Raw genomic sequence first — 109965 nt, forward strand, 5'->3', positions numbered from 1 at the left:
CAAGCGCTTCACGCGGCTCCGCTACCATGCTTGACTCTGTCGTTCACCCTCATTGCCCGCCCGGCGGCCCGCACCGCCCTCACCATGACCATTGACAGCGTTGCCCCCCGCATCGTCCGCACCGACACGCCCGATGGGCCGTGCGCGCAGCCGCAAGGGCGCTGGGGCGCGGCCGAACTGGGCACGCGGGCGCAGTGGAAGCTGCTGCGCCGCCAGCTGCAAGACAACGCCCCCGCCGCCACTTTGGGGTGGGATTTGCGCAGCCTGCAGTGGCTGGACCATGTGGGCGCCCAGCTGCTGTGGAACCACTGGGGCCACGCCTGGCCCGCGCGCCTTGAGTTGACGGACGTGCAGCGCACCCTGCTGGAGCGCGTGGCAGAGCTCACCATCACCAATCCGCCCGCACCTGCGCCCTGGCGCCTGTTTGACGAGGTGGACCGCCTGGGTGCGCTGGTGCTGCACGGGCTGGACCACGCCCGCCATATCGTGCAGATGGTGGGCCAGCTGGTGCTGGATTTGCTGCGCCTGGCGCGCAACCCCCGGCGCGGCCCGTGGCGCGATGTGTCGGGCCACCTCTACCGCATGGGTGCCACGGCCCTGCCCATCACCGCGCTGGTGGGCTTTTTGATTGGCGTGGTGCTGGCCTATCTGATGAGCCTGCAGCTGCGCCAGTTCGGGGCCGAATCATTCATCGTCAACATCCTGGGCATCTCGCTCATTCGCGAGTTGGGGCCCATGCTGGCGGCCATTTTGGTGGCGGGGCGCTCGGGCTCGTCCATCACTGCGCAGATTGGTGTGATGCGCGTGACCGAAGAGCTGGACGCCATGCGCGTCATGGGCATTCCGCACGGTTTTCGGCTGGTGATGCCGCGCACGCTGGCGCTGGCGCTGGCCATGCCGCTCATCAGCGTGTGGACCACGCTGGCCGCGCTGGCCGGGGGCATGCTGGCGGCCGACATCACACTGGGCATCTCGCCTTCCTACTTTGTGCAGGCCCTGCCCGCCGCAGTGAAGGTGGGCAACCTCGGGCTGGCGGTGGCCAAGTCGGTGGTGTTTGGGGCGTTCATTGCCCTCATCGGCTGCCACTGGGGCCTGCGCGTCAAGCCCAACACCCAGAGCCTGGGCGAGGGCACCACGGCCTCGGTGGTCACGTCCATCACCATGGTCATCATCGTGGATGCGGTCTTTGCCGTGGCCTTCCGCAACGTGGGGATCTGAGCCATGGCCACCACGCACCCGCCCCTGTTTGCCACCCCCGACGCCATCGCCGTGGCGGCGCATGAGCCGCCCATCGTCGAAGCCAAAGGGCTGTGGACGGTGTTTGGCAAAGGCACCGAAGCCTTCGCCGTGCACCAGGACCTGGAGTTCGTTGTGCAGCGCGGTGAAATGCTGTCCCTCGTGGGGGGCTCGGGCACGGGCAAAACCGTGCTGCTGCGGCAGATTCTGGGGCTGGCCCAGCCCACGCGCGGCACCGTCACCGTGCTGGGTCGCCCGGCGTCTGAAATGGGGCGCGAAGGCGCTGCCAGCCGCGTGGGCATGCTGTTCCAGCACGGCGCGCTGTTCTCGGCCTTCAACGTGCTTGACAACGTGGCCTTTGCCCTGCGCGAGCAAGGCACCCTGCCTGAAGAGCTGGTGCGCGCCGCCGCCCTGGTCAAGCTGCAGATGGTGGGCCTCAAGCCCGAGCACGCCACCCGCATGCCCGCCGACTTGTCGGGCGGCATGGTCAAGCGCGTGGCCCTGGCCCGCGCCCTCATCATGGACCCGCCCCTGCTGCTGCTCGACGAGCCCACTGCCGGGCTGGACCCCAGCAGCTCCGACGACTTCTGTGCCCTGGTGCGCGAGTTGCGCGCTGCCCTGGGGCTCACCGTCATCATGGTCACGCACGACCTGGACACCCTGTTTGCGCTCAGCACCCGCGTGGCCGTGCTGGCCGATAAAAAAGTCATCGTCACCGGCCCACCGCACGAGGTGGCGCATTTCAAGCACCCGTTCATCGAACACTTCTTCATGGGCGAACGCGGCCAGCGCGCCATGGCGCCGTTGCAATCCAGCACCGCCAATGGCGCAGCGCCCGCACCCGCGACCCACAAGGACCACTGATGGAAAACAAATCACACGCCCTAGCCGCCGGCACCTTTGTCATCCTCGTGGCCGCCTTGCTGGCCGGCCTGGCCATCTGGCTCACCCGCGACAACGCCAACTACGACCTGTACGAACTCACCACCCGCGATGGAGTCAGCGGGCTGCAGCCCCAGGCCGCCGTGCGCTACAAAGGCGTGGCCGTGGGCAAGGTGCAGCGCATCGGGTTTGATCCGCAGGTCAGCGGCAACGTGCTCATCCGTATCGCCGTGAACCATGACGCCCCCGTCAGCCCCACCACCTTTGCCACCCTGGGCTACCAGGGTGTCACGGGCCTGGCGCATGTGCTGCTGGACGACGCCACCCAGCCCTTGCCCCAGTTGCCCCCGGGCCCCAGCGGCCTGCCGCGCCTCACGCTCAAGCCCTCGCCCTTTGGGCGCATTGCCGAGCAAGCCCCCAACATCCTGGCCCAGGTCGAGGAAGCCACCCGCCGCATCAACAAGCTGCTGGGCGACGAAAACCAGGAACGCGTGACCCAGGCGCTGGGCCAAATCGCCCAGGCAGCGGGCAGCGTCAACACCCTCACGCAGCGCGTAGACAACGTGGTGCAAACCCGCCTGGACCCCGCCCTGGCCGCGCTGCCGCCGCTGGCCGAGGATGCGCGCCACACGCTGAAATCGCTGCAGCAGGCGGGCATCAGTGTGACGGCCATGGCCAACGACATCCGCACCACCACCCAGCGCCTGAGCGCCGAAGGCGGTGCCATCGACCAGCTCAGCCACGGCGCGCAGGTGATGGCGGCAGCGGCCGACAACTTCAGCCGTTCCACGCTGCCCAGCATCAACCGCGCCGCCGACGAAACCGGCCGCGCCGTGCGCCAGATGGGCCTGGCCGCCAGCGCCGTCAGCGACAACCCGCAACTCTTCATCTACGGCAGCGGCCGCCTGCCGCCCGGCCCGGGCGAGCCCGGCTTTGCCCCGCCCCTGGCCCACCCCTGACCGACAAAGGCACGCGCCATGCACACACCCTTCGCACGTTCTGCCATGAATGCTATTGAAAACATAGCTGCTAGCGCTTGCTGCAAAAGCGCTGTAGCCACTTTTTGCCTTGTATTGCTGGTGGGCTGCAGCGCCTTGCCAACGCCGCCCAACCGCCCTGTCTCGTACGACTTCGGCCCGGGGCTGACCAGCCTGCCCGCCGCCGACCGCCGCGCCAGCCTGCCGCCCATCGCCCTGGCCGACGTGGAGGCCACGGGCCTGTCAGAAAGCAGCACCGCCGTGCTGTACCGCCTGAACTACGCCGACGCCCAACAGCTGCGCCCCTACACCCTGGCCCGCTGGACCCAGCCGCCCGTGCAACTGGTGCAGCAAGCCCTGCGCGCCCAGCTGGGCCTGCGCCGCCCCGTGCTGCAAGACGCCGATGCCGCCGCCCAGGCGCGCGACACCGCACGCGGCGGCAAACTGCCCGCCGTGCTGCGCATTGAGCTGGAAGAATTCAGCCACCTCTTCACCAGCCCTGCCGAAAGCACCGGCCTGCTGCGCTTGCGCGCCACCCTGGTAGACCCCACCCCGGCGGGCGAAACCCTGCTGGGCCAGCGCGTGTTTATCGTGCAAAAGCCCGCGCCTACCCCTGACGCCGCGGGCGGCACCCGCGCCCTGGCGGCCGCTGCGCGGCAGGTGGCGGTGGAGATTGATGAATGGGTGGCGCAGGGCGTGAAGTAAGCGGCGCCCTTTGCCTGGGCTGGGCGCACCCAGCGTTCAGGCGGCCATGAAGCCCAGGTCGGTGGGGTAGTCCGCCCCGCCAAAGTGGCTCAGGTTGGGCAGCACGCCCGCCAGCTCGGTGTTGGCCACGCCGAACCATTTGGCGAGGGTGGCCGCGTACTGGTCTACCGAGGTGCTGGGCAGCAGGCGGCCCTGGCCCACGTGCCATTGGTCGTTGGCGTCGGCGGTGTTGGTGATGCTCACTGGTGGCGCCTTGCCATAGAAGCCCGGCCTTTGACGGCGCCGCCCACCATGAAGTGGTGGCTGCCCCATCCGTGGTCTGATCCGTCGCCGTTGGAGCTGAGGGTGCGGCCAAAGTCGGATGCGGTGAACGCCGTCACCTTGTCGGCCACGCCCAGCTCCACCGTGGCGTCGTAGAAGGCGGTCATGGCTTCGCTCACGCGCCGCATCAGGTTGGGCTGCTGTGCGACGAGGTTGTCGTGCAGGTCCGCCCCGCCCGATCCGCCTCCGCAGGCCGCCAATGCGGTGCTGGCCAGCGCGGCTGCCAGGGGGGCCAGCGGTGGGATGGGTTGCGTGCCGGATGCAGTGCCCACGGCAGCGCTCGCTGCCGTGGGTCCGCTCCCCTCCTCTTCCTTTGCCGCCAGTGCGCGCAAAGGCTCCTCGTGGGTATTTGTCATGTTGTGAGCAACCGTGGAAATGCGCTCGAAAGTGTAAGAAGCACCTTCGTCTTCTCTTGGCGCAATTTGTGAGCAATCGATACGGTCGTTACAGGGTCGCGCCCATTCCCCTGCGCTGCCCGGGCCCCTGTGTTGCAAAGAGGTGCCTCACTGTCGCGCTGCGCCTACAGCCGGGGGCTCGCGTCCTGCACCGCTGTAGGCCAGAGCCGACGGGGCCTGCCTTGCGCGGACTACGCCGGCCACGCGGCTTGTTTTCTACAGTGACTCCATCGCCACAGCATGTATCTCACGCATTTCGGGTGGGTGGCTGGGGTGAGTTGAATTGAGGATGCGAACCATGAATGAAGACACCATCAAGGGCAACTGGAAGCAATTCAAGGGCAACCTGAAAGAGCAGTGGGGCAAGCTCACTGACGATGACTTCGACGTGATCGACGGCCGCCGCGAACAGCTGCTGGGCAAGCTGCAAGAACGCCAGGGCCTGGCCCGCGAAGCGGCTGAAAAGCAGATCAGCGACTGGCAAGCCCGCCACCCAGCCTTCCGTTTCAACGACTGACCTGTTCAGTTCTTCGGGCTGCGCGCTTGCCGCCCTTGTTCACCACACCTATTGAATATTGAGGAGAAGACCATGAAATTCACACGCACACTGATCGCCCTGTCCGCTGCAACGTTGATGGCCACCTCGGCCATGGCCATGGAGCCCGCCGAATACAAGGCAGCAAAGGACCAGATTTCTGCCGACTACAAGGCCAACAAGCAAAAATGTGACGCCCTGCAGGGCAACGCGAAGGATGTCTGCCAGAAGGAAGCCAAGGGCGCTGAAAAGGTGGCCAAGGCCGAGCTGGACGCCCGCTACAAGCCCAGCGACAAGGCTGCTTACAAGGCACGCGTAGCCAAGGCCGATGCCGACTATGAAGTCGCCAAGGAGAAGTGCGATGACCTGAGCGGTAACGCCAAGGACGTGTGCGTGAAGGATGCCAAGGCCGCCCATGTGAGCGCCAAGGAAAACGCCAAGGTGGCCCGCGCCGCTGCCAAGCCCGCTGACAACACTGCAGCCAAGCAGGCTGACGTGGCAGAGGCCCGCAAGGACGCTGCCGCCGAAAAGAACGAAGCCAACTACAAGGCCGCCAAGGAACGCTGCGATGCCCTGAGCGGTGACGTCAAGTCCAAGTGCGTGGACGACGCCAAGCGCGTGCACGGCCAAAACTGAACGCGCCACTGACCGTGGGGCAGGTGGCCGCAGCGCTGCCTGCCCGCCCCAGCCACCGGGGTGAAATGGTTACGGGGGCCTGCCAACGGCAGGCCCCCTGATGTGCGTCAAAACCCCAGCCCGTGTTCTGCCTAAGCTGCCGCCTTTTGTCACCAACGAGGAAGAACAATGGCTGCACTGGAATGGTCTGACGCGCTGGCGCTGGATTTGCCCCTGATGGACGACACCCACCGCGAATTCGTGGATCTGCTGGCCCAGGTGGAGCAGGCCGACGACGCCACCGTGGTGCAACGCTGGCAGGAACTGGTGGACCACACCGAGCACCACTTCGGCCAGGAAGACGCCTGGATGGTGGCCACCCGCTTTGCCTCCGGCAACTGCCACACCACGCAGCACAAGGTGGTGCTGCAGGTGATGCGCGAAGGCATCGTGCGGGCCGAGCAGGGCGACCTGCAGCCCATCCGTATCATGACGGGCGAGCTGGCCCAGTGGTTCCCCCAGCATGCGCAGATGATGGACGCCTCGCTGGCCCTGCACCTGCGCCGCGTGGGTTTTGACCCCGCCACCGGCGTGGTGCACGCCCCCGATGCATTGCCCGCCGAACTCATCCAGGGCTGCGGCAGCACCCACAGCTGCGTAGACCACCCCGAAAAAGAGCCTGCTGAGGCCGCCTGAGGCTCTTTGGTTGCTATCAAAGGTATAGCTGCTGGCGCTTATTGGATAAGCGCTGCAGCCCTAAAACACCTCTAAGCGCTTTCAGCGCCTGAGTGGCAGCAGCATGGCCGCCATCCACCACGACAGATCGCGCAGCGCCCGCCGCAAGGGAGCCGTGGCGGGGCGGCGGTAAGCGCTGCGCAGCAAGGCCTGCTTGGCGGTGTGCAGCGCCCGCCGGTCTTGGGCTTGCAGCGCGTGCAGCAGCCGCTGGCGGTGGCGCTCCAGCCGCTGTGCCTCGGTTTCCGTCAGACCCGCCCAGGCTGGTGCGGGCGGGGCCAGGCTAGCGGCTTTGTTCATGGCGCGTCCTTGGGCGCGGCAGCGGGCATGGCCGGGGGCGTGCTGCGCTGTGCAGGCGTCAGCCCATACCAGTTCACCTTGCGGGTCAGCACCATCACCGCCGTCAGCACCAGGAACAGCGCCACCGAGCCCACGGCCAGCGCCGTTTGCTCCAGCTGCAGCAGCACGTACAGCAGGCCATACAGCAGTGCAATGCCCAAGCCCAGCGGCAGCCCCCGCGCCAGCCCGCCCAGCATGTGGCTGGCGTAGTAGCCCAACAGCAGCACACAGGCCGTGGCCGCAGCCAGGTACGACCAGCCAAAGGGCAGGTGCTCGGACAAGCTCACCAGCAGCAGGAAGAAGCTGCACAGCGCCGCGCCCACCAGCAGGTACTGCACCGGGTGCACGCGCAGCCTTTTTGTCGCCGGGCCGCCCCAAGACGAAAAAGCGGCCCCCTCGGGGGGCAGCGACCCGCGCAGCGGTGGAGCGTGGGGGCCATTTCCCATCAGCTCAAACAGACCCACGGCCACAAAGGTCAGGGCAATGAAAAGCAAACCGTATTTGGTGGCGCGGTCTGCCAGGGTGTAGGGGTTCACCGGGTCCACAAAGGCCACGCCAAAGCTGTCGGCGCAGTCGCGCGGTGTGGTGCCTGTGGGGGCGTATTCGGTGGGCGCATCGTCGTACCTGCCAGCGCAAATGCGGCGGCCGGCCTGCACATCCTGCTGCGCCGTGGTGGCCAGCGATGACAGGCGCCACTGGGCCGTGAAGCCCTCGGGCCCCCAGGTGCGCTCTGACGGCAGGAACCGCCCGTTGAACGAGGGGTGGGGCCAGCTGCCCGTCATCTTCACATCGGTGTTGCCGCCCAGGGGCACGATGGACAGGCGCTCGGTGCCCACCAATTCCAGGTCCAGCGCCAGCGTCAGGGGCTCGGCCTGGCCGCGCACGCCTTCAGGCAGCACCGCGTGCAGCCCCCGGCTGTAGGTGGGGTGGAAGGTGCCGGGCTTGAGGGCCAGGGCCTGTTCGCCCAGCGACACCTGCGCCGTGCGAATCCCCCGTGCATCGCCCACCGCCACCATCACGATGGGCGCGCCGCACTGCAGGCGCGAGCCTTTGACGGTGCTGTGCGCCTGCAGGCTGGCCAGCCCGGCCCACTGCGCGGTGAGGTGCGTCTTGAGGTTGAAGGTGTTGACCTTGTGCAGGCCCCGGGCGCGCTCTTCCATGCCCACGCTGGATCGCACCTGCAGCTGCTCGGGCATGGCGGTGAGCAGAAATTCGCGCCGCTGCTCGGTGGTGCGGCGCTCCTCGCCCTTGCCGGTCTCTGCATCCCAGCTTTCCACGCAGGCGCTGTGGATCATCGGGCCCATCAGCGTTTGCGGGCCGGCCAGGCTGTCGGCCACGCTTTGGGCCGTGAGTGTGCGGTAGCGCTGGCGGTCGCGCACCACCTCTTCAATCTGCGCCAGGCCGATGAGCAGCAGCACGAACACGGCGCCCAGCGCGGCCAGTTTGGTGATCAGCGGGTGTTTCAAAAGACTCCTCCTTGGGTTGAATGTGGAGCGAGTTTTTGGCCCGTGCGTGAGGTGCCCATGAAGTTTGTGAAGCGGGCGTGAAGTGGTGAAAGCACGTGGTTCGGCCACGGCAGCACGCGCTGTGTGCAGCGGTGTTGGCCTACGGCCCGCCGTGGCAGTGGCTGACGCCAAACCGTCATACAGCCGCGATAGCCTTCGCTGGCAACCAACCACGCCAAAGGCGCCCCATGTTTTCCAAACTGTTCGGCTGGACCCATTTGCTTGACGCTCTGCTGGATGACCTGTTCGACGAGCGTCGATGGGGGCTCGACCTGCCCGGGCAAGACTGCCTGGGCACCGAGGAGTGCCTCGCCCTGGCCGCGCAAGACGGCGTTTGAGCCCAGCGCCTGAGTGGGCGCGCAGCTGCGGCGCTCAGCGCCCCAGGTTCAGCGTGACGCGCAGGCCCGGCGCCGTGTTGCGCACCTGCATCTGCCCGCCGTGCAGCACCATCACCCGCTGCACAATCGCCAGCCCCAGGCCGGAGCCACTGCGCTCACCGCCCGGCCGCGCGGTGGTGAAGAAGCGCTCGCCCAGGCGCGGCAGCGCGTAGTCGGGCACGCCGGGGCCTGCGTCCTGCACGGCCACCGTGGCCCCTTCCAGCTCCACCCGCACCGTGCTGCCTGCGGGTGCAAAGTCAATTGCGTTGTCCAGCAGGTTGCCAATCGCCAGGGTGATCAGTTCTGCCTCCCACGGCCCGCTGTGGCCCTGGCCCGATATTTCCAAGGCCACCCCGCGCTGCGCCGCGCGGCCCTGCGTGTGGGCGATGGCGGCGGCGGCGCAGTCGTGCAGCGCCACGGGGGCGTTGCCCTCGGCGTGCTGGCGCTGCTCCAGCTTGCTCAGCTCCAGCAGCCGGTCAATCAGCCGCTGCAGGCGTTCGCTTTGCTGAACCACCTGCGTGGCAAATTCCGCGCGGTCTGCGGCGGGCAGCTCGTCCTGCAGCAACTCGCCTGCGCCGCGAATGGCGGCCACGGGGCTTTTGAGCTCGTGCGTGAGGGCGCGCACATAGCCTTCGATGTAGTCGCGCCCTTCCAGCCGCACGCGCATGCGGTCCATGGCGCGTGCCAGGTCGCCCAGTTCGCCGGGCACCTGGGGCACGGCCAGGGGCTGGGCGGGCAGGGTGCCGTGTTCGCTGTCGGCCGGGCCTTGCACGCTCAGGGCGTAGTCGCGCAGGCGGCGCACGTTCCACACCATCCACAGCGTCACGCCCACGCCCACGGCGGCCGACAAGGCCAGCAGCAGCAGCCCGCCCATGAACACCTTGCGCTCGGCCCGGTCGATAAAGCGCTGCACCGTGCGCGTGGGCTTGGCCACCGTCAGCACCCCGGCAATGCGCTGGTCCACGTAGATGGGCGCGGCCACATGCATTACGCCACTGGTGTCGTCGCCCGCCACCTCGCGGGTGGAGCGGGCCCCGTACTCGCCGCGCAGCGTGCGCGCCACATCGCGCCACTGCGAGTAGTCGGCGCCCACGGCCTGGTTTTCGGAATCGAACAGCACGCGGCCCTGGTGGTCGGTCACGTACACGCGAAAGTCGAGCGACTGTTTGGAAAACCCCCAGATGCCCGCATCAATCGGCCGCGTGGCGTAGTGCCGCACCCGCTGGGCAAAGCGGCTTTGGCTGGCATCGCGCGCCAGCTGCCCGCTGGCCAGGTCGTCGCTGGCCACCTCGGCCAGCAGGTTGGCCGTGTCCACCATCATGTCTTCCATCACCTCGCGCACGCTGGGCTTGATCTCGGCCATGAACACGCGCAGCACGAAGAACGCGGCAATGCCGTTGATGAGGAAGAAGGCGAACAGCAGGCGGATGCCCAGGCGCATGGGGGTGCAGCCCTTCAATCAAAAATGATAGCTGCTGGCGCTTGCTGAATAGGCGCTGGCGGCTGATTTGGATTAAACATCAAGGCAGTAGCCCATGCCCCGGTGCGTGCTGATGTACTCGCGCCCGGCATCCACCTCGCGCAGCTTGGCGCGCAGGGTTTTGATGTGCGTGTCCACCGTGCGGTCGGTGCTTTCACTGTCGTCGCCCCAAGCGGCGGCCAGCAGGGCGTCGCGCGCGTGGATGCGGCCTGCGCCGCGCAGCAGGTGCGACAGCAGACGGTATTCGCGGCGCGTGAGCGGCAGGGCCTGGCCGTGGAGCGTGATGCGCTGGCCGCTTTCGTCATCCACAAAAGGCGTGGGCGCCGCAGCGGCGGGCGCGGGCATGGCGGCGCGGCGCAGCAGGGCCTTGATGCGGGCGGCCAGCTCGCGCGGGCTGAAGGGCTTGGCCAGGTAGTCGTCGGCGCCCAGCTCCAGGCCCAGCACGCGGTCCAGCTCCTCGCCCCGGGCGCTGAGCATCAGCACCGGCGTGGCCTGGCGCAGCCGCAGGGCCGCAGCGGCTTGCCCGTGGCGCACGTCGCGCAGCAGGTCCAGTCCATTGCCATCGGGCAGGCCCACGTCCAGCACCAGCAAGTCAAACGGGTGGCGCTGCATTTGCTGGCGTGCGTCCTGCACCAGCAGGCAGTGCGTCACCTGCAGGCCGTCGCGCTCCAGCGCATAGGCCACGGTGCGGGCGATGGCGGGGTCGTCTTCGAGCAGCAGCAGGCGGGTGGACATGGGCGATCAGCGCGCAATGAGGACCGGGAAAATCTTGCCCAGCCCGTCCGTCATCACCTCCACCGCCAGTGCGGCCAGGATCAGGCCCATCAGCCGCGTCATCACGTTGATGCCGGTCTTGCCCAGCACGCGGGCGATGGGGTCGGCCAGCGAGAAGCACACGGCCGTGGCCAGGGCAATGACCACGCCGTAGCCCACCAGCGCGGCGTGCTGCCAGAAGGTCTGGGCGCGGTCGGCATAAATCACCACGGTGGACATGCTGGCCGGGCCGGTGAGCAGCGGAATGGTGAGCGGCACCACCGCAATGCTGCTGCCTGCGGCGGCTTTTTCGGCGCCTTCTTCGTATTCATTGGTGCTGGGCTTAGCCTCGGCGGGCTGGGCGTTGAGCATGTTCATCGCGCTGATGAGCAGCAGCATGCCGCCGCCCACCTGAAAGCTCTGCAGCGAGATGTTGAAGAACTCCAGAATCTGCAACCCCAGCAGCGCACAGGCCGCAATCACGCAGAACGACGCAAACGCCGCCGTGCGGATGGTGCTGCGCCGCTGCGCCGCCGAAAAGCCCTGGGTGTAGTGGATGAAGAACGGCACGATGGCCAGCGGGTTGACGATGGCCAGCAGGGTGATGAGCGGTTTGAGATCCATCATCGGTCTCCGAAAAAAAAAAGGATGAAAGCAAAGGGCGGCAGCGCAGGGTGACAGCATGCACCGTGCCAAGGCCGAGCCCGGTGCTGGTGTTTACGCCAAGGCGGCCCATGAAACGCCGTCTGCTGCAAGAATGGCGCATTGGAACAGTTTTCAGGAGCAAACACATGGGTCAATTTGTCGATTTGAAATCTGCCGACGGTTTTGTGCTGCCCGCCTGGGTGGCGGAGCCCGACACCACGCCCCGGGGCGCGGTGGTGGTGCTGCAAGAGATTTTCGGGGTGAATTCCCACATCCGCGCGGTGGCCGACCGCTTTGCCGCGCGCGGCTACCTGGCCGTGGCGCCCGCCACGTTCCACCGCGTCAAGCCCGGTGTGGAGCTGGGCTACACCGCCGACGACATGCAGGCTGGCATGGAGCTGAAAGCCGCGGTGGAGGCACTGCCCGCCCCCGGCGTGATGCCCGACATCCAGGCCGCCATTGACTACGCCGCCCAGCGCAGCGGCCGCAAGGTGGGCATTGTGGGTTTTTGCTGGGGTGGGCTGCTGACATGGCGCGCTGCGTGCACGCTCACCGGCCTGTCGGCGGCCGTGCCTTACTACGGCGGCGGTATGACAACCCCTGAGGAAGCCGCCCGCCAGCCCAAGGTGCCCGTGCTGGCCCACTTTGGTGAGCGCGACCACTGGATTCCGCTGGATAGCGTGCAGGCCTTTGACCGCGCCCAGCCCGGCGTGGAAGTGCATGTGTACCAGGCTGACCACGGCTTCAACTGTGACCAGCGCGGCAGCTACGACGAGGCTGCCGCCCTGGCTGCCCGCGACCGCACGCTGGCGTTCTTCGACAAGCACCTGGGCTGATCGCCCGTAGCATGGCCCGCAGCCTCCGCGCTGCGTGGCTGTGCGGGTTGGTGCAGGGTGGGGCATCGCATTCAACTGGGGAAAGCCATGGCCAGCTGCATTGCAAAATTCAAGCCTTTTAGGCCTCTGGCGCTTTTACAACAAGCGCTGGCAGCTATTGATTTGATAGCGATTGCCAGCGTAGCCCAGGCGGCCGACTACACAGGCCCCCTGTTCGACGCCCACCTGCACTACAACGAAGAAGCCTGGAACGGCACCGCAGGCCCCCATCCGCCCGCCGATGTGCTGGCGCGTGGCCTGGGGCAATGCGGCGGCTTTGCTGGGGGTGGGTGGGCGCTGAGCGGTGGGCAACCCGCAATTCCGCACTAGGGTGAATCTGTAGGGCTGGCGCAAGGCCGTGGCCCTACCATTTTCTGGTGGGCCCACGCTGTGGTTGGACGCGGAGATTTTCGTTTGAACCCTTTTCACTTTTCTACGCGGCCCCGCGCTGGCGCCCTGCGGCTGCACGCCGTGGCCGGGCTGGCGCTGGTAGCTGCGCTGGCTCTGGTGCAGCCAGGCTCCGGGCATGCGGCCACAGCGTTTGAGCCTGCGCAGACGGTGCAGGGCACGCCGCTGGTGCTCAATGGCTCGGGCACGCGCTACCGCGCGGTGTTCAAGGTGTACGACATGGCCCTGTACACGCCCCGCAAGGTCAAGGCGCTGGAGGAACTGCTGGCGCTGCAGGGGCCGGTGCGCCTGAACTTTGTGGCCCAGCGCGACATCCCCGGCACGGACTTGGGAGTGTCCTTCATCAAGGGCCTGGCCAACAACTCGTCGGCCGAGCAGATTCGCCGCTACACGCCCGCCAGCAACCGGTTGATCGAGATCTTCTCGGGCCGCCCCAAGCTGTCGCCCGGCGAGACCTTTGCCATGGAATACCTGCCAGGCAAGGGCACCACGTTCTACATTGAGGGCCAGCCCCAGGGCGCACCGCTGGGCGATGCCGAGTACTTTGGCATGGTGTTGCGCATCTGGCTGGGGTCGGTGCCGGTGGACCACCAGCTCAAGGAAGCGCTGCTTCGGTGAGGCAGCAGCCCCGGGGCAGGGGCTGCTGTTGGCGGGTCAGGCCAACTGGAAGCGGTTCACGCTTTCGGATAGCGCCATGGCCTGCTCGCGCAGGTTTTCTGCGGCGGCGGCGGATTCTTCCACCAGCGACGCGTTTTGCTGCGTCATCCGGTCCAGCTCACTCACAGCGGTGTTGACCTGGGCAATGCCGCCGCTTTGTTCGGTGGTGGCGGTGGTGATTTCCTGTATCAGGTGGTGCACTTCCTGCACCGACGCCACGACCTGCTCCATGGTGGCGCCTGCGGTGCGCACCTGGCTGGCACCGGCGTCCACCTGCTCCACGCTGGCCTGGATCAGGCTCTTGATTTCCTTGGCGGCTTCGGCGCTGCGCTGGGCCAGGCTGCGCACTTCACCGGCCACCACGGCAAAACCGCGGCCTTGTTCGCCCGCGCGGGCGGCTTCCACCGCAGCATTCAGCGCCAGGATGTTGGTCTGGAAGGCGATGCCGTCGATCACGCCGATGATGTCGGAGATGCGGTGTGACGAGGCCGAGATGCCGTTCATGGTGTTCACCACCTGGGCCACGGCCTCTCCACCTTTGGCGGCCACGCCGCTGGCGGTCGTGGCGCACTCCGCGGCGCGGCGCGCGGCCTGGGCGTTTTGGGTGACGGAACCGGTCAGCTCTTCCATGCTGGCGGCGGTCTGTTCCAGGTTGGCGGCCGTGGCTTCGGTGCGGCTGCTCAGGTCCAGGTTGCCGCTGGCGATTTGCTGGCTGGCACCGGCGAGCTGGTCGGTGGCTTCGCGCACGGTGTGCAGGGTGTCGCGCAGGTCGTGCGTCATGGTGCGCATGGCCTGCAGCAGTTGCCCCACCTCATCCTGGCTGGTGACGTGGATGGGCGTGGTCAGGTTGCGCTGGGAGATGGCCTTGGCCACTGCAATGGCCTGCCCCAGGCCCCGCACAATGCCCCGGCGAATGTTGGCTATGAACAACAGGTTGATCACAATCGCCAGCCCAATGATCACCGTGGTGCGCCCCAGGCTGGCCAGGAAGGACTTGCGCAGGTCATCGACGTACACCCCCGAGCCCACCACCCAGCCCCAGGGCTGAAACAGCTTCACATGGGCGAACTTGGGCACCGGTTGTTCCTGCCCTTGGCGCGGCCATTGGTATTCCACCAGGCCGCCGCCGTCTGCCTGACGGGCGCGTTGGGCGAACATGGTGAAGATGGGCTTGCCGTCCGGGTCTTTCATGCTGGAGCCGTCCTTGCCATTGAGGTCGGGGCGGAAGGGGTGCATGACCACCTGGGCATCCACGGTTTGCAGCCAGAAGTATTCGTTGCCCGCGTAGCGCGCGTTCTCTAGGGCCTTGTGGGCCAGTGCCTGGGCTTGTTCACGGGTGTGGGAGCCGCTGGTTTCCAGCTTGTGCGCCCATTCGAGGATCGAATGGCCGATCTCGACCGTCTGGCGCACGGCAGTTTGGCGGGCGGTGCGGTTGATCTGGTATTCCTCGGCCAGCAGGTAGCCGGAGAGGGCAATGAGCACGAGGGTGCTGATGGCTGCCATCAGGCGCAGTTTGGTGGCAATCGTCAGGTTACCCAACCACATGGAAAAAGACTGAGGCATGGAGAAAACGCCTGCAGGGCGCGCGAGTTGATATGCGTATTGGAATTACGCATTGAAACAATTTGTATCCCAGTACGGGTTGATCAATATCAAGCCGCGTGAGACTGGTGAGTGAGGACTGGCGTCGGAGATCCAACGCCTAAGGGAGGCGAGGCCTCAAGGGCACTTGAGAGGAGGGGATAGGAGGGCGGGACGATAGCCGCTGGATTGCGGCGCAGACACAGAAGGCATGACGGCGATAAAAGCTACGTGTGCTGACAATCTAGCAGCAGTTAACCCTTTTCATATCAAGGGTAAACCCCTTGATGTTAGCGCGTACTTGTGCGGGCGAGGTAACGTTTTCGCCAGAAGAGTAGCACCAGTGCCACAGCAATCACCGACATGGCGCCGGTGGCCCACCAGAAGCCGTCCTGCTTATGGATGAGCGGAACGAACTCGAAATTCATGCCGAAGATGCCGGCGATCAGGTTCAGCGGCAGGAACACGGCGGTGAGCGCCGTGAGGGTGCGCATGATGTCGTTGGTGCGGTTGCTTTGCACCGAGAAATGCATCTGCACCGCCGTTTCGGTGCTTTGCTCCAGGCGGCGCACGTGGTGCACCACGCGTTCGATGTGCTCCAGCACGTCGCGGCTGCGCACCTTGAGCAGGTCCAGCTCGCGCGCACCGGCGGGTGTATCGGGCGGGGCCCAGGTTTCCAGCGTGTCGATCCAGTCCTGAATGGCACTGCGCTGGTCTTCGCAGATTTCGTCCAGGTTGTGTAGGGCCATGCGGGCATCGAGCAGCGAACTCCAGTTCACAAACCGGGCGCGCGGCTTGAGCAGCTCGGTCTGCCAGTGGTCGAGCTGCCGGGTCAGGTCCCGCCGCAAGTCCAGGTAGCCGTCCACCATGGTGTTCACCAGCCGCAGCATCAGGTCGGCCGGGTTGGCGGGCACGCGCGCGCCCGGCGTGGGCATGCGGCCTTCGCGCGGGTCTGCCGGCGCGGCAGCCAGCAGCCGTGCCGCATAGGCCTCCCGCACGGCACAGTCGGCCGGGTGCACGGTCAGCAGCACTTGGTCCAGCAGCGCAAAGCCAACGGGGTTGGTGTCGATTCGGCGCAGCACCAGCGGGCCAGACCGCTTGGCCGGGTGGGTGGCGTCGGCGGGCGATGGCTCGTCAGGGGGGGCTGCGTGCGGGGTGGTGGCCAGGCGCCTGAACACCAGCAGGTCGTACTGCGAGGTGTAGTCGTAGCGCGAGGGCAGCTGTGCGTTGAGCAGGTCCGACACATGCAGATCCACCAGCTGCATGCCGGCGAGCTGTTGCAAGGCGGCCTGCAGGGTGGGCAGCTGTTCCTGGAAGGCGGCACGCGCGCAGGCCAGCCACAGAAAGCCGCTGGCGGGCGGCGCCTCGGGAAGCTCCGACAGTTCGGCCACCCCCGTGGGCTGGATGTGGAAGATGCGCAGCGGCCGTGCGCCCGCTGCGCTGCTGGGTGAAACGGGCGGTTGCCGCTGTTCCTGCTTCACAGAACTGCTATTACTTTTGTAGCAATCGCGCCACGTCGCGGGCAAAGTAGGTCAGCACGCCATCAGCGCCCGCGCGCTTGAAGGCCAGCAGGCTTTCCATCATCACGGCGTCGTGGTCGAGCCAGCCGTTTTGCGCGGCGGCCTTGATCATGGCGTACTCGCCGCTGACCTGGTAGGCGAAGGTGGGCACGCGGAATTCGTCCTTCACGCGGCGCACGATGTCCAGGTACGGCATGCCGGGTTTGACCATCACCATGTCGGCGCCTTCGGCAATGTCCAGCGCCACTTCGCGCAGGGCTTCGTCGCTGTTGCCGGGGTCCATCTGGTACACGTTCTTGTCAGCCTTGCCCAGGGCGCCACGGGTTCCCACCGCGTCGCGGAAGGGGCCGTAGAAGGCACTGGCGTACTTGGCGCTGTAGGCCATGATGCGGGTGTGGATGTGGCCTTGCACTTCCAGCGCCTCGCGGATGGCGCCAATGCGGCCGTCCATCATGTCGCTGGGGGCCACGATGTCCACGCCCGCTTCAGCATGCGTCAGGGCCTGGGCGGTGAGGATTTCCACCGTCTGGTCATTGATGATGTAGCCGGTGTCGTCCAGCACGCCATCCTGGCCGTGGCTGGTGTAGGGGTCCAGCGCCACGTCGGTCATCACGCCCAGGTCGGGGAATTCTTTCTTCAGGGCCCGCACCACGCGCGGAATCAGGCCATCGGGGTTGCGCGCTTCCTGGCCGTCGGGCGTCTTGAGCGCGGGGTCAATGGCCGGGAACAGCGCCATCAGCGGAATACCTAGCTTCACGCAGTCTTCTGCCACGGGCAGCAGCAAGTCCAGGCTCAGGCGCTCCACGCCGGGCATGGAGCTCACGGCTTCGCTGCGCTGCGTCCCCTCATGCACAAACACGGGGTAGATCAGGTCGTTGACCGACACCGCATGCTCACGCACCAGGCGGCGCGTGAAGGCGTCACGGCGCAGGCGGCGGGGGCGGTTCTGGGGGAAGGGGGCAGAAGTAGGGAGGTGCATGGCGAAAATTGTGCCCTATCTGCCGGGCAAGGGCCTGATCTGGATCTGCAAGCGCGAAATAGGCGCGCAGAAAGCCCCTTGGTTTGATGCAACTAATTGCGAGGGCTTGTAACTTTTTGTACTTAATGCTAAGTTTGATTCCAGGCAGCCCCCTGCCTCCCGCTTTTTCCTCCCTGAGCGGGGCCTACTGGATGCTCCACGCATTCAGAGGCTTCTCAGCCCGGCCTTTGTGCCGGGCTTTTTTTTTGTCCCGGCGGCTTTGAAAAAAGGGGCAAAACGCCACCCTGCCGCCGGGCGGCGAGCGGGGCGCTTAAACTGCCCGCATGCTCTGGGTAAAAGCCTTTCACATCGTCTTCGTGGCCAGCTGGTTTGCCGGTCTGTTCTATCTGCCACGCATCTTTGTCAATTTAGCCATGGTGGCACCCGATTCGGGGGCAGAGCGTGAGCGCTTGCTCCTGATGGCGCGCAAGCTGCTGCGGTTCACCACCATTCTGGCGGTGCCCGCCTTGGCGCTGGGGTTGTGGCTGTGGCTGGGGTACGGCATTGGCCTGCAAGGCCCGGGCAATGGGTGGATGCACGCCAAACTCACCATCGTTTTGCTGGTTGTGGGCTACCACCACGCCTGCGGCGTGCTGCTGCGCAAGCTGGCCAACGGCCAAAGCCAGCGCAGCCATGTGTGGTTTCGCTGGTTCAACGAAGCGCCTGTGGTGCTGCTGCTGATTGCGGTGGTGCTGGTGGTCGTCAAACCCTTCTGACAGGGACGGAGGCCTGCGCCGTTGCACAAGACCTCAGCCTGGCCTTTGGCGGCTATTTATGCCGTTTTGATCGTTTTTGCCAGTCTGTTCCCTTTTTCAGGCTGGCGCGCCCAGGGGCTGGAGCCCTGGATGTTCCTCGCGGCCCCGCTGCCCCCGCCGTATTGGACGGGCTTTGATGTCACGTCCAACCTGATCGGATACGCCCCTCTGGGCTTCTTGCTGGCCCTGGCCTTGCTGCGCACGGGCTGGACGCGCGGCGCCGTGTGGTGGGCCGCGCTGGCGGGTTCGCTGCTGTCGCTGGCCATGGAGTTTTTACAGATCTACCTGCCGCGGCGTGTCCCTTCCAATCTCGATCTGGTGCTGAATGCTGCGGGCACATGGCTGGGCGCCTTGCTGGCGGCGCTGTTGGAGCGCTGGGGGGCCATCGACCGTTGGAGTCTGTTCCGGGGCCGCTGGTTTGTGCCGGATGCGCGCGGGGCGCTGGTGCTGATGGCCTTGTGGCCTGCTGCGTTGTTGTTCCCCGCTGCCGTGCCGTTTGGCCTGGGGCAGGTGCTGGAGCGGCTGGAGGCGGCGATTGAGCAGGCGCTGCAAGACACCCCCTTCATCGACTGGATGCCCATGCGCGAGACCGTGCTGGAGCCGCTGTCGCCCGGCGGTGAAGCGCTGTGCGTGATGCTGGGCTTGCTGGTGCCCAGCCTGCTGGGCTATTGCGTCATCCGCCATGTGGGGCGGCGGGCGGTGTTTGCCACGGGGGTGCTGGTGATCGGGGTGGCGGTGACGGCACTGTCTGCGGCGCTGAGCTGGGGCCCCGCGCACGCCTGGGGCTGGCTGGACGAGCCCGTGCGCGTGGGTGTGTGGGCTGCCGCGGGCATGGCGGTGCTGTTGCTCATGCTGCCGCGCCGGGCCAGCGCGGCCGTGCTGCTGGTGGCACTGGTGTGGCACCTGGCCTTGCTGAACCAGGCGCCGACCAACGTTTATTTTGCGCAGACCCTGATGCAATGGGAGCAGGGGCGCTTCATCCGTTTCTATGGCCTGGGCCAGTGGCTGGGGTGGCTCTGGCCTTATGCGGCGCTGCTGTATGTGCTGGTGCGCGTCTCGCGCAAAGACGCCCATCCCTAAAATACCCCCATGAGCGAACCCACCCAACCCACTTCCGCCGCGCCGGGCTACTACCAGCGCCACATCTTCTTCTGCCTGAACGAGCGCACCAACGGCGAAGACAGCTGTGCCCACCACAACGCCCAGGTCGGTTTTGACCATTGCAAGGCGAAGGTGAAAGCCGCCGGCCTGGCGGGCACCGGCAAAGTGCGTGTGAACAAGGCGGGTTGCCTGGACCGCTGCGCCGCAGGCCCCGTGGCCGTGGTCTACCCCGAAGGCACCTGGTACACCTTTGTGGACACCAGCGACATCGACGAGATCGTGGAATCGCACCTGAAAAACGGCCAGGTGGTGGAACGCCTGCTGGTGCCGCCTGATCTGGGGCGCTGATTGGTTTTTTTGATAAAAATGGCCTCTGGCGCTTGATGAATAAGCGCGAGTAGCTATTAAAAATATAGCAAACGTGAATTCACAGACAGAACGACTGACGCTGCAAGGCCCTGCCGGTGCCATTGAAGTCGCCCGCGACGCAGCCAGCGCGCCCGACGGCGGCGCGCCTCGGGGGGTGGCGGTGATTGCCCACCCCCACCCCCTGTTCGGCGGCACCATGGACAACAAGGTGGTGCAAACCTTGGCCCGTGCCTTTGTGCAATGCGGCTGGACGGCGGTGCGCTTCAACTTTCGCGGCGTGGGTGCCACCCAGGGCGTGCACGACGAAGGCCGGGGCGAGCTGCAAGACCTGCTGGCCGTGGTAGAGCAGGTGGCCCCCGCGGGCGAAGGCGCGCAACCGCTGGCCCTGGCGGGTTTCTCGTTTGGGGCGTTCGTCACCAGCCACGCGCTGGCCACGCTGTGGCCCCAGCGGCACATTGACCGCGCCGTGCTGGTGGGCACGGCCGCCAGCCGCTTCACGGTGGCGCCCGTGCCGCCCGAAGCCCATCTGCGCACGCTGGTGGTGCATGGCGAGCAAGACGACACCGTGGCCTTGTCCGCGGTGATGGACTGGGCGCGCCCCCAGACACTCCCTGTGACAGTCGTGCCCGGAGGCGGGCATTTCTTTCACGGACAATTGCCGCTGCTCAAAAACTTGGTGGTCAGGCACCTGCAGTCGGCCCTCTAAAAAGAGATCGGCCGCGCTGGCGGAACCTCCGTGCGCCGGCTGACTCTGCCCAAAACCTTTTGCAGCAGCGCGTGCTGCTGCATGGGTTCTACTTCTCCATCCTCTCAGCCGCTGGCTGCATCTTTGAACGCTCCATGAAACGAATCCTGCCCGCCCTGCGATCCCTGGCCCTTTTTGCTGCTGTTGCCCCCGCCGCTTTTGGTGCCCTGGCGCAGCAGGTGCCCCAACCCCCGGAAATCGCAGCCCGTACTTACATGCTGGTGGATGTGACCGCCAACCAGGTGCTGGCGGCCAAGGACATCGACGCGCCGGTGGAGCAGGCATCGCTGACCAAGCTGATGACGGGCTACTTGGTGTTTGACGCCCTGCGCGCCAAGAAGGTCACGCTAGACCAGAAGCTGCCCGTGAGTGTGCGCGCCTGGAAGATGCCCGGCTCGCGCATGTTCATCGACCCCAAGATGCAGGTGTCGGTGGACGACCTGCTCAAGGGCATGATCGTCCAGTCGGGCAACGACGCCACCGTGGCGCTGGCCGAAGGCGTGGGCGGCACGTATGAAAACTTCGTCAAGCTGATGAACGACCAGGCCAAGGCCCTGGGCATGAATGGCACCAGCTACAAAAACCCCGAAGGCCTGACCGAGCCCGGCCACGTCACCACCGCGCGCGACCTGAGCGTGCTGGCCAGCCGGTTGATGAAAGACTTCCCGGAGTACATGCACTACTACTCCACCAAGCAGTACAGCTACCCCGGCACGCCTCCCTCGAACGGCACCAACCGCAACATGCTGCTCTTCCGTGATCCGACGGTGGACGGCCTCAAGACGGGTCACACCGCAGCGGCTGGCTACTGCCTGGTCGCCACCGCCAAGCGCGATTTCCCCAACGTGGGCCAGCGCCGCCTGCTGTCCATCGTTCTGGGCACGGCCAGCGAGAATGCGCGCGCCAACGAAAGCCAGAAGCTGTTGAACTGGGGCTACACCGCCTTCGATGCCGTCAAACTCTTTGAAGCCAACACCCCCGTGGCCACGCCAGCCCTCTGGAAGGGCGCTGAGAACGTTCTGAAGATCGGCCGTCCCGAAGCCATCGTGGTGACGGTGCCCTCGGGCAGTGCTGGCAAGATCAAGACAGAAATCTCGCGCCCAGACCCCCTGGTGGCTCCATACACCAAGGGCCAGGCTGTTGGCTCTTTGAAGGTGGCGCTGGGTGAGCAGACCTTGGCCGAAGTGCCTCTGGTTGCGCTGGAGGGGGTCGAGCAGGCAGGCTTCCTGGGCCGCGCCTGGGACGCCATCCGTCTGTGGATCAAGTGACCCCACAGTCGCATTGGCCAAGGAGCAAGCGCATGGCGCAGCGCCCAAACTGCGTCGCACTTGCCTCTTGTGCGCTAGCCTGATACATTAGAAGGCTTTTCGGAATTTCCGAAGGGATTCACGTTTTCGCTTTCACGAAGCAAATTCACGTTTAGGGACGTATTTCATGCCAACCATTAATCAATTGGTCCGTCAGGGGCGCGAGGTCGAAAAGACCAAGTCCAAGAGCCCTGCGATGGAAAACTCTCCACAGCGCCGTGGCGTGTGCACTCGCGTGTACACCACGACGCCTAAGAAGCCTAACTCCGCTCTGCGTAAGGTCGCCAAGGTGCGCCTGACCAACGGTTTTGAGGTGATCTCCTACATCGGCGGTGAAGGCCACAACCTGCAAGAACACAGCGTGGTGCTTGTTCGCGGCGGTCGTGTCAAGGACTTGCCAGGTGTGCGTTACCACATCGTGCGTGGTTCGCTGGACTTGCAAGGCGTGAAAGACCGCAAGCAAGCCCGCTCCAAGTACGGTGCGAAGAAGCCAAAGGCCAAGTAAGCCCTGGCCCTTTCGGTCTGAAGAATTTTCGGTGCTGTTTTTCCGCGTGGCGCGGAGGTGCAGCGTAGTGACCCCAAACGCAGGTGTTCTGCGCGGGTCGAGTAAGTGGGAGTCCTTCATTGGCTCTCGCGGTGTCTGAAAAGATGCCAACTGAAGCAAAGATAGAGGTAAAAAATGCCACGTCGTCGCGAAGTCCCCAAACGTGAAATCCTGCCGGATCCAAAGTTCGGTAATGTTGAGCTGTCCAAATTCATGAACGTGATCATGGAAGGCGGCAAAAAGGCGGTTGCAGAGCGCATCATTTACGGTGCCCTCGAACTGATCGAGAAGAAGCACCCCGATAAGGATCCTCTGGAAGCCTTCACCGTTGCCATCAACAACGTGAAGCCCATGGTGGAAGTGAAGTCCCGCCGCGTCGGCGGTGCCAACTACCAGGTGCCTGTGGAAGTGCGCCCTGTCCGTCGTCTGGCTCTGTCCATGCGCTGGATCAAGGAAGCCGCTCGCAAGCGCGGTGAAAAGTCGATGGCCCAACGCCTGGCCAACGAACTGCTCGAGGCCACCGAAGGCCGTGGCGGTGCCATGAAGAAGCGTGACGAAGTGCACCGCATGGCCGAAGCCAACAAGGCATTCAGCCACTTCCGCTTCTAAAAAGCGGATTTGTCCTGGATTTAAACCCAAGGCTGCCGGCGTTTCGCCTGCAGCCTTGTGTTGATTCAGGCAGTCACAAAATTGACGGGCATTTTTGCCAGTATGGCTGCCCGATTCCCTCTCAAAAACGACCCATCAAGGATCTACCATGGCTCGCAAGACTCCCATCGAGCGCTACCGCAATATCGGTATCTCGGCCCACATTGACGCTGGCAAGACCACGACCACCGAACGTATTCTGTTTTACACGGGCGTGACCCACAAGCTGGGCGAAGTGCACGATGGCGCTGCGACCACGGACTGGATGGAGCAAGAGCAAGAGCGCGGCATCACGATCACCTCGGCTGCCGTGACCTGCTTCTGGAAGGGCATGGACATGTCCTACCCAGAGCACCGTTTCAACATCATCGACACCCCCGGCCACGTGGACTTCACGATTGAAGTGGAGCGTTCCATGCGCGTGCTGGACGGCGCCTGCATGGTGTACTGCGCCGTGGGTGGCGTGCAGCCCCAGTCGGAAACCGTCTGGCGCCAGGCCAACAAGTACAAGGTGCCCCGTCTGGCCTTCGTGAACAAGATGGACCGCACCGGCGCCAACTTCTTCAAGGTCTATGACCAGATGAAGCTGCGCCTGAAGGCCAACCCCGTGCCCGTGGTGATTCCGATCGGCGCCGAGGAAAACTTCAAGGGCGTCGTGGACCTGATGAAGATGAAGGCCATCATCTGGGACGAGGCTTCCCAGGGCATGAAGTTCACCTACGAGGACATCCCCGCCGATCTGGTCGAGTCCGCCAAGGAATGGCGCGAGAAGATGGTGGAAGCCGCTGCCGAGGCCTCCGAAGAGCTGATGAACAAGTACCTCGAAGAGGGTGATCTCAGCGAAGCGGAAATCAAGCAGGGCCTGCGCCAGCGCACCATTGCCACCGAAATCCACCCGATGCTGTGCGGCACCGCCTTCAAGAACAAGGGCGTGCAGCGCATGCTGGATGCCGTGATCGACTATCTGCCCGCACCGACCGACATTCCAGATGTGGCTGGTACCGACGAAGATGGGAAGGAAGTGACGCGCAAGGCCGACGACAACGAAAAGTTCTCGGCTCTGGCCTTCAAGCTGATGACCGACCCCTTCGTGGGCCAGCTGACCTTCGTGCGTGTGTACTCTGGTGTGCTCACCAAGGGCGACACCGTATACAACTCGGTCAAGGGCAAAAAAGAGCGTATCGGCCGTATCGTGCAGATGATGGCGAATGATCGCGTGGAAGTGGACGAAATCCGCGCCGGTGACATCGCTGCCTGCGTGGGTCTGAAGGAAGTGACCACCGGCGAAACGCTGTGCGATGTCGCATCGCCCATCGTGCTGGAGCGCATGGTGTTCCCTGAGCCCGTGATTTCGCAGGCTGTGGAACCCAAGACCAAGGCCGACCAGGAAAAGATGGGTATCGCTCTGGGCCGTCTGGCTGCAGAAGATCCTTCCTTCCGCGTGCGTACGGACGAAGAGTCTGGCCAGACCATCATTTCCGGCATGGGCGAGTTGCACCTGGAAATTATTGTGGACCGCATGAAGCGCGAGTTCGGCGTGGAGGCCAACGTGGGCAAGCCTCAAGTGGCTTACCGCGAAACCATCCGCAAGACGGTGGAAGAAGCCGAAGGCAAGTTTGTGCGCCAGTCCGGTGGTAAGGGTCAGTACGGTCACGTCGTGCTCAAGATCGAACCCAACGAAGCCGGCAAGGGCATCGAGTTCGTCGACGCGATCAAGGGCGGTGTGGTTCCTCGCGAATTCATTCCAGCGGTGGAAAAGGGTATCAACGAAGCCGTGACACAAGGTGTGCTGGCTGGCTACCCTGTGGTGGACGTCAAGGTCACGCTGCACTTCGGTTCGTACCACGATGTGGACTCGAACGAACTGGCGTTCAAGATGGCCGCTATCTTCGGCTTCAAGGAAGGCTGCAAGAAGGCCGGTCCAGTCATCCTGGAACCCATGATGTCTGTTGAAGTGGAAACGCCTGAAGACTATGCTGGCAACGTGATGGGCGATTTGTCCAGCCGCCGCGGCATGGTGCAGGGTATGGACGACATCCCGGGCGGTGGCAAGGCCATCCGCGCTGAAGTTCCTCTGTCGGAAATGTTCGGCTACTCGACTACGCTGCGCTCGGCCACACAAGGTCGTGCTACTTACACGATGGAGTTCAAGCACTACTCTGAAGCTCCTCGCAATGTGTCGGAAGCCATCATGGCTTCCCGCGCCAAGTAATGGCGTCTTTGGTCTAACAGCCAAACTGGCTGCTAGCGCTTGTGCTGCAAGCGCTAGCAGCTATCAAATTCATAGTATGTCTGCGATGCGGTGCCGCCCTGTGGCCGGTGCGGGTCGAATCAGCAACCGCATGCAGACGTTAAACCCGGCACCGGCATAGCTCTTTGGAGAAAAAAATGGCAAAAGGTAAGTTTGAACGCACCAAGCCCCACGTCAACGTGGGCACGATCGGTCACGTGGACCATGGCAAGACGACCCTGACGGCTGCTATCGCAACCGTGCTGTCTGCCAAGTTCGGCGGCGAAGCCAAGAAGTACGATGAAATCGACGCAGCGCCCGAAGAAAAGGCACGCGGCATTACCATCAACACTGCCCACGTTGAATACGAAACCGCTAACCGCCACTACGCTCACGTGGACTGCCCCGGCCACGCTGACTATGTGAAGAACATGATCACTGGCGCCGCTCAAATGGACGGCGCCATCCTGGTGTGCTCCGCTGCTGACGGCCCAATGCCCCAGACCCGTGAACACATCCTGCTGGCTCGCCAAGTGGGCGTGCCTTACATCATCGTGTTCCTGAACAAGTGCGACATGGTGGATGACGAAGAACTGCTCGAACTCGTCGAAATGGAAGTGCGTGAACTCCTGGACAAGTACGACTTCCCAGGCGACGACACCCCCATCATCCGCGGTTCGGCCAAGATGGCCCTCGAAGGCGACAAGGGCAAGCTGGGTGAAGAAGCCATCATGAAGCTGGCTGAAGCCCTGGACACCTACATCCCCACGCCCGAGCGTGCGGTGGACGGCGCCTTCCTGATGCCCGTGGAAGACGTGTTCTCCATCTCCGGTCGCGGTACCGTGGTGACCGGTCGCGTTGAGCGCGGCATCATCAAGGTCGGCGAAGAAATCGAAATCGTGGGTATCCGCGACACGCAAAAGACCACCTGCACCGGCGTGGAAATGTTCCGCAAGCTGCTGGACCAAGGTCAAGCTGGCGACAACGTCGGTTTGCTGTTGCGCGGCACCAAGCGCGAAGACGTGGAGCGCGGCCAAGTGCTGTGCAAGCCCGGCTCGATCAAGCCTCACACCCACTTCACCGCTGAAGTGTATGTGTTGAGCAAGGACGAAGGCGGCCGCCACACTCCCTTCTTCAACAACTACCGTCCTCAGTTCTACTTCCGTACGACTGACGTGACTGGCGCCATTGAGCTGCCAGCCGACAAGGAAATGGTGATGCCTGGTGACAACGTGTCGATCACTGTGAAGCTGATCAACCCCATCGCCATGGAAGAAGGTCTGCGCTTCGCTATCCGTGAAGGCGGCCGTACCGTGGGCGCTGGCGTGGTTGCCAAGATCATTGCTTAATTTTTAAGCAAATCAAGGAAACACCATGTCCAAGCAAAAAATCCGCATCCGCCTGAAGGCGTTCGATTACAAGCTGATCGACCAGTCTGCTGCCGAGATCGTTGACACTGCCAAGCGCACTGGCGCCATTGTCAAGGGCCCCGTGCCCCTGCCAACACGCATGAAGCGTTTCGACATTCTGCGTTCGCCTCACGTCAACAAGAGCAGCCGCGACCAGCTCGAAATCCGTACGCACCAGCGTCTGATGGACATCGTGGACCCCACAGACAAGACTGTGGACGCCCTGATGAAGCTCGACCTGCCTGCCGGCGTCGACGTCGAAATCAAGCTGCAGTAATCCCCTGAAGGTGGGCTCGCCAGGGCCCGCCTGATGGTTTGTAACGCGGACTTGCTTGAAAAAGCAGTCCGCGTTATACTTTAGGGCTTCGCCTTCTTTGCGCATGCAGAGGGGCGAAGTTTTATTAACCTTCTTTCACGCGCTGGCGCGCAAACGCTGAGGCCAATTGAAGTCACAGCGGTGAGAGTTTTGGAGAAACAAATGAGTCTGAGCAACTCCCTGGGGTTGCTGGGTCGCAAGGTGGGCATGATGCGTCTGTTCACTGATGATGGGGACGCAGTGCCTGTCACAGTGGTGGATGTTTCTAACAACCGCGTTACCCAGGTCAAAACCCAAGAGAACGATGGCTACGTGGCCCTGCAGGTCACGTTCGGTTCGCGCAAAGCTTCGCGTGTGACCAAGCCAGAAGCCGGCCACCTTGCCAAGGCAGGTGTGGAAGCCGGTGAAATCATCCAAGAATTCCGCGTGACTGCTGAAACTGCTGGCAAGTACGCCGCAGGTGCTGCTGTGCCCGTGGCGGACGTGTTTGCTGTGGGCCAAAAGGTCGACGTGCAAGGCACTTCGATCGGTAAAGGCTACGCCGGTACCATCAAGCGCCACAACATGGCTTCGCAACGTGCGTCGCACGGTAACAGCCGTTCGCACAACGTGCCTGGCTCGATCGGTATGGCACAAGACCCAGGTCGCGTGTTCCCCGGCAAGCGCATGACAGGTCACCTCGGTGATGTCACCAAGACCACGCAAAACCTCGATGTCATTCGCATCGACGAAGCGCGTCAACTGCTCTTGATCAAGGGCGCTATTCCTGGTTCCAAGGGTGGGTTCGTGACTGTGCGTCCCGCTGTCAAGGCCAAACCTGCCAAAGGAGCGAACTAATGCAGCTCGAACTCCTGAATGACCAAGGTCAGGCTGCTTCGAAGTTCGAAGCACCAGAAACCGTGTTCGGTCGTGAATACAACGAAGATCTGGTTCACCAGATCGTGGTGGCCTACCAGGCCAACGCCCGTCAAGGCACTCGCGCTCAGAAAGACCGCGAACAAGTCCGTCACTCCACCAAGAAGCCTTTCAAGCAAAAGGGTACGGGTAACGCACGTGCTGGTATGACTTCCTCGCCTCTGTGGCGTGGGGGTGGTCGGATTTTCCCGAACATGCCTGACGAAAACTTCACACAGAAGATCAACAAGAAGATGTACCGCGCTGGCATGTCTGCGATTTTGTCGCAGCTGGCCCGTGAAGGCCGTCTGGCGGTGGTCGACTCGCTGAAGCTGGATTCTCCCAAGACCAAGGTCCTGGCTGACAAGTTCAAGGCGATGAACCTGCAATCGGTGATGGTGATTGCCGATGAAGTGGACGAAAACCTGTACCTGGCTTCGCGCAATCTGGTAAACGTGCTCGTCGTTGAGCCGCGTTATGCAGACCCCGTGTCGCTGGTGCGTTTCAAGAAAGTGCTCGTCACCAAGGGTGCAATCGACAAACTCAAGGAGATGTTCGCATGAGCACACTCAAGTTTGACGAAGGTCGTCTGATGCAAGTGCTGGTCGCTCCCATCGTGTCCGAAAAGGCCACCATGGTTGCTGAAAAGTCCAACGCTGTGACATTCAAGGTGCTGCAGAACGCTACCAAGCCTGAGATCAAGGCAGCTGTTGAACTGCTGTTCAAGGTCGAGGTGAAGGGTGTTTCCGTGGTGAACACCAAGGGCAAGACCAAGCGCTTTGGCAAGACTGTGGGCCGTCGCGACAACGTGCGCAAGGCTTATGTCCGACTGAAGGAAGGTCAAGAGCTGAACCTGTCCGGGGAGGCTGCGTAATCATGGCCGTTATCAAGATGAAACCTACCTCGCCCGGCCAACGTGCTGTGGTGAAGGTTACCCGTGACCACCTGTACAAGGGTGAAGCTTACGCGCCTCTGCTGGAGCCTCAGTTCCAGAAAGCTGGCCGTAACAACAACGGTCACATCACGACACGCCACAAGGGCGGTGGTCACAAGCACCACTACCGCGTCGTGGACTTCAAGCGCAACAAGGACGGCATCGCCGCCAAGGTTGAGCGCATTGAATACGATCCAAACCGTACGGCCCACATCGCTCTGGTGTGCTACGCCGACGGCGAGCGTCGTTACATCATCGCTCCCCGTGGCCTGGAAGTCGGCGCAACCCTGCACTCTGGTTCGGAAGCCCCGATCCGTGCTGGCAACACGCTGCCTATCCGCAACATTCCTGTGGGTTCGACCATCCACTGCATCGAGCTCAAGCCCGGTGCTGGTGCTCAGATCGCCCGCTCGGCAGGTGCTTCGGCTACGCTGCTGGCCCGTGAAGGCATCTACGCCCAAGTGCGTATGCGTTCCGGCGAAGTGCGCAAGATCCACATCGAATGCCGCGCCACCATTGGTGAAGTCGCCAACGAAGAACACAGCCTGCGCCAACTGGGCAAGGCCGGTGTGAAGCGCTGGATGGGTATTCGTCCTACGGTTCGTGGCGTGGCCATGAACCCTGTGGATCACCCTCACGGTGGTGGCGAAGGCCGCACCGGCGAAGGCCGCCATGCAGTCGATCCTTGGGGCAATCTGACCAAGGGTTATCGCACCCGTAACAACAAGCGCACACAAGTCATGATTGTGTCGCGTCGCAAGAAGTAAGGGGTAACAGATGACTCGCTCTCTCAAAAAGGGTCCATTTGTTGACCATCACTTGCTGGCCAAGGTCGAAAAGGCCGTCGCCACCAAGGATAAGAAGCCAGTGAAGACCTGGTCGCGTCGCTCCATGGTTTTGCCCGAGTTCATCGGTCTGACCATTGCCGTGCACAACGGCAAGCAGCACGTACCTGTCTACGTCACCGACCAGATGGTGGGCCACAAGCTGGGCGAATTCGCCCTGACGCGCACCTTCAAGGGTCACCCCGCGGACAAAAAAGTCCAGAAGAAGTAAGGAACGACCATGTCTGAAACACGTGCAGTCCTCCGGGGCGTCCGTCTGTCGGTCGACAAAGGCCGTCTGGTTGCGGACCTGATCCGCGGCAAGAAGGTGGACCAGGCTCTGAACATCCTGACATTCACGCAGAAAAAAGCTGCTGGCATCGTCAAGAAGGTTCTGGAATCGGCAATCGCCAATGCAGAACACAACGATGGCGCTGACATCGACGAATTGAAGGTCAAGACCATCTACGTCGAACAAGGCACCACGCTCAAGCGCTTCACCGCGCGCGCCAAAGGCCGCGGCAATCGCATCAGCAAGCCCACGTGCCATGTGTACGTGACGGTTGGTAACTGAGGCCAAGGAAGACTATGGGACAGAAAATCCATCCTACCGGCTTCCGCCTCTCGGTTAGCCGTAACTGGGCCAGCCGCTGGTATGCCAGCAACCGTGACTTCGCCGGCATGCTGGCTGAAGACATCAAGGTGCGTGAGTACCTGAAGGCCAAGCTGAAGAACGCCGCCGTCTCGCGCATCCTGATCGAGCGTCCTGCCAAGAACGCCCGCATCACCATTTACTCGGCTCGTCCTGGTGTGGTGATCGGCAAGAAGGGTGAAGACATCGAGAACCTGAAGAAGGAACTCGCTACTCGCCTGGGCGTGCCTGTCGCAGTGAACATCGAAGAAGTGCGCAAGCCTGAAATCGATGCCAAGCTGATCGCCGACAGCATCACGCAACAGTTGGAAAAGCGGATCATGTTCCGCCGTGCCATGAAGCGCGCCATGCAAAACGCCATGCGTCTGGGTGCCCAAGGCATCAAGATCATGTCGTCTGGCCGTCTGAACGGTATCGAAATCGCCCGTACCGAGTGGTACCGCGAAGGCCGTGTGCCACTGCACACCCTGCGCGCTGACATCGACTACGGCACCTCTGAAGCCAAGACCACCTACGGTGTGATCGGCGTCAAGGTCTGGGTCTACAAGGGTGACACTCTGGGCCGCAACGATCTTCCAGCCGTGGAAACTCCACGTCCGGAAGAAGAACGTCGCCCACGTGGCCCACGCCGTGATGGCCGCCCAGGTGGCGACCGTGCCGGTGCAGGCCGTGGTCCCCGTCGTCCAGTAGGCGCCAATGTGGCTCCCGCTGACGGTAGCGACAAGCCCGCCGGTGCCGGTGGCGCTGATGCAACCGCCGTTAAGCGCGTTCGCAAGACTGACGCGCCCGCTACAGCAGCGGACGGCAAAGGAGAATAAAGATGCTGCAACCTGCTCGCCGCAAATACCGCAAGGAGCAAAAAGGCCGTAACACCGGCGTCGCAACACGAGGTGCCTCGGTTGCGTTCGGTGATTTCGGTCTGAAGTGCACCGATCGTGGCCGTCTGACGGCCCGCCAGATCGAAGCTGCACGCCGTGCGATTTCTCGTCACGTCAAGCGTGGCGGCCGTATCTGGATCCGCGTGTTCCCGGACAAGCCAATCTCTACCAAGCCCGCAGAAGTGCGTATGGGTAACGGTAAGGGCAACCCCGAGTACTACGTGGCCGAAATCCAGCCCGGCAAGATCGTGTTCGAAATCGTTGGTGTGCCTGAAGAACTGGCCCGCGAAGCGTTCCGCCTGGCTGCTGCCAAGCTGCCGCTGCGCACCACGTTCGTCAGCCGTCACATTGGCTCGTAATTCAGGAGAACAAGCAATGAAGACTACTGAACTGCGCCAAAAAGACGTTGCCGGTATCGAAGCCGAAATCAAGTCCTTGCAAAAGGCCCATTTCGGTCTGCGTATGCAAAAGGCTACCCAGCAGTTGGCTAACACCAACACGCTGCGTACCACCCGCCGCGCCATCGCCCGTGCAAAGACCATTCTTGCTGAAAAGCAAGCCGCCAAGTAAGGAGCCGACATGACGGAAGCTAAAAAATCCCTCAAGCGCACCTTGATTGGCAAGGTGGTCAGCGACAAGCGTCAAAAGACTGTGACCGTGCTGGTCGAGCGTCGTGTGAAGCACGAGCTCTACGGCAAGATCGTTGCGAAGTCGAGCAAGTACCACGCCCATGATGAAAATGGCGAGTACAAGCTGGGCGACGTGATCGAAATTACCGAAAGCCGTCCTCTGTCCAAGACCAAGAACTGGGTTGCTACGCGCCTGGTGCAAAAGGCCAGCCTGGTTTAAGCCTTAATGGCTTGAGGCAGCTAAGCCCTTTCAAAACGGCCCACAATGTGGGCCGTTTTGCTTTGTGGGGCCGCTTTCGATGCCCCGGCGATTCGCTCAAGGAGAAGATGCAATGATCAAGATTGGTGACAGCCTGCCCGCAACCACGCTGATGGAGTACTCGGAAGTCGAAGGCGAAGGCTGCAGCATTGGCCCGAACCCCGTGCCGGTAGACAAAGCCACTGCTGGCAAGACCATTGCCCTGTTTGCACTCCCTGGAGCGTTTACGCCGACCTGCTCGGCCAAGCATGTGCCTGGCTATCTGGAGAAAGCCGCCGAGTTCAAGGCTGCGGGTGTGGATGAAATCTGGTGCGTCAGCGTGAACGACGCCTTCGTGATGGGGGCCTGGGCGCGCGACCAGAAGACCGAAGGCAAGGTGCGCATGCTCGCCGACGGCGATGCAGCATTTGCCAAGGCGACGGGCCTGACCCTGGACCTGACTGGCAAGGGCCTGGGCCTGCGCAGCAACCGCTATTCGATGCTGGTGCGCGACGGCAAGGTGGTGACCCTGAACGTCGAAGCCCCTGGCAAGTTCGAGGTGAGCGACGCTGCCACGTTGCTGGCCCAAGCCAAGGCTTGAGCGTTGAGCAAAGGCGCTCCACGATGCGTGGGGCGTGGAAGAGGGAAAAGGTGGCTCAGGCCCAATGCCAGTCAGTTAAGAGCTGACTGGCATTTTTTCGTTGGGAATTTGGAAGCGCGTTTTTTGACGACCCTTGGGAAGCGGCGCCCAGTGCGGCGTGGCGGCAGCACGAAGTGTCGCGATTGCGCCAACAGGGCTGCCAACTGCTTGGGCAAGGTGCCGGCAGAGTCCAGGCTGGGGACCGCCAGCAAGTTCACGATGGCGTAGCTGGCTGTGTGGAAGCTGATGCGCTGGGGCTCGACCTGGACGTGCGCTGCCATCTCGCGCATCCAGCGGCGCAGCAGCGTGTAGGCGATCAGCACGCCCCACAGCTCCTGGCGCACCAGCGCGGGCTGCTTGCTGCGCAGCACCGGCTCACCCTCCTGCAGGGTCTGCTTGATCTCCCGGAACCCCAACTCGATCTCCCAGCGCTGGTGGTAGAGCTCGGCCAGCTCCTGCGCCGGATGCGTGCGGGGACACGGCAAGGATGTGATGAAGCGGCGCAGCCGTCCACCCACGCTCACCTCGATCAGGCGTGCCTGCCAGTGGCTGGGCAGATGCGGGTGTGCCTTGCGCGCTTGTGGGGACACCGGCATGCGGATCAGCGCATCGCCGCACGCCAGTTGCTGGACGATCTCATGGCGCAGATTGTCCCGCGCGCGCATCAACCAGTGGCGCTGCGTACCCGCAGCCTGCCAGTCCAACAGGAACGCTGCCGAGAAGTACGCTCGGTCAAACAGGGTCACGGAGTGATCCTCGCCGCGCAACTGCGCTGCCAGGCTCAATTCGCCGCAGTCCATGGCGCCGAGCTTGGCATCAAGCATCTCGTGGCTGTGTGTGTCCATCAGGCAAGTGGCGCGGATCTGCGGCCAGGGCGAGAGGCCATGCTGGTTGCTGCAGCTGCCCAGTTCGACTCGATTCTCAGGGGTGTCCGGCGCCGACCAGACCACACCATCCACAGCCAGTACGCGCAGTGGCTGGCGCACATTCACCGCAGGACGGCTCCAGGCTTGGGTCAGTAGAGCGAACAGCTCGGCCAAAGGCTCCTCGCCCAGGCGCTGGCGGGCTTGCACGCTGACACTCGGTGCAGGCGGCGCTTGTCCATCCAGGCTCAAATCCAGCTGCTGCACCACCTGCCACAGTGGCCGGTCGCGAAACAGCGCCAGTCCGATCACAAGCCACACGGCATGTTCGGCAGGCAGCTTGCGCCGGCGGATGGAGGCCTTGCCGCTGGTCCCCAGCGCCTGTGCGATCCAGGCAGGGTCTATCAACGCGCTGAGCTGCTCGAGGCGATCAGGTACTCGGGGCAGGGTCTCGCGCAAGGCGTTTGCAAGCAGGCTCATCAAGAAAAAAGGGAACGTGTTGAACACGCTCCCTTTTACTGGATCAAGCCGCCTGCGGGCTTAACTGACTGGCATTGGGCTCAGGCCGCCTTTTTTATGGCGGCTGCTGGTTTCATAAATGCACCATCTAATGCGCTATTCAAAACAGAGCAGCCTGCGCTTATTGCAACTGCCTTTCATGCTCATTTGGCCAGTCGAATAGTGGTGCAAGTTGGGTGCCTGACACGCCGGGCTGCGCAAGCCGCAGCCATCAACCCCAAGTGGTGGCGTGCTGGCACACGCATGGGATTGTTTCTTGATGAAGTCCGCACGATCATGTGCTGTACCACAGAGCTTGCCGAGCCAGACTTCTTTCCCAAGCCCCAGACCAGCGTGGGCGCCATGGCACTGGCTGTGTCTTTGAGCGGATCGGCGGTGTGATCTCAATGGGCAGATCAACCCAACTCCACCGCCTCAGTCGATCTCCACTTTGAGGTAGTGCGCGCCTGCAATGGGGCTTTGGTAATAGGGGGGGATTTCCTCAAACCCCAGGTCGGCATACAGCGCGCGGGCGGATTCCATGTCGTCCAGTGTGTCCAGCAGCACGCAGGCGTAGCCGGCCTGGCGGGCGCAGTCGAGCATGGCCTCGGCCAGTTCGCGCCCCAGGCCAAAGCCCCGGAAGGCTTTGCGCACGTACAGGCGCTTCATCTCTGCGGCGTTGGGGTAGTCGGACGCGTCCAGGGGGCGCAGTGCGCAGCAGCCAGCAATCGCGCCTTCCACCTCGGCCAGCAGCAGTGCGCCGCGTGGCGGGGCATAGTCGCCGGGCAGGGCGGCCAGCTCTTCGTCAAAGCCCTGAAAACACAGGTCGATGGCAAGGCTTTGGGCGTATTCGCGAAAGATGTCGCGCACCAGCTCCATGTCGCGGGGCGTGCTGGGCTGGCGCAGGAGAACGGCGGGCTTTTCCAAGGTACGAAGCGGGCAGGGAAAAACTGCAGTTTAGCGAAGCTCTCCTGGCTGTCGAAGACCGGTGAGTAAATGCTCTTAAAAGCATAGCTGCTAGCGCTTTCCATATGAGCGCTAGAGCCACTTTTGATCAATTTTCATCTGCCGCGATGAGGATGCAGCTTCGGGCGCGCCAGGAAACGTTGCAATGTTTTGCGATAGCAGGTGGGCGTGCAAAGGCGATGCTGATCCCCTCGCCCTGCTTCTGGCCAGAACCCCGGGTGCCACCAGTCGAACGGTGCCGCTTCACACCGCGCCCAGCCCCGCCACCCACCACGCCAGCGCTGCGCAGGCAGCCAGCACCAGTGCAGCAGCCACGCGGGTGAGTGCGTTGTCGCGCGATGCAGGCACGCTAGTGGACAAGTCTTTGTCGCCATGCAGCATGGGGCGCACCAGGATTTTGCGGCGCACCAGCGTGTAGTAGGCGATGGCCAGCAGGTGCAGCGCCACCAGGCCGATCACCAGATATTGCCCCACGTCGGCATGGAACCAGGTGGCGCGGCCCACCCATTCGCCCGATACGAAGCGGGTGAGGGGTCCGGAAAAGGCAATTTCGTCGTCGCTGAGCAGCCCACTGACCACCTGCGCGACCAGCACCCCCAGCAGTGCCAGCACCGACAGCGCCCCCAGTGGCGAGTGGCCTGCGCTCTCGGCCTCGGCACTGCTGCCTCGCAGGTAGCGCCACAGGCGGCCGGGCGTGGGCACAAAGCTGGCAAAGCGCGACCAGCGCCCGCCCACCAGGCCCCACACCAGGCGGAACGCCAGCAGCGCCAGCACCACATACCCCAGCCGGAAGTGCCACACCATGGCGTTGCCGCCCACCTTGGCAGTCACCACCAATGCCACCACGCTGGCGGCCAGCAGCCAGTGGAACAGACGGGTAGGCAGGTCCCAGATGCGAATGGTGTGGGTGGGCATGAAGACTCCGTGGCCGGTGTTGAGAAGCCAGATTGTGCGGCAGGAAGGTGACGGCGGGGCTTGCGCAAAGCCGGGGCGCCGAGGCTGCCGCTCAGGCACTGCGGTGGGCCCTGCAAATGTCAACCGCAGCAGGCATACTGCGCACGGGACGGCCATGGCCTCCCGCCCACAACACCCAAGGAAGTCCCACCATGAAAAAACTTGCCGCGTTCATCGTTACCGCCGCCGCAGCCGTTTTGTCGGCCCCGGCCTCTGCCCAGTTCGCCAAAGCCGAAGACGCCATCAAATACCGCCAAAGCGCGTTTTTCGTGATGGGCCAGCACTTCAGCCGCATCGGTGCCATGGCCAACGGCAAAGCTCCGTTCGACGCCAAGGCTGCGCAGGAAAGCGCTGACATCGTGGCGGTGATGTCCAAGCTGCCCTGGGAAGCCTTTGGCGCGGGCACCGACAAGGGCGCGCCCACCAAGGCATTGCCTGCGATCTGGTCCGAGCAAGCCAAGTACAAGGAGCATGCCGACAAGCTGCAGGCCGAAGCCACCAAGCTCGCTGCCGCAGCCAAGACCGGCAACCTCGACAACCTGAAGGCCTCGTTCGGCGCGACTGCAGGTACCTGCAAGGCGTGCCACGACGCGTTCCGCTCCAAGTAATTGGCTGGTGGCTCGTTGGCGCTATTGAAAAGATAGCTGCTGGCGCTTGTCCAGAAAGCGCAAAAGGCCCATTTCGTATGAAATGGGCCTTTTGCTTTTTGGTGCGGGGAAGTGCAGGTCGATCAGCTTTCAGCCAGCAGCTTCTCAATCAATTGGTGCAGGGCGGGGAAGTCCGGGGCGCCCACGTAGCTTTTCACGATCTCGCCGCGCTTGTTGACGATGTAGGTGGTGGGCGTCAGGCGCACATCGCCCCAGGCCTTGGCCACCGCGCCGGTGTTGTCAATAGCGACCTTGAAGGGCAGCTTGCGCGTTTCGGCAAAGTTGACCACGTAACTGGGCGGGTCGTAGCTCATGGCGACCGCGATGGTGTCAAACCCGCGGCTGTTGAACTTCTGGTGGGTTGCGATGATTTCCGGCATCTCTGCCACGCAGGTGGTGCAGCTGGTAGCCCAGAAGTTCACCAGCGTGACCTTGCCGCGCAAGTCGGCCGTGGTCTGGCTGGAGCCGTCGAGCAGCACAAAGGTGCTCTCGGGAGCGGCGGCGCGGCCGGTGTCCAGGTACACGTAGGCGCCCACTGCCGCAAACGCTGCAACGGCCACGCCGGCCAACCAATGCTTCATACCCATGATGTCCTCTTGTTCACAAGGGCCGATGGCTCCTGCGCAGGGGCCCCGGCGTTCAGTGCTGGGGTGTGCGTGTCGCGCCCCAGGGAATGCTGTCGATTGTCCGTGATGTTGGTGAGTCCACCCACCCCATGAGGTCAACATCCAGCGAATGGGTGGAGTCGTGTCGGGGGCAGAAAGTTCAGCCTGGCCCCCGGGCTGCTGCCGATAATGGCTGCATGAAAACACGATGGATGGTTGTTGCCAGCGCGGCGCTGGCCGTGGTGCTGGGGGCTTGCAGCCCGGCGCTGAATTGGCGCAGTGTGGCGGTGCCCGAGGCGGCCCTGCAGGTCATGCTGCCCTGCAAACCCGACAACGCGGTGCGCACCGTTGAACTGGCGGGCGCACCGCTGGCACTCTCGCTGCTGAGCTGTGATGCCGATGGCGCAACGTTTGCCGTGTCGTATGCCACGCTAGCCGACCCCGCGCGCGCCGGGGTGGCACTGGAGCATTGGCGTGCCGCCACGCTGGCGCGCATTGGCGTGGCGGTGCCTGCCGCCAACGCGCCCGCTTCCGGCGCTGCTGCGCCTGCGCAGATGCAGCCCTTTGTGCCCGCAGGCGCTATGGCGTTGCCCCAGGCCGTGCGCACCACGGTGCAGGGCCAGCGGCCCGATGGCACTCCCGTCACCGCCCATGCGGCGTGGTTTGCGCGCGCGCTGGGCAGCGAGGTGCGCGTGTACCACGCGGTGGTGTTTGCCGACAAAGCGCGGCCCGCCGTGGCAGACACTTTTTTCGCCGGACTGGAACTGCGTTGAGCCCGCCAACGGCCCTCGCGGCTGACCTGGGTGGCTGGCTCAGCGTGCAACGGGGCGCTTTTCACCTGGGGCGCACAGCAGCTGCGGGCCATAATGCTTGGCAAACCGCCCACCCATGAGCACCAGCATCCTTCTCATTGCCCACGCCCCCCTGGCCCATGCGCTGCGCGAGTGCGCGCTGCATGTGTTTGCCGACTGTGGCGACGCCGTAGCCGCACTGGACGTGCCGCCCCATGAGCCGCCAGAACAGACGCTGGCGAATGCGCGCGCCTTGCTTGCAGGCCTGGCCACCGAGTCCACCCTGGTGCTGACCGACGTGTTTGGTGCCACGCCCTGCAACGTGGCCCAGCGCCTGGTGGACGGCGTGAACTCCCGCCTGGTCACCGGGGTCAACCTTCCCATGTTGCTGCGCGCGGTCAGCTACCGTGCCGAAACCCTGGATTCCCTCGTCTCCCGCGCTGTCGTGGGGGGCACCCAGGGGGTCATGCAGGTGGCCATCGCCGCACCACAAAACCAGACCCGACGCCCTATCCATGATCAAGACCCGTACGACCATCAGCAATAAGCTGGGCTTGCACGCCCGCGCCTCCGCCAAGCTCACCAAGCTGGCGGGCAGTTTCCCTTGTGACGTGTTCATGAGCCGTGGCGACCGCCGCATCAACGCCAAGAGCATCATGGGCGTGATGATGTTGGCTGCGGGCATCGGCACCGAAGTCGAGCTGGAAACCAGCGGCGAGCGCGAGCAGGAAGCCATGGACGCGCTGCTGGCGCTGATTGCCGACAAGTTTGGCGAGGGGGAGTGACCCCCGCCCAGGCCCGCCAGCGCCGCAGGGTGGGCCGCACACAGGAGACCGCTGAATGACTTTTTCCATCCATGGCTTGGCCGTTGCCCGGGGCATTGCCATTGGCCGCGCCGTGCTGGTGGCGTCCAGCCGGGTGGATGTGGCGCATTACTTCATCCAGCCCGAGCAGGTGGCGGCCGAGATCGAACGCGTGCGCCAGGGCCGCAACACGGTGGTGGACGAGCTGCAGCGCCTGCAGGCCGACATGCCTGCCGACGCCCCGCACGAATTGGGCGCGCTGCTGGATGTGCACCTGATGCTGCTGCAGGACGAGGCCCTGGAAGAGGGCGTCAAGCACTGGATTACCGAGCGCCTGTACAACGGCGAATGGGCGCTGACCACCCAGCTGGAGGTGATTGCGCGCCAGTTCGACGAGATGGAGGACGAGTACCTGCGCGAACGCAAGGCCGACCTGGAGCAGGTGGTCGAGCGCATCCTGCGCTACATGAAGGGCGTGGCCAGTCCCGTGGCGCCCCCCGTGAGCCAGCGGCGCAAGACGCAGCAAGACCTGCTGCTGGACGACACGGTGGACGTGCCCCTGGTGCTGGTGGCGCACGACCTGTCGCCCGCCGACATGCTGCAGTTCAAGCAAAGCGTATTTGCCGGCTTTGTGACGGATGTGGGTGGCAAGACCTCGCACACCGCCATCGTGGCGCGCAGCATGGATATCCCGGCCGTGGTGGGCGCACGCGCAGCCAGCCAGCTGGTGCGGCAGGACGACTGGGTCATCATCGACGGCGATGCCGGCGTGATGATCGTGGACCCTTCGCCCATCATCCTGGCCGAGTATGGTTTTCGCCAGCGTCAAGGCGAACTGGAGCGTGAGCGCCTGGCCCGCCTGCGCCACACCCCGGCCGTCACCATCGACGGCCAGAAGATAGAACTGCTGGCCAACATCGAGCAACCCGACGATGCCCCCGCCGCGGTGAAGGCTGGTGCGGTGGGCGTGGGCCTGTTCCGCAGTGAATTTCTTTTCATGGGCAAAACTGGCAACCTGCCGGGCGAGGAAGCCCAGTACCAAGCCTACCGCCAGGCGCTGGATGGCATGCAGGGCCTGCCCGTCACCATCCGCACCATCGACGTGGGCGCGGACAAGCCGCTGGACAAGGGCCACAAGGACAGCTACCTGAACCCTGCTCTGGGGCTGCGCGCCATCCGCTGGAGCCTGGCCGACCCGGCCATGTTCCGCACCCAGCTGCGTGCGGTGCTGCGTGCGGCGGCGCATGGCAAGGTCAAGCTGCTGTTTCCCATGCTGGCGCATGTGTCTGAAATCACCCAGACGCTGGCCCAGGTTGATCTGGCCCGTGCCGAGCTGGATGCGCGTGGAGTGGCCTACGGCACTGTGCAACTGGGGGCGATGATCGAAATCCCCGCCGCAGCGCTCATGGTGCGCACCTTCTTCAAGTATTTCGACTTCCTGTCCATCGGCACCAACGATCTGATCCAGTACACGCTGGCGATTGACCGTGCTGACGAGTCCGTGGCCCACCTGTACGACCCGCTGCACCCCGCCGTGCTGCGGCTGGTGGCCGACGTGATTGCCGAAGGCCACGCGCAGGGCAAGGTGGTGTCGGTGTGTGGCGAAACGGCAGGTGATGTAAGCATGACGCGCCTGCTGCTGGGCCTTGGGCTGCGCAGCTTCTCCATGCACCCCGCGCAGATTTTGGCCGTGAAGCAAGAGGTGTTGCGGGCCGACACCCGCAAGCTGGCCCCTTGGGCGCAGCAAGTGCTGCAGGGCGAAGTGCCAGCCGCGTGATGGCTGGCGACGCCCAAAGCACTTGAACTGCTATATTTTTAATAGCTGCTTGCGCTTGATTTGAAAGCGCTAGAGCCACTTTTGGTTCATAGTGAACCGCGCTAGCGCGCCCGCATGCCCATCACCGCAGCGCTGATGATCATGGCCGTGGCCAGGCCAATGCTCCAGCTGAAGCTGCGGCCACTGACCACGATCAGCAGCGTGGTGGAAGCCAGCGGAGTGATGTAGCTCAGGATGCCGATGTGCCGCGCATCGCCCAGCTTCAAGGCCTTGTCCCACAGGTAAAACGCGCCGCCCAGCGGGCCCAGGCCCAGCACGGCCAGCAGGCCCCAGTCGCGCGCCTGCAGCGCCACGCTGGGCTCCAGCAGCACATGGCACAGCAGCGACAAGGCGCCGGAAACCAGCCCGAACAAGCCAATCGCGGTGGTGGGGAAGGCCGTGACGCGTTTGGTCATCAACGAATAGGTAGCCCAGATGAACGCCGCCGCCGCTGCGGGAATGTAGCCCCAGGCCAGCGTGCCACTCAGTTCACGGCCGCCCACGATGGCAATCGCTGCGCCGCCAAACCCCAGCAGGGCCGCCACGACATGCGGCACCCGCAGCGCCACGCCGGGCAACACCACCGGGGCCAGCACCACGATGAACAGGGGCCACAGGTAGTTGACGAGGTTGGCCTCCACCGGTGGCGCATGCCGCAGCGCGATGAACAGCAGAAAGTGGTACGCAAACAGACCATAGACACCCAGCGCCAGCGTGCGCATGGGAATGCGCCACTGCGATGGATCGCGCAGCACAAAGGGCCATGCCGGCACGCTGCCGATGATGAGCGTGATGCCGGTGAGCAAGAAGGGTGGAATGTGCGTGAGCGACACGCCCAGCGAGGCGAGAGAGGCCCACAGGGCGATGGCGCCCAGGGCGTAGAGATTGGCTTGCAAGGGAGAAGAAGACATGCGCCGACTGTATGCGTTTTGCATCGCACTCCATCGTCGTGCAGCACCGGAATATCGTCGCGCTGCGATGGTTGTGGCGGCCGTGGCGGGCACGCTCAGCCGTGCTTTGGAGTCACTGGGCTTTTGCTGCCTGCTCGGCCAGCGCATCGCGGCGCAAGGCGGCCGTCAATGCTGAAGGAGATCGGTACCCCGTGGCGCTCGCTACCGCGGCCACCGGCATGCCGCTGGCCCGCAGCAGCCGCGCGTGGGCCAGGCGCTGTTGGCGCAGCCATTCGATGGCACCCAAGCCTAGCTCATCACGGCAGCGCGCGGTGAACTGGCTGGGGCTGAGGTGCACACGCCGGGCCAGGTCGGCCACGGTGATTTCCTGGTGCCACTCGCGCGCTGCCCATTGCTGCAGCCGCTGCCAGTCAATGGCACGCCTGCGGGAGTTGACGGAAGCGGAGCGCCCGCCAGTGGGCAGGCTGTGTGCGGGCGAAGGGGGTGTGCCGGTACCGTCCACCAGCCATGCTTCCAGCAGCAGCGCAGGTCCATGGGCCTGCGCCAGGGGCCGCCCCTGCTGCAGAGCATGGGCCAGGTACTGCGCCAGCGGGTGTGCGTGGGAAGGTGGTGCGGCCGCGCGCTGCAGGCACTGCGCCCAGCCGGGTTGGGTGCTGTCCAGCACCAGGCACAAGCTGCCCCGCTGGGCTTCAAAGTCGTGTCGTGCGCCGGGCCGGATCACGCAGCCTTCGCCCTGGGCCACGCGCTGCCCTCGGCCTTCAATCTCCAGCTCCAGCGCGCCCTCCAGGCCGAACAGCACCTGGAAGTGATCGTGGCTGTGGCTGCCGGGTGAAGGCCCGTAGCGTCGCAGTGACAGGGCATCTGCGGCGGCGGGCTGCATGGCGGTTGGGTCGTGCTGCGGCCGGGCTTATACGCCGGCGGCGTGGGCCTGCTGGTCGGCGTGGTAGCTGCTGCGCACCATGGCGCCCACGGCGGCGTGGCTGAAGCCCATCTTGTAGGCCTCTTCCTCGAACATCTTGAAGGTGTCGGGGTGCACGTAGCGGCGCACGGGCAGGTGGCTGTTGCTGGGGGCCAGATACTGGCCAATGGTCAGCATGTCGATGTTGTGTGCGCGCATGTCGCGCATCACCTGCAGGATTTCTTCGTCCGTCTCGCCCAGGCCGACCATGATGCCGCTCTTGGTAGGCACATTGGGGTGCAGTTCCTTGAACTTCTTGAGCAGGTTCAGGCTGAACTGGTAGTCGGAGCCGGGACGCGCTTCCTTGTACAGGCGTGGTGCGGTCTCCAGGTTGTGGTTCATCACATCGGGCGGCGCGGCCTTGAGGATTTCAAGGGCGCGGTCATCGCGGCCGCGGAAGTCGGGCGTGAGGATCTCGATCTGCGTGCTGGGCGAGAGTTCGCGAATGCGCTGGATGCATTCCACGAAGTGGCCGCTGCCGCCATCGCGCAGGTCGTCGCGGTCCACGCTGGTGATCACCACATACTTGAGCTTGAGCGCGGCAATGGTGCGTGCCAGGTTCAGCGGCTCGTCCTTGTCCAGCGGGTCGGGGCGGCCATGGCCCACGTCGCAGAACGGGCAGCGGCGCGTGCACTTGTCACCCATGATCATGAAGGTGGCCGTGCCCTTGCCAAAGCATTCGCCAATGTTGGGGCATGAGGCTTCTTCGCACACCGTGTGCAGCTTGTGCTCGCGCAGGATTTCCTTGATTTCGTAAAAGCGCGTGGTGGGGCTGCCCGCCTTCACGCGGATCCAGTCGGGTTTCTTGAGCACTTCGCCTTGTTCGACCTTGATCGGAATGCGCGACAGCTTGGCCGCAGCCTTCTGTTTGGCCAGGGGGTTGTAGGCTTCGGTGGATTGCGCTTCGCGGACGACTTCAGGAGTGCTCATGGCGTGTGGGGCGGCGTGGGGGGGATCAGGGTGCCAAGCGCATGCTGAGCTGTTGGCCCAGCACCTGCGCGGCTTCTTCCCAGGTGGTCGAGACCCCGATTGTAGAAAGGTCCACGGTTTGCAAACCTGCGTAACCGCAAGGGTTGATCCGGCGGTAGGGCTCCAGGTCCATGTCCACGTTCAGTGCCACACCGTGGTAGGTGCAGTGGCGGCTCACCTTGATCCCCAGCGCAGCGATCTTGCCCAGGCCGGTGAAATCGGGTTCTGGCGCGGCGGTGCCTTCGCGTTTTTGGGGGCGCTGCGGCAGCAGCGCGTGGCTGTGGGGATCGTCCAGCCGCACGTAGATGCCGGGCGCGCCCGCGACGCGGTGGCCGGTCACGCCGAAATGGTCCAGCGTGCGGATCACGGCTTCTTCCACGCGGTAGACGTATTCCTTGACGTAGTAACCCGCGCGTTGCAGGTCGATGAGCGGGTAGGCCACCACCTGCCCCGGCCCGTGGAAGGTGACTTGCCCGCCGCGATTGGTGGCGATCACCGGAATTTCACCCGGGTTCAGGATGTGATCTTTTTTGCCTGCCAGGCCTTGTGTGTAAAGCGGTGGGTGCTCACAAATCAAGAGCAAATCAGGGCTGTCTGGCGTGCGTGTGGCGGTGTAGTCCTGCATGGACTGCACGGTGCCCGCATAGTCCACGCGGCCCAGCATGCGCGTCTCGATGGCCATGGCTTACAGGGCGTACTTCACCAGAGGGTGTGAGGTGAGCGCGCGGTAGAAGTTGTCCAGATGCTCGCGGCTGGTGGCCGTGATGGTGATGGTCAGGCTGATGTATTTGCCGCCCGAACTATCGCGCTGGGCGATGCTGGCAGGGTCCAGAAACGGGTCGTGGCGCTGTGCCAACGCTGCCATCTGCAGAAAAAAGTCATCCGTCTTGAGCCCCATGACCTTGACCGGGAACAAGCAGGGGTATTCGATGAGCGAGTCTTTGCGAGGGTCTGGGGTGGTGTCGTCCAGGCGGTTGGATGAAGGGGGCACAGAAGAGGTCATGGTCGGTAGTGCTTCGTTTTTGGTAGCGGGCCAGGCTTTTAGGGTCAGCCTTGGCGCCCTAGTCGATAGCGCCGCATTGTGCGCCAAGGTGCCCGTTTCGCTGCTTATTTCAGGCCTTGGACGCGATGGTTTCTCGTTGGTGCGTCACCACAAGAGGGAGGGGCAGCGCACCGCATTTGTGCCCGCCATGTGGAATTTTCCATGCGCCAACGGGTTTTTACTTATAATTAGAGGCTTTGTAAAAGTTGCGGTCTTTAACGCGGACGTCATTCACCGATGAAAACAATCGCGCCAGAGACCGAAACTGAGGCTGAAGATTCTGGTTTCAAGCCCCTGACAGCCCAAGAGGCTGAGCAGTGGCGGCGTCGCAATCCGCCGGTATCGCCATGGAAGGTGGTGCTGGGGCAGTCGCTGGTTGGAGTGGTGGTGGCGTTGGTCGCCTGGATGTGGACTCAAGATGTCCGCGCGGGTTGGTCGGCTGCCTATGGTTCCTTGGCGGTGGTGGTTCCTGCGGCGCTGTTTGCGTACGGCGTTTTGCGCCAGAAATCAGCACCTCGCCCGGGCCTTGCCATGCTGGGATTCGTTGGGTGGGAAGCAGCCAAGATTGTGCTCACGATTGCACTGCTGGTTGCCGCGCCCCGGGTGGTGCCAGGCTTGAACTGGCTCGCTCTGGTGGCGGGGTTGGTGATCACAATGAAAACGTACTGGGTTGCACTGATGGTGCGGCCTGGTGTTCGAAAAACCGATTGATATAGAGAAGAGTAGTCCGATGGCCGCAGAAGCGCATGCCCCGACCGCAAGTGAATATATCGTTCACCATTTGCAGCATTTGCAGAACATTCCGCAAAAAGCCATTGTTGACTTCTCGGTGGTCAACATCGACTCTTTGATCACCGCTCTGGTGGTTGGTTTCATTGGCTTGTTCATTTTGTGGCTGGGTGCGCGCAAGGCCACTTCCGGTGTTCCTGGTCGCTTCCAGGCGGCTGTGGAAATTCTGGTGGAAATGGTGGACACCCAAACCAAGGCCAATATCAAGAACGCCAACAGCCGCAAGTTCATTGCTCCGATGGCGCTGACTGTGTTCGTCTGGATTTTCATGATGAACGCCATGGACATGCTGCCCGTGGATCTGCTGCCCGCCATCTGGACCAAGATCTATGCCGCGATGGGCCACGATCCGCACCACGCCTATCTGCGTGTTGTGCCCACGGCTGACCTGTCCACTACGCTGGGCTTGGCCGTTTCCATTCTGTTGCTGAGCTTGTACTACAGCGTCAAGATCAAGGGCGCTGGTGGCTGGGGCCACGAACTGGTGAGCGCACCATTCGGCTCTAGCAAGAACCCTCTTTTTGCCGTGATCCTGGGTCTCATCAACGTGACCATGCAGATCATCGAATACGTGGCCAAGGCGGTTTCGCATGGCATGCGGTTGTTCGGCAACATGTACGCTGGTGAGTTGGTGTTCCTGCTGATCGCCCTGATGGGTGGCGCTGCTGCAATGTCGCTTCCTGGTGTGCTGCTCCCCGTGGGGCACGTCATTGCGGGTTCGCTCTGGGCAATCTTCCACATCTTGGTGATTACCCTGCAGGCGTTCATTTTCATGATGCTGGCGCTGATTTACCTCGGCCAGGCCCATGAGGCCCACTGACCCTTTGTTTCGTTTTCGTTTCCTTTCTCTTTAACCTTTCTTTTTTCACTCAGGAGTAATCATGGAAAACATTCTCGGCTTCGTCGCTCTGGCTTGCGGTCTGATTGTGAGCCTCGGCGCTATCGGCGCTTCGATCGGTATCGCTCTGATGGGTGGCAAGTTCCTGGAATCTTCTGCTCGCCAGCCTGAACTGATCAACGAACTGCAAACCAAGATGTTCATCTTGGCCGGTCTGATCGACGCTGCGTTCCTGATCGGTGTTGCTATCGCTCTGCTGTTTGCTTTCGCAAACCCCTTTGCCGCTACGTTCCTGGCCAGCGTTCCAAAGTAATTCCCGTCAACGCCATCTCTTAGAAAGGTGTTGCCGTGAGTATCAACGCGACCCTGTTCTTTCAGATCATCGTCTTTTTCGTGCTGGTGTGGTTCACGATGAAATTCGTGTGGCCGCCCATCACCAAGGCGTTGGATGAACGAGCCCAGAAAATCGCCGATGGCCTCTCTGCTGCCGAACGTGCCAAGACCGAACTCGCCGCTGCTGACCAGCTGGTGAAGAAGGAATTGGCCCAAGCCAGCAATGAGACGGCCTCGCGTCTTGCGGACGCCGACCGCCGTGCCCAAGCCATCATCGAAGAAGCCAAAGCCCGTGCCACGGAAGAAGCCAACAAGATTGTGGCTGCTGCCCAGGCTGAGGTTGAGCAACAGACGGTGCGAGCACGTGAAGCCCTGCGCGAGCAGGTGGCCGCGTTGGCTGTCAAGGGTGCCGAGCAGATTCTCCGCAAGGAAGTCAATGCCGGTGTCCATGCAGACTTGCTTAACCGCCTGAAGGCCGAGCTGTAAGGGGACAACATGGCTGAACTCGCCACCATTGCTCGCCCTTACGCAGAAGCCTTGTTCAAGGCTGCCACTGCCAGCGCGGGTGTTGATCTGGACAGCACGGCTGTCTGGCTCGACGAGCTGGCGGCGATTGCCGCCACCCCCGAGCTTCGCCAGCTGGCGGACAACCCCAAGGTAACGGCAGACCAGGTGTTTGCCGTTTTTACGGGCGTTGCGCGTTCTGCGCTGCCCGACATGGCCAAAAACTTCCTGCGCACCATCATCGACAACGGGCGTATCAACACGCTTGGTGAGGTGGCTGCTCAGTATCGTGCCCTCGTGAATCGCCGCAGCGGCTCCTCGGATGCTGTCGTGTACAGCGCATTTCCTCTGGACAGTGCGGCATTGGCAGATGTGGGTGGAGTGCTGGAAAAGCGCTTCGGCCGCAAGCTCAATCTCACCGTGAAGCAGGACGAGTCCCTCATCGGTGGCATTCGCGTAGTGGTGGGTGACGAAGTGCTGGACACTTCGGTCAAGGCCCGTCTTGAACAAATGAAAGCGGCCCTTGTTGCGTAACGCGCAGCGAGGTCTTAGCGAACCAAAGAAAGAAGGAAAGAGTCATGCAACTCAATCCCGCAGAAATTTCTGAACTCATCAAGAGCCGCATCGAAGGGCTGGCCGCCAGCAGCGATATCCGCAACCAGGGCACCGTGGTGTCTGTGTCGGACGGTATCGTGCGCGTTCACGGCCTGTCGGACGTGATGCAAGGCGAAATGCTGGAGTTCCCTGCCACCAAGGACGGTCAAGCCTCCTACGGTCTGGCTCTGAACCTCGAGCGCGACTCCGTCGGCGCCGTGATTTTGGGTGAGTACGAACACATCTCCGAAGGCGACACCGTCAAGTGCACGGGCCGCATTCTGGAAGTGCCCGTGGGCCCCGAGCTGGTGGGCCGCGTGGTGAACGCGCTGGGTCAGCCTATTGACGGCAAGGGTCCAATCAATGCCAAGCTCACCGACGTGATCGAGAAGGTTGCTCCTGGCGTGATCGCACGTAAGTCTGTGGACCAGCCTCTGCAAACCGGCCTGAAGTCCATCGACTCCATGGTTCCTGTGGGCCGTGGTCAGCGCGAGCTGATCATTGGTGACCGTCAGACCGGCAAGACCGCTGTGGCCATCGACGCGATCATTGCGCAAAAGGGCCAGGGCGTTACCTGTATCTACGTGGCGATCGGCCAAAAGGCTTCCTCGATCAAGAACGTGGTGCGTGCTCTGGAGCAAGCTGGCGCGATGGAATACACCATCGTCGTTGCTGCTTCCGCTTCTGAATCCGCAGCGATGCAATACGTGTCGGCCTACTCTGGCTGCACGATGGGTGAGTACTTCCGCGACCGCGGCGAAGACGCCCTGATCGTGTACGACGACCTGTCCAAGCAAGCTGTGGCCTACCGCCAAGTTTCTCTGCTGCTGCGTCGTCCACCAGGCCGCGAAGCTTATCCTGGCGACGTGTTCTATCTCCACAGCCGTCTGCTGGAGCGCGCAGCCCGCGTGAACGCTGACTACGTCGAAGCCTTCACCAAGGGTGAAGTCAAGGGCAAGACCGGTTCGTTGACAGCTCTGCCTATCATCGAAACGCAAGCCGGTGACGTGTCTGCCTTCGTGCCTACCAACGTGATTTCGATCACTGACGGTCAGATCTTCCTGGAAACCAGCCTGTTTAACGCCGGTATCCGTCCCGCCATCAACGCCGGTATCTCGGTGTCGCGCGTGGGTGGTGCTGCCCAGACCAAGCTGGTGAAGAACCTGTCCGGCGGTATCCGTACCGACTTGGCCCAGTACCGTGAACTGGCTGCGTTCGCGCAGTTCGCTTCCGATCTGGACGAAGCCACCCGCAAGCAGCTGGACCGCGGCGCCCGCGTGACCGAATTGCTCAAGCAAGCACAGTACAGCCCCCTGTCCATCTCGTTGATGGGCGCAACGCTGTTCGCTGTGAACAAGGGCTTCATGGACGATATCGACGTCAAGAAGGTTCTGAGCTTCGAACACGGCCTGCACCAATTCCTGAAAACCAGCCACGCCGCATTGCTGGCCAAGCTGGAACAGGCCAAGGCCATGGACAAGGATGCTGAAGCCGAATTGACCGCTGCCATCGCCGCGTTCAAGAAGACGTTCGCTTAATCCGGACGAGGAGCCATCATGGCAGCAGGCAAGGAAATACGCGGCAAGATCAAATCGGTGGAAAACACCAAGAAGATCACCAAAGCCATGGAGATGGTGGCCGCATCCAAAATGCGCAAGGCGCAGGACCGGATGCGTGCAGCTCGTCCCTACAGCGAAAAGATCCGCAACATTGCAGCCAACCTCGGCAAGGCCAACCCTGAGTACACGCATCCGTTCATGCAAGTGAACGATGCGAAAGTGGCAGGCGTCATCGTGGTCACCACGGATAAGGGTTTGTGCGGTGGCATGAACACCAACGTGCTGCGCACGGTGACGACCAAGCTGCGTGAACTTCAAGCGGCAGGCATCTCTGCGGAAACCGTAGCCATTGGCAACAAGGGCTTCAGTTTCCTGAACCGGGTGGGTGCCAAGGTGGTTTCGCATGTGACAGGTCTGGGCGATACGCCCCATCTGGACAAGCTGATTGGCCCTGTGAAGGTGCTGCTGGACGCATATGCGGAAGGCAAGATCAACGCGGTGTATCTGAGCTACACCAAGTTCATCAACACCATGAAGCAAGAGTCGGTGGTGGAGCAACTGCTTCCACTGTCGTCCGAGCAGATGCAGGCTGACAAGACGGAACATAGCTGGGAATACATCTATGAGCCGGACGCACAAACCGTGATCGACGAGCTGCTGGTGCGCTATGTCGAGTCGCTGATTTACCAGGCAGTTGCAGAAAACATGGCGTCCGAGCAATCGGCGCGCATGGTGGCCATGAAGGCCGCAACGGACAACGCCGGCAGCGTCATTGGTGAGTTGAAGCTGGTCTACAACAAGACGCGTCAAGCAGCGATCACGAAAGAACTTTCGGAAATCGTCGCAGGCGCCGCCGCTGTGTAAGCAGCTCGACATACAACATTATTGGAGCGAAAAATGGCTCAAGTGCAAGGCAAGATTGTTCAATGTATCGGCGCTGTGGTGGACGTTGAGTTCCCACGCGACCAGATGCCCAAGATTTACGATGCTCTGAAGCTGGAAGGTTCGGCTCTGACGCTGGAAGTTCAGCAACAGCTGGGCGACGGCGTGGTGCGTACCATTGCCCTGGGTTCATCCGACGGACTGCGCCGTGGCCTGATGGTGACCAACACTGGCAACCCCATCACAGTGCCCGTGGGCAAGGCCACCCTGGGCCGCATCATGGACGTGCTGGGCACGCCCATCGACGAGCGTGGTCCTGTGGGTCAGGAACTGACGGCTTCCATTCACCGCAAGGCTCCTGCGTACGACGAACTGTCGCCATCGCAGGAACTGCTGGAAACCGGCATCAAGGTGATCGACTTGGTCTGCCCGTTCGCCAAGGGCGGTAAGGTGGGTCTGTTCGGTGGCGCCGGTGTGGGCAAGACCGTGAACATGATGGAACTCATCAACAACATCGCCAAGGCCCACAGCGGTCTGTCGGTGTTCGCTGGTGTGGGTGAGCGTACCCGCGAAGGGAACGACTTCTATCACGAAATGGCCGATTCCGGCGTGGTGAACCTGGAGAAGCTCGAAGACTCCAAGGTGGCCATGGTGTACGGTCAGATGAACGAGCCCCCAGGCAACCGTCTGCGCGTGGCCCTGACAGGTCTGACCATTGCGGAATCTTTCCGTGACGAAGGCCGTGACGTGCTGTTCTTCGTGGACAACATCTACCGCTATACGCTGGCCGGTACCGAAGTGTCCGCTCTGCTGGGCCGTATGCCTTCCGCCGTGGGCTACCAGCCTACGCTGGCCGAAGAAATGGGCCGCCTGCAAGAGCGTATTACGTCCACCAAGGTCGGTTCGATCACTTCCATCCAGGCAGTGTACGTGCCAGCGGATGACTTGACCGACCCATCGCCTGCCACGACGTTCGCTCACTTGGACTCCACCGTGGTGTTGTCCCGTGACATCGCTTCGCTGGGTATCTACCCTGCCGTGGATCCTCTGGACTCCACCAGCCGTCAGCTGGACCCTAACGTGGTGGGCGAAGACCACTACGCGACGGCCCGTGCTGTGCAGGGTACCCTGCAGCGCTACAAGGAACTGCGCGACATCATCGCCATTCTGGGCATGGACGAACTGGCTCCGGAAGACAAGCTGGCCGTGGCCCGCGCTCGGAAGATCCAGCGTTTCCTGTCGCAGCCTTTCCACGTGGCTGAAGTGTTCACGGGCTCGCCTGGCAAGTACGTTCCACTGTCGGAAACCATCCGTGGTTTCAAGATGATTGTGAACGGCGAATGCGATCACCTGCCAGAACAAGCGTTCTACATGGTCGGTACCATCGACGAAGCCTTCGAAAAGGCCAAGAAGGTTGCCTGATTGCCCGAGGGCTGAGCAACTGATTTGTTCAGCCCCCTGTAGCAGTCAAGCCCCCACCTTTTCCTAGGAGCAATGATGAACACTATCCACGTTGATGTGGTCAGCGCCGAAGAGTCCATCTTCTCGGGTGAAGCGCGTTTTGTCGCTTTGCCTGGTGAAGCTGGCGAGTTGGGCATTTACCCCCGCCATACCCCGCTGATCACCCGCATCAAACCCGGTTCGGTGCGCATCGAAATGGCAGACGGCAACGAAGAGTTTGTTTTCGTGGCCGGTGGCATTCTGGAAGTTCAGCCCAACTGCGTGACGGTTCTGTCTGACACCGCCATCCGCGGCAAGGATCTGGACGATGAAAAGGCAAATGCCGCCAAGGCAGCTGCCGAAGAAGCGCTCAAGAACGCCAAGAGCGATCTCGATTTGGCCAAGGCCCAGTCAGAACTGGCTGTGATGGCTGCCCAGATTGCTGCTCTGCGCAAGTACCGCCAGAAGAAGTAACTTCGCGCCGCGGAGCCTTACTCAAAAAACCCGGCCCCTGCCCAATGCCAGTCAGTTAAGAGCTGACTGGCATTTTTTTCGTTGGGAATTTGGAAGCGCGTTTTTTGACGACCCTTGGGAAGCTGCGCCCAGTGCGGCGTGGCGGCAGCACGAAGTGTCGCGATTGCGCCAACAGGGCTGCCAACTGCTTGGGCAAGGTGCCGGCAGAGTCCAGGCTGGGGACCGCCAGTAAGTTCACGATGGCGTAGCTGGCTGTGTGGAAGCTGATGCGCTGGGGCTCGACCTGGACGTGCGCTGCCATCTCGCGCATCCAGCGGCGCAGCAGCGTGTAGGCGATCAGCACGCCCCACAGCTCCTGGCGCACCAGCGCGGGCTGCTTGCTGCGCAGCACCGGCTCACCCTCCTGCAGGGTCTGCTTGATCTCCCGGAACCCCAACTCGATCTCCCAGCGCTGGTGGTAGAGCTCGGCCAGCTCCTGCGCCGGATGCGTGCGGGGACACAGCAAGGATGTGATGAAGCGGCGCAGCCGTCCACCCACGCTCACCTCGATCAGGCGTGCCTGCCAGTGGCTGGGCAGATGCGGGTGTGCCTTGCGCGCTTGTGGGGACACCGGCATGCGGATCAGCGCATCGCCGCACGCCAGTTGCTGGACGATCTCATGGCGCAGATTGTCCCGCGCGCGCATCAACCAGTGGCGCTGCGTACCCGCAGCCTGCCAGTCCAACAAGAACGCTGCCGAGAAGTACGCTCGGTCAAACAGGGTCACCGAGTGATCCTCGCCGCGCAACTGCGCTGCCAGGCTCAATTCGCCGCAGTCCGTGGCGCCGAGCTTGGCATCAAGCATTTCGTGGCTGTGTGTGTCCATCAGGCAAGTGGCGCGGATCTGCGGCCAGGGCGAGAGGCCATGCTGGTTGCTGCAGCTGCCCAGTTCGACTCGATTCTCAGGGGTGTCCGGCGCCGACCAGACCACACCATCCACAGCCAGTACGCGCAGTGGCTGGCGCACATTCACCGCAGGACGGCTCCAGGCTTGGGTCAGTAGAGCGAATAGCTCGGCCAGAGGCTCCTCGCCCAGGCGCTGGCGGGCTTGCACGCTGACACTCGGTGCGGGCAACGCTTGTCCATCCAGACTCAAATCCAGCTGCTGCACCACCTGCCACAGTGGCCGGTCGCGAAACAGCGCCAAACCGATCACAAGCCACACGGCATGTTCGGCAGGCAGCTTGCGCCGGCGGATGGAGGCCTTGCCGCTGGTCCCCAGCGCCTGCGCGATCCAGGCAGGGTCTATCAACGCGCTGAGCTGCTCGAGGCGATCAGGTACTCGGGGCAGGGTCTGGCGCAAGGCGTTTGCAAGCAGGCTCATCAAGCAAAAAAGGGAACGTGTTGAACACGTCCCCTTTTTACTGGATCAAGCCGCCTGCGGGCTTAACTGACTGGCATTGGGCCCCTGCCGGGTTTTTTTTGGTCTGAATTTCCTTCAGACCCTTGCAATGATGGTCTTGATAGGAAAGACGAGTGCTGCCATGAGCGGGCGGAGGTCTGAAGACCGCTCAGTTGCCGCCACAATAAGGGCTGTCTTCGAGATGACTTGGGGCGCATCTGAATCGTGCAGCATTCGCCGGGCCCTCGCAGCTTGCGCACGCCGAATGGGCCGCCCGGGGCATCAAGACGTCTGCCGCCCTTGGGTGCCTTGCTTGCCAAAGTTCTGCCGCTCTGAACAGGTCAACTCATCCTCTATCTGGACGACCGCCTCATGCCACGTACCAAACTACCTGTCTCGCCCCACGGTGGCTCGCCCGATGAGACGGAAGCCATGTTCTATGAAGCCCTGCAAAAGGGGGATGTAGACCTGCTGATGTCTTGCTGGGCAGAGGATGACGAAATCGTATGTGTGCATCCTGGCGGTTCCCGCTTGATGGGGGCCGCCGCAATCCGCGCCGCGTTTGAGGGAATGTTTGCGCAGGGCAGCATCCGGGTGACGATTTCTCAGGTCCACCGTGTGCAGTCGGTGTCCAGTGCCGTGCACAACGTGGCCGAGCGGGTGGAAATCATGTTGCCTGATGGGCTGCACGCAGCCTTTCTGATCGCCACCAATGTCTACCACCGCACGTTGGAGGGATGGCGCCTGGTGGCTCACCATGCCAGCACAGGCGGCTCGCCGGAGGGTATCTCCGGTACTGAAACTTCGCAGTTGCTGCATTGAGCGGTGAGGCGCGGGCTGCTGATGGTTTTGGGGTTTGAATAAAAAGTGGCTCTTCTAGGGCGCGTTGAGAATCAACGGGAGTTGATAACCCCAGCTGCGAGATAGATCATCGCTGCGAAGCTGCTATCCGTCTTGTCGCTGCGCATTGCGATACGTTTGAACTCCTTGAGCTTGCAAAAGAAGTTCTCGATCAAGTGGCGCCATTTGTAGACCTCCAGGTCAATCTCCAGTGGCGCTCTCCTGCGGGGCATCTGTGAGATCACCACCTGCGCCCCGCGCTTACCCAACTCCTGGATCAGCCAATTCACATCGAAGGCCTTGTCGGCAAGCAAGGCATCAAAGCGCACATCGGCAATCAGCTCTCTGACCCCTTTGGTATCGTGGCGCTGCCCTGGCATCAAGACGAACTTCACCAGATTGCCCAATGCATCCGTCAGCGCCAGTATCTTCGTGGTCATGCCGCCCCTCGAGTGGCCTATGGCCTGGCCCGAAGTCCCCCTTTTGCCCCCTGGCCGTGCCGATGCACTTTCACAATCGTGGCATCCACCATCGCATATTCCATGTCCGGCTGCTCGCTCACTGCATCGAACAGACGTTGGAACACATCGGCCTTAACCCAGTCTCTAACAGGCCGTTGAAAAAGTGGGCATCGAACGCATCAGGGACACTGTTTTCGAAGAAACGAGTGGCCCAGACGCGTCTGCGCAGCGATTGCACCGGCCAATCTGGCCTGTTTGCAGGCCATCTCGCCCATTTCGGGCGCACGTATCCCCGGGCTCACGCATGATGCGCGTCCCACCAGCCGCCGATGCTGCCCATGCGCACCAGGTTGTAGGTGGCAAAGCACAGCAGCGCCTGACCCGTGAGCTTGGCCTGACCGATGAGCTTGGTCTTGGCCAGACCACCCACGGTCTTGATCCAGCCAAAGGCCTCCTCAATGCGCTTGCGCACCTTCTGACTGGTCTTGTAGCCCTCGTGTCGGGTGATCCGGGCATCCACCGCCGAGTGCTTGTCCTTGGCCGCCACGTGCGGCGTGACCTTGAGCTTTCGGCAGCCCTTGATGAAGGCCTTGCTGTCGTAGCCCTTGTCGGCCCCGACCGTAGCCCGCTTGTTCTTGTTGTCCCGACGCTTCAACATGGCCAGCGCCGCCTCGCGCTCGGCGGTGCCGCTGGCATGGGTGATCTCCACGTCCACGATCAACCCGTTGCGGTTTTCCATCAGGATGTGGCCCATGTGGCACAGGCGGGACTTGTCGCCCTGGCTCTTCTTGAACAGGCGGGCATCGGCGTCCGTGGTACTGGCGTGGGTGTCGTTGCAGCGCTGCTGTCCTTTGAAGTCCACCTCGGGATTGCGCCCCTCAGTCGGGGTTTGGTCGTCGTCCCGGCGCTTGAAACTTTTGTGCGAGGCCCAGGCCTCGATCAGCGTGCCGTCCACGCTGAAGTGTTCGTCGCTGGTCAACTTCGCCCAATCGGCGGTGTGCTTGACCCGCTCGAAAAAGGCGCGGGCCAAGTCTTCGTTGAAGAGCCGCTCGCGGTTGGCGCTGAAGGTGGAGTGGTCCCAGACCTTGTCCTCGATGTTCAGGCCCACGAACCAGCGGTACAGCAGGTTGTAGTTGACCGCTTCGACCAACTGGCGCTCGCTGCGGATGGAGAACAGGATCTGCAGCAGCAGGGCCTTGAGCAGCATCTCCGGCGGCACCGAGGGGCGGCCCCGGCGGGCGTACACCGCGTCGAACTCGCGGTTCATCGTCGCCAGCAGCGCATCGACTGCGGCGCGCAGTTTGCGCAGCGGGTGTGTCTGCGGCACGCGCTCTTCAAGGCTGATGTAGCTGAACATCGCCCCCTGGAAGTCTTGGTTGCCTCTCATCGTCCTCGTCTGGGTTGTTCGCCGATGGCTTCAGATCGTACTGGCCGACGCCAGCGTCGGCGGGGGATTTTTCAACGGCCTGCTAAAGCGTTTGAACACCGTGTTCCACTTGCCGAACTCTGGCGGCAGGTCTCGCCAGGGGCTGCCTGTGCGGGCAATCCACAGCACTGCCTCAACGAAGCGGCGGTTGTCTGTGCCGCTGCGTCCAGGATCACTTGGCTTGCCAAGGCATTGAGGCTCCATCTTGGCCCATTGCTCGTCTGTCAGTACCCATCGAATGCTCATGCGCCTATTGCATCACAGCCCTCCGAGCCGTTGTGCTTGATTCTCAACAGCCCCTAGCGAATGCTAGTGTGGTGTCTCAAAAATAGATAGAACTATTTTGACCGGTGTTGGTCGAATCAGCTTCCTTATAGGAGACTACGCTGATGGCCCACCCTGGACGCCCCGCCACGAAGCTGCAGATCACCGATGCCGAGCGCGCAGAGCTGCATGCGCGACTGCGCGTACGCAAAGCGCCCGAGGACGAGAAGCTGCGCATGCGAATCGTGCTGGGCTGCGCAGATGGGGAGTCAGGCACCATGATTGCCCAACGCTTGGGCACGACGGTGCAAACTGTCTCCAAGTGGCGGCGGCGCTACCGGGCGTATCGTCTGGCGGGTTTGACCGATGCCCCGCGCGCTGGCCGCCCGCGCAGTGTGGGCGACGAGCAGGTTCAGCTCATTGTGGACAAGGTTCGCCAGAGCAAGCCTGACAACGCCACGCACTGGAGCGTGCGCCAGATGAGTCGGCACGCTGGCGTATCGCCCGCGACGGTGCAGCGCATCTGGCATGCCTTTGGGCTGAAGCCGCACCTGCAAGAAACCTTCAAGCTATCGACGGATCCCCATTTCGTGGACAAGGTACGGGATGTGGTGGGGCTGTATATGGCACCACCCGATCGCGCCTTGGTGCTGTGCGTGGACGAGAAGAGCCAGATCCAGGCTCTGGATCGCACCCAACCAGGGTTACCACTGACGTTTGGCAAACCCAGCACGCGCACGCACGATTACAAGCGCCATGGCACAACGTCGCTGTTTGCAGCGCTGGATGTGGCCACTGGCAAAGTCATAGGACAGCTCAAGCGCCGTCACCGCAGTGTGGAATTCCTGCAGTTCCTCAAAGCCATCGATGCAGCGGTGCCTGGCGAACAAGACATCCACCTGATCATGGACAACTACGGCACGCACAAGACGCAGGCAGTGCGGGCCTGGCTAGCAGCCCATCCTCGCTACCACGTTCACTTCACGCCCACCTCAGCGTCCTGGCTCAATCTGGTCGAGCGTTTCTTTAGCCAGATCAGCGAGCAGTGGATCAAGCGCAGCGCCCACACCAGCGTTGCTCAGCTGGAGCAATCCATACGGGAATACATTGATCGTCACAACGAGGATCCCAAGCCGTTCGTGTGGCATAAAAGTGCGGACACCATCTTGGCATCTGTGGCGCGGGCAGCGAGTACCATTATTTGATGCTTACTTTTGAGACACCACACTAGTGATGCACTCGATAAATGTCGTACGTCGAAATCGTCGTTTACAGACGTGCGGCGATTTCCATCACTACTATTCGCTAGAAGAGCCTAAAAAGTGGTTCTAACACCCGTTGAATAAGCGCTAGCAGCTATGAAATATGTAGCGCCTTGGTGGCTCCCTGGAGGTCAGATGCAAACCATCTGGCCTGCGGTGTTTTCGCGACGCACGCATGGCCCTGCTCCGGCTTTTCGGCGTGAACGCTGGACAACGCCCGACGCTGATTTCATTGACGTGGATTTCTTGGCGGGTGGCGAAGATTGCCCACCCGCTGCGCACTCTGCCGAGATTCCGATGCTGGTGGTGTTTCACGGGCTGGAGGGCTCTTCACGCAGCCACTACTGTCAGGCATTTGCTGAAGTGGCCCAGGAGCGGGGTTGGGCGTGTGCTTTGCCCCACTTTCGTGGCTGCAGCGGTGAGCTCAACCATGCCCCGCGTGCCTATCATTCAGGCGATTACGAAGAGATTGCCTGGATACTGGCCCAGCTCCGTGCTCGCCATCCTGGGCCGGTGATTGCTGCTGGCGTATCGCTGGGCGGCAATGCTTTGCTGCGCTGGGCTGCGGAGGCTGGTTCAGACGCATCGAGTCATGTGAAGGCCGTGGCGGCGATTTGCTCGCCCCTGGACCTGGCGGCAGGTGGCCACGCCATAGGTCGCGGCTTCAATCGCCAGATCTACACCCGCATGTTTCTGCGAACCATGGTCCCCAAGGCATTGCGTAAATGGGAACAACACCCGGGTCTTTTTGACAGGGACGCGCTCCTGGCCGCGCGTGATCTCTACGCTTTTGACAACGTGTTCACCGCGCCGGTGCATGGCTTTCGCAATACCGAAGACTATTGGCATCGCGCCTCTTCCAAGCCACTTCTCTCCCACATTCGGGTGCCCGCCTTGGTGGTGAATGCGCTCAATGATCCGTTTGTGCCTGCAAGCAGCCTGCCCCGGGCCGGGGAGGTGGGGCCATGCGTGACGCTGTGGCAACCTAGGCACGGTGGTCATGTAGGTTTTGCGCAAGGCCCGTGGCCCGGGCATGTGCGTGCGATGCCAGATGCTGTGAGCGCTTGGCTGACAGCGCAACTGCCCGGATGAAAGGCACAATTCGCTCATGGATGACATCGTCAAGCAAGCATTGGCCAAATGGCCAAACGTACCGGATTGCTACGGATGGCTGGGGCTGGATGCGCGAGGGCGCTGGTTCATGCGCGACGACGCCGCGCAGGCCGCTGGAGATTTTCCGCAAAGCCGTGGTTCGTGGCTGCGTCACGAAAAACTCATTGATTTCATCGGCCGCAATTACGAAAGTGACGACGAGGGGCGATGGTTCTTTCAGAACGGGCCGCAGCGGGTGTACGTCGAGTTGGAGTGCACTCCGTGGGTCTGGCAGGTTTTGCCGGACTACCGCCTGCAGTCCCATACCGGCTTGCAGACCAGTGCGGGGGAATGTCTTTTGGACGAAGAGGGGCGTTTGTACATAGCTTCGCCCCAAGGACTCGGTTTGGTGCACTCGCAGGATATGGTGGTGGCTGCGGAAGCGGTAGAGCAAGGAGTCTGGGTGCCCCGTGATGTGGTGTCTGCCGACTTGCCCGCGCAGTACGGTTTTGTTCGCAGCCCTGCGAGGTCGCAGCGACGTTAAGTTCCAGAAGCTGCGCGCAGAGATCTGACGCTGGCTGCTGATCGTGATGTGTCTTTAGAAAAATGGCTGGCCGTGGCGTGTTCGGCATGCGCCAATAAAAAAGCCGGTGCAATGCACCGGCTTTTTTGATCAATAGATTTGGCTCGCCTTGATCACTTGGCCTCTGCAGCAGCAGGCGCAGCGGGTTCCTCGAACTTGGCACCGGCTGCATTGCCCATGTAAGCCACGGCACGTGCAATTTCTGTGTCGTTGAAATCACCACCGCCTTGCGGCGCCATGGCACCCTTGCCCTTGAGTGCGGATTGCACCAGCGCTTCAAAACCAGTCTTGATGCGCGGGGCCCAGGCTGCCGCGTCTGCCAGCTTGGGTGCGCCTGCAGCGCCCGTGGCGTGGCAAGCGGCACATTGGCCCTTGTAAACCTCTTCGCCTGCACGCAGGGGGCGGTTGGCGTCGCGCACTTCCACCATGCCTACTTTCTGGATGCGCTCAGCCAAGGCCTTTTCAGGGTTGGACGCGCCCGGTGCGGGCTTGTTGCTGGACGAGACATACAGCACCAGGCCGATGATGGCAAAGATCGGCACCACGAACGAGAGGAATCCCGCCACGAGTAGTTGCTTAGGGGTCTTGATCGGGCCTGTATGCGCTTCTTCGTGGTGGTTGTCGCTCATGACGTCCTCTGGAGTTTCGGGGGCTTTGATGAAATCAACCTTAAATTATATCTACAGGCTGCGGAACTTTGTCCCCCATCAAGGCTTGGCGCTTGATGTCTCGTCGGTCCAGCCGCCGCCGAGTGCCTTGAATAACGACACCTGGTTTTGCAACTGGCTCAACCGAACTTGCACCACGCCCTGCTGGGTGCTGAACAGAGACCGTTGCGCATCCAGCAAGTCGAGGTAGCTGGCCACGCCATTCTGGTAGCGCAGATCTGCCAGCTTGAAGCGGATGGATTCCGCTTCGGCTTGCTTGCGCTGCGCCTCCAACTGCTCTGTGAGCGAGCTTTGGCTGGCGAGCGCGTCCGCCACTTCTCTGAACGCTGTCTGGATGGCTTTTTCATACTGGGCAACGGCTACGCTGCGAGAGGCCTGTGCGCTCTCCAGATTGGCCTGATTGGCGCCCGCATCAAACAATGGCAGCAACAGTGAGGGCGCGAGGGTGAAGCCCCAGGAGCCGTTCTTGAACAGACCGGACAGTTCTCCACTCGTCGTTCCGGCTTGGGCTGTCAGTGAAATGCGTGGAAAGAAAGCGGCCCGCGCTGCACCAATGTTGGCATTGGCGGCGATCAGCTGTTGCTCTGCCTGGCGGATGTCAGGACGCTGCACGAGCAGATCGGAGGGGAGGCCCGCAGGTACGGCCTGGATGACTGGCGCTGCGTTCAGGTCACTGCGTCCCAGGGTGGCGCGGATGTCTTCGGGCAAGGGCTGCCCCAGAAGCAACGCCAGCGCATTTTCATCCAGTGCCCGCTGGCGCTGCTGCTGGGCCAGCGTGGTCCGCGCAGCTTGCGCCAAAGATTCGGCCTGCCGGTAGTCGAGCTCGGACGCAGCACCAGAATCCAGCCGCAGTTTGGTCAGGCGAACCGACTCTTCGCGGGTAGCCAGAGTGCGTCGAGACAGTTCCAGCAATTCCTCGTCGGCCAGCAAGTTCAGCCACCCGTTGGCGACGGAGCTGATCAGGCTGACCTGGGCCGCATTGCGGCCTTCTTCGGTAGCCAGGTACTGCGCAAGCGCCTGTTCCTTCAAGCTGGCCACCCTGCCGAAGAAGTCCAGCTCCCACGCCGTCACAGCCAACCCAACGCTGAAGTTGTTGGTGATGTTGCCTGTGCCGGACGCAGGTGCGCGAGAGGCGTTGGCCGCCAGTCCCACGGCTGGATATTGCGCAGCACGACGTACCTGGAACTGGGCTCGCGCTTGCTCTACGTTGAGGCTGGCAATGCGCAGGTCGCGGTTGTTGTTCAGCGCTAGCTCAATCAACTGCTGCAGCCGTGGTTCGGCAAAGTAGGTACGCCATGATGGCAGCGTGGAATGCCTTTCCGAAGCGGTCACGTTGGGGAAGCCGGTGGGTACGGGCGCGGCGGGGCGCTCGTACGTCGGGATCATGGAGCACCCCGTCAGCAGGGTGACCAGGGCCAAAGCGAGAGGCGTGATTTTCTTAGTCATGGTTTCCAATTCCGGCTTCTTCTGCGTGGCGGCGGTTCATCTCCTGCTGGCGTGCGCTGCCTTTGAACAGGCTACGCACCACCACGAAGAACACCGGAACAAAAAACACTGCCAGTACAGTGCCCGTGACCATGCCACCCAGCACACCGGTGCCGATGGCGCGCTGGCTGGCGGAGCCCGCGCCGCTGGCGATGGCCAGGGGCACGACACCCAGACCGAATGCCATCGAGGTCATGATGATGGGACGGAAACGCAGATGAGCGGCTTCCAGGGCAGACTCGATGAGCCCCTTGCCCTGTGCCTGCAGGTCTTTCGCGAATTCGATGATCAAAATGGCGTTCTTTGCCGACAAGCCGATGATCGTGATCAGGCCCACCTGGAAATAAACGTCATTGGCATAGCCGCGCATGAGGGTGGCCAGCAGAACACCCAGCACACCGAGTGGCACCACCAAGATCACCGCCAGCGGTATGGACCAGCTTTCGTACAGGGCCGCCAGGCAGAGGAACACGGCCAGGATCGCGAAGCTATAGAGAATCAGCGACTGTGAGCCTGCCAGTTTTTCTTCGCGCGACTGTCCGGTCCACTCGAAGCCAAACCCTGCCGGCAGTTGGCCAGCCAGCTTCTCCATTTCAGCCATGGCCGCGCCAGTGCTGTATCCGGGGGCAGGGCTGCCCGAGATGCGCATGGCCGGATAACCGTTGTAGCGCACCGTTTGCTGGGCACCCTTGACCCACTTGGTGGAGGCGAAGGCCGACAGTGGCACAGGCTTGCCTTGGGTATTGCTGGCGTTGAGTTTCAGCAAGTCGTCCGGCTGCATGCGCGCGGGTGCATCGGCTTGCACCACCACGCGCTGCAGGCGCCCTTGGTTGGGGAAGTCGTTGACATAGCTGGAGCCCAAAGCAGTGGACAGCGTCGAGTTGATCGCATCGAAGGTGACGCCCAGTGCGTTGGCCTTGTCGCGGTCGATGTCGATTTGCAGTTGCGGGGCATCCTCCAGCCCGTCTGGCCGCACCTGCGTCAACACCTTGCTCTGCGAGGCCATGCCCAGCAACTGGTTGCGTGCATTGACAAGTGCCTCATGGCCTGCGCCGCTGCGGTCTTGCAGTCGGAAGGTGAAGCCGCTGGCATTACCCAACTCCGGGATGGGGGGTGGGCTCAAGGGAAAGATGAATGCATCGCGAATGCCGGACAAGCCGCCAAACGCGCGGCCTGCGACCTCTTGTGCAGACTGGCCAGGGCCATGGCGTTCACTCCAGTCCTTGAGTGTCACGAAGGCCAACGCGGCGTTCTGTCCCTGGCCGGAGAAGCTGAAGCCCAGAACGCCCACCATGCTTTGCACTTCGGGCTGCTTCAGGATGAATTGCTCCACCTGTTCCATCACAGCCAGCGTTCGCTCTTGCGTGGCGCCGGGCGGGAGCTGCACGTTCACGATGATGTTGCCCTGGTCTTCGCTGGGCAGGAAAGACGTGGGCAGGCGCATGTAGACCACGGCCACAGCACCCACGATGGCTGCGTAGATCACAAGGTAGCGAACCGCACGCTTGAGCATGCGGGCCACCCAGCCTTCATAGCGCTTGGCGCCAGAGGCGAAGCTGCGATTGAACCAGCCAAAAAAGCCGCTCTTTTCGTGGTGATGGCCTGCTTCGACAGGTTTGAGCAGCGTGGCACAAAGGGCCGGCGTGAGCGACAGCGCCATGAATGCCGAGAACCCGATGGAGGCCACCATCACGGCCGAGAACTGCCGATAGATGTTGCCTGTGGAGCCCGCAAAGAAGGCCAGTGGGACGAACACCGAGATCAGCACCACGGTCACGCCGATGATGGCGCCTGAGATCTGGCGCATGGCTTTGCGCGTGGCGTCCAGCGGGGACAGCCCTTCCTCGCTCATGATGCGTTCGACGTTTTCCACCACGACGATGGCATCGTCCACGACGATACCGATCACCAGCACCATGCCGAACATGGTGAGCACGTTGATCGAGAAGCCCAGAGCCAGCAAGGTGGCGAAGGTACCCAGCAAGGCGATGGGGACCACAATGGTGGGGATGACGGTATAGCGCCAGTTCTGCAGGAACAGGAACATCACCAGGAACACCAGGGCGACGGCTTCAAGCAGCGTCTTGGCCACCTGGGTGATAGAGATATCCACGAAGCGAGAACTGTCGTAAGGAATGCTCCAGCTCATGCCTTCTGGGAAGTAGCGCGAGAGCTCGTCCATCTTGGTGCGGACTGCTTTTGCGGCCTCCAGCGCGTTCCCACTGGGCGACAGTTGGACGCCGATACCCACGGCGGGTTTCCCGTTCAGTCGAGCCGCGGTAGCGTAGGCTTGGCCGCCCAACTCCACGCGCGCCACATCCTTGAGACGAACGGTGGAGCCATCGGCGTTGGCCCGAAGAATGATGTTGGAGAATTGCTCGACGGTAGACAGCTGCCCGCTAACGACCACGGTTGCTGAGATGCCCTGGCCAGACAGGTTGGGCAGATCACCGATGGTGCCGCTGGCAACCTGCGCGTTCTGCGCCCGGATGGCGGCCGTGATCTCCGCGGTGGAGATGTTGAAGCTCAGCATCTTTGCGGGATCGATCCAGATCCGCATGGCACGCTCGGTACCGAAGAGTTGCGCTTGCCCAATGCCTTTCAGTCGCTGCAACTCTGGCACCACGTTGCGGGAAGCATAGTCACCCAGCGCGACGGTATCGGTTTCGGGGTTGCTGGACGAAAGCATCGTGAACAGCAAGAAATTGGACCGCGACTTGTCCACGCGCACGCCTTGTTGCGTGACGGTAGAAGGCAACCGCGGAGACGCGCGCGACAGGCGGTTTTGCACGTCCACTTGCGCCAAGTCGGCGTTGGTTCCGGGTTGGAAGCTCAGGGTGATGCTCCCAGAACCATCGGCCTGGGCCACAGACTCCATGTAGATGAGCCCTGGTGACCCGTTCATTTCACGCTCGATCACGGAAAGAACGCTGTCCTCCAGCGTTTGCGCAGAAGCGCCCGGGTAAGACGCATTGATAACGATCGAAGGCGGTGCAACCGGGGGATATTGCGAGATGGGCAGCTGCGTGATGGCAACGCCCCCCAGCACCATGATGAACAGTGCAATCACCCACGCGAAGATGGGGCGGTCAATAAAAAACTTGGCCATGTGTATGCCTCTCAGGGCTTAGCGGCGGATGCGTCGGCGGCAGGCGCAGGTGCTGCTGCTTGGCCCGGTGCTTGCCAAGGGACCGCTTTCACGGGCGTGCCGGGTGGAAGCATTTGCAGCTTCTGGAAGCCGTCCACCATGACTTTTTCGCCCGCCTGTAGTCCTTCGCGAACAACCCAGCGGTTGTTCTTCGCCGCGCTGATCTTGACTGCGCGCTGGCTGACTTTTCCGTCTTCAGCGACTACGTTGACGATGTCCCCTTGCTGTGTGCGTGTCACGGCCTGCTGCGGAAGGGTGATGGCATTGCTGGCCTGGGCTTGCTCCAGCTTGACCCGCAGGTACAAGCCTGGCAACAGTTCACCCTTGGGGTTGGGCACCTCGGCGCGCAAGGTGATTTGGCCTGTGGTGGAGTCCACGGTCAGGTCGGAAAACAGGAGCTTGCCAGGGTGCTCGTACTCAGTTCCATCGCTCAAGATCAGGCGCACGCTCGCTGCGTCTTTGCCCTCCGCGCGCTTGAATTGGCCGCTGGTCATGGCTTTGCGCAGCTGAAGAATGTCGTTGGCAGATTGAGTGAAGTTGACGTAGACGGGGTCAATTTGCTGGATGACAGCCAGAGGAGTTGCCTCGCCTTGACCTACCAGCGCACCTTCTGTCACAAGGGCCCGGCCGATTCGGCCTGAAATCGGTGCTGTGACCGTTGCGTAACCCAAGTTGATGCCTGCGGTACGCACCGCGGCCTTGGTCGAGGCTACGTCTGCCTGGGATTGTTTGACTGCAGCCTCTGCGTTGACGAAATCTTGCTTGCTGATCGCATTGGCTTCGACCAACGGACGGTACCGTTCCAGCTGCGCTTGCGTTTGTGCCAGGTTGGCTTCTGCCTTGGCTTGGTTGGCCTTGGCGCTGTCCAAGGCCGCCGCGTAGGGGGCTTCATCGATACGGAACAGGGTTTGTCCCGCCTTCACGTCGCTGCCCTCTTTGAACATCCGTTGCTGCAAGATGCCTGCTGCCCTGGCGCGCACTTGAGCCACCCTGGAGGCCTCCACGCGCCCCGGCAACTCGGTGACCAGACCCACATCGCCTGGAGTCGCCGTGACAGTACCCACTTCAACGGCAGGCCTCTGTCCTGCAGCGCTGGGTGCCGTTGGCGCTTCCTTGGTGCAGCCAGCCGCTATCAGCGCGGAAGCGAGCATGCCGACAACAAGCCGTGCTTGCATGCGAGGTGGATGGTGTGGTGTGGATGGCGCGTCATGCAAGCTCTTCATGGAATTCCTTTGAAGCTGGAGCGAGGGCAGGTCGATCATTTCAGAAGCCGAAGAAGATGACCACAGTAGATTGCAGTCGAACGAAAGCCCGACGGATAAGGTGCGGGATTATACATACAATCGTGAATGTATAATTGAATGGTGACCGCGGATTTTCGGGTTGCCGTTAAAGAAATGGATGGTGGAGATGGCGCGCAGGACCAAGGAAGACGCAGCTGCGACACGCAATGGATTGATTGATGCGGCCGAGCGTGTGTTTTGTGAAAAGGGCGTGTCGCGGGCTTCGTTGAGTGACATTGCCTCGGCGGCGGGGGCGACGCGCGGGGCGATCTACTGGCACTTCAAAGACAAGGTCGATCTGTTTAACGCCATGATGGATCGCGTGACGCTGCCTTTGGAGGAGGGCTGTGCTCAGTTCTCGTGTCTTGCGAGTGGCGATCCTGTGGGGCGTCTGCGTTCGGTGATGGCGTTCGTTTTGGGGGTTGTGGCATCGAATGCCCAGGCCCGGCGTGTGTTTGAAATTGCCATGTACAAAGTTGAGTATGTGGAAGAGATGGCTGCTATCCGGGATCGGCACATTGCTGCGTCGGGTGCTTTCACGGCGCAGCTTGCCAAAGACTTCGCTTTGGCGGCTGAAGTGAGTCCATTGCCGGTCTCTCTGTCTCCGCATGAGGCTGCGGTTGCTTTGCATGCTCTGTTTGATGGGCTCATTCAAAACTGGATCTTGTGCCAGGGGGCGTTTGATTTGGTGAAGGTGGGTGCGAGTGCGACCGACGCCTTTTTGTTGGGCCTGGGTCTCAAATGGTGTGATGGCGCGGTTTGATGTTCCAGTGTCGTTGTTGTTGTGTGCTTGCGTGCAATAATGTTGGGCTTGCACGTCAATTAGCGCGGCTGTAGCTCAGTGGATAGAGTATTGGCCTCCGAAGGCTATAGTCATCCGGGCTGCCAGCGGAATTTTGAGTATTGGTCTTTTTCAGCGTTGCGGCTGTAGCTCAGTGGATAGAGTATCGGCCTCCGAAGCCGAGGGTCGTGGGTTCGATCCCCGCCAGCCGCACCAAAATCAATGACTTACGTGGGTTTTCATGGCCAACGTAGCAGTCTCCCAACCTCCCCAACCCTGAAAATTGCACCTTCTGTGGGCTATTCAGTCACAGAGGCCTATGGTCGTGGTGCTGGATGCGCAGAACTTTATGGCCCATCTATGGCCCACGCGTGGCCCAGCACCAGTGTGGAGTTGGCAACTTTTAGGATTTTTTGACTATTGGCCCGTTGGCCTGTTGACGCCGACCGAAAACTGAGCCACTTTTTTGGGTGATGCCGATCCAAAACTGAGCCAGGTGTTTTACCTACCCTGCTGTTTTGTGCAGCAAGGGAATGAAGAGGGTGATCACCATGGACATGATTGGCAAGATACGGCGGATGCATCGCCGGGACAAGAAGACGAAGCGGGAGATATCGAGGGCCACGGGCCTGTCGCGCAACACGGTGGCCAAGTGGCTGGACGAGGCGCAGCCGGTCGAGCCCAAGTACCGCCGGGAGGCAGCGAAGGCGACCAAGCTGTCGGCGCACGAGGCGGAGCTCAAGCAAGCCTTGAAGGCCGATGCCAAGCGGCCCAAGAAGGAGCGGCGCACGGCCAAGGCCTTGTTCACGCAGATCAAGGCAGCGGGCTACGAAGGTGGCTACACGCGGGTGACGGACTTCATCCGCGAGTGGCGCCAAGGTGAAGGCCAACAGGCGGCCTGCAAGGCCTTCGTGCCATTGACCTTCGAGCTTGGCGAGGCCTTCCAGTTCGACTGGAGCGAAGACGGCTTGCTGGTGGGCGGGGTGTACTACCGCATGCAGGTCTCGCACATGAAGCTGTGTGCCAGTGGGGCCTTCTGGCTGGTGGCCTACCCCAGCCAAGGCCACGAGATGCTGTTCGATGCGCACACCCGCAGCTTTGCAGCGCTGGGTGGCGTGGCACGCCGTGGCATCTACGACAACATGAAGACGGCGGTCGACAAAGTCAAGAAGGGCAAAGGCCGCGTGGTCAATGCGCGCTTTGCAGCCATGTGCGCGCACTATCTGTTCGACCCTGATTTTTGCAACCGTGCCAGCGGCTGGGAGAAGGGGCGCGTGGAGAAGGATGTGCAAGACAGCCGCCGTCGCATCTGGGTGGAGGCGGGGCAACGGCGCTTTGGCAGCTTTACCGAGCTCAATGCGTGGCTGGGCGAGCGCTGCCGGGCTCTGTGGCGAGAGCTGCGCCACCCACAGCACAAAGCGTTCAGCATCGCCGAGATGCTGGAGCTGGAGCAAAGCCACCTGATGCCGATGCCGGTGGCCTTTGATGGCTATGTTGAGAACCCGGCCAAGGTGAGCAGCACCTGCCTGGTGACGGTGGCGCGCAACCGCTACTCGGTGCCCTGCGAATGGGCGGGGCAAATGGTCAGCACACACCTGTACCCGGCGCAGATCGTGGTGGTGGCCGGCGATGCTATGGTGGCCACGCACGAGCGCCTGAGCGATCGCAACCAGACCCGCTACGACTGGCAGCATTACGTGCCGCTGATCGAGCGCAAGCCGGGCGCGCTGCGCAACGGCGCGCCCTTTGCAGACCTGCCCGAGCCATTGCAGCGCATGCGCAAAGGCTTGCTGCACCAGGAGGGGGGGCGACAGGGTGATGGCGCAGGTACTGGCCGAGGTGCCCAAGCAAGGGCTGGACGCCGTGCTGGTGGCGGTGGAGTTGGCCCTGGAGAGTGCGCCGCCATCGGGGCGGGTGAGCACCGAGCACGTCATCAACGTGCTCGGCCGCCTGCAAGCGCAGCCCCTGCCCGAGACGGTTGCGACCAACCTGCAAGTGAGCCAGACACCCCTGGCCGACACGGCGCGCTATGACAGCCTGCGCGCTGGCAGCGACATGCAGGAGGCCGATCATGCGTGAGCTGGACAAGGAGTTCAAAGAGCTGCGCCTGTACGGCATGGCCGGGGCCTGGGAGGACCTGGTCAAGCAAGGCGGCCAAGCCACACTGGAGAGCTCGCGCTGGCTGCTGGAGCACCTGCTGCAAGCGGAAGTCACGGACAGGGCCATGCGCTCGGTGAGCTACCAAATGCACACGGCCAAGTTCCCCGTGCACCGCGACCTGGCGGGCTTCGACTTCGAATGCTCGCCGGTGGACAGAAAGCTCATCGAACAACTGGCCAGCATGGCGTTCACCGAGCAGGCGCACAACGTGGTGCTGGTGGGTGGCCCCGGCACGGGCAAGACGCATCTGGCCACGGCCATCGGCGTGGCGGGCATCACGCGCCATGGCTCACGCGTGCGGTTTTACTCCACGGTGGATCTGGTCAACGCACTGGAGCAGGAGAAGGCCCAAGGCAAGGCAGGCCGCATCGCAGCGAGCTTGCAGCGCATGGACCTGGTCATCCTTGATGAGCTGGGCTACCTGCCCTTCAGCCAGGCAGGCGGCGCCTTGCTGTTCCACCTGCTGAGCAAGCTCTACGAGCAGACCAGCGTGATGATCACCACCAACCTGGACTTCAAGGAATGGTCCAGCGTGTTCGGCGACGCCAAGATGACCACGGCACTGCTGGATCGACTCACGCACCACTGCCACATCGTCGAGACGGGCAACGAGTCCCACAGGTTCATGCACAGCACAGCCGTGGCCAAGAAACGCATCAAGGCACGCGAACAGGCCAAGAAGGCTGAGCCGTTCTGAGCGGTTCAAGGGCAAGCCGCTACGGGCTTCGCCCTGCGCGGCTTGCCCTCAACGGACGACCACCGAGCTCGATCACCAAGGAGACCAAAACCGACCCAAGGCACTACACTTATCCACAGCCGACCTTCACAGGTTGGCCATTAGCCCTGGCTCAAAATTCAATCGGCACGGTGGCTCAATTTTGAATCGGCGCCAACACCGTCATTCATCGGCGGCTGGACTATCCCCTGTAGAGTTCGAACAGCGACATTCCCAACGGCTCAAAAGTGTCTAGGAATACCGGGGCGATTCATTCAGCTAGTTCAGGTTCGAATGTTCTTGCGCTACAACTGGATCAAGCTGCTCAAGCAATACCTCAATGGGGTGGCGAAATTTGCGGGCCCTTATTCGCTCTACCTGACTTCTGCACGAGTAACCCGTGGCAAGAATTTCGTCATCGTTCTCTTGGTCGAGCATTGGTCCCCAGGACTGCTCAAAAATAATTTTCGATGTTTCAAGATTGCGCGCTTCATGTCCATAAGTCCCAGACATACCGCAGCACCCTATTTCTTGAACTCTGAGCTGTAGGCCGACACGATTGAATACCTGAACCCAATCGGCAGAGCTACCTACGACATTGGTCTTTTCGGTGCAGTGAGGGGCCAGGCGATAAGTGCGCGTGTGAGTGGACGGAGTTGTTTGTGGAAGTTCCTGAAGTAACCACTCTTGCGGAAGCAGCACAGACGGTACGTTACGAAGACCAGAGACTTTCAGGTACTCCTGCCGGTACACCAGTGTCATGGCGGGGTCTAAGCCAACTAATTTCACCCCGGTTTCAGCGATGGCGCTGAGTGTTTCGGAGTTTCTTATCGCGGCTCGATTGAATGCCGGAAGGAACCCTTGCACTTGAAGCGGTTTGCCATTGGGGAGAAAGGGAGCCAGGAAAACTTTGTACCCAAGGCGGGCGGCAAGCTCAACAAACTGTGCTGCCAGCGGTGTCTCGAAATACCGTGTGAATGCATCTTGGACAAATACAACGCTCTTCCGTAGCTCTTCTTTGGACATGGCCGCGAAAGCCTCTGGCGATGCGATACGGACATCCCAGGCTTTAGTTGCACTACCCCAGTCGTACTCACTGAGTAATGGGCTATCCACCATGCCCGCGTAGCGCTCCAGCAGTCGCTGCGCCGTTTTCGATGTCATGATTCCGTTGTATACCTTTGGAAGCCTTGAAAGATACGGAACGGAATACTCGAGTGAGCCTATGAGGTAGTCCTTGAGCGGGCGCAGGTAGCGTTGGTGATAGAGGGCGAGGAAGCGTGAGCGAAACTCTGGAACGCTGACCTTGACCGGGCATTGGCCTGCGCAAGACTTGCACGCCAGACATCCCGCCATGGCGTTGTAAACCTCGTGTGAGAAATCTGTATCCTTGCTGCTTTGCAGCGCACGAGAATTCTTCCATCGACTAATAAAGCTTCGGATGAAAGGGAGCTGCTGCTTTTCTGCCTCCAGCACATCAATGCCCGCAGCACCCTGAAGTCTCAACCATTCTCGAATAAGTGAAGCCCGCCCCTTTGGCGAGTGGACTCGTTCTCGAGTGGCTTTCCAAGATGGACACATGGCATCGTTAGGGTCGAAGTTGTAGCATGCCCCGTTGCCGTTGCATTTGAGGGCATTGCCATAGCTCTCCCAGACGCGCTCATCAATCTGCCGGTCGAGCTGGCCACGCATTGGAACTTCATCGACTTTCAGAAGCTGTTCTGACGATTCTTTTGGTGTCGCAATTTTCCCTGGGTTTAGCTGATTGAATGGGTCAAATACAGCTTTCAGTTCTTGAAGAGATGAGTAGAGTTCTCCAAAGAACTTAGGTGCAAACTCAGACCGCATACCTTTACCGTGCTCGCCCCAAAGCAGGCCTCCGTACTTGTGAGTGAGCTGGGCTACGCCTTCCGAGATGGGGCGAATCAACGCGGCATCTCTTTCCAACTTCATGTCCAGAATTGGGCGAACGTGTAGCACGCCAGCATCCACATGGCCAAACATCCCATATTCAAGGTTGTGGCTGTCAAGCAGAGCTCTGAACTCGGCAATGTAGTCGGCAAGGTGTTCTGGAGGGACCGCGGTGTCCTCTACGAATGGTTGAGGTCTGGCTTCACCATCAACTGCGCCGAGTAAGCCGACAGCTCGTTTGCGCATGCCATAGACAGCGCTGACGGCCTCAGAGCCCTTCGCTAAGGTATGTCCTAGCCTGGCAACGCTCTTGTCATCTTGAAGGTGGTGAATGAATCTCTCGACACGCTGAGATAGTTCCGTTGGGTCATCACCACTGAACTCGACTAGATTGATGCCGAGGGTCGTCTCATCTTCATGTTCAGGGAAATAGGTGGAGACGTTTTGCCAGACGATGTCCTTCATGGCAAGCATCAACACTTTTGAGTCCACTGTTTCAATGGAAAGTGGGTTGTGCGCCATCAATGCCTGTGCGTCGCGCAATGCCTCCATAAATTGTTGGCGCCGATTCAAAATTGAGCCACCGTGCCGATTGAATTTTGAGCCAGGGCTAATGGCCAACCTGTGAAGGTCGGCTGTGGATAAGTGTAGTGCCTTGGGTCGGTTTTGGTCTCCTTGGTGATCGAGCTCGGTGGTCGTCCGTTGAGGGCAAGCCGCGCAGGGCGAAGCCCGTAGCGGCTTGCCCTTGAACCGCTCAGAACGGCTCAGCCTTCTTGGCCTGTTCGCGTGCCTTGATGCGTTTCTTGGCCACGGCTGTGCTGTGCATGAACCTGTGGGACTCGTTGCCCGTCTCGACGATGTGGCAGTGGTGCGTGAGTCGATCCAGCAGTGCCGTGGTCATCTTGGCGTCGCCGAACACGCTGGACCATTCCTTGAAGTCCAGGTTGGTGGTGATCATCACGCTGGTCTGCTCGTAGAGCTTGCTCAGCAGGTGGAACAGCAAGGCGCCGCCTGCCTGGCTGAAGGGCAGGTAGCCCAGCTCATCAAGGATGACCAGGTCCATGCGCTGCAAGCTCGCTGCGATGCGGCCTGCCTTGCCTTGGGCCTTCTCCTGCTCCAGTGCGTTGACCAGATCCACCGTGGAGTAAAACCGCACGCGTGAGCCATGGCGCGTGATGCCCGCCACGCCGATGGCCGTGGCCAGATGCGTCTTGCCCGTGCCGGGGCCACCCACCAGCACCACGTTGTGCGCCTGCTCGGTGAACGCCATGCTGGCCAGTTGTTCGATGAGCTTTCTGTCCACCGGCGAGCATTCGAAGTCGAAGCCCGCCAGGTCGCGGTGCACGGGGAACTTGGCCGTGTGCATTTGGTAGCTCACCGAGCGCATGGCCCTGTCCGTGACTTCCGCTTGCAGCAGGTGCTCCAGCAGCCAGCGCGAGCTCTCCAGTGTGGCTTGGCCGCCTTGCTTGACCAGGTCCTCCCAGGCCCCGGCCATGCCGTACAGGCGCAGCTCTTTGAACTCCTTGTCCAGCTCACGCATGATCGGCCTCCTGCATGTCGCTGCCAGCGCGCAGGCTGTCATAGCGCGCCGTGTCGGCCAGGGGTGTCTGGCTCACTTGCAGGTTGGTCGCAACCGTCTCGGGCAGGGGCTGCGCTTGCAGGCGGCCGAGCACGTTGATGACGTGCTCGGTGCTCACCCGCCCCGATGGCGGCGCACTCTCCAGGGCCAACTCCACCGCCACCAGCACGGCGTCCAGCCCTTGCTTGGGCACCTCGGCCAGTACCTGCGCCATCACCCTGTCGCCCCCCCTCCTGGTGCAGCAAGCCTTTGCGCATGCGCTGCAATGGCTCGGGCAGGTCTGCAAAGGGCGCGCCGTTGCGCAGCGCGCCCGGCTTGCGCTCGATCAGCGGCACGTAATGCTGCCAGTCGTAGCGGGTCTGGTTGCGATCGCTCAGGCGCTCGTGCGTGGCCACCATAGCATCGCCGGCCACCACCACGATCTGCGCCGGGTACAGGTGTGTGCTGACCATTTGCCCCGCCCATTCGCAGGGCACCGAGTAGCGGTTGCGCGCCACCGTCACCAGGCAGGTGCTGCTCACCTTGGCCGGGTTCTCAACATAGCCATCAAAGGCCACCGGCATCGGCATCAGGTGGCTTTGCTCCAGCTCCAGCATCTCGGCGATGCTGAACGCTTTGTGCTGTGGGTGGCGCAGCTCTCGCCACAGAGCCCGGCAGCGCTCGCCCAGCCACGCATTGAGCTCGGTAAAGCTGCCAAAGCGCCGTTGCCCCGCCTCCACCCAGATGCGACGGCGGCTGTCTTGCACATCCTTCTCCACGCGCCCCTTCTCCCAGCCGCTGGCACGGTTGCAAAAATCAGGGTCGAACAGATAGTGCGCGCACATGGCTGCAAAGCGCGCATTGACCACGCGGCCTTTGCCCTTCTTGACTTTGTCGACCGCCGTCTTCATGTTGTCGTAGATGCCACGGCGTGCCACGCCACCCAGCGCTGCAAAGCTGCGGGTGTGCGCATCGAACAGCATCTCGTGGCCTTGGCTGGGGTAGGCCACCAGCCAGAAGGCCCCACTGGCACACAGCTTCATGTGCGAGACCTGCATGCGGTAGTACACCCCGCCCACCAGCAAGCCGTCTTCGCTCCAGTCGAACTGGAAGGCCTCGCCAAGCTCGAAGGTCAATGGCACGAAGGCCTTGCAGGCCGCCTGTTGGCCTTCACCTTGGCGCCACTCGCGGATGAAGTCCGTCACCCGCGTGTAGCCACCTTCGTAGCCCGCTGCCTTGATCTGCGTGAACAAGGCCTTGGCCGTGCGCCGCTCCTTCTTGGGCCGCTTGGCATCGGCCTTCAAGGCTTGCTTGAGCTCCGCCTCGTGCGCCGACAGCTTGGTCGCCTTCGCTGCCTCCCGGCGGTACTTGGGCTCGACCGGCTGCGCCTCGTCCAGCCACTTGGCCACCGTGTTGCGCGACAGGCCCGTGGCCCTCGATATCTCCCGCTTCGTCTTCTTGTCCCGGCGATGCATCCGCCGTATCTTGCCAATCATGTCCATGGTGATCACCCTCTTCATTCCCTTGCTGCACAAAACAGCAGGGTAGGTAAAACACCTGGCTCAGTTTTAGGTCGGCATCACACCAAAAAGTGGCTCAGTTTTCGGTCGGCGTCAACAGGTGGTGCCAAAACCGTGCCCGTTATGAAGGCGGCGCATCACAGCGCCCTTACCGTTCTCGAAGCAGGGCGTGATCTTGGCAATCGTGACGTCCCCTTCCCGAAAGTAGGTGTAGCCAGACTCCACTTCACCGATGGGCCGTGTGCGATCCAGATTCAGGGTGCCATCGTCGCCAACTGCCTCCATCGGCAAAAACGACACCTCAGTTTCCCGCAGCAGATGGCTCACTTCCGATTTAGATGGATTCAGCGTTGTTACGTTGCGTAATCGCATAACCTCCCAATGCGCCGGCACCTCCCCCAGCCACTCTACGCCCGAGTCTTTCATCGGCACGTTCGGGTCCAGCCCCTTGGTCACGGCGTGGGAGATGACGGCTTGGCACTTTTCTTGCAGCAACGCGATCAGCTTTTCCTGCTCGGCCACCAGCGCGTCGATCTTGGCAGTTTCGTGGTCGAGGAATTCGATGAGCGCAGCCTGCTCTTCGATCGGCGGAACTATCATGGGCAGGCTGGTCACATCGGCCAAACTCAGTTGAACCTTTGTTCCACCATACCCGGTCGTTTCCAGATGGGTTTTGCCCACGTGGGAAATTGCGACGTAAGCTAACCACTCCGAGAGGCATTGCTTTTTGCTAGGTCGTACTAACGCAACGTGCTGGCTCACAAAAGCCCGGCCAAGCCCTGCCGGGACGACAGCAACAGACCCCAGGTAAGCTGTGATCGAAAACAGAATGTCGTCCGCTTGAACTTGGGTTCTATCAACTTCTGCGCCATCTGGCACAACCACCCTCTGGGTATCAGACAGATCCAGACGAATGCTGTCGCGTGTCAGATTCCCAATCCGTAAGAACAGATCGCCTTCATCCGCGTAGTTCTCCGCCCAACCCCTTGCGCCACTGGTAACGAATTCAATATCGCGTTTGAGGGGCATCACGAGCCAATGCTCCGGTACCAGCCCCAGCCACTCCACCCCACTGTCCTTGTACTCCGGGTATCGCGGAAAACTCATGCCGAAAGCCCCTTGATCATTTCCAGGATGCGGTCAGTGGTCTGCTTGAGTTCTGCATCAATCTCGGACAGCGGACGCGGGGGCTTGAAAACATAGAAGTGCCGATTGAACGGGATTTCGTAGCCCACCTTGGTCTTGTCAGGGTCGATCCAAGCGTCAGGAGCGCGGGGCAAGACTTCACGCTTGAAGTAGTCGGTCACGTCTTCACTCAGGGGCACGTTCTCAGTATCACGCAGGGCGCTATCGGGCTGTGGCTTGCCCTTTTGCTTGCCCTTGAGACCCAGCACCACGTTACCCGATTCATCGCGCAGCGGGCGCTCAACAGTGATGCTGTGGTATCCGAAGGCTTCATTGTCAAAGATGCGACTGATGGGGGTGCCATCGTCTTCCTTGGCTTCCACAAAATCGCCAAAAAGGCGGGTGATGCGATCTATGTGAGCGTCGCTCAACTCCTTGCGCTTGCTGCCCAGGCTCTTGCGCATCTTCTGCCACATGCTGGATGCGTCGATCAGCTGCACCTTACCTTTACGCGCATCAGGCTTGCGGTTGCTGATGATCCAGACGTAGGTGGCAATGCCGGTGTTGTAGAACATGTCGATGGGCAGTCCGACGATTGCCTCCAACAGATCGTTTTCCAGCACGTAGCGGCGAATCTCGGATTCGCCCGAGCCCGCGCCGCCGGTAAACAGTGGTGACCCATTGAGCACGATGCCGAAGCGGCTGCCGCCCTCCTGCGTTGGACGCATCTTGGCGATCAGGTGCAGCAGGAAGAGCATGGAGCCGTCGGACACACGCGGCAGGCCCGGGCCGAAACGGCCGTTGTAGCCCTGCTGCTCGTGCTCCTTGCGTACTTCCTTCTCGACCTTCTTCCACTCCACGCCAAAGGGCGGATTGGAGAGCATGTAGTCGAACGTCTTGTGCCCGTGACCATCGTCGCTCAGCGTGTTGCCAAAAGCGATGTTGCCCACATCCTGGCCCTTGATGAGCATGTCGGCCTTGCAGATGGCATAGGACTCTGGGTTGAGCTCCTGGCCGAACACCGTTAGACGCGCCTGTGGGTTGTGCTCCGCCAGGTATTCGCCCGCCACACTGAGCATGCCGCCGGTGCCGGCCGTGGGGTCGTAAATGGTGCGGACCACGCCGGGCTTGCTGAGGATGGCGTCGTCTTCAATGAAGATGAGGTTGACCATGAGCCGGATGACTTCACGCGGGGTGAAGTGCTCCCCGGCGGTCTCGTTGCTGATTTCGGCGAACTTGCGGATCAGTTCCTCGAACACCAGGCCCATTTGCATGTTGCTGACCACCTCGGGGTGCAGGTCGATCTGGGCGAACTTCTCCGTCACCTGGTAGAGCAGCCCGGCCTTGGCCAGGCGCTCGACCTGGGTGTGGAATTCAAAGCGCTCGAACACGTCGCGCACGGCGGGCGAGAACGCCTGGACGTAGCTGTAGAGGTTCTGCGCGATGTAGTCCTGATCGCCCAGGAGCTTCTTGAGGTCCAGCGGCGAGGTGTTGAAGAAGCTCTGGCCCGCCTTGCGCAGCAGAAACGGCTCGGGGTTGACGCCCTGCGCCTGCTTGGCGGCCAGCTCGGCCAGCACGGCGGGTTTGGTCGATTCGAGCACGCAGTCAAGCCGGCGCAGCACGGTGAAGGGCAGGATGACCTTGCCGTAGTCGGATTGCTTGTAGTCACCACGCAGCAGGTCGGCCACGGACCAGATGAAGGCGGAGAGGGTTTGTTGGTTCATTGATGGTGGTTATACGCAGATCTCTGAGGCAATTTCGTGTTGTGCTGCAGGGGGACGGGGGGTCATTCTTGGACCGACGTACTGTCTGGGACGTATTCGAACAACTTACCTACCGGAACGCTGAAATAGCCGCACAAGGTGTTGATCGCATCCAGATCAACACGTGTGGCTGTCTCTTGGTAGAGCAGCGTGATCGTGTTCCTATGGAGACCAGTGTCCCGCGCAAGGTCGCTGATTTTGAGCTTTCGTTCTCCCATAAGCCTGGACAGGTGGCACTTGATCAAGACATTCTCCGTGTAGAAATATCGCCCAGAATGACAAAAAAGCATTGACAAGGGCGATTTTGCGCTCATAATGCCATTCAGGATGACAAAAAAACGCAGTGCGTGACTTTTTTGAATCCTGATTGTCCACCATCGCAAGGAGAGAGAAATGACATCGTGTACCTACCTGACTACTGACGAGTTGTCTGACCGCATCAAGTACGACGCCAGGACCATCCGGGACAGGCTCAAGGACAGCGTCCTACTTGAGGGTCGGCATTACATCCGCCCTTTCGGTGGACGCAAAACTCTCTATATCTGGGAGCACATCGAAACAGACATGACTCAGTATTCGGCCGTATGTGCAGAGGGCATACCGCTGGCCAATGGAGGTGTGATTCATGGGTAGTATCCGCCGCCTGGAAAGTAAAGGGACGCTGTTCCTGGACTTCCGATATGTGGGGCAGCGGCTGCGGGAATACACCACGTTGACCGACACCTCCGCCAACCGCAAGCGCTTGCAAAAGGTCCTGGAGCGCATCGAAGGAGAAATCGCCCTGGGCGCCTTCGACTACCAAAAAACCTTCGGCAAACCCTTGCCTGCCGTGGAGACAGACCCCCCGCAGGAGCCCATGCTTGCCGGGCCCGCATCAGGCGCATTGAAGCAGCCCCCCAGCACAACCCCGCTGTTTCACGACTTCGCCGAGGTGTGGTTCGCAGAGGCCGAGGTGACATGGCGGCGTAGCTACAACATCACGCAACGCGGCGCTCTGGACAAATACCTGATCCCCTTTTTTGGGGACAAGGAGGTCGGCCAGATCACCAAGGCAGACGTACTGGCATTTCGGGCTTCACTCGCCAAAGTTCCCGCCCGAAAGTCCAGCAACACCTTATCCAACCGACGCATCAACTCCATCATGAAGCCTTTGCGACAGATCCTCAACGAAGCAGCCGACCGCCTCGAGTTTACGTCCGCCTTTCGAAACATCAAACCCTTGAAGATGAAGCGCAGCGACGTCATGCCCTTCACGCTGGAGGACGTGCAGCGCATTCTGACCACCGTGAGAGCGGACTATCGCAACTACTTCACCGTGCGCTTTTTCACGGGGATGCGGACCGGAGAGGTGCATGGCCTCAAATGGAAGTACATCGACTTCGAGCGCCGTCTCATCCTGGTGCGTGAATCCATCGTGCTCAACGAGGAAGACGAACTCAAGACGGATGGCAGCATGCGCGACATCCAGATGAACGAGATGGTCTTCGAGGCCCTGCAGGCGCAGTTCAAGATACGGCACCCGGAATCGGAGTACGTGTTCAGCTTGCGCAGTGGCAAGCCCATCGACAACCAGAACTTTCTCAACCGGGTCTGGGCACCGCTGCTGCGTCATCTGGGGCTGGAGCACCGCAGGGCCTACCAGATGCGGCATACGGCGGCCACGCTGTGGCTCGCTGCCGGGGAAGCACCGGAATGGATTGCGCGCCAGCTGGGTCATACCAGCACCGAAATGCTGTTTCGTGTGTACAGCCGGTATGTGCCCAACCTGACGCGCCGGGACGGATCTGCCATGGAGCGCTTGCTCAAGCAGCACATCTCGTTGGCGCCCGTCACGGGGAACGTGACCCCCGTGATCCTGGCGCTTGAGGCCTCGGCGGCAGTGGCAACCACGACCTGACCACCACGCTTTTTTGAACCCACGCCCAACGCCCAACGCCCAACGCCCAACGCCCAACGCCCAACGCCCAACGCGCAGGGCAGGGCGCAGCCTTGCCTGCGCCCACCCTGCAAACCCGATTTTCCGAATCTGCACCTCGAGTGCTAAGGAGTGCCATATGAACCCGTCCCTTCACCTACATCAAAGCCGCAGTCCCATCGTCGTGCATACGCTGATGCTGCAGCGCATGTCGCATCAATCCTTCGACGCGGTCACGCAATACCGCGAAGAAATCCATGCCCGTATGCCCCATGCTGCACAGGGCGTGCTGAACGCATTCATGCGCGATCTGTTCAGCGACGATGACCTGGTACGTGCCTATCTGCATCCCGTGGCAACGCCTGTGGGACAGCCAGCGACCACGCCCCTGGACCTGTGCGAGCGCGCGGCAAACCAGGCGGGCCGCTATCCGGGACTGATGCACCGCCACGAAAGAGAGCTGGCAGCCGTTGCAGCCTTTGTGCAGTCCTGTGGCTACTACTGGTGTGTCCACCAACAAGCCACGGGGCAGCACTCTGCTCAGGGCGCTCACACCATGCGCTCCTGTCGCAGCCGCATAGCCGCAGCTCACAAGGCGTTCCTGGCGGAGCCTCTCAGGCAACTGCGCCGCAGCCATGCGGATCTGGGCAGCACATTTACCCAGGTGCTGGGCATCGACCAGGACGACGCAGCGGACCCGCAGCAGGTAGCACGCATACAGGCTGCGCTTGGCAGTGCGATCATGCAAATGCCGTAGCAATCAATGAAGGAGTGGAAATGAGAGTTCATGAGTTGAAGTCGACACCAGTGCTCGCGAAACTCATCTGTGACCGCTGTGGAGCGCAGGCGCGACACGATGAAGGCGACGGCCTGAACAACTTCCTGCAGCTGGGGTTCGATGCAGGCTGGGGATCATTCCTGGGGGATGGAACGCGGGTGGATATCGATCTTTGCCACAGCTGCCTGAAGGAAACGCTGGGCCCCTGGCTGCGCCTGTCGACATCTGCCTGGGCCTCCGCCCCCGCCCCCGAGGCGTGACAACGGCATCAGATGACAACAATAGAGAGTCAAACCACGGGGCGTGCTGCGCTTGCGCTCCCCCCAATCCGCCGCGCATGGGTGGATCGGTTCTGCAGGAGATCCGTTTGGTAGTTCTCTACAAGATGAAAGGAAATGCACCATGGGCGGCTTGATCACCTTGTTCCTGATCGGTAGCGTGATTACCGGGTTTGCCATGTACGTCGCCACGCGTGAAACGCAACCCAGCCTCAGCGCTGCCAACTACACGCTGGAGTGCACACGGGACGGTGACGGAAGGTTTCTGGCCGAGATGGTCCCGGAGGTGCCGGGCGCACGGGCCTGGGGAGCCACGGCCGAGGAGGCCATGGCGAAAGCACAGGCCATAGCCCTCAGAATTCTGGCGCAGCGGCTGGAGCAAGGCGAGGTCAAGGCGCGCAGCATCCGCATCGAACTGCGAGCGCTTGCAAAAGCGGCGAATGCCCCAGCCGAAGAACTTAGCCGCTAGTGACCTGCAAGCAGTTTGGCGGATATCGTTATGAAATTCTGTGCGGAGGTCGTGCTATGAGTATGAGCTTGCTGGACGTTCTGTCCATTGCTGTGCTTGTCGGATTCGTTGTTCTCGGGCTTCTTCACTATCGGCTTGATAGGAAGAGAGCAAAAACCGATAAGCACTGAGAGGGTTCAATCCCTCCTGGCAAGAACTGCAAATGACCGACGCGTGCAGAAAATGCACCCCTCAATCTCCGCATAGACATGGGTGATTAAACGTATATCTGGCAGGCCAGCGACTGGCCAACCTGGCGCTTTGATCTGGCCGCCCCGGCCAAGACCTTGGCCGAGGCCAGTCGCACCCAAGGTCTGTTGATACGTCAACCGGCCGACGTCGGCATGGTGCTGTGCGACTAATTCAACCTGTTGGGGGTGTCGCGCCGCGGCTTCGTCAAAAAGTCGCTGGAGAATTTACCCACAAGATGCGCGCCATCCCAGTGCCTATATTGGAATAACCGTGCGGAACCTGGCTGGAGAATGTGAATACGTCCCCCGCGTGTACGACAAAACGTTCATCAGCGAGTTGCAACTCCACCGAGCCATCCAGCACGTAACCCATCTCTTCGCCCATGTGCTCAATCTGTCCGTCACTGGATTGACCGGGTTCCATGATGTGGATGTTGGCCTGCAGCAACCCGCCCCGTTGCGGCAATACCAACCGCTCGAGTGCTATACCCCCAGTGCGGATCACAGGTCGTGCACCGGCCCGAAATATCGGACCGGCGTTGGGTGTGCCCTCTGAGGTCAACGCTGCGATGTTGGTGTCCAGCGCCACTGCCAGCCGGTGTAGCATTGCCAGTGATGGGGTGGCAGAGCCTCGCTCAATCTTGGAGATCAGGCTTTCCGAGCATTCTGCTTTGCGCGCAAGCTCAAGAAGCGTGTAGCCTGCCACCAACCGTGCATGCCGTAGTCGTATGCCCAACATGCTGGTGGGGCTGAGGCGGTCTTTCGACGGGGCGGGCTGCACGGAATCGGCGTTGATCGTCACGGGGTCTCCATCCGGTTGTGGTTATGGTTCTTGATTTGCCAGATCAGTCACAGTGTAGGCGAGTGCCTGCACGCCCAGGAGCAGATCACGCGGATCAGTGGCTTCAGCCGCGTTGTGACTTATGCCCTTGATGCTGGGCACGAAGATCATCGCCGTGGGGCAATGGTCGGCAAGGTACATCGCATCATGAAATGCGCCCGAGGTGATGGTCATCGGTGCGGGCAGACCTGCATGTGTGCACGCACGTTCGGCTGCGATCTGGATGAGGTCCAGCATGGGGCGGGGAAAATGGGTCGGTGCGCGCTGGAAGAATCGCTCGAGAGACACCGAATTATTCGACTCGGCGGCTAGGCCACGCAGGAACGCTTCGAAACGGTCGAGCACGCTGTCGGTAAGGCAGCGCATGTCGACGGTGAAATCGACACGGCCTGGAATCGTGTTGACGGAATTGGGGGTGACCTGCCAGCGGCCCAGCGTCAGGCGCAATTGGTTGGCAGTCTCCGCTGCAGCAAAGTCGTAGAGCTTCTGTGCCAGCGCCACGGCAGCTGCCATGGCATCGCGGCGCTCATCCATGGGGGTGGTCCCAGCATGCGCCATTGACCCATGGCATGTCACACTGAACCAGCGTACCGCCTGGATGCCCGTCACCACGCCCAGTGGAATGCCTGCCCGCTCCAGCACTGGGCCTTGTTCAATGTGGAGTTCGACGCAAGCGGACATTGGGCGTTGCATCGCGCAGCGCGGAACGTCGGGCGTGGAATCCAACGCCGCCTGCAATGCCTCGGAGAACCGTACCTTGTTCTGATCCACTGCATCCAGATAACCCGTCAAACACGAAGGATCGACGAAGGCGCTGGAGCCCATGGCGCCGGGACCGAAGCGGCTGCCTTCTTCGTTGGTCCAGGCCACGACCTCGATGGGCCGCAGGGTATTGATGCCTGCGTCGTTAAGCGCGGCGATGACTTCAAGGCCTGCCACCACGCCGTACGCGCCATCGAGTTTGCCGCCTACGGGTTGGGTATCCCCGTGGCTTCCAGTCAACACGGCAGGCAGGTCATTGCGCTGACCGGGCCGGCGGAAAAACAGGTTGGCACAGTCGTCGACCATGACTTCGCACCCCAGGGCGCGGGCTTGGTCAATCAAATAGCGGCGCGATGCCAGATCAATGTCCGTGAGCGTCTCACGCGAAACACCGCCGTCCGCACGACCACCAAAGGTCGCCAACGAAGCGATGAATGCTTGCAAGCGCTTGTTGTTGACGGAGTCTTGAGCCAGCGCTGCCGCTGACGAAGAGAGTTGCTGGTTCACTATGGTTACCTGAAATTGTTATGCCAAGCTGCGTTCCAGCGCATGAGCGGCAGCGAGGACTTGGGCGTCGTGGAAGGTGCGTCCAACCAGCGTCACGCCAATTGGCATCCCGTCCTGTCCGGTACCTACCGGAACATGAACGCATGGATTTCCCAGCAGGGACCACATACGGTTGAACACCGGGTCTCCCGTGGCTTGCAACCCTGCGGGCGCCGTGCCCTCAGTGCTGGGCGCCAGCATGACGTCGAACTGCTCGAACATGGTGTTCAGGGCATTGCGCGCCTGTCGGGCCTGGGCGAGCGCTGAAAAGAAGCGGTTGCCGTCAATGCGCAGACCGTTGACCAGTACGGCCGCGAAAGCCGGGCTGAAACGATCCGCTGCCGTGCGCAATTCGGGCGCGAAGGCTGCAGCAGCCTCGTAACCCATGATGTCGATTTGCGCGTCGTTCAGCGGTGCGAAATGAGAGGGCAGGGCTATGTCGCTAACGCGCGCGCCATGTAGCTCGAATAGGCGGCTCGCCGTTGCCATGGCCTGCCGTGTGTCTTCACTCGCCCGGTCCCAATACGGCGTGTGACACAGGCCTACACGCAAGCGGGCCGTTGGCTGGGGATCCAGCGGCAGGCGCGCCAGTATCCCTACGAAAAACGCGGCGTCGTCCACGGTGCGCGCCAGAGCACCCACCGTGTCCAGACTGGGGGACAGTGGTTTGATGCCGGCCAGAGGCAGTGTGCCGTGCGTGGGCTTATAGCCCACCACACCGCAATAGGCAGCAGGCCGGACGATTGAACCTGCCGTCTGTGTACCAAACGCTACGGGCACCATGCCCGCCGCAACAGCGGCTGCGGACCCGCTTGATGACCCGCCTGGGGTTCGGGTGGTGGACACGGTACTGCGGGGATTGCGTGTGGGGCCAGGTTGGAACGTGGCAAATTCCGTCGTGACGGTCTTGCCCATGACGATGGCCCCTGCGCTCCGGGATGCGGCCACGCAACCCGCATCCACGGCAGGGCGGTGCCCCGTATAGATGGCTGAGCCATACGTGGTGGGCATGTCGCTCGTATCCATCAGGTCTTTCACCCCGACGGGCAGTCCGTAAAGGGAGCCGCTTGCCGTTCCTGAATCCAGTGCGCGGGCCTGTGCCCGCGCCTGCGCGGGGTCAAAGTGTTGCCACGCCTGGATGTCAGGCTCGATGGCGTTGATGCGCTCTATGAACGCTTCCACAGCGGCCAGCACCGGTATTTCACGGCGGGCAAGGCGCGTGACGAGTTCGCGCGCGGACCAGCGAAGACATTCGTTCATTGCGTGCTCCCGGGGTCAGCCGAAATAGGCCGCTCTCACTTCGTCGTTGGCGGCCAGTGCTTGGGCAGTGCCTTCGGCCATCACCCGGCCTTGCGACAGCACATAGCCGTAGTGCGAGATGGCCAGCGTCTGCCGTGCGTTCTGCTCCACCAGCAGTACCGTCATTCCCATAGCGTTGATTTGCTTGATGACGTTGAAGTTTTCTTTCACGTACAGCGGGGATAGTCCCAGCGAAGGTTCATCGATCACCAGCAACTGGGGTTCGGCCATCAGCCCACGACCGATGGAGACCATGGCCTGCTCGCCGCCAGACATCGTGCCCGCCAGCTGGATAGCACGCTCCTTGAGGCGCGGGAAAATGGTGTATACCTTCTCCAGACGCTCGCGGACCAGAGCGCTGTTCTTTTCCAGGAATGCACCGAGAGCGAGGTTCTCAGCTACCGTCATGCGCGGGAAGATCTTGCGACCTTCGGGGATGCATGAGATGCCGCCCGCCACGATCTTGTGCGTCTTTTCTCCTGCCAGGTCGCGGCCGTTCCACAGGATCTGGCCCTGGCGCGGTGGGGTCAGGCCCAGAATGGCGCGAATCAGGGTGCTTTTGCCGGCACCGTTGGCGCCCAGAATGCAGGTGATCTTGCCGGGAGCGACGTCAATGGACACGTCGTGCAATACGTTCACCTTGTCATAGCCTGTGGTCAGGCCTTTTACTGTCAGCGCGCTCATACGGTTTCCTCTCCCAGGTAGGCAGTCTGCACGTTCGGATCGGACGTGATCTGCGCGTAGGTTCCTTCGGCAATCTTTTGACCGTAGTTAAAAACGACGCAGCGGTCGGTGATGCGTTCGATCACGTTCATCTCATGTTCGATCAGCACCACCGTCAGATTGTTGAGCTTGCTGCGTACATCGAGGATGTCGCTCATCAGCGCATGTGTTTCGTCGTGCGTCATGCCAGCCGACGGCTCATCAAGCAGCAGCAGGCGTGGCTGGCTCAGCAAGGCACGGCATACTTCAATGCGGCGTCGGTCGATCATGCTGAAGGTTTCCACCGGCTCAAACATCCGCTCCACCAGCGGCGGGCTGAAAATATTGAGCAGGTCGCGGACCTTTTGCACGTAAGCGTCATACTCCGCACGAAAGGCCTTGCGGCGGAATAGATTGAAGATCAATCCGTGCTGCATGTGCTGGTAGTCACCGATCACAATGTTGTCGAAAACCGTGAGCGGCAGCGACAGGCGTGAACGCTGGAACGTGCGGGCCACGCCGCTGCGGTAGATCTCCTGCGGCGTCTTGCCAAGGACGTTTTCACCCCTGTAGAGAGCGCTGCCACTGCTGGCCTTGTACAGGCCGGTCAGCACGTTAAAGAACGTGGTCTTGCCCGAGCCGTTGGGACCGAGCAGGCCCAGCACTTCTCCTTCAAAAATCGACATGTTGAGTTTGTCGAGTGCCGTGAGGCCACCGAAACGCATCGTCAGGTCTTTGACTTCGACCAGTGTTTGCTTTTGGCTCATCGTGAGGTCTCCTGGCTGAAGAACAGGCGTGTCTTGCGCGGCAGCAGTCCGTCGGGGCGGAACAGGAGGATGACGATCACCAGCGCTGCATAGAACAGGAAGCGGTATTCCTGGATGAACTGCAGTTTTTCAGGCAGCACCAGCACAATCACGGCCGCTGGAATCAGACCCACGGCATTCCCCAGCCCACCCAGAATTACGATCGACAGCATGAGCAGCGAGTCGGCAAAGGTGAAGTTGTTCGGCGCAACAAAGCCCGTGAGCATGCCGTACACACTGCCGGCAATGCCAGCGAAGAAGTTGCCCATCATGAAAGCGATGACTTTCCAGCGTGCAATGTGCAGACCGAATGTGGCCGCAGCCGTCTCGTCGGTGCGCACCACGTCCATACTTAGACCGATCCATGAGCGCTCCAGTGCCTTAACGATCAGGAAGATGCCGCCGCACACCACCAGGCTCAGTACGGCATAGCTCACATAAAACGATGCCTCATGACCGAAGATCGAGAAGGGCTCATTGAGAGAGTGCCCAAACAACTTCATGCCCGGAACCTGCAAGCCTTGTGGCCCTCCCAGTACGTCGTTCACTTCGATGAAGGTCTTGAACAGGATGCCAAAGGCGATGGTCACCAACGCCGCATAGTGCCCGCGAGTGCGTAACACGGGGGTAATCAGCACCGAGCCAATGACTGCCGCAATCAGGCCGGAGATCACCACGATCAACAAATGCGGGATGCCCGTGTGCGTGGCCAGGACTGCAGTGGCATAGGCACCGATGCCGAAGAAGGCCGCGCCCGCAAAGTTGGCCACCCCCGAAAAGCCAAATTGCAGCGTGAGGCCGAGGCCCGCCGTCGTGTAGAGAAGCACCGCGCAGATCATGAGCAGCACGAAGTGCTGGTCATAGAACAGCGCAATCAGCGCGAGGGTAGAGCCCGCCGCCCAGATTTGAGCCAGTCCAGGGCGTCTGGCTCCTGCGGCTTCAATCCGTCCGGCGATACCTGTCTTTCGTGCGATGACCACAACGATCGCCGCCACGGCGAGCAGTATCGCGATACCGATCTGTGTTTCGGCATGCAGAAAGAGCCACATATAGATGGTCGTGGCGATGCTGACAAGGGCCAGTACCATGGCCGGGTTGCGTATTGGTCTGGTCATGGTGTTACACCCGCTCACTGGATTTTTCGGCGATCAGGCCCGTTGGTTTCCAGGCCATCAAAATGATGACCACCGCAAAGGCGAAGACGTCCTTGTATGCGCTCGGGATGTTGGGGATCAGCGCTGGCAGAGCCGCACTGCCGAGGACCTGCAATGCCGCGAACAAGAAACCGCCGATGATGGCACCGTAGATATTGCCCAGGCCGCCCAGAATGGCCGCGGCAAAACCGATCACGCCCAGCAGCAACCCGACGTTGAAGTTGATTTCGTTGTAATAAAGGCCGTTCATCACGCCAGCAAGAGCGGCCATGGCGGAGCCCAGCGCAAAGGTGAGCAGCACCACCGCTTCGAAGTTGATGCCCATGAGACGTGCCGTCTCGCCATCCTGCGCGACGGCACGAATGGCCATACCCAGACGGGTACGTGTGATGAGCAGATGCACGCCGACGATTACGGCGGCTCCGGTGACCAGAAGAATCAGGTTGTCCACACGCAGGGCGAAATTGCCCAATTCGATGACATTCGACGGCAGCAGACGTGGAAACGGCTTGGGGTTGGATCCATCCGGATAGAAAAGGCGCACGGCCTCACGGATGACTGTGCCCAGCATCAGTGTGGCCAGCAACGTATTGAGCGGCGGCGCTTTGCGCAGCGGCAGGATCAAAAACTTGGCGATTCCGGCGCCGAGTACGCCAGTCACGAAAATGGCACAACCGACCACGGCAACCAGTTGAAGCCATGGCGAGCTGATGTCTAGCATGGTCATACCAATGGATGCCGCCAGACCGGCGAAAGCACCGACCATGAGCACATCGCCGTGCGAAAACTTGATCACGTCCAATACGCCGAAGAACAGCGTAAAGCCAACGGCGACCATGGCATAGATCATGCCAAGCATCAGGCCGTTGAATATGTATTGCCCCAATTCGCTCATTGTGTTCCCCTGTCATGCTGTGGACAGCCTTGGCTGTCCACAGCAGCCTCTTTACAGACCAGCCAGTTTCTTCTTGCCGGCGGCATATGCGCTGTCTTCCCAGACAACCCATTTGCCGTTGTCCACCACGTACTTGGTAACGAGCGGTACAACGTTCTGACGGTGGTCGTCAAAAGTCACCTTGCCGATGACGGTGTCAACGTCCTTGGTGGCGTTCAGCACGTCACGGACCTTCTTGCGGTCCGGGCCTACCTTTTCCACTGCGTCCATGATCAGGTTGGCTGCAGCGAAGGCGAACGGGCCATAGGCCTCCGGTGGCTCGCTGTACTTTTGTCGTTGGTACTTCTCGGAAAAGAACTTGCCGCCCGGCAGCTTTTCAAGAGGCGCCCCCTCCAGGAAGGACAACGAGCCTTCGGCAAGCTCTGCGCCAACACCCTGAACATAGGCGTCGGACATGACGCCCGAGGTACCTTGGAACTGTGCCTTGATGCCTAGTTTGTCCATCTGTGTGCGGATGCGAACGCCCAGGGGCGCGAGGCCACCGAAGTAGATGACGTCGGGCTTCATTTCGCGTATCTTGGTCAGCTCCGTCGTGAAATCCTGCTGGTCTGCCGTAACGCCAAAGGTGCTAATCACCGTGCCGCCATTTTTCTTCAGGAATTCGCTGAAATACTTGTTGTGACCCTTGCCGTAGTCGGTTGTGTCGTGGATCACGGCCCACTTCTTGTAGCCGAGGCTGGTGACGAACTTCGCGGCTACTTCGCTCTGATTGATCATCGTGCCGTTCACACGGTGGACTTCCTTAAAGTCGTTGGCGTAGGTGATTTCTGGCAGCACTGCGCCCCAAACCACGGCCGGCATACCGAAACGGTTGTAGACACCCACCGTGCCCATCGCCACGGCGGAGCAGAAATGCGTCACGCCCGCAACGATGTTGCGATCCGCCGCCACCTTGGTAGCGACCTGCACACCGACGTTGGGACGGCATTCATCATCCTGCGTCACCAACTGGTAGGTGTATTTCGATTTGGGGTCTGCGTTGCGGAGCTGAACTGCAAGATCGGCAGAGTTGCGACCACCCAGTCCGATGGCAGATACGCCACCCGAGAGAGGACCCACGAATGCGATCTTGACGACATCCTTGGCTGCGACAGGAGCGCTGACCAAAAGCAGGCTGGCGGAGGCGGACAGCATCGCGGCCGCAATGACGGAATGTTTCATTTGCACCTTTTCCCCTTCGAAGTAGTTACAGAATTTAATTCAAGTCTGTTGATCCCGTATGCGCATTAAGTGCATGGAATTCAAGTGACTTGAATTTTGACGAGCAAACATCATGCCAGCGGCTCTTTGAACGATGAATGCTCGGAAACCCTGCGTTTCGCAGCACGCCATGCTGCGGGCTCTACAGGGAAAACATTGGGAAATGGCTGGTTGCCGAAGAGGTACGGGGGGGCAGGTTGGGGGCGTGGACGTGGCGCTACGACGAACCGTGTGCCATCGCGGTGCAGGATGTTGCCCTGTGATGGTGATGAGGCACGGTGTGTGTGGTTTAGTTTGCCGGGAACTCTGAGGGATGTTCAGCCTGACCGTTGGCGAACATGGTGCCGCAGAACCCTCAACAGAATTCGGGTCCGTGGTCCAAGATCGAGCAGGACACGCGGCGCTATGTGATGCGCGCCCAGGGCGATGTGTTCGTCATCACCGGACCCGTCTTTGAACCCGGCAGCCCAACCATCGGTGCCAACCAAGTGCGCGTGCCGACACACCTCTTCAAACTTGTGTACGACGCGACAACGCAAAAGGCATGGGCGCATTGGCGAGCTAACGCGGAAGATGCCCTTGCCGGGCGCCCCATCAGCTATGGCGAGCTGGAAAGGCGAATCAGGATGGAACTATTGCCGGGCGTGCCACTGCGGTAAGGTCTTTTACGCATGCGGCTGGTCTATGTGAACAACGTCCTCAAAGACAAGTTGCTTAAAGCGGATCTCGACGCCGAGCCGCCAAAAAAGATATTTAACTATCGTTTTCACCAAAAACGATAGTTAATTTATCCTGCGCATCGACCAAAAGACACAACGCTGGGCCCCACCACTACTCTGATGAAGACGCTCGCCAACTTCGCAGACACCCTTTCCGAGGCCAAGCGCTCTCAGAAAATCACAGCCAAAGAACTCGCGCAACGGACCGGACTGTCTGCGCTCGCGGTACGGCAGATCCTGTCGGGAACGAGTGCACCACGGATCACCAATGCGATGGCGTTGGCGCAGGAATTGGGGCTTGAACTGGTACTCGTTCCAACGGTAGTGGCAGATGGCCTTGAGCGGCCGCTCAAGAAAGCGGGGCGTACAGTGGTTACCGACATAGAGATGATGCTGGGTGTCCGGGCCGATGGAATCGACTAACAAGGCGAAGGCCACGTGTAGTCCGGTACTGCGTCACGTCGCAATTCCATTGACAGGACTGGTTGATGGTCGTGTGCAGACCCTGCAAGCCAGTGATCCGAAACTCTCGGAGTTGCTCAGCACGCGAGCAGGCACGATGCCGAAGTGGCGCAATCACTCGTGATTAACGGCCTTGACGCTGAACACAGCGCTCGACGACAGGGTCAGTTGGCATTGCGGAGGATGTGAACTTGCAAGGCGGGAAACCGATCGCCAGGCGACGCGGTATGCGCTGGTTCTCGGGTTACACGAAAAATCCCTCGGGATATTCGAACCATATCTATGCCCTTGTCGGAAGCCTAATCCGCAATCTGCTTGCGCGCAGCGCGCACGCCCATCTTGAGCACCTCGCGCACCCGCTCCAGTTGCGCAGCGCGGGGCGTCACCTCACCCGTCTCCCAATTGTAGACACTCACCATCGAGACGCCGAGCAGCCGGGCCATCTCTTTCTGGGTCATGTGAAGTGCCTGCCTCTTGGCAATCAAGGCTTCATGGCTGAAGGTGAATTGGCGTCCACCCCGCACTTTGCCCCCTTCGGATTCCTGGGCCCCTGACGTCGCTTGCTGGCTGTCAGAGAGCGCATTGGACTGTCCTAGAGCAGCCTGCTGGCGCACAACGATGGTTGCAGCTTTCTCCTGTGCCTTTGTCAGGGCATGCACCTGGGAGGTCAGCGCCTTGAGATCGCGTTTGAGTGCGGCGATCTCGGAGCGCTGTGCAGTGACCGTTTTGCGCAAGGTGCCCAGTTCACCTTTGATTTCCTTGCGTGCCATGCGCAGGACTTCGGAGCGGAAGACGTCGGAAAAAGTTGTAATGGATTCAACTCGGTTTTGTCAGTAGCGCAAGCGTAGCAGGCGCCAACAAAAAACCGCCCGACGGCTGCAGCACTTGGGGCGGTGGGTTGGATGGGGGCGTAGCGGCTTACTTGCTGGCTTTCTCCGCCTTGCGTTTGGCGGCCTTGGGATCGACCACGGCCTTGAACTTGGCACCAGGCACGAACTTGGGCACGGTGGAGGCGGGGATCTTCAGTGCTGCGCCGGTGGCGGGGTTCTTGCCGGTACGAGCGGCCCGCTTGACGGCCTTGAAGGTGCCAAAGCCCACCAGCTGCACCGCATCGCCTTTTTTCACGGCGGTCTGGACGGTCTCGATCAGGGTTTCGAGGACAGCGTTGGCGGCCGTCTTGGACAATTCGCTCTTGGAAGCAAGGATTTCGACGAGTTGGGCGCGGTTCATGTTAGGTGGCTGATGCAAGTTAGTGAAGCACGATTTATAGCCGATGCACGCTCCCATGACCGTCAAAGCGACAGGCAATCGGCTCGGTGCTCCTGCACCATGCGAACGGCACGCTCGCGGACCTCGGGGGAGAACTTCTGTTACTTGTTCATGGCCCCACAGTAGTGTCCGGTTTATTTGAGGTCAGCCGACCGCGAAGCCAGTGCTGAAGCGGGTTTTAAGCGATTCATGGGTGTCCACGATTTGAATTTCGATCAGCCGATTTGCGATGCTTGCGGGTTTGACCGACCCGGAGTGACGCATGAACGTGGGCAAGACGCTGTTCGCGCAGGTAATGGAGTACGTGCCATGGAAGACCTTCGGGCGCATCATCGAGCGCCACCAGGGCGATGCGGGCGTGCGCACGCTCGGTTGCGCCGACTTGTTTCGCATCATGGCCTTCGCGCAACTGACATGGCGCGAGTCGCTGCGCGACATCGAGGCCTGCCTGGCCGCCAATCAAACCAAGCTGTTTCACATGGGGATGAAGGCGCCGCCCGCGCGTTCGACACTGGCCGACGCGCTGAACCTGCGCGACTGGCGCATCTACCACGCACTGGCACAGCGGCTGATCGTGCGAGCCAGAGCGCTGTACAGCCAAGAGCCCTCGGTGCTCGAACTGGACGCCAGCGTCTATGCACTGGACTCCACCACCATCGATCTGTGCTTGAGCCTGTTCGACTGGGCACCGTTTCGATCCACCAAGGCGGCCGTCAAGCTACACACGCTGCTGGACTTGCGCGGCGCCATTCCCGCCTTCATCCACATCAGCGATGGCAAGCTGCACGATGTCAACCTGCTGGACATCCTGCCGGTGGAGGCTGGGGCCTTCTACGTGATGGATCGCGGCTATGTGGATATCGCGCGGCTGTACGCAATGCATCAGGCCGGCGCCTTCTTCGTCACGCGCGCCAGGCGGGGCATGGATGCCAGGCGCGTGTATTCGTCTGCGACGCAGCGCGATACCGGCGTGATCTGCGACCAGCGCGTGATGCTGGGTGGCTTCTACTCGGCCAAGGCCTATCCGGAACATCTGAGGCGCATTCGATTCAAGGACCCCGAATCGGGCAAGACACTGGTGTTCCTGACCAACAACACGGCCTTGCCAGCGCTGACGATTGCCGCGCTGTACCAGAGCCGCTGGCAGGTCGAACTGTTCTTCAAGTGGATCAAGCAGCACCTGCGCATCAAGCGTTTCCTGGGCACCAGCGAGAACGCGGTGAAGACGCAGATCTGGTGCGCCGTGGCCACCTACGTGCTCATCGCCATCGTCAAGAAGGAGCTTCACCTGAATGCCTCGCTCTACACATGTCTACAGATCCTGTCTGTCTCGGTCTTCGAGAAAACTGAGATTTCATGCACCTTGCGGCCAGATCGGCCCCAAACAGAACCACCGAGCGCCGCTAACCAATTGATTTTGTTCGACATTTAACCGGACACTACTGCGAAGATCTTTAGATTTACTACGTACGCAGCTATGGTTTTATTTTTCCTTGTGAGAGGTGGCGCTCTATGCGGCCACCGCCGCCAGATCCGGCACGGTGTCTGACTGCGTGGGCACGCATGCCGTAATAGCCTGCGCCACGCGAAACGCCATGGCATCTGCATGCGCAGGGGCCACGCTCTGCACCGATAGCGGCCGCACGTCGGCGCTAAAGCCGCTGGGCACGGCCACGCCGCACCAGCCCAGCTGGTTCACAAAGCGGGTGAGCACGGTCGAGGCCACATTGGTGTCGACCTCGGCGACGGCGGGTGGGGCGAACGGCATGGTGGGCATCACCAGCGCATCGCAGCCCGCCATGGCGCGGCGCACGGCTTGCAGCATGGCTTCGCTGGTCAGGCGGCGGTGCACGTACTCGGTAGCGGTCATGCGACCGGCCAGCAGACGTTTGCGCACCGGCGCGCTCACCAGCGATTGCGGGTCTTCCGCCAAGGCACCGCGCACGGCGTAGGACTCCGCCCCCATCACCGGGGCGTTGCTGGGCACCGCCAGCATGGCCAAGGTGAAGGGCAGCGTCAGCGGCACCAGCGTGGCACCTTGGGCTTGCAGGCCTTGCAACACATGGTCGTAAGCGGCCAGCACATCGGCATCGATACCGGTGCGGTCCGCATCGGTCAATACGGCCAGGCGCAGGCCCTGCACGCCAGCGTGCAACTGCGCGCCCACATCGTCCCACGGTGTGGTCCAGGTGCTGGGGTCGGCTTCATCTTCGCCTTGTGCAGTGCGGGCAAACAGCACAGCGTCGCCCAAAGTGCGGCACAGAATGCCCACGCAATCGAGCGAAGGGCACAAGGGCGCCACGCCGTGCACGCTAATGCGGCCCGGGGTGGGCTTGTAGCCCACCAGCGCCTGCCATGCGGCGGGGCCACGCACGGAGCCACCGGTGTCCGTGCCGAGTGCCCACGGCGCCAAACCCGCTGCCACGGCCACGGCCGAGCCGCTGCTGGAGCCCCCGGGAACCAGCGCTTGCGTACGCGACCATGGGTTGAGCGGCGTGCCCATGCTTTCGTTGATGCCCCAGCTGCCGTAAGCGAACTCTTCGGTATGGGTCTTGCCCAGCACGATGGCGCCAGCCGCCTCCAACTTTTGCACCACGGTGGCGGAGCTATCCACCATATCGCTGGAGGTGGTGAGCGAACCCAAACGCGTGGGCAGGCCTGCCACATCCATCAAATCTTTGACGGCCAATGGCACGCCTTCCAACGCACGTGCAGTGCCATCGCGCCAGCGTGCATCGGCCAACTTTGCGGCGGCACGGGCACATTCCGCATCGGTGCAGATGTAGGCGCCATATTGGTCATCCAACTGCGCCATGCGCGCAAGATAGGCATCGACCACAGTGGAGGGCTGCAGCGTGCCAGCGGCATAACCGTCCAGTAAATCTTGCACGCTGCTGTGCAGCGGTGAGAACGCGTGGGATGCCATGGTGTCAATCCTTTTCTGCCAGCAGATAACTCTGGAACACGCCCACGTGCACGTCGGCCGCTTCGCTGCCGTTGGGCCACAGCTCTTGCGAGTCAAAGCATACGTCGTAGGTCGGCTCAAAGAAGCGCAGATCGCCATGGCCTGCCGCGTCGGGGTAGGGGTAGGCGGGCGAGATACCGACCACCACGCCTTGCTTGCCCCGGATGTAAGCAGGCATGCGGGTATGACCAGCCACAAATTCGTTCTTCACCCGCACGCGCTGGCCAATGGAAAAACCTTCGCTGGCTTCCGGCAGGCGGCCGGGTGCGGCTGGGCGCGAGAGTTTGACTGGGGCACCAGCTTCTGCTTCGAGTTGCTCCGCGGTGATCAGGCTTTTTTCCACGCACAAGGTGGCAGCGGTGGTGAATACGCGCTCGAAGTACGAGGCGTTCACATAGTGCAGCGGCTCCATGCGTTCAATGCCGTGGCGGTATTCGTCCATGTTGTAGACGCCTTTGCCCACCAGTGCGCCTGAGATGGCATTGATCTTGATTTCCCAAGCTTGATGAAACGACTTGGCATCCGGGCTTTTGATGACGGGCCCAAAGCCTTGGGTGCCACCGAGGTCATGCATACCGTCCATGGCTCAAACTCCTTCCGAAGCAGTGGTGATGGCGGGGGCGAATGGGGCCTCCAAGCGGGCGGCGCCAATCAGGCAGTCTTGCGTGACCAAGGTCGCCAGTTGCTCCTCGCTCCAACCGTCCGTGCCTTCAGGGCGTGCGGGCAGCACCATGTAGCGGGTGTCGGCGGTGGTGTCCCACACTTTCAGGCGCATGGACTCGGGCAACTTCAGACCCATCTCGCCTAACACGGTGCGTGCTTCGCGCACGATGCGGGCGCGGTATTCCAGGTTCTTGTACCAATCGGGCGCCATGCCGATGATGGTGTAGGCCGTGCAGGAGCACAGTGAGCAGCAGATGATGTTGTGCAGCTCCGAGGTGTTTTCCAGCACTACCAAATGTTTGTGGTGTTTGGGGAAACCAAACCCGAGCGATTCCGCAGCTGCGCGGCCATCGGCCAGCAGTTGGGGTTTAAAGGCCGGATCAGTCCATGCCTTCGCGACTAGTTTGGCCCCGTTGTCGGGGAGCCACTGGTGCATCACCAAATCTTCGTAATCGGAGATGGTGTGGTCATCGACCAGCCCGAGGTCTTTGGTTAATACGAACAAGGCATCAACCCGGTTTTCGATAGACGCTTGGTGTTGCATGGTGGTTCTCCTTTTTTATGGCGCGATCAGCCGCGCACCTTTACCGATTTCCAGTCGAAGTTCGACGTTGCCAATTCCTTGTCGACGGCGGCGGCCAGATCGACACGTGCCAATTGGCTGGCCTTGGGGGCACGTGGAAGCAACTTTTCTGCCACACCCCATTCGCCCATCTTGTCCATGTTCTCCAGCGCCTTGGGGCTAAGTGCCGCCTTGATGGCGCTCAGCTTCTTGGCGCTCCAGTGCGGGTCGAAGCTCGAAGCGGCCTCAATCACTTCCAGTGGAATGTTTTTGGCAGGCTCGAGCGAGCGGAACCAGCCGTTGGTGAGTTCATGGTTGTTGGCCGCAAAGAACAGTGCTTGCGACTGTGCACGCAAGAAGCGTTTGATGGCCTCAGGGTTTTTGTCGAGGGTGCTGGTCTTAGCTTGCGCAATCATGGCGGGAGAGAGGTTGTGCGAAAGCACATGGGCCATGCCCGCGTGTTCGAAGTTGGCCACCCATGGGTCCCAGATGAAGAATGCTTCGATCTTTTGCGCGCGCACGGCATCTGACAGCTCGGTCGTGGCAATGTTCACGAACTGCACGTCTTTGCCCACTTGCAGGCCCGCCTTGCGCACCGCTTCTTGGGCGTTTTGGTATGCAGTGATGCCGAACAGGCCGTAGATCTTTTTACCCTTGAGTTCGGCCATCGACTTGATGCCCGAATTCTTGGTGACCATGATGGCCGAGCGGAAAGTGCACTGGTGTGCAAATGGCACCACGGGAACGCCGGCCGCCATCAGCGTCACGGCGCCGAAGTCAGAAACGATCCCGATATCCGAAGCGCCGCTGACCACGGATTCGCTGATCGCAGGCGTGTTGCTCAGTTGGATCAGGTCCAGCTTAAGGCCATTGCGCTCCGCGATGTCGGTGTTTTTGAGCGTGTGAACCATCTGGGCACCCACGGCGACGGTGTTGGTCCAGCTGATGCGCAGGGTGTCCGTGCTCTGGGCGCGGGCAATCATCGGGAAGGCCAGTGCACCGCTGGCGGCAACGCCCATGGCACCAAATTGACGACGGCTGATCATGCTTTTTCCTCTTCTTCTTTCTGCCACTCGGGCTTCAATGTTTCCCACAGTTCATTGACTGTGGATACGAACCATGGATCTGCGCGCACCTCGGAAGTGCGGGGGCGTGCCAAGGTCACATCGACTTCTTGGCGCACGCGGCCTGGGCGGGGACTCATGACCACCACGCGGTCGGCAAGGAATACGGCTTCGTCGATACCGTGCGTGACGAACACCACGGTCTTGCCGGCCTCGTGTGACAGGCGTGCAATCTCTTCTTGCAGCATCACGCGCGTTTGAGCGTCGAGAGCTCCGAAGGGCTCATCCATCAAGAGAATCTCGGGGTCGGGTGCCAAGGCACGTGCAATGGAGCAGCGTTGCTTCATACCGCCGGAGATTTCGTGGGGCAGCTTGTTTTCAAAGCCGGACAGGCGCACTTTCTCTAGCAGCCCGCGCGCAATGTCGGCACGCTCGGCTTTGGGCATGCCATTCGCCTTCAGCCCGAACTCCACGTTTTCTTGCAGCGTCATCCAGCCAAACAAGGCGTAGTCCTGGAACACCACGGTGCGCGACGCATCGGGACCCGTGATTTCGCGGCCGTTTTGCAGCAGCACGCCTGAGCTTGGCTTTTGGAAGCCGGAGATGATGTTCAGCAGTGTGGATTTACCGCAGCCCGAGGGGCCGAGCAGCGAGATGAATTCACCCCGGCGGATCTGCAGGTTTACATCCTGCAAGGCCACTACGTCGCCGCGTGCGGATTGATAGACCTTGGACAGGTTGGAGATATCGATATGGATGTCGGGTTGCTTCATAAAGGGGGCTCCGGTGGGAATCACAATCAGCTCAATGACGCTCTGAGGGCGCCCAAGCGTTGATGCGGCGCTCCAGGCGTTCCAGCGAGGCAGACATCAAATAGCCCACCATGCCGATGGTGGCCATGCCGGCGACCACGTTCTGGATCTGGAAAACTTGGCGTGATTGCTGGATCAGATAGCCCAGACCACTTTGTGCGGCGATCAGCTCTGCCGTCACCACACACATCCAGCCCCAGCCCAGTGCCAAGCGCAGGTTGGGCATCACGATGGGCAGCGAAGCCGGAATGAATACATCGCGCATCAGCATCCAGCGGCTCGCGCCGAGGCACTTGGCAGCGTTGACCAGGTTCATATCCAGGGAACGCACGGCGGTGTAGGCGCCGAAAAACATGGGGAACACACATCCCAAAAACACCAGGAAGTAAGCCGAGGCATCGCCAAGACCAAACCACAGGATGGCGATAGGCACCCATGCCAGCGGAGGGATAGGGCGCAGCGCTTCAATCACTGGGCGCACCAGGTCTGCCGCGGGCTTCCATACCCCACACACAAAGCCCAGAGGCAGGCCTACGCAAGCGGCAATCAGGTAGCCCATGCCTACGCGTTTGAGGCTTTCAATCAAGTGTTCCCATAAGCTGCCGTCGGAGGCCAGCTCGATCAAAGCTTGCACAGCCTCCGCCGGCGAAGGCAGCATGAAGTCGTTGACAAAGCCTCCTTTGGCCATCAATTGCCACAGGCCGACCGCGGCGGCCAAGCCGATCACATTGCGTACTTTGGTTTTGGAAATCATGGGTTCTCCTCTGGATACAAATTCAGTCGACATAGGGCGTGGGTTCGCACATCTGCCATATGCCGGCAAACATCGCGCGCATCAGGCTGGCGTACTCTTCGCTGTCAATGACCATGCCGTAGCACTCTTTGCTCGATGACAAGAGCGCCACCGAGTTGCCGTAAATCACAAATGTCATGGCCAGCACCATGTCTGGGGGCGTGTACCGCACCTCGCGCAGCTCTCGATGGCTGGAGGGCCAGACCTGATAAAGATCCTTGGATTGGGTGCGGACTACTTTCAACAGCTTGTTGCGCTGGACACGCTCAGTCAGGTAGTCATGTATGCGATCCATGCCGGGGTGGACCGAAAGCTCCTCCATCGAGAAGCACGACAGCAACTCCGCGCTGTCACCGGACAGGGAGTCCCAGAGTGCGGTTTCGATCCCTTCGGAGCCTTCATAGAACCGGATGTTTGGTTTGCCCTGCGCGCGATGAAACAGTGCCTTGAGCAGTGGCAGCGTTTCATTCAGTCGCTGGCGGCGGCTCTCATGCTGCTCAAGGAGGACAGAAGGGTCGATCGCGGACACCACGCGGTTGCGCAGCTCGCTGGAGACGTGGACCAAACCATCGCCGTGCAAGCGTTCGATGGCGTCATATACCGTGGCCTTGGGTAAGGCGGTGTGGCCGATCACTCGGGAGATAGGTACAGGTCCGAGCGCGACACAGGCGAGATAGACCTTGCCAACATTGCCCGTGAGGCCGATGCGCTCTAAGTTTGATTCGATCACTGCCAACCCCTCCCTCTTGTGATGACCGCACGGTCGATTTGCCGTGGTCGGTTATTTCCATCTATGCAGGTTTCATGCCAGTAGGTTCCAGAGAGCTTGCGGCTTTTGGCTATTGGTGTGTCAAATATCTCTTTTAAATATCAATCACTTATTGATATTCTGTTTTCGGATCTTGTTTTTTGAGTGTGGTTTGGTGGTCGGACTTTTCCGACCAACACTTTGTTGGTGCATTGCGCATGTTGACGCACCAAGGACACGCAGCATTCGCTTCGAGCGGGGTGCTTTGCATGCACTGATTTGAAGCCGGTGGTGCTATCCAGTGGTGCGGTCAGGCGATGTGGTGTGTGGCCGAGGTGATCGCGTACCGCAATCCGTTATGCGCTGAGCGCCACCGGGTCGGAAGCGCCGATAAGATGCGGAGATGGACACACAAATTGACGCAGTGCAGCCCACGCGGCACTGGCCCTCTCGTTTTTGGTCGCAGGTTTCTGCGCGGGACTTTGCGTTGGCGCAAACGAATGGACTGGCGGCCGCGACGGTGGCTGTGTTGCCTGTGGGAGCGGTGGAGCAGCATGGGCCGCACCTGCCGCTGTCGGTGGATGCCACGCTGCTGCAGGGCGTGATCGACGCCGCCCTGCCGCTGCTGCCCGCTGATCTGCCCGTGCTGTTCCTGCCGCCGCAGAACGTGGGCCTGAGCCCCGAGCACATCCGCTTTCCCGGCACGCTCACGCTGTCGCCCGCCACGGTGATCGCGCTGTGGACCGAGATGGGCGAATGCGTGGCGCGCGCCGGGGTGAAAAAGCTGTTGCTGTTCAACGGCCATGGCGGCCAGGTCAGCGTGATGGACGTCGTGGCGCGCGAATTGCGCACGCGCTGCGGCCTGCTGGTGTACAGCGCCAGCTGGTTCAGCCTGCCGCTGCCCGATGCGGTGGCCGGCCAGTTCAGCGCCGAGGAGCACCGCTTTGGCATCCACGCGGGCGAAATCGAGACCTCGATGATGCTGCACCTGGCGCCCGACACGGTGCACATGGAGCACGCGCGCGACTTTCGCTCCACCTCGCAGGACCGCGCCGAGCGCTACGCCATCCTGGGCAACGGCAAAAGCGCCAAGCTGGGCTGGCAGATGCAGGACTACCACGTCGATGGCGCAGTGGGCAATGCGGCCGCCGCCACGGCCGACAAGGGCCGCGCGGTGGTGGACGCCGCCGCGCAGCAACTGGTGCGGCTACTGCAGGAACTGCACGATCTGCCGCTGACCACCCTGGTGGAGGGCCCCGGGGGCCTGGCCGAATGATGAGAGTTTTGGGCGGTTTTGGCCTCTAGCAGGCTGCTGAAATACTCCCTGCAGTCGCTCTCCAACTGACGCCCTGCCAGGACAATAAGAGGCAACCCAATCGACCAGACAGACGAGCCATCCATGCGCGGAGCCGACACCTTCACCGAGAGCCTGTTCACCATGCGCCACCTCGATGACTTCGTGCCCGCAGACACATCGCTGCCTTTCGGATACGGACCTGCAAACGCTTGCAAATCAAGTGCAATTCATCGGAGCCAATATACATCTCGAAGCTTGAGGTTTCACCATAAGCGAAAAATGAGAGGAGCTCAAAAAATTAGCGCTATCGCAAATCTGAAAAAATACTGACCTTGCCTTGTTTCCGCGCACATCAAGTCATGCAGCCAAGCAGGCGTTCTCCCATGGCACGGGGCGAGGTGAGCGGTCGGCCAACGATTGTGACCTGATCATCAGCCTACTCACCAAAGAGCAACTGCTGAAAATCCTCGGAAGGTTGAACCAGCTCCTTGATGTTCAGAATGCCAGTGATGGTGAGCATCGAGCGGCCCGACGCCAGCTTGCGTTCGACTTGGACTTCGCACCTGACTGTTCGATGATGGAGTTGCGCCATCTCTAGCGCCTTGATAGCGCGCATATCGTCAGAGGTGTTCAGGCAGAACGTGGCTTCTTCTGCCCCTGAGACAAACCCCGGCGCGTCCTTCCAGGCAAATATTTCGCCACGGACCTTTCCATCCTTCTCGTCGACCCCACGGGTCGGCACGAATTCGACGATAGTCTGATCGGAAACCAGAACCTCTTGAGGGACGTGTTCCGCAAATCCGCCGATGGCAATTACAGCCTCCTGCGTTTCCATTGACATCTCAGGCGAGCGCCCTTGGCGCAGCATTTGCTCAGCCATGTCCGGGTTTTGTGCACGCTCTAGTTCCTGGCTAATCTCATTGATGCTGGGCCCTCTTCCCGCCTTGAAGGCCTCAAGTACGTTGCTAACGCGTTTGCTTGCGTCGACCAACTCCTGATCAGCAAGTTTGCGTAGCCCCGAGAGCAGGTCCGCCCCCTTGGCCTTGGCGGAAGCTCTTGACAGTACATCAGGCTGTTGCGGCAGAACATAAAGAACGGCTAGTTGCTGCAGATCAGCCGACACGCAGGGAAGGTAATCAACCACGCGTTGCTCCCTCATGATCAAGCTGACCCGACGAGAAAGACGATCAATGTGAGAGGGAAGATCAATGACTGGTACCCAAAGAGCACTTGGGCTGGCGCCTTTGACCAGTGCACCGATCTGAAATCGCCCGGCAGCGATCTCTTTTTTTACGTAATCAATTTTCGGATTCATCATTTGCTCCTTTCAGTTGGCAGAAAAGTGGCGATCGCTGCGGCGCGAAAAACATATCGGCTGATCTCCCCCACTGTTCGGGGAGACACTGCGGCAGTCGTTGCTGGTTGGACGTGAACGCCCCACCGATTTGGGGAAGCAGAGACACGGAGAACTAAGCCAACTCCCGTTGCATTGAGCTGGGACCGCAGAGCGTTGCGCTGCTGCAAGTCCAGGTTTGCGGGCGCAGCGATGAACACTTTCCAGCTGTCGGGCAAGCACCTGGCGAGCAATTCCGCGGCCAGAAGCGATGACGCTGAAGACGTGAACTGGCCGAACCCGCGATCGTTGAAGTGATTGATGATCAAGGCCAAGTCGCCGCCCTTGTTTTGTCGGAGCTCTTGGAGCTTTTGCCAACAAAGCACGGCGCGATCCGAGGAGAGCAGGGTGGGGCGTCGATTGCTATGCTGACTAGCAGGATCCGGATGAAGTGGGCGGCCCAATCCAGCCGCGACAGCGCGGAGCGAAGCTCGAACATCGTCGTTGTCCGCTCCGGTGAGCACTTGAGTTTCGCGAGCGCTGAGCCCGTACCAGTGCCACAGAGTGGCCCACGCCAGCGATGCCGCGCGAGTGCGCGGAGACTCGACGGTCAGCTCAGGCATCTTTGGTGCTAGCTCAGGCTCCGGAATGGATGACCACAGCGGCTCGATCTGGGTCCGTAGAAAATTCCAGCTAGCGCGGTGATCAGTGACTGGCGCATGTTCGCGATGACGTGCCACGTCGAAAGTCTGCACAGTTCTTCCTGTCACGAATGCCATGAACCTCGAACTGATATCCAGGCGGGCCTCGGTCTGCCGCAAGCGCAGAGACAGCCGAACGGAGGCTCCAGCGTCGTAATACTGCTGTGTCGTCGCAAATGTGGTGGAGTGCCTGGCGCGGCGCACCGCCAGAGCCATCGCGCGGCTCTTCTCGTGCAGCTGATTTGCTGTGTATGCCGGTGGTTCGAGCCATTTTCCAGTCGTCAAAGCTGTCAGCATTTCGGGCAGAGGCGCCACACCGTGTGTGACAGCAGAGGCTCTCAAATCCCTCAAGGTAAGCGTTGGTACTCCCGTTGCGAGCCGAAGTGCACGGACGATCATCGCTTCCATGTCTGGGGCGATATCGGCATCCTCGTATGCGAAGAGTGGAGCGGTGAGCCTCTTACCCAAGGTGCGAGATTGCAGGTGTGCAAGGCTTTGTTGCATAAATCGGCCATAGGCCAAGGCATCCCCAATCCCAAATAGATTTACGCAGCAGCGACCGTCTGGGGCGTGCCCAGATCGGTAAATTGATTGAGGATTGAAGCTCGGATGTGCAGCTCGGTCACCTGGCGCTCAAACGTCCTGGCCATGACCTTCTCGCCCAGGCGCTTGAAGCAATTCATCTTGGTCTCCACCAGTGACCTTCGGTGGTAGCCGCTCCAGCGTTTCCAGATAGCCCGCCCCAACTGCCTACACGCCTTGACCGCTTCATTGCGGTGAGCAAATGCCAGCCCTTTGCGCAGCTTCGCTCCTTTGCGCGGCGGGATGATTGGAATGGCTCCCCGCAGGTAGCACGCCTTATGTACATCCTGCGTGTCGTACGCCCCATCACCGGTAAAGCTAGCTATCTCTTCATTGCTTGGAATTTGACCTAGCAGGTCTGCTGCCATGGGCGAGTCGCCCACTTCATTGGTTGTTACTGCGATGGCCCGAATCTGCAGTGTCTGGGCATCAATACCCAGATGCACCTTGCGCCACTGGCGGCGCCGCTGTGCGCCGTGCTTTTTGGTTTTCCACTCACCTTCGCCCAAGAACTTGATGCCCGTGGAGTCGGCCAGCATGTGCAAGCCTTTGTCACTTGCACGGTAGCGCACCTGCACATCCAAGCTCTTTTGCCTGCGACAGACCGTGCTGTAGTCGGGCACTGGCCAATCCAGGCCTGCCATACCCAATAGCGACTCAACCAGGCCCAGTGTCTGGCGCAAGGGCTGGCCAAACAAGCACTTGATGGTCAGGCAAAACTGAATGGCCGCATCTGAGAATTTTTGGCAACGACCACGCTTGCCCGTGGGCTGAGCTAGCCACTGCATATCCCTATCGAGCCAAATGGTCAGCTCACCTCGCGCCTTCAACGCTGCGTTGTAAGCCTTCCAGTTCGTTGTGCGGTACTTAACCCGACCCCAGCTCGTCTCTCTCATCTCCCGAGCCTACATCAGCTGCGACCGGCATTTGTGCAACAACGCCCCTCGAGGAAGACCGGATCAATGTCCTGCCAACAGGTGCCGACGGCGCCGGCGTTTAACCCCTATCCCCGATTAGTTCAGGTGGGGGAGTTTGAGGTGGCCATAGGCGGGGGAATTTGGGTGGCCATCGGGGGCTGTACGAAGACCGATTCACACTGCCCACCCATGGGGGCACAAAATGACTGGGGTTGAACCTTGGGTCCCGGCCTCAACCGGGGGGGCCTCCGGCGGCCTGGCAGGGGCCTGAATCAAAAAAATAGAATTTACGCAGCAGACAATTTCTGAAACCGCCTCGCACACAGAAATTCTGACACTCCCGTCTGGTTTCAACCTTAAGGCAATGCTGAACAAGTAACGTCATATCCATCGCACAGCCATTTGAATGCCAAATGGCCCGCAAAGATACTGTGCTTTGCCCCACAGGGCCTGTTTCGGGAGCCTTTGAGCCCCCTTCGGACCCTTACGGGCGCACCTGTCCCTGCAGGCGCCCTCGGGCGAGGTAGATGTTGGCCAGCGCCAAGGCCGTGAACGCACGCGTGGCGTTCTTTTGCAGCCCGCGATAGCGCACCTTGGTGAATCCCCACAGGCGCTTTACCACCGCAAAGACATGCTCGACCCGAGCGCGCACCCGTGACTTGTTGCGGTTCTTGGCCCGCTGAACTTCGTCCACCTCGCCCGCACGGCGGGTGCGCTGGTTGGTGAAGTCCTTGGCCCTGGGGGCTTTGCTCGCTATCAGTGTTTTCTGGCTGGCATAGGCCGAGTCGCCGTACACGCGCCGCTCATTGCCATGCAGCAGATTGGGCAGAGGGTGTTTGTCATGCACGTTGGCCGCCGTCACCACGGCGCTGTGCGCCAGCCCGCTTTGGCTGTCCACGCCAATGTGCAGCTTCATGCCGAAATACCATTGCTGGCCTTTGCGTGTCTGGTGCATATCGGGGTCGCGCGCCTTGTCGGCGTTCTTGGTGGAGCTGGGCGCTGCGATGATCGTGGCATCCACGATGGTGCCGGTATTGACCTTGAAGCCGCGCTCCTGCAATTGCTGGCCTACCTTGGCAAACAGGGCTTCGCCCAGTTTGTGCTCATGGAGCAGTTTGCGAAACTTCAGCAGCGTGGTGGCATCGGGCACCCGTTCACGACCCAGGTCAATGCCCGCAAAGCGGCGCAGACTGGCACTGTCATACAGAGCCTCCTCGCACGCCAGATCGGCCAGGTTGAACCAGTGCTGCAGGAAATGGATGCGCAGCATGCGCTCAAGGCCAATGGGCGGGCGGCCGTTGCCTGCCTTGGGGTAGTGCGGCTCTATCACCTGACACAGAGCGGCCCATGGCACTATTGTCTGCATGGTCCGCAAGAACTCTTCGCGTCGGGTGGGCTTGCGCGAATGCTCGAATCCGTTGTCTTGATCTGCGGCCATTGCCAGGGTCTGCTGCTTCATCTGCGGATAACGTTTGACCCCCCTCAACGGTGGACCTTAATCAGCGTTGCCTTAACTGCCACTGCCACTGCCACTGCCGCAATCGCCTGACCCGAACGACCTCCAGCTTGAACTCCCGCGTGTACTTTGTACGCACCTGCTTGTCGCTCATCTCTGAGCTCCTCATCGGTATTTTCAACAAGGCTAAGAACGCCCCTTTTCGGGGGCAACCTCAATCGACAACTGGGCAAAAGTTTGTAGTGTTTTACGCCGATATTGCCAGTCAAGACAGAGAAAAAAAGTATTCACAACGAAAGCTTCGTGATACCAAATTGATTGAGCAAATCATCCCGGTCCAATTCGAACCGTTTTCCAGCATCGTACAGCCAATCACGCAGATGTGCGTTGGTGCCCATGAGTTCGTTTTTGAAGATTAAGTGATAGTGTCCCTTGGATGGCACGGCGAACGGAACGGGGACCACCAGCCGCCCGCTGACGAGTTCGTCGTAGACCAGGGCGATGCGTCCCATGGCGATGCCCTGGCCGCTCAGTGCGGCGACGATAGCGAGTTGGGACAGGTTGAAATGCACGCCGTTGTGTTTGGGGGGCGTTTCTCCCATGCCTTCCAGCCATGTATCCCATTCCACGGTGGGTGGGGCGTTGTGCCATGCACTGGAGTCGTGCAGCATAGTGTTGGTGGGGATGTCGTGCATGCTGCGGATCTCAGGATGGCGCTTGAGGAAGTCCGGTGAGGCGACGGGAACCAGCCATTCGCTCAAAAAGCGATCCGCATGCAGATCCGAGTAGTGACCTGGGTCGAAGCGGATGCCTACTTGTATGCCGCTCACACTCATGCCGACGCGATCGAGGCTGTGGAACTCACCGTAAATGCGCACCGACATGCCTTCCTGCTCGCGCAGCAGATCACCCACGCGCGGTGTCAGCCACAACATGGCGAACGATGGCGAGCAGCTCAGATTGAGCGGTGCATCCTTGCGCATATGGGTTTGCCGTAGTTTGTCCACGGCCTGATTGAGTGATTGAAATGCCTGCCCGGAAACCAGTGACAGACGCGCGCCTTCGCGTGTGAGCGAGAAGGTCTTCCCCCCGCGATGCAGCAGCGTCACGCCCAGATATTCCTCCAGCTTCTTGACCTGCTGACTGATAGATCCCTGTGTCACATGAAGTTCATTCGCTGCGATGGTGAAGCTGCCGTTTCTGGAAACTGCGTCAAAGCACCGCAGCCAAGTGAGCAAAGAAGGGGAGAGTGAATTTTTCATTAGCAAAACTAATAATAAGATTGACACTATTGACTTGCCACTTATTGGTGGTCGTCAACAAAATGGACCAACAAGCAATTTCGCGCAAGCCAGCGCCAAGTGCGCTCAGTTCCCAGGGGAAATTACTGATGTTGGGATATTTGTGTGATGGGTCGAGTCAGTCAGCCAAGCTCTGGATCAATCCGGAGCATGGTGGAAAAGCGGTAGGTGTGATTGATGTAAATATTACTATCAATGATGTGCTTGCCGCTGAGCAGCGGCTCGCCCGTTTTGCGCCTTTGCTGGAAAAATTGTTCCCCGAGCTGGAGAAAAGCAACGGTATCGTCGAGTCCCCTGTGGTGACCTTGCCCGCCGATGTGGTGGCCAAGGGCGCGGGCAGCTACGGCCATTTCTGGGTGAAGGCAGACCACCAGCTCGCGGTCGCTGGATCGGTAAAAGCCCGCGGTGGTTTTCATGAGGTACTGGAGTTCGCCGAAGGCGTTGCTCTCAAGCATGGACTGCTCAAGGACGGCGATGGCTACGAGGTGTTAGCGTCGAGCATGGCAAGAGACTGTTTTGCGCGTTATGAAGTGGCTGTGGGATCGACCGGCAATCTCGGCATGAGCATCGGGATCATGTCGGCGGCGCTGGGCTTCAAGGCCTGCGTGCATATGTCAGCGGAGGCCAAGGAGTGGAAGAAGCGCTTGCTGCGCAGCCATGGTGTGATGGTGCATGAGTATCCGGGCGACTACGGGCAGGCGGTTGCCATTGGCCGCGCGAAGGCAAGCGGCAATATGTTTGCGCATTTTGTCGACGACGAAAAGTCGATCTCGCTGTTCTGCGGATACGCGGTTGCGGCGCTGCGTCTTCAGCGTCAATTAGTCGATCTGAATGTACGAGTGGATGAGGAGCATCCACTGTTCGTCTACATCCCTTGCGGCGTGGGTGGTGCGCCCGGCGGAGTCTGTTATGGCCTCAAGCATGTGTTCGGTGAGCATGTGCATTGCTTCTTCGTGGAACCAGAAGACTCATCCTGTTTTCTGGTGCGCCTGCAGCATCCTGATGAGGAGGGCATCAGCATCTACGACGCAGGGCAGCACAACAAGACCATTGCCGATGGGCTGGCTGTGCCGCAAGCCTCCGAGTTGGTCTATCCGTTGATGCGCACGCGTCTGGCAGGCATGGTTGTTGCTGCCGATGAAAGCATGTTGGTGGACTTGTGGCAATTGAAGAGCATCGCTGGTTTGAAGGTTGAACCTTCGGCTGCCGCAGCGGTGAGCGGTCCTCGTGCCTTGCTGAGTACCGAAGCGGGGCAGCAGTATCTGCAGGCCAACGGACTGGAGCCATTCATGTCCACTGCCAATCACATCGTATGGACCACGGGCGGCGCATTGATGCCAATCGATGAGTTCGAGCGCTTGTTCGCTCAAGGCCAGCAACTCGCAAGCAAATCACTCGCCGTTGGGCCGAATGCTGCTTGAACTGTGTTTCCAAAGACGTTTGCGCACACCATTTTTCAACCAGGAGGATGAGACCATGACCCGAGCTTTCCATCATTTGAGCAAGGCCGCGATAGCGGTGTCGTTGGTGACCTGCGGACTGATGTCCGTGGCACAGACCAAGACCACGATCAATGCGGTGATGCACTCGCCCCTGCGCGTGCTGGACCCGATCATCACCACGGCGCACATCACGCGCAATCACGGTTATATGATCTATGACACCTTGCTCGCCACCGACAAGGACAACAAAATCCGCCCCCAGATGGTGCAGGACTGGAAGGCTTCTGATGATGGCCGCACCTACACCTTCAAGCTGCGCGATGGCTTGAAGTGGCATGACGGCGCTGCTGTGACTGCCGAGGATTGTGTCGCATCGATTAAGCGCTGGGCCACGCAGGACAAGATGGGCCAGTTGCTCACCAGCGAAATGACGGGCATGAAAGTGGTGGATGCGTCCACGTTCCAGATATCGATGAAGGAGCCCAGTGATCTCGCCGTGCGTGCGCTGGCCAAGCCCAGTGGCGTGGCGCCGTTCATGATGCCCAAGCGTATTGCGGACACGCCGCCAACACAGGCGATCACGCAGTACATTGGCTCCGGTCCGTTCAAGATGGTCATGGCCGAGTTCAAGCCTGGCGTGCAGGTGGTCTACGAAAAGAACACGGACTACGTGCCGCGCGCAGAGCCCGCAAGCGGACTGGCTGGCGGTAAGAAGGTGCTGGTCGATCGCGTGAAGTGGATTGCCACACCGGATGCGATGACCTCGGTGAATGCCCTAGCCAACGGCGAAGTGGACTATCTCGAGCAGGTGCCTTTCGATCTGGAGCCCATCGTCAGCGCGAACAAGGACATCATCATCAAGGTGCTGGACCCTCAGGGCTACCAGACCGTGATGCGCATGAATTTCCTGCACGCGCCGTTCAACAACAAGAAGATCCGCCAGGCCGCCATGTATGCGGTGGGGCAGGAGCCGGTGCTGCAGGCGGTGGTCGGCAATCCCAAGTACTACAAGACCTGTGCAGCGGTGTTCGGCTGCGAAGGCCCCTATGCCAGCCAGGAGGGCGCGGATGTCACCATCAAGGCCAACCCTAAGAAGGCGCAGGAGCTGCTCAAGGAGGCTGGATATGACGGCACTCCGGTCGTGATTCTGCAGCCTACCGACACGCCTTCGGTGAACTCTCAGCCGGTGGTGATCGGTCAGGCGCTGCGCGCGGCCGGCTTCAAGGTAGAGATGCAGGCCATGGACTGGCAGACGGTAGTGACGCGCCGCGCCGTGCAGGCTCCGGTGAAGGAGGGCGGTTGGAACATCTTCGCCACCAACAACGTGATGGCCGAAGCGTCCGATCCACTGCGCGCATTCGGTGTTGCTGCGAACGGCAAGGGGGCATGGTTCGGTTGGCCTGACGTGCCGGAGATCGAGCGTCTGCGCGTGGCGTTTTCGCGCACTCCCGACGAAGCCAAACGCAAGGAGTTTGCTGGCCAGATCCAGAAGCTGGTGATCGATGAAGGCGTGTTGCTCCCCATGGGCCAGTACTACGTGCCCGCCGCTTATCGCAAGAGCCTGAGCGGTGCGCTGGAGTCGCCCGTGCCGGTGTTCTGGAACATCCAGAAGA

At 61.3% G+C, this 109965-nt stretch carries 112 protein-coding genes, 1 tRNA gene and 7 pseudogenes (1 of these 120 running past the window's edge); 66 read left to right on the forward strand and 54 right to left on the reverse strand.

Annotation, left to right across the window (positions count from 1 at the left end):
• Positions 1 to 84: 84 nt before the first annotated feature.
• Genes BDD18_RS19805 through BDD18_RS19820 form a run of 4 tightly spaced genes read left to right on the forward strand, consistent with a single transcriptional unit; the run spans position 85 to position 3800 of the window.
• Complete coding sequence (locus BDD18_RS19805) at positions 85 to 1218, forward strand: MlaE family ABC transporter permease (protein ID WP_142085412.1); 1134 nt, start codon at positions 85 to 87, stop codon at positions 1216 to 1218.
• A 3-nt stretch (positions 1219 to 1221) separates the two neighbouring features.
• On the forward strand, positions 1222 to 2100 hold the full coding sequence (locus BDD18_RS19810) for an ABC transporter ATP-binding protein (protein ID WP_142085414.1): 879 nt from the start codon (positions 1222 to 1224) through the stop codon (positions 2098 to 2100).
• Positions 2100 to 3077, forward strand: coding sequence for an MlaD family protein (locus BDD18_RS19815; protein ID WP_142085416.1), 978 nt, complete (start codon positions 2100 to 2102; stop codon positions 3075 to 3077). Before BDD18_RS19810 ends, BDD18_RS19815 begins: the two co-directional genes overlap by 1 nt.
• A gap of 45 nt (positions 3078 to 3122) precedes the next feature.
• Positions 3123 to 3800 (forward strand): ABC-type transport auxiliary lipoprotein family protein, encoded by a 678-nt coding sequence (locus tag BDD18_RS19820; protein WP_142085696.1) that lies wholly within the window; start codon positions 3123 to 3125, stop codon positions 3798 to 3800.
• Between the two features lie 36 nt (positions 3801 to 3836).
• Here the strand turns inward: BDD18_RS19820 and BDD18_RS19825 are convergent.
• Positions 3837 to 4297, reverse strand: a pseudogene (locus BDD18_RS19825) (DUF1501 domain-containing protein); the annotation flags it as partial.
• A gap of 517 nt (positions 4298 to 4814) precedes the next feature.
• Here BDD18_RS19825 and BDD18_RS19830 point away from each other — a divergent pair.
• The 3 genes from BDD18_RS19830 to BDD18_RS19840 all read left to right on the forward strand — a co-directional run bounded on the left by BDD18_RS19830 (position 4815) and on the right by BDD18_RS19840 (position 6362).
• The gene (locus BDD18_RS19830) at positions 4815 to 5033 is read left to right on the forward strand and encodes a CsbD family protein (RefSeq protein ID WP_044395415.1); all 219 of its coding nucleotides are present in this window, start codon (positions 4815 to 4817) and stop codon (positions 5031 to 5033) included.
• A 72-nt stretch (positions 5034 to 5105) separates the two neighbouring features.
• On the forward strand, positions 5106 to 5687 hold the full coding sequence (locus BDD18_RS19835; RefSeq protein WP_142085418.1) for a hypothetical protein: 582 nt from the start codon (positions 5106 to 5108) through the stop codon (positions 5685 to 5687).
• A 168-nt stretch (positions 5688 to 5855) separates the two neighbouring features.
• The gene (locus tag BDD18_RS19840) at positions 5856 to 6362 is read left to right on the forward strand and encodes a hemerythrin domain-containing protein (RefSeq protein WP_066691996.1); all 507 of its coding nucleotides are present in this window, start codon (positions 5856 to 5858) and stop codon (positions 6360 to 6362) included.
• An 81-nt stretch (positions 6363 to 6443) separates the two neighbouring features.
• Here BDD18_RS19840 and BDD18_RS19845 read toward each other — a convergent pair whose 3' ends face one another.
• Positions 6444 to 6698 carry a hypothetical protein gene (locus tag BDD18_RS19845; RefSeq protein ID WP_244939167.1) on the reverse strand — a complete coding sequence of 85 codons (255 nt, stop codon included), beginning with the start codon at positions 6696 to 6698 and terminating at the stop codon, positions 6444 to 6446.
• Positions 6695 to 8203, reverse strand: a complete 1509-nt coding sequence (gene creD / locus BDD18_RS19850) for a cell envelope integrity protein CreD (protein ID WP_142085420.1) — start codon at positions 8201 to 8203, stop codon at positions 6695 to 6697. Before creD ends, BDD18_RS19845 begins: the two co-directional genes overlap by 4 nt.
• Before the next feature lie 227 nt (positions 8204 to 8430).
• Between creD and BDD18_RS22190 the strand changes: the two genes are divergently transcribed.
• Positions 8431 to 8580, forward strand: a complete 150-nt coding sequence (locus BDD18_RS22190) for a hypothetical protein (protein ID WP_170207434.1) — start codon at positions 8431 to 8433, stop codon at positions 8578 to 8580.
• A 34-nt stretch (positions 8581 to 8614) separates the two neighbouring features.
• Here BDD18_RS22190 and creC read toward each other — a convergent pair whose 3' ends face one another.
• The 3 genes from creC to BDD18_RS19865 all read right to left on the reverse strand — a co-directional run bounded on the left by creC (position 8615) and on the right by BDD18_RS19865 (position 11476).
• Positions 8615 to 10060, reverse strand: coding sequence for a two-component system sensor histidine kinase CreC (gene creC / locus BDD18_RS19855; protein WP_142085422.1), 1446 nt, complete (start codon positions 10058 to 10060; stop codon positions 8615 to 8617).
• Between the two features lie 72 nt (positions 10061 to 10132).
• Positions 10133 to 10834, reverse strand: a complete 702-nt coding sequence (locus tag BDD18_RS19860; RefSeq protein ID WP_142085424.1) for a winged helix-turn-helix domain-containing protein — start codon at positions 10832 to 10834, stop codon at positions 10133 to 10135.
• Positions 10835 to 10840: 6 nt separating this feature from the next.
• A complete protein-coding gene (locus BDD18_RS19865; RefSeq protein WP_142085426.1) occupies positions 10841 to 11476 on the reverse strand; it encodes a MarC family protein in 636 nt (211 codons plus the stop codon).
• Positions 11477 to 11643: 167 nt separating this feature from the next.
• On the opposite strand from BDD18_RS19865, the gene BDD18_RS19870 reads away from it, so the two are divergent.
• The 3 genes and pseudogenes from BDD18_RS19870 to BDD18_RS19880 all read left to right on the forward strand — a co-directional run bounded on the left by BDD18_RS19870 (position 11644) and on the right by BDD18_RS19880 (position 13398).
• A complete protein-coding gene (locus tag BDD18_RS19870) occupies positions 11644 to 12333 on the forward strand; it encodes a dienelactone hydrolase family protein (protein WP_067513430.1) in 690 nt (229 codons plus the stop codon).
• 87 nt (positions 12334 to 12420) lie between these two features.
• Positions 12421 to 12627: pseudogene (locus tag BDD18_RS23000) on the forward strand (hypothetical protein); the annotation flags it as partial.
• Between the two features lie 159 nt (positions 12628 to 12786).
• Positions 12787 to 13398 (forward strand): chalcone isomerase family protein, encoded by a 612-nt coding sequence (locus tag BDD18_RS19880; protein WP_244939168.1) that lies wholly within the window; start codon positions 12787 to 12789, stop codon positions 13396 to 13398.
• A gap of 36 nt (positions 13399 to 13434) precedes the next feature.
• Here the strand turns inward: BDD18_RS19880 and BDD18_RS22805 are convergent, their stop codons facing one another.
• The 3 genes from BDD18_RS22805 to hemB all read right to left on the reverse strand — a co-directional run bounded on the left by BDD18_RS22805 (position 13435) and on the right by hemB (position 17517).
• On the reverse strand, positions 13435 to 15000 hold the full coding sequence (locus BDD18_RS22805; RefSeq protein ID WP_276491196.1) for a methyl-accepting chemotaxis protein: 1566 nt from the start codon (positions 14998 to 15000) through the stop codon (positions 13435 to 13437).
• A gap of 308 nt (positions 15001 to 15308) precedes the next feature.
• Entirely contained in the window at positions 15309 to 16439 is a 1131-nt protein-coding gene (locus BDD18_RS19890) for a magnesium transporter CorA family protein (protein WP_142085702.1), read from the reverse strand.
• A gap of 70 nt (positions 16440 to 16509) precedes the next feature.
• A complete protein-coding gene (hemB, locus tag BDD18_RS19895) occupies positions 16510 to 17517 on the reverse strand; it encodes a porphobilinogen synthase (RefSeq protein WP_142085428.1) in 1008 nt (335 codons plus the stop codon).
• A 323-nt stretch (positions 17518 to 17840) separates the two neighbouring features.
• On the opposite strand from hemB, the gene BDD18_RS19900 reads away from it, so the two are divergent.
• The 21 genes from BDD18_RS19900 (at position 17841) to BDD18_RS20000 (ending at position 32630) form a co-directional block, all read left to right on the forward strand.
• Positions 17841 to 18272 carry a CopD family protein gene (locus BDD18_RS19900; RefSeq protein ID WP_142085430.1) on the forward strand — a complete coding sequence of 144 codons (432 nt, stop codon included), beginning with the start codon at positions 17841 to 17843 and terminating at the stop codon, positions 18270 to 18272.
• A gap of 21 nt (positions 18273 to 18293) precedes the next feature.
• Positions 18294 to 19391 (forward strand): VanZ family protein, encoded by a 1098-nt coding sequence (locus tag BDD18_RS19905; RefSeq protein ID WP_142085432.1) that lies wholly within the window; start codon positions 18294 to 18296, stop codon positions 19389 to 19391.
• Between the two features lie 9 nt (positions 19392 to 19400).
• The gene (locus tag BDD18_RS19910; RefSeq protein WP_142085434.1) at positions 19401 to 19760 is read left to right on the forward strand and encodes a (2Fe-2S) ferredoxin domain-containing protein; all 360 of its coding nucleotides are present in this window, start codon (positions 19401 to 19403) and stop codon (positions 19758 to 19760) included.
• Between the two features lie 73 nt (positions 19761 to 19833).
• Positions 19834 to 20487, forward strand: coding sequence for an alpha/beta hydrolase (locus BDD18_RS19915; RefSeq protein WP_142085436.1), 654 nt, complete (start codon positions 19834 to 19836; stop codon positions 20485 to 20487).
• Between the two features lie 134 nt (positions 20488 to 20621).
• Complete coding sequence (locus tag BDD18_RS19920; RefSeq protein WP_142085437.1) at positions 20622 to 21794, forward strand: D-alanyl-D-alanine carboxypeptidase family protein; 1173 nt, start codon at positions 20622 to 20624, stop codon at positions 21792 to 21794.
• A gap of 166 nt (positions 21795 to 21960) precedes the next feature.
• Positions 21961 to 22338 carry a 30S ribosomal protein S12 gene (gene rpsL, locus BDD18_RS19925; RefSeq protein ID WP_015012185.1) on the forward strand — a complete coding sequence of 126 codons (378 nt, stop codon included), beginning with the start codon at positions 21961 to 21963 and terminating at the stop codon, positions 22336 to 22338.
• 174 nt (positions 22339 to 22512) lie between these two features.
• A complete protein-coding gene (gene rpsG / locus BDD18_RS19930; protein ID WP_005798541.1) occupies positions 22513 to 22986 on the forward strand; it encodes a 30S ribosomal protein S7 in 474 nt (157 codons plus the stop codon).
• 148 nt (positions 22987 to 23134) lie between these two features.
• Entirely contained in the window at positions 23135 to 25237 is a 2103-nt protein-coding gene (gene fusA / locus BDD18_RS19935; protein WP_142085439.1) for an elongation factor G, read from the forward strand.
• Positions 25238 to 25413: 176 nt separating this feature from the next.
• Positions 25414 to 26604: an elongation factor Tu gene (tuf, locus tag BDD18_RS19940; RefSeq protein ID WP_142085441.1), complete on the forward strand. Its 1191-nt coding sequence runs from the start codon at positions 25414 to 25416 to the stop codon at positions 26602 to 26604.
• A 25-nt stretch (positions 26605 to 26629) separates the two neighbouring features.
• Positions 26630 to 26941, forward strand: a complete 312-nt coding sequence (gene rpsJ, locus BDD18_RS19945) for a 30S ribosomal protein S10 (RefSeq protein WP_044397456.1) — start codon at positions 26630 to 26632, stop codon at positions 26939 to 26941.
• 201 nt (positions 26942 to 27142) lie between these two features.
• Positions 27143 to 27817 carry a 50S ribosomal protein L3 gene (gene rplC / locus BDD18_RS19950; protein WP_044397454.1) on the forward strand — a complete coding sequence of 225 codons (675 nt, stop codon included), beginning with the start codon at positions 27143 to 27145 and terminating at the stop codon, positions 27815 to 27817.
• Entirely contained in the window at positions 27817 to 28437 is a 621-nt protein-coding gene (gene rplD, locus BDD18_RS19955) for a 50S ribosomal protein L4 (RefSeq protein WP_024813775.1), read from the forward strand. Before rplC ends, rplD begins: the two co-directional genes overlap by 1 nt.
• Entirely contained in the window at positions 28434 to 28748 is a 315-nt protein-coding gene (rplW, locus tag BDD18_RS19960) for a 50S ribosomal protein L23 (protein WP_044397448.1), read from the forward strand. Before rplD ends, rplW begins: the two co-directional genes overlap by 4 nt.
• A 2-nt stretch (positions 28749 to 28750) precedes the next feature.
• A complete protein-coding gene (gene rplB, locus BDD18_RS19965; RefSeq protein ID WP_044397443.1) occupies positions 28751 to 29575 on the forward strand; it encodes a 50S ribosomal protein L2 in 825 nt (274 codons plus the stop codon).
• 10 nt (positions 29576 to 29585) lie between these two features.
• A complete protein-coding gene (rpsS, locus tag BDD18_RS19970) occupies positions 29586 to 29864 on the forward strand; it encodes a 30S ribosomal protein S19 (RefSeq protein ID WP_005796963.1) in 279 nt (92 codons plus the stop codon).
• 9 nt (positions 29865 to 29873) lie between these two features.
• Positions 29874 to 30206, forward strand: a complete 333-nt coding sequence (gene rplV, locus BDD18_RS19975) for a 50S ribosomal protein L22 (protein ID WP_005796970.1) — start codon at positions 29874 to 29876, stop codon at positions 30204 to 30206.
• A gap of 14 nt (positions 30207 to 30220) precedes the next feature.
• Positions 30221 to 31102 carry a 30S ribosomal protein S3 gene (gene rpsC / locus BDD18_RS19980; protein ID WP_044397434.1) on the forward strand — a complete coding sequence of 294 codons (882 nt, stop codon included), beginning with the start codon at positions 30221 to 30223 and terminating at the stop codon, positions 31100 to 31102.
• 2 nt (positions 31103 to 31104) lie between these two features.
• A complete protein-coding gene (rplP, locus tag BDD18_RS19985) occupies positions 31105 to 31521 on the forward strand; it encodes a 50S ribosomal protein L16 (RefSeq protein ID WP_007847799.1) in 417 nt (138 codons plus the stop codon).
• Positions 31522 to 31537: 16 nt separating this feature from the next.
• Positions 31538 to 31732, forward strand: a complete 195-nt coding sequence (gene rpmC, locus BDD18_RS19990) for a 50S ribosomal protein L29 (RefSeq protein WP_044397427.1) — start codon at positions 31538 to 31540, stop codon at positions 31730 to 31732.
• A gap of 9 nt (positions 31733 to 31741) precedes the next feature.
• Entirely contained in the window at positions 31742 to 32011 is a 270-nt protein-coding gene (gene rpsQ, locus BDD18_RS19995) for a 30S ribosomal protein S17 (protein ID WP_066698693.1), read from the forward strand.
• Positions 32012 to 32123: 112 nt separating this feature from the next.
• Positions 32124 to 32630, forward strand: a complete 507-nt coding sequence (locus tag BDD18_RS20000; RefSeq protein WP_044397423.1) for a peroxiredoxin — start codon at positions 32124 to 32126, stop codon at positions 32628 to 32630.
• A 71-nt stretch (positions 32631 to 32701) separates the two neighbouring features.
• Here the strand turns inward: BDD18_RS20000 and BDD18_RS20005 are convergent, their stop codons facing one another.
• The 3 genes from BDD18_RS20005 to BDD18_RS20015 form a co-directional block, all read right to left on the reverse strand.
• Entirely contained in the window at positions 32702 to 34012 is a 1311-nt protein-coding gene (locus BDD18_RS20005) for an IS4 family transposase (protein ID WP_142085443.1), read from the reverse strand.
• A 453-nt stretch (positions 34013 to 34465) separates the two neighbouring features.
• Positions 34466 to 34957, reverse strand: coding sequence for a GNAT family N-acetyltransferase (locus tag BDD18_RS20010; protein ID WP_142085445.1), 492 nt, complete (start codon positions 34955 to 34957; stop codon positions 34466 to 34468).
• 282 nt (positions 34958 to 35239) lie between these two features.
• Entirely contained in the window at positions 35240 to 35911 is a 672-nt protein-coding gene (locus BDD18_RS20015; RefSeq protein WP_142085447.1) for a cytochrome b/b6 domain-containing protein, read from the reverse strand.
• 191 nt (positions 35912 to 36102) lie between these two features.
• Between BDD18_RS20015 and BDD18_RS20020 the strand changes: the two genes are divergently transcribed.
• Positions 36103 to 36558 carry a c-type cytochrome gene (locus BDD18_RS20020; RefSeq protein ID WP_142085448.1) on the forward strand — a complete coding sequence of 152 codons (456 nt, stop codon included), beginning with the start codon at positions 36103 to 36105 and terminating at the stop codon, positions 36556 to 36558.
• A gap of 122 nt (positions 36559 to 36680) precedes the next feature.
• Here BDD18_RS20020 and BDD18_RS20025 read toward each other — a convergent pair whose 3' ends face one another.
• On the reverse strand, positions 36681 to 37184 hold the full coding sequence (locus tag BDD18_RS20025) for a TlpA disulfide reductase family protein (protein ID WP_044397415.1): 504 nt from the start codon (positions 37182 to 37184) through the stop codon (positions 36681 to 36683).
• 215 nt (positions 37185 to 37399) lie between these two features.
• Here BDD18_RS20025 and BDD18_RS20030 point away from each other — a divergent pair, with 215 nt between their 5' ends.
• From BDD18_RS20030 to ptsP, 4 genes are all read left to right on the forward strand, one after another.
• Positions 37400 to 37975 carry a hypothetical protein gene (locus BDD18_RS20030; protein ID WP_142085450.1) on the forward strand — a complete coding sequence of 192 codons (576 nt, stop codon included), beginning with the start codon at positions 37400 to 37402 and terminating at the stop codon, positions 37973 to 37975.
• A 115-nt stretch (positions 37976 to 38090) separates the two neighbouring features.
• Complete coding sequence (locus tag BDD18_RS20035; RefSeq protein ID WP_142085452.1) at positions 38091 to 38540, forward strand: PTS sugar transporter subunit IIA; 450 nt, start codon at positions 38091 to 38093, stop codon at positions 38538 to 38540.
• Positions 38509 to 38778 (forward strand): HPr family phosphocarrier protein, encoded by a 270-nt coding sequence (locus tag BDD18_RS20040; RefSeq protein WP_142085454.1) that lies wholly within the window; start codon positions 38509 to 38511, stop codon positions 38776 to 38778. Before BDD18_RS20035 ends, BDD18_RS20040 begins: the two co-directional genes overlap by 32 nt.
• 55 nt (positions 38779 to 38833) lie before the next feature.
• The gene (ptsP, locus tag BDD18_RS20045) at positions 38834 to 40573 is read left to right on the forward strand and encodes a phosphoenolpyruvate--protein phosphotransferase (protein WP_142085456.1); all 1740 of its coding nucleotides are present in this window, start codon (positions 38834 to 38836) and stop codon (positions 40571 to 40573) included.
• Between the two features lie 101 nt (positions 40574 to 40674).
• On the opposite strand, the gene BDD18_RS20050 is transcribed toward ptsP, so the two are convergent.
• From BDD18_RS20050 to BDD18_RS20070, 5 genes are all read right to left on the reverse strand, one after another.
• Positions 40675 to 41508 (reverse strand): DMT family transporter, encoded by an 834-nt coding sequence (locus BDD18_RS20050; RefSeq protein WP_066787642.1) that lies wholly within the window; start codon positions 41506 to 41508, stop codon positions 40675 to 40677.
• A gap of 127 nt (positions 41509 to 41635) precedes the next feature.
• Positions 41636 to 42403, reverse strand: a complete 768-nt coding sequence (locus tag BDD18_RS20055) for a helix-turn-helix domain-containing protein (RefSeq protein ID WP_066698663.1) — start codon at positions 42401 to 42403, stop codon at positions 41636 to 41638.
• A 27-nt stretch (positions 42404 to 42430) separates the two neighbouring features.
• Positions 42431 to 43411 (reverse strand): lipoyl synthase, encoded by a 981-nt coding sequence (lipA, locus tag BDD18_RS20060; protein ID WP_044397402.1) that lies wholly within the window; start codon positions 43409 to 43411, stop codon positions 42431 to 42433.
• Positions 43412 to 43436: 25 nt separating this feature from the next.
• Positions 43437 to 44132, reverse strand: coding sequence for a lipoyl(octanoyl) transferase LipB (gene lipB / locus BDD18_RS20065; RefSeq protein WP_142085458.1), 696 nt, complete (start codon positions 44130 to 44132; stop codon positions 43437 to 43439).
• A gap of 3 nt (positions 44133 to 44135) precedes the next feature.
• Positions 44136 to 44453, reverse strand: coding sequence for a YbeD family protein (locus BDD18_RS20070; RefSeq protein ID WP_066698659.1), 318 nt, complete (start codon positions 44451 to 44453; stop codon positions 44136 to 44138).
• Positions 44454 to 44729: 276 nt separating this feature from the next.
• On the opposite strand from BDD18_RS20070, the gene BDD18_RS20075 reads away from it, so the two are divergent.
• The 9 genes from BDD18_RS20075 (at position 44730) to BDD18_RS20115 (ending at position 51905) form a co-directional block, all read left to right on the forward strand.
• Positions 44730 to 45203: an ATP synthase subunit I gene (locus BDD18_RS20075; RefSeq protein ID WP_142085460.1), complete on the forward strand. Its 474-nt coding sequence runs from the start codon at positions 44730 to 44732 to the stop codon at positions 45201 to 45203.
• Between the two features lie 19 nt (positions 45204 to 45222).
• Positions 45223 to 46101, forward strand: a complete 879-nt coding sequence (atpB, locus tag BDD18_RS20080) for a F0F1 ATP synthase subunit A (protein WP_066698649.1) — start codon at positions 45223 to 45225, stop codon at positions 46099 to 46101.
• 61 nt (positions 46102 to 46162) lie between these two features.
• Complete coding sequence (gene atpE, locus BDD18_RS20085) at positions 46163 to 46432, forward strand: F0F1 ATP synthase subunit C (RefSeq protein ID WP_044397394.1); 270 nt, start codon at positions 46163 to 46165, stop codon at positions 46430 to 46432.
• Between the two features lie 35 nt (positions 46433 to 46467).
• A complete protein-coding gene (locus tag BDD18_RS20090; RefSeq protein ID WP_142085462.1) occupies positions 46468 to 46938 on the forward strand; it encodes a F0F1 ATP synthase subunit B in 471 nt (156 codons plus the stop codon).
• A gap of 9 nt (positions 46939 to 46947) precedes the next feature.
• Positions 46948 to 47490 carry a F0F1 ATP synthase subunit delta gene (locus BDD18_RS20095; RefSeq protein ID WP_142085464.1) on the forward strand — a complete coding sequence of 181 codons (543 nt, stop codon included), beginning with the start codon at positions 46948 to 46950 and terminating at the stop codon, positions 47488 to 47490.
• Positions 47491 to 47534: 44 nt separating this feature from the next.
• Positions 47535 to 49088, forward strand: coding sequence for a F0F1 ATP synthase subunit alpha (gene atpA / locus BDD18_RS20100; RefSeq protein ID WP_066698647.1), 1554 nt, complete (start codon positions 47535 to 47537; stop codon positions 49086 to 49088).
• A gap of 18 nt (positions 49089 to 49106) precedes the next feature.
• A complete protein-coding gene (gene atpG / locus BDD18_RS20105; protein WP_044397383.1) occupies positions 49107 to 49973 on the forward strand; it encodes a F0F1 ATP synthase subunit gamma in 867 nt (288 codons plus the stop codon).
• A 33-nt stretch (positions 49974 to 50006) separates the two neighbouring features.
• Positions 50007 to 51413 (forward strand): F0F1 ATP synthase subunit beta, encoded by a 1407-nt coding sequence (gene atpD / locus BDD18_RS20110; RefSeq protein WP_044397381.1) that lies wholly within the window; start codon positions 50007 to 50009, stop codon positions 51411 to 51413.
• Between the two features lie 75 nt (positions 51414 to 51488).
• Positions 51489 to 51905 carry a F0F1 ATP synthase subunit epsilon gene (locus BDD18_RS20115; protein ID WP_066698696.1) on the forward strand — a complete coding sequence of 139 codons (417 nt, stop codon included), beginning with the start codon at positions 51489 to 51491 and terminating at the stop codon, positions 51903 to 51905.
• Positions 51906 to 51960: 55 nt separating this feature from the next.
• On the opposite strand, the gene BDD18_RS20120 is transcribed toward BDD18_RS20115, so the two are convergent.
• Positions 51961 to 53268 (reverse strand): IS4 family transposase, encoded by a 1308-nt coding sequence (locus BDD18_RS20120; protein ID WP_142085465.1) that lies wholly within the window; start codon positions 53266 to 53268, stop codon positions 51961 to 51963.
• Positions 53269 to 53658: 390 nt separating this feature from the next.
• On the opposite strand from BDD18_RS20120, the gene BDD18_RS20125 reads away from it, so the two are divergent.
• Positions 53659 to 54108 (forward strand): YybH family protein, encoded by a 450-nt coding sequence (locus BDD18_RS20125; protein WP_066695586.1) that lies wholly within the window; start codon positions 53659 to 53661, stop codon positions 54106 to 54108.
• A gap of 71 nt (positions 54109 to 54179) precedes the next feature.
• On the opposite strand, the gene BDD18_RS20130 is transcribed toward BDD18_RS20125, so the two are convergent.
• From BDD18_RS20130 to BDD18_RS22615, 3 genes and pseudogenes are all read right to left on the reverse strand, one after another.
• On the reverse strand, positions 54180 to 54665 hold the full coding sequence (locus tag BDD18_RS20130) for an IS5 family transposase (RefSeq protein ID WP_142081353.1): 486 nt from the start codon (positions 54663 to 54665) through the stop codon (positions 54180 to 54182).
• A gap of 220 nt (positions 54666 to 54885) precedes the next feature.
• Positions 54886 to 55974, reverse strand: coding sequence for an IS5 family transposase (locus BDD18_RS20140; RefSeq protein WP_142083224.1), 1089 nt, complete (start codon positions 55972 to 55974; stop codon positions 54886 to 54888).
• A 78-nt stretch (positions 55975 to 56052) separates the two neighbouring features.
• Positions 56053 to 56259, reverse strand: a pseudogene (locus tag BDD18_RS22615) (transposase); the annotation flags it as partial.
• Positions 56260 to 56402: 143 nt separating this feature from the next.
• Here BDD18_RS22615 and BDD18_RS20150 point away from each other — a divergent pair.
• The 3 genes from BDD18_RS20150 (at position 56403) to BDD18_RS20160 (ending at position 59175) form a co-directional block, all read left to right on the forward strand.
• Positions 56403 to 57482 carry an IS630 family transposase gene (locus BDD18_RS20150; RefSeq protein ID WP_005801445.1) on the forward strand — a complete coding sequence of 360 codons (1080 nt, stop codon included), beginning with the start codon at positions 56403 to 56405 and terminating at the stop codon, positions 57480 to 57482.
• 153 nt (positions 57483 to 57635) lie between these two features.
• Positions 57636 to 58631 carry a YheT family hydrolase gene (locus BDD18_RS20155; RefSeq protein ID WP_142085467.1) on the forward strand — a complete coding sequence of 332 codons (996 nt, stop codon included), beginning with the start codon at positions 57636 to 57638 and terminating at the stop codon, positions 58629 to 58631.
• Between the two features lie 16 nt (positions 58632 to 58647).
• Positions 58648 to 59175: a DUF2946 family protein gene (locus tag BDD18_RS20160; RefSeq protein WP_142085469.1), complete on the forward strand. Its 528-nt coding sequence runs from the start codon at positions 58648 to 58650 to the stop codon at positions 59173 to 59175.
• Between the two features lie 152 nt (positions 59176 to 59327).
• Here BDD18_RS20160 and BDD18_RS20165 read toward each other — a convergent pair whose 3' ends face one another.
• The 4 genes from BDD18_RS20165 to BDD18_RS20180 all read right to left on the reverse strand — a co-directional run bounded on the left by BDD18_RS20165 (position 59328) and on the right by BDD18_RS20180 (position 65738).
• On the reverse strand, positions 59328 to 59843 hold the full coding sequence (locus BDD18_RS20165; protein ID WP_066691840.1) for a c-type cytochrome: 516 nt from the start codon (positions 59841 to 59843) through the stop codon (positions 59328 to 59330).
• A gap of 78 nt (positions 59844 to 59921) precedes the next feature.
• A complete protein-coding gene (locus BDD18_RS20170; RefSeq protein WP_142085471.1) occupies positions 59922 to 61328 on the reverse strand; it encodes an efflux transporter outer membrane subunit in 1407 nt (468 codons plus the stop codon).
• A complete protein-coding gene (locus BDD18_RS20175; RefSeq protein WP_066691835.1) occupies positions 61321 to 64476 on the reverse strand; it encodes an efflux RND transporter permease subunit in 3156 nt (1051 codons plus the stop codon). The genes BDD18_RS20170 and BDD18_RS20175 overlap by 8 nt, the downstream gene beginning before the upstream one ends.
• A gap of 11 nt (positions 64477 to 64487) precedes the next feature.
• Complete coding sequence (locus BDD18_RS20180) at positions 64488 to 65738, reverse strand: efflux RND transporter periplasmic adaptor subunit (protein WP_142085474.1); 1251 nt, start codon at positions 65736 to 65738, stop codon at positions 64488 to 64490.
• Between the two features lie 187 nt (positions 65739 to 65925).
• On the opposite strand from BDD18_RS20180, the gene BDD18_RS20185 reads away from it, so the two are divergent.
• The 4 genes and pseudogenes from BDD18_RS20185 to istB (BDD18_RS20200) all read left to right on the forward strand — a co-directional run bounded on the left by BDD18_RS20185 (position 65926) and on the right by istB (BDD18_RS20200) (position 69436).
• Complete coding sequence (locus BDD18_RS20185) at positions 65926 to 66561, forward strand: TetR family transcriptional regulator (protein WP_142085704.1); 636 nt, start codon at positions 65926 to 65928, stop codon at positions 66559 to 66561.
• 158 nt (positions 66562 to 66719) lie between these two features.
• Positions 66720 to 66795: transfer RNA gene (locus BDD18_RS20190), tRNA-Arg, on the forward strand.
• 335 nt (positions 66796 to 67130) lie between these two features.
• Positions 67131 to 68658: pseudogene (gene istA, locus BDD18_RS20195) on the forward strand (IS21 family transposase).
• Positions 68651 to 69436, forward strand: a complete 786-nt coding sequence (gene istB, locus BDD18_RS20200) for an IS21-like element helper ATPase IstB (protein WP_211360844.1) — start codon at positions 68651 to 68653, stop codon at positions 69434 to 69436. Before istA (BDD18_RS20195) ends, istB (BDD18_RS20200) begins: the two are co-directional and overlap by 8 nt.
• A 297-nt stretch (positions 69437 to 69733) precedes the next feature.
• On the opposite strand, the pseudogene BDD18_RS20205 reads toward istB (BDD18_RS20200), so the two are convergent.
• The 6 genes and pseudogenes from BDD18_RS20205 to BDD18_RS20230 all read right to left on the reverse strand — a co-directional run.
• Positions 69734 to 71920: pseudogene (locus BDD18_RS20205) on the reverse strand (FAD-linked oxidase C-terminal domain-containing protein); the annotation flags it as partial.
• 199 nt (positions 71921 to 72119) lie between these two features.
• Entirely contained in the window at positions 72120 to 72905 is a 786-nt protein-coding gene (gene istB, locus BDD18_RS20210) for an IS21-like element helper ATPase IstB (protein ID WP_211360844.1), read from the reverse strand.
• A pseudogene (gene istA, locus BDD18_RS20215) lies at positions 72898 to 74425 on the reverse strand (IS21 family transposase). The gene istB (BDD18_RS20210) and the pseudogene istA (BDD18_RS20215) overlap by 8 nt, the downstream one beginning before the upstream one ends.
• 111 nt (positions 74426 to 74536) lie before the next feature.
• Positions 74537 to 75472, reverse strand: coding sequence for a restriction endonuclease subunit S (locus BDD18_RS20220; protein ID WP_170207435.1), 936 nt, complete (start codon positions 75470 to 75472; stop codon positions 74537 to 74539).
• Positions 75473 to 75546: 74 nt separating this feature from the next.
• Entirely contained in the window at positions 75547 to 77292 is a 1746-nt protein-coding gene (locus BDD18_RS20225) for a type I restriction-modification system subunit M (RefSeq protein ID WP_142085478.1), read from the reverse strand.
• Positions 77293 to 77354: 62 nt separating this feature from the next.
• On the reverse strand, positions 77355 to 77645 hold the full coding sequence (locus tag BDD18_RS20230) for a helix-turn-helix domain-containing protein (RefSeq protein WP_338071835.1): 291 nt from the start codon (positions 77643 to 77645) through the stop codon (positions 77355 to 77357).
• 79 nt (positions 77646 to 77724) lie between these two features.
• Here BDD18_RS20230 and BDD18_RS22620 point away from each other — a divergent pair, with 79 nt between their 5' ends.
• From BDD18_RS22620 to BDD18_RS23005, 6 genes are all read left to right on the forward strand, one after another.
• Positions 77725 to 77964 carry a hypothetical protein gene (locus BDD18_RS22620; RefSeq protein ID WP_026437435.1) on the forward strand — a complete coding sequence of 80 codons (240 nt, stop codon included), beginning with the start codon at positions 77725 to 77727 and terminating at the stop codon, positions 77962 to 77964.
• The gene (locus BDD18_RS20240) at positions 77957 to 79228 is read left to right on the forward strand and encodes a site-specific integrase (protein WP_142085482.1); all 1272 of its coding nucleotides are present in this window, start codon (positions 77957 to 77959) and stop codon (positions 79226 to 79228) included. Before BDD18_RS22620 ends, BDD18_RS20240 begins: the two co-directional genes overlap by 8 nt.
• A 157-nt stretch (positions 79229 to 79385) precedes the next feature.
• Entirely contained in the window at positions 79386 to 80003 is a 618-nt protein-coding gene (locus BDD18_RS20250) for a hypothetical protein (RefSeq protein ID WP_142085484.1), read from the forward strand.
• A gap of 50 nt (positions 80004 to 80053) precedes the next feature.
• The gene (locus BDD18_RS20255) at positions 80054 to 80284 is read left to right on the forward strand and encodes a hypothetical protein (RefSeq protein WP_142085486.1); all 231 of its coding nucleotides are present in this window, start codon (positions 80054 to 80056) and stop codon (positions 80282 to 80284) included.
• Between the two features lie 142 nt (positions 80285 to 80426).
• On the forward strand, positions 80427 to 80771 hold the full coding sequence (locus tag BDD18_RS20260) for a type II toxin-antitoxin system HicB family antitoxin (protein ID WP_211360846.1): 345 nt from the start codon (positions 80427 to 80429) through the stop codon (positions 80769 to 80771).
• A gap of 266 nt (positions 80772 to 81037) precedes the next feature.
• Complete coding sequence (locus BDD18_RS23005) at positions 81038 to 81172, forward strand: DUF4172 domain-containing protein (RefSeq protein WP_211360855.1); 135 nt, start codon at positions 81038 to 81040, stop codon at positions 81170 to 81172.
• Positions 81173 to 81206: 34 nt separating this feature from the next.
• On the opposite strand, the gene BDD18_RS20270 is transcribed toward BDD18_RS23005, so the two are convergent.
• The 8 genes from BDD18_RS20270 to BDD18_RS20305 form a co-directional block, all read right to left on the reverse strand.
• Positions 81207 to 81740 (reverse strand): helix-turn-helix domain-containing protein, encoded by a 534-nt coding sequence (locus tag BDD18_RS20270; protein ID WP_142085712.1) that lies wholly within the window; start codon positions 81738 to 81740, stop codon positions 81207 to 81209.
• Positions 81741 to 81824: 84 nt separating this feature from the next.
• Positions 81825 to 83111 (reverse strand): M20 family metallo-hydrolase, encoded by a 1287-nt coding sequence (locus tag BDD18_RS20275; RefSeq protein ID WP_142085488.1) that lies wholly within the window; start codon positions 83109 to 83111, stop codon positions 81825 to 81827.
• 18 nt (positions 83112 to 83129) lie between these two features.
• A complete protein-coding gene (locus BDD18_RS20280) occupies positions 83130 to 84410 on the reverse strand; it encodes an amidase (RefSeq protein WP_142085490.1) in 1281 nt (426 codons plus the stop codon).
• Between the two features lie 15 nt (positions 84411 to 84425).
• Positions 84426 to 85133: an ABC transporter ATP-binding protein gene (locus BDD18_RS20285; protein WP_142085492.1), complete on the reverse strand. Its 708-nt coding sequence runs from the start codon at positions 85131 to 85133 to the stop codon at positions 84426 to 84428.
• Complete coding sequence (locus BDD18_RS20290) at positions 85130 to 85918, reverse strand: ABC transporter ATP-binding protein (protein WP_142085494.1); 789 nt, start codon at positions 85916 to 85918, stop codon at positions 85130 to 85132. Before BDD18_RS20290 ends, BDD18_RS20285 begins: the two co-directional genes overlap by 4 nt.
• Positions 85915 to 87045, reverse strand: coding sequence for a branched-chain amino acid ABC transporter permease (locus tag BDD18_RS20295; RefSeq protein ID WP_142085714.1), 1131 nt, complete (start codon positions 87043 to 87045; stop codon positions 85915 to 85917). The genes BDD18_RS20290 and BDD18_RS20295 overlap by 4 nt, the downstream gene beginning before the upstream one ends.
• Before the next feature lie 31 nt (positions 87046 to 87076).
• The gene (locus BDD18_RS20300) at positions 87077 to 88006 is read right to left on the reverse strand and encodes a branched-chain amino acid ABC transporter permease (protein ID WP_142085496.1); all 930 of its coding nucleotides are present in this window, start codon (positions 88004 to 88006) and stop codon (positions 87077 to 87079) included.
• A gap of 51 nt (positions 88007 to 88057) precedes the next feature.
• On the reverse strand, positions 88058 to 89200 hold the full coding sequence (locus BDD18_RS20305; RefSeq protein ID WP_420837342.1) for a branched-chain amino acid ABC transporter substrate-binding protein: 1143 nt from the start codon (positions 89198 to 89200) through the stop codon (positions 88058 to 88060).
• Positions 89201 to 89595: 395 nt separating this feature from the next.
• On the opposite strand from BDD18_RS20305, the pseudogene BDD18_RS20310 reads away from it, so the two are divergent.
• Both BDD18_RS20310 and BDD18_RS20315 read left to right on the forward strand, forming a co-directional pair.
• Positions 89596 to 89925: pseudogene (locus BDD18_RS20310) on the forward strand (DNA/RNA non-specific endonuclease); the annotation flags it as partial.
• A gap of 180 nt (positions 89926 to 90105) precedes the next feature.
• Positions 90106 to 90408: a helix-turn-helix domain-containing protein gene (locus tag BDD18_RS20315; protein ID WP_142085502.1), complete on the forward strand. Its 303-nt coding sequence runs from the start codon at positions 90106 to 90108 to the stop codon at positions 90406 to 90408.
• Between the two features lie 338 nt (positions 90409 to 90746).
• Here BDD18_RS20315 and BDD18_RS20320 read toward each other — a convergent pair whose 3' ends face one another.
• The gene (locus BDD18_RS20320) at positions 90747 to 91217 is read right to left on the reverse strand and encodes a helix-turn-helix domain-containing protein (protein ID WP_244939169.1); all 471 of its coding nucleotides are present in this window, start codon (positions 91215 to 91217) and stop codon (positions 90747 to 90749) included.
• Positions 91218 to 91365: 148 nt separating this feature from the next.
• Positions 91366 to 91734 carry an HU family DNA-binding protein gene (locus tag BDD18_RS20325; protein ID WP_276491249.1) on the reverse strand — a complete coding sequence of 123 codons (369 nt, stop codon included), beginning with the start codon at positions 91732 to 91734 and terminating at the stop codon, positions 91366 to 91368.
• Positions 91735 to 91978: 244 nt separating this feature from the next.
• Here BDD18_RS20325 and BDD18_RS20330 point away from each other — a divergent pair, with 244 nt between their 5' ends.
• Complete coding sequence (locus BDD18_RS20330) at positions 91979 to 93148, forward strand: IS4 family transposase (RefSeq protein WP_142085508.1); 1170 nt, start codon at positions 91979 to 91981, stop codon at positions 93146 to 93148.
• 78 nt (positions 93149 to 93226) lie between these two features.
• On the opposite strand, the gene BDD18_RS20335 is transcribed toward BDD18_RS20330, so the two are convergent.
• From BDD18_RS20335 to BDD18_RS20365, 7 genes are read right to left on the reverse strand one after another with little or no spacing between them, the layout of a single operon-like run.
• Positions 93227 to 94642, reverse strand: a complete 1416-nt coding sequence (locus BDD18_RS20335; RefSeq protein ID WP_170207436.1) for an amidase — start codon at positions 94640 to 94642, stop codon at positions 93227 to 93229.
• 4 nt (positions 94643 to 94646) lie between these two features.
• Complete coding sequence (gene nthB, locus BDD18_RS20340) at positions 94647 to 95264, reverse strand: nitrile hydratase subunit beta (protein ID WP_142085512.1); 618 nt, start codon at positions 95262 to 95264, stop codon at positions 94647 to 94649.
• Positions 95265 to 95267: 3 nt separating this feature from the next.
• The gene (locus tag BDD18_RS20345) at positions 95268 to 95888 is read right to left on the reverse strand and encodes a nitrile hydratase subunit alpha (protein ID WP_142085514.1); all 621 of its coding nucleotides are present in this window, start codon (positions 95886 to 95888) and stop codon (positions 95268 to 95270) included.
• Positions 95889 to 95914: 26 nt separating this feature from the next.
• Entirely contained in the window at positions 95915 to 96952 is a 1038-nt protein-coding gene (locus BDD18_RS20350; protein ID WP_142085516.1) for an ABC transporter substrate-binding protein, read from the reverse strand.
• Positions 96949 to 97743, reverse strand: a complete 795-nt coding sequence (locus BDD18_RS20355) for an ABC transporter ATP-binding protein (protein WP_142085518.1) — start codon at positions 97741 to 97743, stop codon at positions 96949 to 96951. The genes BDD18_RS20350 and BDD18_RS20355 overlap by 4 nt, the downstream gene beginning before the upstream one ends.
• Positions 97744 to 97774: 31 nt before the next feature.
• Positions 97775 to 98536: an ABC transporter permease gene (locus tag BDD18_RS20360; protein WP_211360848.1), complete on the reverse strand. Its 762-nt coding sequence runs from the start codon at positions 98534 to 98536 to the stop codon at positions 97775 to 97777.
• A gap of 22 nt (positions 98537 to 98558) precedes the next feature.
• Entirely contained in the window at positions 98559 to 99305 is a 747-nt protein-coding gene (locus BDD18_RS20365; protein ID WP_244939179.1) for a TrmB family transcriptional regulator, read from the reverse strand.
• 421 nt (positions 99306 to 99726) lie between these two features.
• Here BDD18_RS20365 and BDD18_RS20370 point away from each other — a divergent pair, with 421 nt between their 5' ends.
• Positions 99727 to 100599 carry a creatininase family protein gene (locus tag BDD18_RS20370; protein ID WP_142085524.1) on the forward strand — a complete coding sequence of 291 codons (873 nt, stop codon included), beginning with the start codon at positions 99727 to 99729 and terminating at the stop codon, positions 100597 to 100599.
• A 457-nt stretch (positions 100600 to 101056) separates the two neighbouring features.
• Here BDD18_RS20370 and BDD18_RS20380 read toward each other — a convergent pair whose 3' ends face one another.
• From BDD18_RS20380 to BDD18_RS20400, 5 genes are all read right to left on the reverse strand, one after another.
• On the reverse strand, positions 101057 to 101935 hold the full coding sequence (locus BDD18_RS20380; RefSeq protein ID WP_142085528.1) for a hypothetical protein: 879 nt from the start codon (positions 101933 to 101935) through the stop codon (positions 101057 to 101059).
• A complete protein-coding gene (locus BDD18_RS20385; RefSeq protein WP_142085530.1) occupies positions 101935 to 103158 on the reverse strand; it encodes a hypothetical protein in 1224 nt (407 codons plus the stop codon). Before BDD18_RS20385 ends, BDD18_RS20380 begins: the two co-directional genes overlap by 1 nt.
• Before the next feature lie 41 nt (positions 103159 to 103199).
• On the reverse strand, positions 103200 to 104132 hold the full coding sequence (locus BDD18_RS20390; protein ID WP_142082744.1) for an IS5-like element ISAav2 family transposase: 933 nt from the start codon (positions 104130 to 104132) through the stop codon (positions 103200 to 103202).
• A 505-nt stretch (positions 104133 to 104637) separates the two neighbouring features.
• Positions 104638 to 105612 (reverse strand): IS5 family transposase, encoded by a 975-nt coding sequence (locus BDD18_RS20395; protein ID WP_125958922.1) that lies wholly within the window; start codon positions 105610 to 105612, stop codon positions 104638 to 104640.
• A 284-nt stretch (positions 105613 to 105896) separates the two neighbouring features.
• Positions 105897 to 106871 (reverse strand): LysR family transcriptional regulator, encoded by a 975-nt coding sequence (locus BDD18_RS20400; RefSeq protein ID WP_142085532.1) that lies wholly within the window; start codon positions 106869 to 106871, stop codon positions 105897 to 105899.
• Between the two features lie 62 nt (positions 106872 to 106933).
• Between BDD18_RS20400 and BDD18_RS20405 the strand changes: the two genes are divergently transcribed.
• Positions 106934 to 108331 (forward strand): D-serine ammonia-lyase, encoded by a 1398-nt coding sequence (locus BDD18_RS20405; protein ID WP_420837343.1) that lies wholly within the window; start codon positions 106934 to 106936, stop codon positions 108329 to 108331.
• Between the two features lie 121 nt (positions 108332 to 108452).
• Positions 108453 to 109965 carry the 5' portion of an ABC transporter substrate-binding protein gene (locus tag BDD18_RS20410; protein WP_420837344.1) on the forward strand. It continues 5 nt past the right edge of the window, so 1513 of the gene's 1518 nt are visible here — the first part of the coding sequence; the start codon lies at positions 108453 to 108455; its stop codon lies beyond the right edge, outside the window.

Source organism: Acidovorax temperans (assembly GCF_006716905.1).
GTDB classification, from domain to species: Bacteria; Pseudomonadota; Gammaproteobacteria; order Burkholderiales; family Burkholderiaceae_C; genus Acidovorax; species Acidovorax temperans.

What these genes read in the sequence shown, in the direction of transcription:
- BDD18_RS19805 (WP_142085412.1), top strand. Translation starts at nt 85, where the DNA reads ATGACCATTGACAGCGTTGCCCCCCGCATCGTCCGCACCGACACGCCC.
- BDD18_RS19810 (WP_142085414.1), top strand. Translation starts at nt 1,222, where the DNA reads ATGGCCACCACGCACCCGCCCCTGTTTGCCACCCCCGACGCCATCGCC.
- BDD18_RS19815 (WP_142085416.1), top strand. Translation starts at nt 2,100, where the DNA reads ATGGAAAACAAATCACACGCCCTAGCCGCCGGCACCTTTGTCATCCTC.
- BDD18_RS19820 (WP_142085696.1), top strand. Translation starts at nt 3,123, where the DNA reads ATGAATGCTATTGAAAACATAGCTGCTAGCGCTTGCTGCAAAAGCGCT.
- BDD18_RS19830 (WP_044395415.1), top strand. Translation starts at nt 4,815, where the DNA reads ATGAATGAAGACACCATCAAGGGCAACTGGAAGCAATTCAAGGGCAAC.
- BDD18_RS19835 (WP_142085418.1), top strand. Translation starts at nt 5,106, where the DNA reads ATGAAATTCACACGCACACTGATCGCCCTGTCCGCTGCAACGTTGATG.
- BDD18_RS19840 (WP_066691996.1), top strand. Translation starts at nt 5,856, where the DNA reads ATGGCTGCACTGGAATGGTCTGACGCGCTGGCGCTGGATTTGCCCCTG.
- BDD18_RS19845 (WP_244939167.1), bottom strand. Translation starts at nt 6,698, where the DNA reads ATGAACAAAGCCGCTAGCCTGGCCCCGCCCGCACCAGCCTGGGCGGGT.
- BDD18_RS22190 (WP_170207434.1), top strand. Translation starts at nt 8,431, where the DNA reads ATGTTTTCCAAACTGTTCGGCTGGACCCATTTGCTTGACGCTCTGCTG.
- creC (WP_142085422.1), bottom strand. Translation starts at nt 10,060, where the DNA reads ATGCGCCTGGGCATCCGCCTGCTGTTCGCCTTCTTCCTCATCAACGGC.
- BDD18_RS19860 (WP_142085424.1), bottom strand. Translation starts at nt 10,834, where the DNA reads ATGTCCACCCGCCTGCTGCTGCTCGAAGACGACCCCGCCATCGCCCGC.
- BDD18_RS19865 (WP_142085426.1), bottom strand. Translation starts at nt 11,476, where the DNA reads ATGGATCTCAAACCGCTCATCACCCTGCTGGCCATCGTCAACCCGCTG.
- BDD18_RS19870 (WP_067513430.1), top strand. Translation starts at nt 11,644, where the DNA reads ATGGGTCAATTTGTCGATTTGAAATCTGCCGACGGTTTTGTGCTGCCC.
- BDD18_RS22805 (WP_276491196.1), bottom strand. Translation starts at nt 15,000, where the DNA reads ATGCCTCAGTCTTTTTCCATGTGGTTGGGTAACCTGACGATTGCCACC.
- hemB (WP_142085428.1), bottom strand. Translation starts at nt 17,517, where the DNA reads ATGCACCTCCCTACTTCTGCCCCCTTCCCCCAGAACCGCCCCCGCCGC.
- BDD18_RS19900 (WP_142085430.1), top strand. Translation starts at nt 17,841, where the DNA reads ATGCTCTGGGTAAAAGCCTTTCACATCGTCTTCGTGGCCAGCTGGTTT.
- BDD18_RS19910 (WP_142085434.1), top strand. Translation starts at nt 19,401, where the DNA reads ATGAGCGAACCCACCCAACCCACTTCCGCCGCGCCGGGCTACTACCAG.
- BDD18_RS19920 (WP_142085437.1), top strand. Translation starts at nt 20,622, where the DNA reads ATGAAACGAATCCTGCCCGCCCTGCGATCCCTGGCCCTTTTTGCTGCT.
- rpsL (WP_015012185.1), top strand. Translation starts at nt 21,961, where the DNA reads ATGCCAACCATTAATCAATTGGTCCGTCAGGGGCGCGAGGTCGAAAAG.
- rpsG (WP_005798541.1), top strand. Translation starts at nt 22,513, where the DNA reads ATGCCACGTCGTCGCGAAGTCCCCAAACGTGAAATCCTGCCGGATCCA.
- fusA (WP_142085439.1), top strand. Translation starts at nt 23,135, where the DNA reads ATGGCTCGCAAGACTCCCATCGAGCGCTACCGCAATATCGGTATCTCG.
- tuf (WP_142085441.1), top strand. Translation starts at nt 25,414, where the DNA reads ATGGCAAAAGGTAAGTTTGAACGCACCAAGCCCCACGTCAACGTGGGC.
- rpsJ (WP_044397456.1), top strand. Translation starts at nt 26,630, where the DNA reads ATGTCCAAGCAAAAAATCCGCATCCGCCTGAAGGCGTTCGATTACAAG.
- rplC (WP_044397454.1), top strand. Translation starts at nt 27,143, where the DNA reads ATGAGTCTGAGCAACTCCCTGGGGTTGCTGGGTCGCAAGGTGGGCATG.
- rplD (WP_024813775.1), top strand. Translation starts at nt 27,817, where the DNA reads ATGCAGCTCGAACTCCTGAATGACCAAGGTCAGGCTGCTTCGAAGTTC.
- rplW (WP_044397448.1), top strand. Translation starts at nt 28,434, where the DNA reads ATGAGCACACTCAAGTTTGACGAAGGTCGTCTGATGCAAGTGCTGGTC.
- rplB (WP_044397443.1), top strand. Translation starts at nt 28,751, where the DNA reads ATGGCCGTTATCAAGATGAAACCTACCTCGCCCGGCCAACGTGCTGTG.
- rpsS (WP_005796963.1), top strand. Translation starts at nt 29,586, where the DNA reads ATGACTCGCTCTCTCAAAAAGGGTCCATTTGTTGACCATCACTTGCTG.
- rplV (WP_005796970.1), top strand. Translation starts at nt 29,874, where the DNA reads ATGTCTGAAACACGTGCAGTCCTCCGGGGCGTCCGTCTGTCGGTCGAC.
- rpsC (WP_044397434.1), top strand. Translation starts at nt 30,221, where the DNA reads ATGGGACAGAAAATCCATCCTACCGGCTTCCGCCTCTCGGTTAGCCGT.
- rplP (WP_007847799.1), top strand. Translation starts at nt 31,105, where the DNA reads ATGCTGCAACCTGCTCGCCGCAAATACCGCAAGGAGCAAAAAGGCCGT.
- rpmC (WP_044397427.1), top strand. Translation starts at nt 31,538, where the DNA reads ATGAAGACTACTGAACTGCGCCAAAAAGACGTTGCCGGTATCGAAGCC.
- rpsQ (WP_066698693.1), top strand. Translation starts at nt 31,742, where the DNA reads ATGACGGAAGCTAAAAAATCCCTCAAGCGCACCTTGATTGGCAAGGTG.
- BDD18_RS20000 (WP_044397423.1), top strand. Translation starts at nt 32,124, where the DNA reads ATGATCAAGATTGGTGACAGCCTGCCCGCAACCACGCTGATGGAGTAC.
- BDD18_RS20005 (WP_142085443.1), bottom strand. Translation starts at nt 34,012, where the DNA reads ATGAGCCTGCTTGCAAACGCCTTGCGCGAGACCCTGCCCCGAGTACCT.
- BDD18_RS20015 (WP_142085447.1), bottom strand. Translation starts at nt 35,911, where the DNA reads ATGCCCACCCACACCATTCGCATCTGGGACCTGCCTACCCGTCTGTTC.
- BDD18_RS20020 (WP_142085448.1), top strand. Translation starts at nt 36,103, where the DNA reads ATGAAAAAACTTGCCGCGTTCATCGTTACCGCCGCCGCAGCCGTTTTG.
- BDD18_RS20025 (WP_044397415.1), bottom strand. Translation starts at nt 37,184, where the DNA reads ATGGGTATGAAGCATTGGTTGGCCGGCGTGGCCGTTGCAGCGTTTGCG.
- BDD18_RS20030 (WP_142085450.1), top strand. Translation starts at nt 37,400, where the DNA reads ATGAAAACACGATGGATGGTTGTTGCCAGCGCGGCGCTGGCCGTGGTG.
- BDD18_RS20035 (WP_142085452.1), top strand. Translation starts at nt 38,091, where the DNA reads ATGAGCACCAGCATCCTTCTCATTGCCCACGCCCCCCTGGCCCATGCG.
- BDD18_RS20040 (WP_142085454.1), top strand. Translation starts at nt 38,509, where the DNA reads ATGATCAAGACCCGTACGACCATCAGCAATAAGCTGGGCTTGCACGCC.
- ptsP (WP_142085456.1), top strand. Translation starts at nt 38,834, where the DNA reads ATGACTTTTTCCATCCATGGCTTGGCCGTTGCCCGGGGCATTGCCATT.
- BDD18_RS20055 (WP_066698663.1), bottom strand. Translation starts at nt 42,403, where the DNA reads ATGCAGCCCGCCGCCGCAGATGCCCTGTCACTGCGACGCTACGGGCCT.
- lipA (WP_044397402.1), bottom strand. Translation starts at nt 43,411, where the DNA reads ATGAGCACTCCTGAAGTCGTCCGCGAAGCGCAATCCACCGAAGCCTAC.
- lipB (WP_142085458.1), bottom strand. Translation starts at nt 44,132, where the DNA reads ATGGCCATCGAGACGCGCATGCTGGGCCGCGTGGACTATGCGGGCACC.
- BDD18_RS20070 (WP_066698659.1), bottom strand. Translation starts at nt 44,453, where the DNA reads ATGACCTCTTCTGTGCCCCCTTCATCCAACCGCCTGGACGACACCACC.
- BDD18_RS20075 (WP_142085460.1), top strand. Translation starts at nt 44,730, where the DNA reads ATGAAAACAATCGCGCCAGAGACCGAAACTGAGGCTGAAGATTCTGGT.
- atpB (WP_066698649.1), top strand. Translation starts at nt 45,223, where the DNA reads ATGGCCGCAGAAGCGCATGCCCCGACCGCAAGTGAATATATCGTTCAC.
- atpE (WP_044397394.1), top strand. Translation starts at nt 46,163, where the DNA reads ATGGAAAACATTCTCGGCTTCGTCGCTCTGGCTTGCGGTCTGATTGTG.
- BDD18_RS20095 (WP_142085464.1), top strand. Translation starts at nt 46,948, where the DNA reads ATGGCTGAACTCGCCACCATTGCTCGCCCTTACGCAGAAGCCTTGTTC.
- atpA (WP_066698647.1), top strand. Translation starts at nt 47,535, where the DNA reads ATGCAACTCAATCCCGCAGAAATTTCTGAACTCATCAAGAGCCGCATC.
- atpG (WP_044397383.1), top strand. Translation starts at nt 49,107, where the DNA reads ATGGCAGCAGGCAAGGAAATACGCGGCAAGATCAAATCGGTGGAAAAC.
- atpD (WP_044397381.1), top strand. Translation starts at nt 50,007, where the DNA reads ATGGCTCAAGTGCAAGGCAAGATTGTTCAATGTATCGGCGCTGTGGTG.
- BDD18_RS20115 (WP_066698696.1), top strand. Translation starts at nt 51,489, where the DNA reads ATGAACACTATCCACGTTGATGTGGTCAGCGCCGAAGAGTCCATCTTC.
- BDD18_RS20120 (WP_142085465.1), bottom strand. Translation starts at nt 53,268, where the DNA reads ATGAGCCTGCTTGCAAACGCCTTGCGCCAGACCCTGCCCCGAGTACCT.
- BDD18_RS20125 (WP_066695586.1), top strand. Translation starts at nt 53,659, where the DNA reads ATGCCACGTACCAAACTACCTGTCTCGCCCCACGGTGGCTCGCCCGAT.
- BDD18_RS20140 (WP_142083224.1), bottom strand. Translation starts at nt 55,974, where the DNA reads ATGAGAGGCAACCAAGACTTCCAGGGGGCGATGTTCAGCTACATCAGC.
- BDD18_RS20150 (WP_005801445.1), top strand. Translation starts at nt 56,403, where the DNA reads ATGGCCCACCCTGGACGCCCCGCCACGAAGCTGCAGATCACCGATGCC.
- BDD18_RS20155 (WP_142085467.1), top strand. Translation starts at nt 57,636, where the DNA reads ATGAAATATGTAGCGCCTTGGTGGCTCCCTGGAGGTCAGATGCAAACC.
- BDD18_RS20160 (WP_142085469.1), top strand. Translation starts at nt 58,648, where the DNA reads ATGGATGACATCGTCAAGCAAGCATTGGCCAAATGGCCAAACGTACCG.
- BDD18_RS20165 (WP_066691840.1), bottom strand. Translation starts at nt 59,843, where the DNA reads ATGAGCGACAACCACCACGAAGAAGCGCATACAGGCCCGATCAAGACC.
- BDD18_RS20170 (WP_142085471.1), bottom strand. Translation starts at nt 61,328, where the DNA reads ATGACTAAGAAAATCACGCCTCTCGCTTTGGCCCTGGTCACCCTGCTG.
- BDD18_RS20175 (WP_066691835.1), bottom strand. Translation starts at nt 64,476, where the DNA reads ATGGCCAAGTTTTTTATTGACCGCCCCATCTTCGCGTGGGTGATTGCA.
- BDD18_RS20180 (WP_142085474.1), bottom strand. Translation starts at nt 65,738, where the DNA reads ATGAAGAGCTTGCATGACGCGCCATCCACACCACACCATCCACCTCGC.
- BDD18_RS20185 (WP_142085704.1), top strand. Translation starts at nt 65,926, where the DNA reads ATGGCGCGCAGGACCAAGGAAGACGCAGCTGCGACACGCAATGGATTG.
- istB (WP_211360844.1), top strand. Translation starts at nt 68,651, where the DNA reads ATGCGTGAGCTGGACAAGGAGTTCAAAGAGCTGCGCCTGTACGGCATG.
- istB (WP_211360844.1), bottom strand. Translation starts at nt 72,905, where the DNA reads ATGCGTGAGCTGGACAAGGAGTTCAAAGAGCTGCGCCTGTACGGCATG.
- BDD18_RS20220 (WP_170207435.1), bottom strand. Translation starts at nt 75,472, where the DNA reads ATGCCCCTCAAACGCGATATTGAATTCGTTACCAGTGGCGCAAGGGGT.
- BDD18_RS20225 (WP_142085478.1), bottom strand. Translation starts at nt 77,292, where the DNA reads ATGAACCAACAAACCCTCTCCGCCTTCATCTGGTCCGTGGCCGACCTG.
- BDD18_RS20230 (WP_338071835.1), bottom strand. Translation starts at nt 77,645, where the DNA reads ATGAGCGCAAAATCGCCCTTGTCAATGCTTTTTTGTCATTCTGGGCGA.
- BDD18_RS22620 (WP_026437435.1), top strand. Translation starts at nt 77,725, where the DNA reads ATGACATCGTGTACCTACCTGACTACTGACGAGTTGTCTGACCGCATC.
- BDD18_RS20240 (WP_142085482.1), top strand. Translation starts at nt 77,957, where the DNA reads ATGGGTAGTATCCGCCGCCTGGAAAGTAAAGGGACGCTGTTCCTGGAC.
- BDD18_RS20250 (WP_142085484.1), top strand. Translation starts at nt 79,386, where the DNA reads ATGAACCCGTCCCTTCACCTACATCAAAGCCGCAGTCCCATCGTCGTG.
- BDD18_RS20260 (WP_211360846.1), top strand. Translation starts at nt 80,427, where the DNA reads ATGGGCGGCTTGATCACCTTGTTCCTGATCGGTAGCGTGATTACCGGG.
- BDD18_RS20270 (WP_142085712.1), bottom strand. Translation starts at nt 81,740, where the DNA reads ATGTTGGGCATACGACTACGGCATGCACGGTTGGTGGCAGGCTACACG.
- BDD18_RS20280 (WP_142085490.1), bottom strand. Translation starts at nt 84,410, where the DNA reads ATGAACGAATGTCTTCGCTGGTCCGCGCGCGAACTCGTCACGCGCCTT.
- BDD18_RS20285 (WP_142085492.1), bottom strand. Translation starts at nt 85,133, where the DNA reads ATGAGCGCGCTGACAGTAAAAGGCCTGACCACAGGCTATGACAAGGTG.
- BDD18_RS20290 (WP_142085494.1), bottom strand. Translation starts at nt 85,918, where the DNA reads ATGAGCCAAAAGCAAACACTGGTCGAAGTCAAAGACCTGACGATGCGT.
- BDD18_RS20295 (WP_142085714.1), bottom strand. Translation starts at nt 87,045, where the DNA reads ATGGTACTGGCCCTTGTCAGCATCGCCACGACCATCTATATGTGGCTC.
- BDD18_RS20300 (WP_142085496.1), bottom strand. Translation starts at nt 88,006, where the DNA reads ATGAGCGAATTGGGGCAATACATATTCAACGGCCTGATGCTTGGCATG.
- BDD18_RS20305 (WP_420837342.1), bottom strand. Translation starts at nt 89,200, where the DNA reads ATGCTGTCCGCCTCCGCCAGCCTGCTTTTGGTCAGCGCTCCTGTCGCA.
- BDD18_RS20315 (WP_142085502.1), top strand. Translation starts at nt 90,106, where the DNA reads ATGAAGACGCTCGCCAACTTCGCAGACACCCTTTCCGAGGCCAAGCGC.
- BDD18_RS20320 (WP_244939169.1), bottom strand. Translation starts at nt 91,217, where the DNA reads ATGGCACGCAAGGAAATCAAAGGTGAACTGGGCACCTTGCGCAAAACG.
- BDD18_RS20325 (WP_276491249.1), bottom strand. Translation starts at nt 91,734, where the DNA reads ATGGGAGCGTGCATCGGCTATAAATCGTGCTTCACTAACTTGCATCAG.
- BDD18_RS20330 (WP_142085508.1), top strand. Translation starts at nt 91,979, where the DNA reads ATGAACGTGGGCAAGACGCTGTTCGCGCAGGTAATGGAGTACGTGCCA.
- BDD18_RS20335 (WP_170207436.1), bottom strand. Translation starts at nt 94,642, where the DNA reads ATGGCATCCCACGCGTTCTCACCGCTGCACAGCAGCGTGCAAGATTTA.
- nthB (WP_142085512.1), bottom strand. Translation starts at nt 95,264, where the DNA reads ATGGACGGTATGCATGACCTCGGTGGCACCCAAGGCTTTGGGCCCGTC.
- BDD18_RS20345 (WP_142085514.1), bottom strand. Translation starts at nt 95,888, where the DNA reads ATGCAACACCAAGCGTCTATCGAAAACCGGGTTGATGCCTTGTTCGTA.
- BDD18_RS20350 (WP_142085516.1), bottom strand. Translation starts at nt 96,952, where the DNA reads ATGATCAGCCGTCGTCAATTTGGTGCCATGGGCGTTGCCGCCAGCGGT.
- BDD18_RS20355 (WP_142085518.1), bottom strand. Translation starts at nt 97,743, where the DNA reads ATGAAGCAACCCGACATCCATATCGATATCTCCAACCTGTCCAAGGTC.
- BDD18_RS20360 (WP_211360848.1), bottom strand. Translation starts at nt 98,536, where the DNA reads ATGATTTCCAAAACCAAAGTACGCAATGTGATCGGCTTGGCCGCCGCG.
- BDD18_RS20370 (WP_142085524.1), top strand. Translation starts at nt 99,727, where the DNA reads ATGGACACACAAATTGACGCAGTGCAGCCCACGCGGCACTGGCCCTCT.
- BDD18_RS20380 (WP_142085528.1), bottom strand. Translation starts at nt 101,935, where the DNA reads ATGAATCCGAAAATTGATTACGTAAAAAAAGAGATCGCTGCCGGGCGA.
- BDD18_RS20385 (WP_142085530.1), bottom strand. Translation starts at nt 103,158, where the DNA reads ATGCAACAAAGCCTTGCACACCTGCAATCTCGCACCTTGGGTAAGAGG.
- BDD18_RS20390 (WP_142082744.1), bottom strand. Translation starts at nt 104,132, where the DNA reads ATGAGAGAGACGAGCTGGGGTCGGGTTAAGTACCGCACAACGAACTGG.
- BDD18_RS20395 (WP_125958922.1), bottom strand. Translation starts at nt 105,612, where the DNA reads ATGAAGCAGCAGACCCTGGCAATGGCCGCAGATCAAGACAACGGATTC.
- BDD18_RS20400 (WP_142085532.1), bottom strand. Translation starts at nt 106,871, where the DNA reads ATGAAAAATTCACTCTCCCCTTCTTTGCTCACTTGGCTGCGGTGCTTT.
- BDD18_RS20405 (WP_420837343.1), top strand. Translation starts at nt 106,934, where the DNA reads ATGGACCAACAAGCAATTTCGCGCAAGCCAGCGCCAAGTGCGCTCAGT.